This is a genomic window from Streptomyces sp. NPDC005574 (assembly GCF_040605435.1).
GTDB lineage: Bacteria > Actinomycetota > Actinomycetes > Streptomycetales > Streptomycetaceae > Streptomyces.
Window position 1 is genome coordinate 1 of sequence record NZ_JBEXCW010000005.1, and the last position, 113655, is coordinate 113655.

Below are 113655 nucleotides of genomic sequence, written 5' to 3' on the forward strand. Positions count from 1 at the left end.
GGCCAGGAGCAGAACGAGAAGCAGGGGAACCATAGTTATCAACCTCCGAGGCTCCTGATGCCCGGCCGATCACAGAACACGCAGCCGATTTCCCTGGTTTCTTCACCAGTCTCAAGGGCACGTGACGGGGTTTGACGACCGCGCACAGCTTCTCGGTCGCGTCACCTCGTGCGCTCTTCCGCCACCCATCGGGCCAGCGCGGTGAGCGTGGACTCGACGCTCTCGGCCATGGTGCGGCGCAGCGCGTCCAGGTCGGTACGGGTGCTGCCCAGCACCGGGTCGAGGCGGAGCAACTGCCAGGACTGTCGTACGACGGTTCCGCGGCCCTGCGGGGCGAGGGCCCACTCCCAGTGCACGATGCCGTGGTCGGCGCCGCCCACGACAAAGCCGAAAGCCGTTCCAGCGTCGGCACGCACGACCTGCGAGCGGGTCGTCCATTCCTTGCCGCCTCTACGGTTGCGACCGCTGAACCAGGCGCCGGCCCGAGGCCCGGCGCCGTCGTCGAAAGCGACATCGCTCGCGTCGGGACTCCAGTGACCGATCGCGGCCACGTCGCTGATCAACTCGTACACGCGCATGGGAACGGCGTCGACCCAGGCACTCCTGGTGAAGGCGAAGTCGGCCGCGTCCAAGACCTCGAAGGGGACGTTGTCGGTGGTGGTGTTCAAGGCGGCCTCCTGCGGAGTGAGCGGCATGCCGGTTCGGCTGAACCAACCTCACCGGCACTCGTGCAAAGAAGCCAGACCGGCCGCTGCCTACCCACAGTCGGGTCAGGCTGGGTGCTTCGTCGCGGCCCATACTCGGAGCCATGGACGGAAAGACGCAGCTCGGGAACTTCCTGAAGACACGGCGCTCACAGCTGCGACCTGAGGATGTCGGGGTCCCCACCTACGGGGAGCGCCGACGTGTGCCTGGTCTTCGACGGGAGGAGCTGGCACTGCTGGCGGGAGTGAGCGCCTCCTACTACACCCGGCTGGAACAGGGGCAGTCGCTGAGCGCATCCCGTGAGGTCCTGGACGCGATCGCCGGTGCTCTACGGCTGGACCAGTCCGAACGGACCTACCTGCACGATCTGGCCCGCGCGGACAGGCGGCGCACCCGAGGTCGGCGGCCCGCACCGGAACGGGTGACGGAGGCGATGCGCCAGTTGCTGGACGTGCTGGGCGACGTTCCCGCGATCGTGCTCGGCCGGCGCAGCGACGTGCTGGCGTGGAACCGCCCGGGCCACGCGTTCTTCGCCGGGCACCTCGACGCCGGTAGCCCTGACTCGCCCGGGCAGCGCCCCAACATGGCCAGGCTGGTGTTCCTCGACTCCCACGTCCGTGACCTGTACGCGGACTGGCCGAGCAAGGCCCGAGCGGTCGTCGGGAACCTCCGCATCGTGGCGGCCCAGCATCCGGAGGACTCGGCGCTGCACGCACTGCTCGGCGAACTGTCGGCGAAGAGCGACGAGTTCGCCTCGATGTGGGCCGACCATCGCGTCAAGGCGTGCACCGTCGCCCCGTACGAGATGCGTCATCCGCTGGTCGGGCCGGTGACGGTCATCCAGCAGACCCTGAGCAGCGGTCCGGGACCGGGCGTGATCGTCGCCACCACGGAAGCGGGCTCACCCTCCCGCGCGGCGCTCGACCTGCTCGCCCATGCCACCAGCGAGGCCGCCACTTCCCCTCGCAGTGAACGCGCCGCCCCCACGACCTGACTGACGCAACGTCAAAGCCGTTACGCCTGCGGCAGATCAGCAGCAACAACCGGCCACTTCCACTCACGTGTCGCCGTGCTGCTGCCGCCTGCTCGAAAACGTTCTGAAGCCGAAGCCGAAGCCGAAGCCGAAGCCCAAGACCAGAGACCAAGACCAAGACCAAGACCAAGACCAGAGACAGAGAAAGAAGCCATGTTCAAGAAGCTCTCCACGTCCGCCGCGACCGTCGGCGCCCTGGCCGCGGTCGTTGCCGCGGCGCTCAGTCCCGCCGCGGCCTCGGCCGCCTCCGCGCCGCTTTCCGGCGCGCGGATCGCCTCGCACTTCGACCTGGCCAAGGGGCAGACCCCCGAGAACGTCGCCCTCGCACCGGGTGGCCGCGCGTACGTCACCTTCGCCAAGGGCCGGCAGGTGGCCGAGATTTCACCGCGCGGAGCCGTCCGCATCCTGGCCACACTGCCCGCGCCCGCCGACGGCGGTGTCCACACCCCGGCGCTGGGCTTCCCGCTGACCGTCGGCCTGGTCCGTGCACACGACGGAACCCTGTACTTCCTGTACGCCACCGGCACCCCCGACCTCACCGGGGTGTGGCGCCTGCGCCCCGGCGGACAACCGCAGCGGATCGCCGCGCTGCCGGCGAACGGCCTGCCCAACGGCCTGGCGCTGGACCCGCGTACCCACACCCTCTACATAGCCGACTCCGCGCTCGGCACCGTCTGGAGCGTGCCCACCGCCGGTGGTGTGCCCAACGCCTGGACCACGGCACCGGAGTTGGCCCCCGCCGGTTTCCTCGGCGCCAACGGCCTGAAGGTCCACAACGGCGCGGTCTGGGTCACCAACATGGACCAGGGAACCGTCCTGCGCATCCCCGTCCTCGGGGACGGACGCGCCGGCGCGATCCGGACGAAGGCCACCGGCATGCCGGGGATCGACGACTTCGCCTTCACCGGCCACGGCGACCAGCTGTTGGCCGCCCTCGACGCATCCAACGAGGTCGCGCTCGTCCAGCCCGACGGCAGCCACTCCACCGTGCTGACCGGGACCGACGGCCTGCAGAACCCCACATCCATCGCCCTGCGCGGCCGGACCGTTCACGTGTTGAACGCCGGCTGGTTGACGGGCAAGGACCCCAACCTGGTCGTCGCACACCTGGGCAGGTAGGAGCCCGCACCGTCCCGGGGCCGACGGATCACGTCGGCCCCGGGACGGCCACTTCCCGATGCGCACCGTCACCAGACCCGGGGCCGGTAGACGGGGCACCCGACAGCCGCGCCCCGCGCGTGAACTGCGCGCCGGGCGCACGACCGGGTCCCGGGTTCAAGGCAGCGAGGTCATGAAAGGTTTCAAAGCAGTCCACCGGATAGCCCTCACGGCACAGGGAGTTTCACATCGTTCTTGTTGAACTCCCTGCCCACCGACCCGATGTCACATCTCTTGACACTTCCGTTCGGCGTCCCTAGGTTCCGTGAACGTCTAAAACGATTCATCCTCGCATGAAAACGGAGACGACCGTGATCGGCAGGAGAGAACTTCTGGGAACGGCTGGGGCCGCCGCCGTCACCACAGTAATGACCGTCAGCGGGCCACGGGCCGCCGCGGCGGACGGCGCGCCGACGGCGCGAGCCGGTACGGTACCACTGCGCGTCACCGCACCCACCGTTGAATACACCAGACATCCACTCGGCACCGACGTGGCACGTCCGCGGCTCAGTTGGCCGCTGGTGGGTGCGAAAGCACAGAGCGCCTACCAGATCCGGGTCGCCTCGTCCGTGAGACGGCTGGCCGATCCCGACGTGTGGGACAGCGGCCGGGTCACCTCGGCGGACTCGGTCCTGGTGCCGTACGCGGGGCCCGCGCTCAAGCCGCGCACCCGCTACCACTGGCAGGTCCGCGCCTGGGACCCGTCGGGCGGTGTCTCCCCGTGGAGCGAGCCGTCCTGGTGGGAGACCGGCCTGGACAGCTGGTCGGCGAGCTGGATCTCCGCGCCGGGCACGCTCGTCGACGCCCCCGCGCTCGACGAAGCGTCCTGGATCTGGTTCCCCGAGGGCGACCCGGCCGCGAGCGCACCGGCGGCCACGCGTTGGTTCCGGGGCCTCGTCGACATCCCGGCCGGAGTGACCCGCGCCCGCCTCGTCCTCACCGCCGACGACGGCTACACCGCGTACGTCAACGGCACTCAAGTCGGCCACGTGGAGGCCGACTCGGCGTCCAGGGCGTGGAGTCGCCCCGGCGTCATCGACGTCACGAAGGTCATCGGCACCGGGCCGGGGGTGCTTGCCGTCGCGGCGACCAACGCCTCCGAGGGGCCGGCGGGGTTGCTCGCCGTCCTCGAACTGACCCTTGCCGACGGCTCACGACGCCGTATGTCCACCGGGGACGACTGGAAGGCAACGGACAAGGAACCGGCCGGCGAGTGGACCTCCCGCGGCTTCGACAGCTCGTCCTGGGTCGCCGCCAAGGAGGTGGCTGCCTGGGGCAGCGGCCCATGGGGCAGGGTGCTCCCCGACTACGCTCCCGCGGCACAACTGCGGAACTCCTTCCGGCTCAGGCGGGGCAAGATCGCCCGAGCCCGTCTGTACGCGACGGCTCTGGGCCTGTACGACGCCCAGCTGAACGGACGCCCGGTCGGTGAGGACCGGCTCGCCCCCGGCTGGACGGACTACGGCAAGCGCGTGCAGTACCAGACGTACGACGTGACGGAACTCCTGTCGCCGGGCGCCAACGCGCTCGGGGTGACCCTGGCAGCGGGTTGGTACGCGGGCAACATCGCCTGGTCGGGCACCCACCGTTACGGCCGACGGCCGGCACTGTTGGCCCAGTTGGAAGTGACGTACGAGGACGGCTCCACGCAGCGCGTGCTCTCGGACACCGGATGGCGTGCCGCGACCGGTCCGATCACGGGCGCCGACCTCCTGATGGGTGAGGACTACGACGCCCGCCTGGAGACCACCGGCTGGACCCGCCCCGGATACGACGACGGTCACTGGTCACCGGTCGAGCCCACCGAGAACGTCACCGCCGAGCCGGTCGCCCAGCTCGACGCGCCCTGCCGGATCGAGCAGACGCTGTCCGCGCGCAAGGTGACCGAGCCCCAACCGGGCGTCTACGTCTACGACTTCGGTCAGAACATGGTCGGCACCGTCCGGCTCGCCGTCTCCGGAGCGGCGGGGACCACCGTCCGCCTGCGTCACGCCGAGGTACTCAACCCCGACGGGACGCTCTACACCGCCAATCTGCGCACGGCCCGCGCCACCGACACCTACGTCTGCAAGGGCGCGGGGCAGGAGATCGTCCAACCGCGCTTCACCTTCCACGGTTTCCGCTACGTGGAGGTGACCGGCTGCGACAGCAGGCCGCCCCTCAGCGCGGTGAAGGGACTCGTCGTGCACACCGCGGCTCCGTTCACCATGGAGTTCGACACCGACGTACCCATGCTCAACCAGCTGCACAGCAACATCACCTGGGGCCAGCGCGGCAACTTCCTCTCCGTACCGACGGACACGCCCGCGCGCGACGAACGGCTCGGCTGGACCGGCGACATCAACGTGTTCGCGCCGACCGCCACCTACACCATGGAGTCGGCGCGCTTCCTGACGAAGTGGCTGCACGACCTGCGGGAGGGCCAGACTGGCGAAGGGGCCTTCCCCGACGTGGCGCCCAACCCGCAGATCACGGGGGCCGGCAGCGCCGGCTGGGGAGATGCCGGAGTCACCGTGCCATGGGCGCTCTACCAGGCGTACGGCGACACGCGGGTGCTGGAGGAGTCGTGGCCGTCGATGCTGAAGTGGGTCGACTACCTCAAGGCCCACAGCTCCGGCTACCTCCGCCCCGAGGAGGGCTACGGCGACTGGCTGAACGTTCAGGACGAGACACCCAAGGACGTCATCGCGACCGCCTACTTCGCCCACGCGGTGGACCTGGTGGCGCGGACCGCGCAGGCACTGGGCAAGGACAGCGCACCGTACACCGCGCTGTTCCGGGCGGTCCGGGACGCCTTCCGCGCCGCTTACGTGGACAAGAACGCGATGGTCAAGGGCGATACGCAGACCGCGTACGTCCTGGCCCTGTCCATGGACCTGCTGGCCGAAGCGGACCGGGAGCCGGCCGCGAACCGGCTGGTCTCGCTGATCCGGGCCAAGGACTGGCATCTGTCCACGGGATTCCTCGGCACCCCGCGCCTGCTTCCCGTGCTCACGGACACGGGCCATGTCGACGTCGCCTACCGACTGCTGGAGCAACGCTCGTTCCCCAGCTGGGGCTACCAGATCGACCGTGGCTCCACAACGATGTGGGAACGCTGGGACTCCATCCGTCCCGACGGTTCCTTCCAGGACGCGGGCATGAACTCGTTCAACCATTACGCCTACGGATCGGTGGGTGAATGGATGTACGCCAACATCGCGGGCATCGCACCCGCCGAGCCCGGCTACCGCACGGTCCGCGTCCGCCCGCGGCCCGGTGGCAGCCTCAAGCGGGTACACGCACGGCTGGACTCGGTGCGCGGACCCATCTCCACCCGCTGGACGCTGGACGGCGAGAAATTCAGTCTCACCCTCGGCGTTCCCGCGAACACCACCGCCGAAGTGTGGATCCCCCTGCGACGCGATGCCGACCGCGTGACACACGGGGCGGCGAACCTCCAGCGAACCGAGGACGGATGCGCCGTGTTCCTCGCGCCGCCGGGAGTACACGAGTTCGTGAACTGACCGCGCGGTGGAGGTACCGCCCCACGGCGGGCGGTGCCTCCACCAGCGGCCCGATGACGTCTGTGTCCCCGGCGTGACCGACGGGCGACGCGTACCGGCTGGACACCCGCATGAGAGCAGCGACGTGTCACCGGTGCTTGAGACACCGGATCAGGGGTGGCCCGCGTGCTACCGGCACACGTCCTGGCGGAGGAGGTGCCTGTGCCGTGGAGCGGTCGCAGTGTGGCCGCTCAGGTGTGGCACTGCGCCGTGCCGGCGGTGGACCACCCGCTCCAGGCGGCCCGGTCGGCCCGGGCGTGTACGCGAATCTCGACCTTCACGGGCCCGCACACCCGGGTGGAACTTCCCACCTCTGTGGGTTCGACGGTTCCACCTGCCGGGACATAGGTGCGACCGCTGCCCAACTTCACCCAGTGGCCACCGTCGACGACTCTGAAGAAGGCCTCGTAGGAGATGTTCGCCGCCCTCGGCCCCGTGTTCCGCGCCTTGATGTAGGCCGTGATCTCCCGAGTGTGGACGCGGCCCTCTTTTCCGTGCTGGGCACTGATGCAGCCGTTGACGGCCACCCGGCCGGTCGACACACCGCCGCCGCAGGCGACCGCTGCGGCGTGAGCGGTCGCCGGAATGGCCAGCATCGTGAGCGCGGCAGCGCTCAGGATTGCTCCGATACGCCTCACATGCACACCCCTGCTCCCTTCGTCCCCGATGGGCTCAGAGAAACCATGACGCGTTGAAGCGGGGAGCGCAGCGAGTCATCGCGTTCTTCACCCCAACGGAAGCGGGCGGTGCCGCTCCGGTACGCGAGGCAGAACCATCGAGGGTTCGCCGATGGGGAGTTCACGGTCGCGGGCAATCCGTGTCAGCCGTGCCATACGTCCGCCACACCTGCTGCCAGCGCCGTACCCCGGGCGTATCCGGCGCGGGCGGCGGCGGGGACGCGGGCGTTCGCCGTCATGTCGCGGCCCATGGCGCGGCGGCCGTTGCGGTCGGGGCACAGCAGGGCGACGGCGGTGCCGCCGGCGACCAGTTCGGCCGCCTGCCGCTGGGCGCTGGGGTGTGGGCCGACGGCGTTCGGGAGGGGGACGACGGCCAGCACCCGGCCGTATCCGCGGGCCAACTGGAGGTTGGCGGTGGAGCGGCTGCCGCCGTCGATCCAGCGCCGGCCGTCGAGTGCGACGGGCGGCCACACCAGGGGCACCGCACAGCTCGCGGCGACCGCGTCGACGAGGCCGGCCTTCGTGCCCGCGTCGAATGTCCCCACCTCGCCGCTCACCGCGTCCACCGAGGTGATCCGCAGGGCCCGCGCGGGCCAGTCCGTCGCCCCGCACAGCAGGGTCCGTACGGCGTCGTACATCTCGGACGTGGGTCCGGTGCGCGCCGCCAGGGCGGCGCGGCCGAGGCGCCTCACGGAGCGCTCGGGGTCGCTGGAACCGAGGGCCGCCCAGAGGAAGCGGAGCGTCTGTGCGGTGGTGACGTTCAGATCGATGCGGTCGTCGCCGGCGAGCTGGCGTTCGTACAGCTCGCGGGGAGGCTGGCCGCAGGCCAGCCGAGAGCCGAAGATCGCGCCGCCCGACGTGCCGATGACCACGTCGGCCCGGTCGAGGTCGATGCCCGCGCCCGTGAGGCCGGCGAGCACTCCGGTCAGCCATGCGCCGCCGACCGGACCCCCGCCGCCGAGTACGAGTGCGGTTCCGCTGCTGCTTACGCTCACGCCATGCCCTCCCGAGCGCACGAACGAACGAGGCCGGGGGTGGTCCCTCCCCCGTGGGGACCACCCGCGCAGAAATGGGGAGTGGTCCCCACTTCATGTGCCGACGATATCATCAGCACCGGGGACGACTCCCCACTTCCTCCGGAGGATGACGATGACCGTCGGCGCAGGCGATGCAACGGCCCCGCGACGACGCGATGCGCGCCGCAACCGGCAGCTCCTGGTGGAGGCGGCCCATGAGGTGTTCACCGAGCAGGGGCTGCAGGCGCCGCTGGACGTGATCGCCCGCAGGGCGGGCGTGGGCAACGCGACGCTCTACCGGCACTTCCCCACGCGCGCCGTGCTCGTCGACGCGGTCTTCCGCGACCAACTGACCGGTACGACGGAGGCGGGCGAACGGGCCCGGGCCGCCTCGGACGCCTGGACGGGACTGAACGACTATCTCCAGGCCGTCTTCGGCACGCTCGCCGCCGACCGCGGCACCAACGACCTCATGACCACGCACGTCCAGGGCGTCGAGGCGCTGGACGCCGTGCACGCGCACAACCGGCGGACGATGGAACTCCTGCTGGAGCGCGGGCGGGAGGAGGGCGCGATCCGGGCGGACGTCACCACCGAGGACGTCCTGTTCGCGCTGGCCGCTCTGGGCCGCGCCGTCCCGGCCCTGACGACCGCGACCACGCCGGACGCCTGGCACCGCCCCCTCGCCCTGCTCCTGGACGGCCTGCGCCCGGCGCCGGCTCCCCTTCCGGGCCCCGTCCTCACCACCGCCCAACTCGGCGACGTCCTACGGCAACTGGGGCCGCACCGGACGCCCTTGCGGGGCGTGGAAGACGAGTGACGGGCTCCGCCGCCCGGGCATGTCAGCCTGGCGGCCGTCCCTCCTCCTCCCCGAACACGCCTTGGTGGACGACCACATGAGCCCCCAGCCGCCCCTGCCCTGCACGCGGGCCCGGACGCCGTACGACAGCGGCGACCGGGCGCGCGCGGGTGAGTGTGGTCAGGGCAGCGGGGGTGCCGGCACAGGCGGTTCCGAGTGTCGCAGTTCGGCCAGCAACTCATGCTGCCCGGCGATCAGTTCGGTCAGGATCCGACGGGCCGCGCGGAGCAGTTCGGCGACGTCGCCACCGGCCAGCGCGTAACTGACCGTTGATCCGTCCCGGATCGACACCACGATCCCGGAACGGCGCAACACGGCCAGCTGCTGAGACAGGCTGGACGGTTCGATCTCGATCTCGGTGAGCAGGTCCCGCACGGCGACGGGCCCGCTCTGCAGCAGCTCAAGGACCCTGATGCGCACCGGGTGCCCCAGCATGCGGAAGAACTCGGCCTTTGCCTGGTAGAGGGGGACCTGCACGCTCAACCGCTCGCTCCTTACCGCTGTCGGGATCCCGTGTCTGGCACGATCCTGGCGACTGTGGGCTCCGCATGCCTCGATGATGCACTGATGTGTATGTGGCGAGATGAAGAAATCTTCAATTCACGGGCATGGGAAGCCGTACGTCACGGAATCGGTCACAGATCGAGGTCCGTCTCGATCCGCTTGAGCTGGTGACGAGCCATGGCGAGGTTGGAGCGGCCCCGGTCCAGGACGAGGTAGATGAACAAACCGCTGCCGTGTCGTCCCTGCACTAGCCGGATGAGGTGGTACTGGGTCCCCAGGGTGATCACGATGTCCTCGATCTCTCCCTTCAGCCCCAGGTGCTCCATCGTGCGGACCTTGGCGCGGATCACGTCGGTGTTGCCCGCCGCGGCGACGACCAGGTCGAGGTCCTTGCCACCGCCCATCGTCCCGAGCGCCATACCGCTGGTGTAGTCGACGACGGCCGCGCCCAGTGCCCCTTCCACCACGGTCATCGTTTCCTTGAGGGAGATTTCCACATTCGTCACGGCGGTCCTCCTGCGGCTTCTGCCGGTTGCACGGGACCCGACTCCTTCGGCCCCGCTCGTGTCGCCAACCGTAGGGACGGAGTAGCTCGTCCGAGTGACGCCCTTTGAACCTGACGCAAGGAGCTCCGGAACGTGCGGAGGAGTGCCGCACTTTGATCACCCGCAGGTCGGAAGCTGACCGTATCTCGGCTCAAGTGCCTTTGCAGGCAACGGAGTTGTGGCACCGAGGGCCCGGCCTCGTGCGGGGTCGTACCGGGGTCGACGCGTCGGCAGGCGCGGTCTTCCACTCCGATCACGGGGCGTCGAGAACTCCGTGGTCCTCGAAGGGAGCGTCGTTCGCCTGTGCGTCCTCGGCCTCCCAGCGCAGCAGGTCGCCCGGCTGGCACGCGAGCACCTCGCAGAGCGCGGCGAGCGTCGCGAAGCGCACCGCCTTGGCGCGGCCGTTCTTGAGTACCGCCAGGTTGGCGGGGGTGATGCCCACGCGGTCCGCGAGTTCGCCCACGGACATCTTCCGCTTGGCCAGCATCACGTCGATGTCCACGGCGATCGGCATCAGATCACCTCGTCGAGCTCGGCCTGCATCTGCGCGGCTTCGACGTCGCGTGCGACGGCTTGGGCGAGCAGCATCCGCAGCACGAGCACGATGAGGGCGACCCCCAGGATGGCCACGCCGACCCCGCCCATGATCACGGTGACACCCGGGTCGTCCCGCTGGCCCGGCGCGTTGATCACCGTGACCGCGAACCACACGAGGGCGGCTGCCACGATCGCGCCGATCACGCCGTCCACGTACCGGAAGGCGGCGTGGGAGAACACGGTTCCGCGTCGCACCATCGTCACCAGCCGCCCTACGCAGACCAGGGCGACCTGGACCGACACCATGCCAAGGATCGTGGTCACGCGCAGCGCGGTCAGCGGGAGCGTCCCGTCCTCCGGGTCGCTCCCGCTGACCAGCGTCCACACCATCAATGCCTGTACGCACACGGTGCCGGCGAGCACCATCACGAGCACGGCGCGCAGCGCGCGCACGGTCAGTTTCCCCATCACCCGTCCTTCCATCGAATCACGATGGAAATCTATCGAGTATCGATAGGTGAAGCAATAGCTGAGATGGCGGTGGCGGCAGCTTCGCGAGATGCAGGGACGTCGCCGTTTCCGTGGCCTGACCTGTCGCACGGGTCGGCCCGTCACGGATGAACGCTTGATGAGCCGTCGGCTCTGGGGGAGTGGCCTTCCGCCGGCCCGGTGGAGACGTGTCCGCCGGGCCGCGGGTTCGCCGCGAGCCGAGAGGTCTCAGCGCAGTCGGCGCACGCGCAGCACGAGGTCGTCGGCATGGTGCGCGCCGGCGCCACCGTCGGGTGCCACGCGCGGTCGTTGCTCGTGCACCTCCGTCACCCAGTCCTCGTCGAGGAGAGCGGCGACCATCGAGGGCCAGACGTAGTCAGCCGGGTCGAATTCGCTGTCGTGCGCATGCTGGGTGTCCATGCCCGCGTGGTGTACGAGCAGCAGCACGCCTCCGGGCGCGACGGCGGCGAGCAGCGCTCGCTCGGCCGCGGCGTCGGGGGTGCGCAGCAGGGCCGGGTACTGCGCGGAGACCAGATCGAAGGAGCCCGGCGGGAGCCCCGCCTCGGTGAGTGCGGCGTGTACCCAGCGCACAGCGAGCCCGGAGTCCCGCGCGTGTCCGGCCGCCCGCTCCAGCGCCACGCCCGAGACCTCGAGCGCGGTCACATCCCAGCCGCGGCTCGCGAGCCAGACCGCGTCCGCGCCCTCGCCGCAGCCGACGTCGAGCACCCGTCCGGGCGTGAGCCCGGCGACCTCGGCCACGAGCGCACCGTTGGGCTCACCACTCCACAACTGTTGTCGGTCGGCGTACCGGTTGTCCCACTCCGCCCGCACCGCGGGGTCTCCGACGTATCCGTCGGCAGGCTCGGGGATGTCGGACGCGGAGGTGTTCGCTGCCATGTTGTCGGTCACGGCCCCACCGTCGCTCACGGCATCCCGGGTCTGCCACTCCTGTTGCCGGTCCGGCAAAGGGAGTCGAAAGAGCGGCGCACCGGACGTCGTCGAGGCAGACGGACCCGGGCCTTCGCAGCCGAACCGTCGTCGGCGAGAGGAACGGCGCCAGATGATCTGTTCCAAGGGGTCAGTGACCGTAGGCGATCAGTGACCGTAGGACGGGTTGTCCGGTGGCGTCGTTGTGCCGGATCGCGGCGGTCAGCGCGAAAATGCGTTTACATGACCCGGGCTATCAGAACGGACGACACCACCGGAGGAACCCGTGTCATACCCGCAACTGCTCACCCCCGAGGAGAAGCTCGCCGACGCGAAGAAGCTGTTGAGCCTCCCACGTATCGTCGTGATCTGCGGCTCCACCCGCTTCATGACCGAGATGAACGAGGCCGATCTGCGGGAGACCAAAGCCGGAAGGATTGTCGTCAAACCGGGCTGTGACATGAAGTCGCCGCACGAACTCCGGTCCGATCCTGTCGAGGCCGAGGCGCTGAAGTTTCGACTCGACGACCTGCACCGGGCGAAGATCCGGCTCGCTGATGAGGTGCTCGTGGTCGGCGACTACATCGGAGACAGCACCCGAGCCGAAATCGCCTACGCCCGGTCGCTGGGCAAGCCCGTGCGGTTCACGCACCCCGAAGTCGACCCTGACGCCTGACCGCCCGCTGCCACCTCGACCACCAGGACCGCACCGCGCCCGTCGTCCCCGACCTGAGCGTGGAGGTCGAGGACGTCGAGGCCGTGTACGCGCAGGTGCTCGCCTCGGACGCAAACGTCCCGCGAGACCTGCGGGACGAGGAGTGGGGCGTACGACGGTTCTTCGTCCGTGATCCGAACGGGCGGGTGGTGAACGTGCTGGGCCACCGGGCCTGACCGCGCCGACGACTCACCGGCCGTAGAAGTACCGCGTGCCCTTCTCGATGAAATACGAGGCGTAGACGCGGCCGAGGGTCGGCTTGCCGCGGTACATCGCCACGTACTGGCGGGAACTGTCGACCACGACGGGCCGTGTCATACAGGCGAACTCGACCCGCTGCCGCGCCTCCGCCCACTGCACGGCTGCCGGGTCGACCCGGTCGCTGACCAGCAGGGGGAAGGCACCGACGCCGTTCTGCAGGCCGACGGGCAGTCCTCCCTTGGTGTCCTTGGCGTACTTCATCACCTGGTGGGTGAAGGTCGAGACGACGGGCACGGTGATCTCCGGCACGGCCGCGGCCACGGTGAAAAGATGCAGTCTCGTCGCCATCCAGCTCATCCTGAACTCGGCCCGCCGCCCTACGAGCACGGGCACCCCGGCCCAGTCCTCCCACCGCGTGGCGCATCCGTCCTCGGCCAATCGGCCCTGCACGAAGGCCAGGTAGGCGCCGGGCGCCGACTGCTGCTGTGCGTTCATACGCGGATCCTAGGCAACCGGGCGCGGCGCTGAGCCGTGCGGGGTTCGTCGGACTCCCGCCGCAAGCGCTCGGCGGGCCGCGCCTGGCGGTGGCGGGCGACCGGCCCGGCGTGCCCCCACCCGGCCGGTCTCGCAGAAGGCCATCCGCGCTCAGCGGTGTCCGACGGGATCTACGCGTCGTAGTACTCACCGTCGTCACCCTGTCCGCGCGCTCCCGGTGTCGCCGCGATCTCCAGCATCTTCCGGATCAGGATCTCGTCCGGGTTCTTCACCACGACGCGACCGTTGCGCCAGTCCAACCAGGCCCCGTGGGTGTCCGGTTGTGGATGGGTGGCCATCTGCGCGAGCCACTTGTCGCGGTACTCCACCACCACGTCCTGGCCGCGCGGAGCAGCCCGGGCGACCTGGACCATCTCCAGTGCGGCGTCGGCCGCGACCACCGCCTCCCACTCCTGCGTGGTGATCGGCTCGCCCTCTTCGTCCCACCACGGATGCCGGGGGATGTGCACGTCACAGCCCATGCCGTCACGGTACGGGCCACCACTGACAGCACGAACGCAGGGCACGCGACGCGCCCGAGCACCTCCGCGGGGGCGCGTCGTGGCGGGTCATGAAGTGACGGCCTCCTGCGCGGTGTTCCAGCGGATGCGCGTGGTGCAGATCGACACGAGGACCGCGGACCCGGCCACGACGGCCATGCCCCAGCTCAGGCTGCCGGCGCCGGCCACGAAGCCGATGACGGCCGGACCGGCCAGGAGGCCGATGGTGCCCATGGTGGCGACCAGGGCGAGCGCGTCGGAGCCCTGAGCCGCCGCGGCGACGTAGAGGCAGGGGGTCACGGCCGCGATGCCGAGGCCCACGCAGGCGAACCCGATGAGCGCGGGCACCACGCCGCCCGCCAGCAGCGCCAGAGCCAGTCCCGTGCCGGCCACCGCGCTGCCCACCCGGACGACACGGGCGTCGCCCCAGCGGCTGCGCCACCCATCGCCGAGGAGGCGAGCCACCACCATCATGACCGAGACCACCGCGATGCCCAGGGGGGCGAGGCGGTCCGGTGCGTGGGCGATGTCCCTCATGTAGAGCGCCGACCAGTCGTTCATGGCTCCTTCGGTGACCGTGCCGAACACCATGGCGCAGCCCAGCCACAAGGTGACCCGCGAGGCCAGGGTCAGCCTGCGGCGACGGCCGTCGTCCTTCCGCTCGGCGGGGGCCGGCTGTTGCTGCCGGTCGGCCAGCAGGCGCGGTCTGGCGTAGGCGAGCAGAAGGAGGAGCAGGACGGCCGCGGTCGCGAAGTGCCAGGCGACGGCCGACGTCACCGTGTTCATGCCCGATGCCACGAGGGCCGCGGCGAACGACCCGCCGCTGAACGTCGCGTGCAGCTGCGTCATCGCCGTGCGGTGATGGGCGGCCTCCAGCGCGGCACCCTGCGCGTTCATGGCGACGTTGAGGCAGGCGACGGCCACACCGTCGGCGCAGATGATCAGCAGGGCCACGGGATAGTTCGGCGCCGCGGACAACCCCAGCAGGATGACCACCAGACCCAGCGCGGACAGGAGAGACAGGGATCTGGATCCCAACCGCTTCATCAGGTACGCGACGAGGGGGAAGGACGCCGCCGCTCCCGCGCCGCACGCCATCAGGAGCAGACCCACCTCGGTCTCGTTCAGGCCCAGCCTCGTTTTGAGGGCGGGCAGCCTGGAGGCCCAGGTGGCGTACTGGAAGCCGAGGAAGCAGAACAGGGCGGCGATGGCCAACTGCGCGCGCCGGAAGTCGTCCAGGACACGGGGCATGGGAAAACGTCCACCTCTCTCGAACCGGTGCTGCGGCCCGCGGGCAGCGCCCGGGACATGTACACGGCGTTGTCGCCGTAGTCGGGTGGGACCGCGATCCCCTCGTGGACGCGGAACCCGCGGGACGCCCAGAACGTCGCCTTGCCTTCGACGGCGATCAGGGAGAGGTGTGCGTACGCGGACCCGGCCGTGCGGGTGAGATGGTGCAGCAGTGTGCTGCCGAGTCCTCTGCCGCGCTGGTCGGGCGCGACGACCATGTCGTGCAGGTGCAGGTTGCGCGAGTGGACGGCGGGCTGCTCGGCGCGGGCCAGGTCGGGGGAGCGGAACATCGGGTACGGCAGGGCGAGGACGTAGCCCGTGACGCGTTCGCCGACGTCCAGGACGAAGCAGGTGGCCGGGGACGCCTGCCCACGGGACCGCAGCACCGCGCGTCCCTCGGCGAGTGAAGTGCCCGCGTAGGCAACGGCTTCGAGGGCGGCGATCTCCGGCCAGTCACTGTCACGTATGGGGCGGATGCGCAGGTCGCGGCCCACCTAGTTCCCCCTCGCCATGGCGGTCTCCGCGGGGGAGACGGTGTCTCGGACGCACGTGTACGGCAGCGGGCCGAAGCCGTTGAAGCCCTGGGTCATGTAGCTGGTGGCGTAGGCGCCGGCGGACAGGATCCAGACGGGGTCGCCGGAGGCGAGGGCCTCGGGCACGGGTACGGGACGATGTCCGGACCCGTACGCGTCGTCGCTGTCGCACGTGGGACCCGCCACGACCGCGCTCACCTGTCTGCCGCCCGAGTGGCCGGGGAAGACGAGCCGGTAGCTCAACTGGTCCATTTCGTACAGGCCGTTGAACTTGCCGCTGCTCAGATACAGCCAGTGGGCGCGTTCGCCGTCGGGCTGTCGGCGCGAGGTGAGCCGGTACACGTGCGCCCGGATCGCGCCGTGATCGGCCACCAGGTGGCGGCCCGGTTCCATGACGAAGTCCAGCGGTGCGCGGTTGACGGCCCGCAACTGTTCCATTCCGTCGCGGATGACGGCGAACATCTTGTCCAGCGGGGGTTCGAGCCGTGCGCCGTACCGGTCGAGGTAACCCGAGGCGGGCAGGCCGCCGCCGAGGTTGACGTGGTCCGGCGTGATCCCCTGCCCGCGCAGGGCGACGAGTGTGTCGGCGAGGGAGTCGAGGGCCTGCCGCCAGGCCTCGCAGGTCATCTGCTGCGAACCGACGTGGACAGACAGCCCGGCCGGGGTCAGGCCGGCGGCCCGCGCAGCGACCAGCACGCGCACCGCGTCGTCCGGCGAGCAGCCGAACTTGCGGCTCAGGCCCCACAGCGCTCCGTCCCCGCTGGTTTCGAGGCGGCAGAACACGCGGGAGCCGGGTGCGTGGGCCGCGATCGCCGCCACGTCCTGGACGCTGTCGGTGGCGAAGGTCCGTACGCCGAGCCGGTGGGCTTCGGCGATGGTGGCGTCGGACTTGACCGTGTTGCCGTAGTGGACGCGTTCCGCGGGCACCCCGGTGCGCAGCGCCTGTCTGATCTCGGTGGGGCTCGCCGCGTCGAACCCGGCGCCCCGGTCCGCGAGGCACGTGAGGACCTCGTCGACGGGACAGGCTTTCATCGCGAAGCGGACGTCGATGCCCGGCAGTTCGCGCAGCAGCCGCTCGTACTGGCCCTCGATGCCGGTGAGATCGAAGACGACGCGGTCCGACGGGGCGGCCGTGAGCGCTGCCGACAGGAGCGTGTCCATGTCCGTGCTCACGCGCTCGCGCTCCCGATCACGTGGTCCCGGGCCGCGCGCATCAGCGGGGTCCAGGCCTCGATCAGCAGGGCGAAGTCCTCGATGTCGCTCCGGGCCTCGTCCAGGAGCCGTTCGCGTTGCGAGGTCAGCCGGTCCGCGAAAGCCTCGTATCTGCCGCCGAGTTTGCGGTATGCGATGCCGACGCGTTCCAGTCGCCACAGGTTCTCGGTGCGGTCCAGGCCCGTACTGGCGCGTAGGAGGCCGACGACGGTGTCGGTTCGGACCCGCTGCCGGTCGTCGAGCAGGGCGGGGCCCGCCGTGGCCATCCGGTCGTAGACGAAGTTGAAGTAGAGCATCGACAGCAGGAACTTCACGAACCGGGTCTGGTAGGCCGTGAACCCGGCGTCGGTGCGTCGCTGCGGGGTGTAGAAGTTCTCGATGTCGCGGTTGTGCAGCACACCGGGCAGAGCGGCGTCGTGAACCAGGTGGATGAGGAAGTAGTCGCTGCCGATGGTGTCGGTCGCCGGCGGCAGCGGCATCCGCTCGTACACCTCGTGGGCGAAGCTGATGTTGCACATGTCCACCCGCATGGGGTCGACCAGGGTCAGCACCGAGTGGTCCCGGGTGAAGCGGGCGGTGCCGGCGCCCTTGAAGGACTCCTCCACGAGCTGCCGCTTCTGCTCGTTGGACCAGTCGCCGGGCGCCCACAGGCTCACGACGTCGTGGTAGATGCCCTCGTCGAGGCGCCGGATCTCGTCGATGTCCACGGACAGTTCACCGACGAAGGAGGAGCCGACCATGGACACCGGGCGATGGGCGTGCGCGGGGTCGAGGTCCGTTTCGGTGACCTGTGCCGCCGCCTCGGTGGCGCGCCTGCCGAGCGACGCGAGCTCGTGGTGAATGGGGAACACCGGTTCGCCGTCGAGGACTTGGTAGGCGCTGTCGGAGTCCCTGCGGTGCACGGACCGGCAGCCGAGGGCGGCGGCGATCAGGAACGCGCGGTTCGTGCAGGATCCGTAGGAGACGGCGTCCGGCAGCAGGAGTCCGAGGAGCGGATCGGGCTCGGCGTGGCCCGCCTTCCGGATCACGTCTCGGAGGATGTCCCGTTGGCGATCCTCGTCGAAATGGTGCACGACGACGTTCGGCGTGGCGGGCAACCCCTGGAGCACACGGGCGTGTTCGGATCGTGTGCCCGCGTCCGAGGAGTCGAGGACGAGGAGGTGGACCTCGACGCCGAAGTGTCGGGTCGCGTACGCCGCCTCCTCGGCGACCGCGGCCAGGGTGGCGGAGCACGGCCTGTTCGTGGGAAGGGCCAGGCAGACGCGGTCGGTGCCGGACTCCCGGTTCACCGGCCGCTCTCCCGGACGCTCCAGGGATCCAGTCCCAGGAGTTTCCTGCCCAGGTCGTTGAGCGTGGCGGGCCCGTACCTGAGTGATTCGTGCAGGGTCGCGTCGCCGAGCAGGGTCCCGTTCCAGTCGGGGGTGCTGAGCGTCCGCCAGGACTCGACGCGGGAGGCGCGCAGTTGCTCGTGTTCGGTGAGCGCGGGCATCATCGACAGGTACTGGACCGCGCGGACACCGCTGTCGGAGAGGTTGGGCGCCACGCCGTGGGCCAGCAGTCCGTTGAAGATCAACAGATCGCCGGCCTGCAGGTCCGGGCGCACCACGGGGAACTCCGCGCGGTCGAGCGCGGGCCGGATGGGGTCGCGGTCGGCCGGCTGGGTGAGCTTCCACTCCTCGAAGCGCCGGAAGAGATCGGGCGCGCACTGGAAGCCGCCGAGTTCCGGCTGGGTGTCGTTGAGGGCGATGATGCCCTGCACCCGCTGCGGCAGCACGCTGAGCGTGGTGTCGACGTCCCAGTGCAGCTCGATGTCGAAGCCCTCGTCGGTGGCCTCGATGAGGGAGCGTGAACGGCTGCCCCGGTTGGGCGGGTTGAGGTTGAGCCGGTCCAGCGTGACCCACAGCTCCTCGCAGTCCCACACGTCGGCGAAGGCGTCGTGGACGCGCTCCGTCTGCCGGCTGTCCCAGAGGAGCTGGTGGTGGTACGCCTCGACGAAGCCGTACACGTGCAGGTCGCGGTCCAGGTCCGAGCGGAACTCACGTTCCTGGTACCAGGTTTCGGGACGGTCCGGGTCGAGGCCCTGGAACTCCCAGGTGAACTCGAGGAGGCTCTTGGCCGCACCGGGCGAGATGGCGTCGCGGACGACGACATAGCCGTAGGTCTGCCAGAACGCCAGGTCGTCCTGGGACAGCACACGTAACGGACGCGAGGTGGTGAGATCTCGCAGCGGCGTCGGAGCGAGGTAGGTCTCGGCGTCCGCGCTGAAATAGGGGCGTTCGGATGCGGCTCGGTACAGGTAGGGGGCGGGTGTCGACATGCGATCACTCCAGGGGCGAGAGCAGTTCAGGGGCCGAGTGGCCGGCTCTCAGTCGCTTTCCGGGCGTCGGACTGAGGCACTGAGGCTCCCTCAAATTGGCCTGGACCACTGGACAGGGTCAACCCGTTGCCGCTGAAACTGCCGCCAAGTGCCGCTCAACTGCCGGTGGTCGGGGCCCACCGATGTCAGTGCGTGACGGCCCCGGTGCCGTACGTCAGCCTGCGACGGCCATCACCGCGCAGCGCGGCCGGCGCCCCTCGCACCGCTTACGTCCACCCGCGCCGCCCACGTCAGCCCGTGACGATCCGCTCCGCCGCGGCCACGCCGCAGACGCGGGCGGCTCCGTACGTGGCGAGGTGTACGGCGCCTCGCGGCGGGGCCTGCGGGACGCCCATCTCCACCACGATCGTGTCGGGGCGAGCGGTGAGAAGGGCGTCCAGGGCCGCCCGCATCCACTCGTGCCGGTGTTCGTCGCGGACCACCGCCACGATGCGGCGGCCGCCCGCTGCCGCCAGTGCCGCCGCACCCGCGTCGCAGCCGGTGAAGGACCCGCTCGCGGTGCCCGGCAGCAGACGCTCCAGTTCGGGGCCCACGCCCCATGGCGTCGCGTCCCCGACGGCGATGTTCGCGGCCGGGCTGAGCGTCGCCACGTACATGGGTTCCTCGACCGGAGAGGCGGCCCCCGCGCCGCGCACGGTCAGCGCACGGCGCGCCGCCACGAGTCCGATCTCCGGGTCGGCCGCCACCGGCGCCGCTCCGCCCCGCCGTGCCTCGGACGTCCACCGCGCCAGGCTCCGCACCCGGGCGGCGGCGTCGGCCAGCCGCTCCTCCGGGAGTTCGCCGGAGCGGACGGCGGCGACCAGCGAGTCCCGGAGCCTCAGCACCGTGCCCTCGTCGCACAGTCCACCGCCCACACAGATCGCGTCGGCGCCCGCCGCTATCGCGAGCACCACGCCGTGCTCCAGGCCGTACGCCTCCGAGATCGCGCGCATCTCCATGCCGTCCGTGACGATCAGGCCGTCGTAGCCGAGTTCGCCGCGCAGCAGGTCGGTGAGGACGCGGCGGGAGAGAGTCCCCGGGCGGTCCGGGTCCAGGGCCGGGACGAGGATGTGCGCGCTCATGACGGCGCGGGTGCCGGCCTCGATGGCCGCGCGGAACGGCACCAGTTCACGGCTGTACAGCGTGTCGGTGTCGACGTCGATGCGCGGCACCGCGTGGTGGGAGTCGACGTTGGTGTCGCCGTGACCGGGGAAGTGCTTGGTGCAGGCGGCGACGCCGGTGGACTGCAGGCCGGTGACGTAGGCGGCGGTGTGCCGGGCCACCAGGTCGGTGTCCGCGCCGAAGGAGCGTACGCCGATGACCGGGTTGTCGGGGTTGGCGTTGACGTCCGCGGAGGGCGCCCAGTCGAAATCGACGCCGCATTCGGCGAGGCGGCGCCCCAGCTCGCGGGCGACGCGACGGGTCAGGTCGGGGTCGTCGACGGCGCCCAGGGCGTGGTTGCCGGGGAACGCGGAACCCGTGCGGACGTCGAGTCGCGTGACGTCGCCGCTCTCCTCGTCGATGGCGACCAGCAGGTCGTCCCGTTCGGCCCGCAACCGAGAGGTGAGGTCGGCGACTTGCTCGTATGTGGCGACGTTGCGGCCGAACAGGGCGACCGAGGCCAGTCCTTCGCCGACGCGGCGCCGCACCCAGTCCGGTGCGGTCGTGCCGGCGAACCCCGGCTGCAGTACCGCGAGGGCGTCACGGGTGAGGGTGTCGTTGCGGGTCGCGAACGTTGTCATCTGGGCGTTGTCCCTTTCGGCGCCGTCGGGCAGGCCGTCGGTGAGTCGGTCGAGCAGGGCGGCAGGGGATCGGGGCAGGCCGCGCGAACAGCATGTGTGCGCCGCGATGCACGCCGCGTCGCACGACCTCCTTCCTCTCGGGACGGGCGCCGGCGCACGTCCACGACGGCGGTCACCGCACGGTGCCGCCGCACAAGGCGTGACCGCCCGCTTACTGGTACAGACCTGCCTGGGGGAGCTTGGCCTAGACTTTTGGAGGCGTCAAGACGGGCCCGGCAAACCGCGGTTGGGCGGCCCGACGTGGCCGGCACCGCATATCCGGGCCGGGGCGACGCGCAATGGGCCCGTGCGACACGCCCCCTTTGGACTAGACCAAAGGGCGGGTGCGGGGCTATAACGGGAACCCGGCGACACAGCCGGGAAGGCAGGCCATGACCACCGACGTCAGCAGCGCCCACGACAACACGCGGGTGCCCGGTCGCAGCGCGCGAGTGCCGAAGTACTACCGCATCAAGCAGCGGGTCCTGCAGATGACGGAGTCGCGGATGCCCGGCGCGCGCATGCCGGCCGAACGATTACTCGCCCTCGAACTGGACACCTCACGCACCACGATCCGACGCGCCCTGCAGGAACTCGTGGGCGAAGGCCGCCTGGACCGCATGCAGGGAAAGGGCACGTTCGTCGCGCGGCCCAAACTCTCCCGCACCCTGCAACTCACCTCCCACACCGAGGACATGCACGCCCAGGGACTCGCCCCCGCGTCCCGGACCCTGGACATCCGCCACATCGAGGCCGACGAGAGACTGGCCCAGCTGCTTGACATCGATGTCGGCGCCGACGTGCTGCGCATCGAACGGCTGCGGCTGGCCAGCGGCGAACCCATGGCGATCGAGACCACCCACCTCTCCGCCCGGCGATTCCCCGCCCTGCCGGCGTCGTTGGCCATGTACACCTCGTTGTACGCCGCCCTCGCCGAGGTCTACGGCGTGCACCTCGCCGAGGCCGAGGAGGCCATCGAGACGTCCCTGGCCACGCCTCGCGACGCCGCGCTCCTCGCCACGGAGGTCGGCCACCCCGTGCTCCTCCTGTGCCGCCACTCGCAGGACGCCCAGGGCGCGCCGGTGGAATGGGTCCGCTCCGTGTACCGCGGCTCCCGCTACAAGTTCGTGGTCAACCTCAAGCCTCCGGCGGACTGAACGCCGTGGCGGACCTCCCACCCCACTGATCGTCATGTCGCGGACCCGGCCCGTCGCCCCCACGCGCACCAGGGGCCCCCGGCCGCAGGACCCCGGTCCCGCCTCACCGTGCCGGATCCTCGTCCGCGGCGGCCGTACGACACCGCCGCCCGGCGGCAGCCCGACCGCACCGAACGCACGACCCCCCTCTCCGACGTCCGTCGGCGCGCACGTTCGCAGTCCTCGCCGCCCTCCCGCACACAGCCGCCAGAACAACGAGATGGACATGTCGTGACGGAAACCTTCACGTCGGACACGCCGGCGACGGCACTGGTCACCGCACGCGAGGCTGCCTGCCTCACGCAGGAGGACCTCGCGGAGCGCTCCGGCCTCAGCGTGCGGGCCATCCGCAACCTCGAGACCGGCCGCACCTCACGCCCTCGCGCACATTCACTGCTCCTGCTCGCGGAGGCACTCGGGCTGCCGCCCGGCGCGGCCCAACGGCTGCTGGGCAGGCCCCACGCGGACCCCCGCACGGTGTCGCCGCCCCGCCTTCCGCCCGCGGAACTTCCCGCCGCGCCGCGCCACCGGCTCGTCGAAAGGGAGCGGCTCATCGCCTCCCTGCAGCACCTCCTCACGACGAGGGAGCAACGCGACCACGCACGACCGGTGATCGTGGTCGGGCCGCCCGGGTCGGGCAAGACCTCGCTGATCCTGCAGACCGCGCACGGGGTACGGGACCAGTTCCCCGACGGACAGGTCTTCGTCGACCTGCATCCCGCCTCCTCCCCGCCGCTCACACCGGACACCCTCGTCCGCCGCATCCTGCGTTCGCTCGGTGGCGCGCCCGCCGCCGACAATCCCGAAGAGGCCGGAGCGCGACTGCGGGACGTCCTCAGCAGACGACACGTCCTCGTGGTCCTCGACAACGCCGACAGCGAGGCCCAGATCAGGCCGCTGCTGGTGGAGGACGTCCGGAGTGCCGTACTGGTGGCCGCACGCCGCGAACTCCCCGCGCTTCCGGCGCAGTTCGGGCACCGCATCGGTCCCTTGAGCCCGTCGGGTGCCCGGGCGGTACTGGAGGACCTGGTGGGCGCCGACCGCGTTGCCGGGGACCGGTCGGCCGCGCTGAGCATTCTGCGGTCCTGCGCGGGACTGCCGCTGGCCGTGCACATCGCGGGACTGTGGCTCTCCGCGCGCCCGCACCGCTCACCGCGCGACCTGGCCGGCCGCCTGCTGTTCGAACGGGACCGCCTTCCCGTATTGCGGGTCGGGGACCTGTCACTGCAGGCGAGCGTGGCGGCCCACCACGGCTCCCTGCCGGCGCCCGTCCGGGCCGCGCTACGTCAACTCGGCGGTCTGAGCGACGACTTCAGCGCCGACGACGCACTGCACCGGATCGCACCGTCGAGAGACCTGGCACTGGAACTCCTCGACGAACTGCTCTACCGCCAGGTGATCCACATCAGCCGCGCCGACGTCGACGGCCGGATCCACTACCGGATGTACGAAGCGGTGCGCCTCTACGTGACGCACTGCCTCACGGACCCCCTCGTGGGATGCGGGACGAGCGGCCGGATATGGCTGCCACGCCAGACGACCTCGGCCCGCAACGGGGGTTGAGAGTTGGTGACTCTGGTCGACCGTCACCACCAGAACCTCTCGTTCCCGCACAACCCTTCAGGCGCGGCCGAGGTCATACCTGAGTCAGTACGTAGGTCCTGGAGAGGAATTCATGTCCCGGCCCCAGCACAAGCACTCCCGGCGTTCCGTTGCCCTGAGCGCCGCCGTCGTCGCGGCCGCTCTGGCCGGTGGTCTGCTCGTCACCGTGCCCGGCAGCGCGAGTGCCGCCCCGTCGGGCCTCGCCGACGACTTCAACGGTGACGGCTACCGCGATCTCGCGACGGGCGCCCCGGGCGCGGTCGCGGGCGGGAAGGCGAAGGCGGGTGCCGTGGTCGTCAACTACGGCTCGTCGAGCGGTATCAGCGCCGCGCGTCACAAGACGACCTCGGAGAGTTCCTCCGGTGTGCCGGGCGTCTCGGAGACCTCCGACCGCTTCGGCACCGAACTCGCGCACGGCGACCTCAACAACGACGGCTACGGCGACCTCGTCGTGGGCACGCCGCTGGAGAACGTGGGCGCCGATGTCGACGGCGGTTCGGTCACCGTCCTGTGGGGCAGTTCGTCCGGCCTGTCGGGCGGTACGGCGATCAGCGACCCGAACGCGTCGGGCCACGACCGGTTCGGCCAGTCCCTCGCCGTCGGAGACTTCACCGGTGACGGGAAGACCGATCTGGCGGTCGGCTCCACCGGCAAGGACGTGTGGATCTTCAAGGGCGGCTTCACGAAGTCCCGCGGCGCGGCCGGGAAGCTGCGCTTCGACGCGAAGATCACCTCCGGCGCCTACCCCGACGGCGCCGTCCAGCTGGCCGCCGGCGACTTCGACAACGACGGGGCGGACGACGTGGTGGTGGGCTCCGCCGACGGCAACTTCGTCTACCGGGGGGCCTCGACCGGGCCCACGCTGCAGACCGAGGCGGGCCCGGGCTACGCGGGCGCGCTCACCGTGGCCGACTTCGACCGCGACGGGCACGACGACCTGGTCGTCGGCACCGACTTCGTCGACATCATGGACCAGACGACGACGGGCGGTTACGTCACCGTGTTCTACGGCGCTGCGGCGGGCGTCGACACCGCGCGCAGCGCCGTCTTCAGCCAGGACACCGCGGGTGTTCCCGGAGCGGACGAGCCCCACGACAACTTCGGCGGCGCACTCGCCGCGGGCGACGTCGACGGCGACCGCTACCCCGACCTCGCCGTCGGCGCGAACTTCGAGAGCCTCGGCTCCGCCGATCAGACGGGCAGCGTCTGGGTGCTGCGCGGCGGCGCCTCCGGCCTGACGGGGACCGGCGCCCAGTCCTTCAACCAGGGCACTTCGGGTGTCCCGGGAGCCAACGAGTCGTCGGACCTGTTCGGCGAGGCCGTCCACCTCGCCGACCACGACAAGGACGGCCACGCCGATCTGTCGGTGGGCGCGGGCGGCGAGAACAGCGACGACGGCGCCGTGTGGGTCCTGCGCGGAGCCGGCGCGGGCGTCACGGCCACCGGCGCGGTGAACTTCGGCGCCTCGTCCGTGGGCATCGGCACATCGGGGAAGGACCCCATGTTCGGGGACGCCATGTCGGGTTCGTGAGCGTGTGGACAGGCAGGACACCGATGGGGCGGGCGCCAGGATTCTCCGGCGCCTCGCCCCTTCGGTGTCCTGTCCTACGACTTGGGAGGGTCAGTCGAGGTGCGGGCCGCGCCGTCCGAGGCCGTTGAGGTCGTCGAGCGTGAAGCGGTCGCTCCAGGTGCGCTCGGAACCCGAGGTCGACACGGTGCCGCGCCGGAGGATCGTTCCCGGTGAAGTCGGCTTCCTCATGATCGCCGTGCGTGAATGCCGGGAAGATGAAGGAGGACGCGCAGCGGCGGTCAGGACAGGTGACGGGAGCAGTCGAGTGAGTGAGCAGCACGGGCGTGACTGGGTGCGCATGACCCCGGACGACTTCGACCGGGAGGCTCCGCTGCGCCTGGATGTGCCCGTCGGGGCGACGGCCGTCCCGGCGGTGCCCGACGAGTGCGGCACCTCCCCGCTGTTCGGCGACGAGAGGCCCTCCCGTGGGGCGGCCCGGCCCGCGCCGCGGTCTGTGGTGGAGGCCCAGCAGGAGGAACTGTTCTGACCTCGGACATGAGCCGGCCGCCCCTGCCGGGCTTCGGGTCCGTTCCCCGCCGAGCGTCGTACGTCGGCCGGTTCGGACCGGTCAGAGACGGGTGCTGGTGCGCGGCCCGCCGTACTCGCTGTCGGTGACGTGTTCGAGCCAGTCGACGTCGTCCGTCTCCCAGAGCGCGATGTGGGTCATGAAGTGGTCCGGAGCGGCGCCGTGCCAGTGCTCCTCGCCCGGCGGCGTCCAGATCACGTCGCCCGGGTGGGCTTCGAGAATCTCGCCACCGCGGGACTGGATCAGGGCGATGCCCTCGACGATGTAGAGGGTCTGGCCCAGACCGTGGCCGTGCCAGGCGGTCCGGGCGCCGGGGGCGAAGCGCACCGCGTTGGCACGAGCCCGGGAGGGCTCCTCCCCGCGGTAGATCACATCGGCCCACGCGTCGCCGGTGAACCAGTCGGCCGGCAGCTTCATCGTCGGTTGTTTCTTCAACAGTTCCATGGTCGGTGCTCCTTGGACCGGGCGCTGTCAGGCCGCTGCCTGCTGGTCGGCGATCTGCTTGAGGTGGTTGATCGCGGTCATGGCGTTGGGCCATCCGGCGTAGAACGCGAGGTGTGTGATGGCCTCGGACAGCTCCTCGACGCTCAGCCCGTTCTCGAGCGCCTTGCCCAGGTGGTACGGCAGCTGCTCGCCCCGGTAGAGAGCCGCCAGCACGCTCACCGTGACCAGGCTGCGATCCCGGGGGGACAGTCCGGGGCGTTCCCAGATGTCGCCGAACAGGACGTTGTCGGTGACGTCGACCGGCTTCGGCGCGATCTCGGCCAGCTCTTGAGGCGCGGACTGCTTCGCCATGTCGTGTCTCCTCGCGATGGTGCGGAACGGGTGTCCGGCAGGTTCACTCTCGGTGATGCGTGCCTGCCCGGCAGCCGCAGCGGCCCGTGCGACTCCGCCCCGGACCGCCCGCCGACTACCTCGCTGTCGAGGAAACCGCAGATGGCAGTCGGCGCGGAAGGTACTGCCGTTACAGGTACTCGCAGGGCCCCCCAGTCCCGGCACCGGACATTTAGCCTGGTTGTATGAACACCGCCAGCGACATTCGCGAGTTCCTCGCCACTCGCCGCGCGAAGATCACGCCACAGCAGGCGGGTCTGCCGGCCTACGGCGGAAACCGCCGCGTGCCGGGGCTGCGCCGCGAGGAGGTCGCGCTGCTGGCCGGCGTCAGCATCGACTACTACGTCCGGCTGGAGCGCGGTCACCTCGCCGGCGCCTCCGAGGAGGTCCTCGACGCCGTCGCGGGTGCCCTCCAGCTCGACGACGCCGAACGCGCGCACCTCTACGACCTGGCAGCCGCGCAGCGAAGGCGTCCCGCCGGCCGCGCCAAGAAGGCGCGCGGCCCCATTCCCGCAACCATCCAGCGCGTCCTGGACTCCATGACCGACAGTCCGGCGTTCGTGCGCAACGGGCGGCTGGACATCCTGGCCATCAACCGCCTCGGCCGCGCCCTCTACGCGCCGCTCTTCGCCGACAAGCCGCACTGCCCGGTCAACATCGCCCGGTTCCAGTTCCTCGACCCCGCCGGGCGGGACTTCTTCCCCGACTGGGACGCCTCGCTCAACACCACCGTCTCGCTCCTGCGCACCGAGGCCGGACGTGCCCCGCACGACACGGAACTCACCCGGCTGATCGGCGAGTTGGTCACCCGCAGCGACGAGTTCCGCACGGCCTGGGCCAAGCACAACGTGCGCCTGCACCACACCGGCCGCAAACCGTTCCGCCACCCCGAAGTCGGCGAGATCCGCCTCGACTTCGACGCCATGGCCCTGCCGGCCCACCCCGGGCTCACGCTCACCGCCTACACGGCCGAACCGGGCACACCCGATCACGACGCATTGCGCCTGCTGTCCGCCTGGGCCGCCACCGAGGACACGGAGCTGAACCGTCGTACCTGACCGCAGCGGGGCTCGGGGACGGAGCATCCGACGCGCCGATGCCGTGGCCTCTCAGGGGCGCTCCTGCTTCGGCAGGGTGAGGATCTCGGCTCCGTCCTCGGTGATGGCGATCGTGTGCTCGCTGTGCGCCGTCCGGCAGCCGGTGGCGCTTCGCAGCGTCCACCCGTCGTCATCGGTGACGAGTTCAGCGGTGTCCGCCATGACCCAGGGCTCCAGTGCCAGCAGCAGCCCGGGGCGCAGTGTGTATCCACGGCCGGGTCGTCCGGTGTTCGAGATGTGCGGGTCCTGGTGCATGGTCGATCCGATGCCGTGACCCCCGAACTCGGTGTTGATGGGGTAGCCCGCCTCGCTGAGGACCGTGCCGATGGCGTGGGAGATGTCGCCGACGCGGGCCCCGGGCCCGGCGGCGGCGATCCCCGCGGCCAGTGCGCGTTCGGTCGCACTGATCATCGCGACACTCTCCGGAGGTGCCGCGTCGCCCACGACGAAGCTGATGGCGGCGTCCGCGGCGACTCCGCCTCTGGACACGGCGAGGTCGAGGGTCAGCAGGTCACCGTCGGCGAGCGGGTGGTCGTACGGCCGTCCGTGCAGTACGGCGTCGTTGACGGCCGTGCAGATGTAGTGGCCGAACGGGCCGCGCCCGAAGGAGGGCGCGTAGTCGACGTAGCAGGACAGCGCTCCCGCCTCGGCGATCATGGTCTTGGTCCACCGGTCGATGTCCAGAAGGTTCGTGCCCGCCGTGCTACGGCTCTTCAGCGTCTGCAGGATGTCGGCGACCAGGGCGCCTGTGTCCTTCGCTCGGGCCAGCAGGGTGGGGTTGAGGATCTCGATCATGAGGCGTCCTTCTCACGCGACCAATAACTATACCGGCCAAACTGTACCGGTACTAGAATCGGCTCCATGGTCAGGTTGCCGCTCACTCCCGCAGAGGTCGAACGCGGACAGCGCCTCGGCGCCCTCCTCCGTCGGGCCAGGGGAGAGCGCTCGATGCTCGAGATCGCACTCGACGCACGTGTCTCACCGGAGACCCTCAGAAAGATCGAGTCGGGCCGGGTGGCCACCCCGGCCTTCCCGACCATCGCGGCGATCGCCGATGTCCTCGGGCTCTCCCTCGACGCGGTGTGGGCCGAGATCAGTGAGCCGGAGCGTGGCGTCGGACCGACAGGGTCCGCTCACCGCGAGCGCCGGCAGTTGACGTCATAGGCCGCACCCGCCCGGAGCGGCGGCCTCCCGGCCCGCGTGCGGAATAGCCGCGGCTCCGCCCCGCGTTGCCAGACCATGACGAGGAACGCGCCAGGGTCCGAGGTACTGCGGTACACCGCCTTCTCCAGCGTCCCCGACGGCGGGAACCTCGCCGGCGTCGTGCTGGACGCCGCCGCCCTGGACGACAGCGACATGCTGGCCATCGCCGCCGACCTCGGGTACTCGGAGTCCGCGTTCCTGACCGCGCCCCCGGAGGGCCTGGGAGGTCAGGAGGGGCGGGCGTTCACCATCCGCTACTTCAGTCCCAGGGCGGAGGTGCCGTTCTGCGGTCACGCCACCGTCGCGGCCGCCATCGCCGTCGCCGAGCGCATCGGCCCCGGAGAGCTCGTCTTCGCCACGCGCGCCGGGACCGTCCCGGTCGAGGTGACCGAGGAGAACGGAACGGTCCGGGCCACCCTCACCAGTGTCGAGCCGCACCTCGAGGAGATCGCTGACACCGACCTGGACGAGGCCCTCGCCGCGCTCGACTGGCCGCGCGCCGATCTCGACCCTGCCTTCCCGCCCCGCATCGCGTTCGCCGGGGCCCGCCATCTCGTCCTCGCGGCGGCCACGCGCGCCCGACTCGCGGATCTGGCCTACGACTTCGCGCGCCTCGAAGCCCTCATGCACCGCTTGGATCTGACCACGGTCCAGCTCGTCTGGCGGGAGTCGGCAACCGTCTTCCACGTCCGCGACCCGTTCCCCGTCGGCGGCGTCGTGGAGGACCCGGCGACCGGCGCCGCCGCCGCCGCGTTCGGCGCCTACGCCCGCGAACTGGGCCTCGTCCCGGACGACACCGTCCTCTCCCTGCACCAAGGCGAGGACCTGGGACGCCCCGGCGAACTCACGGTGACACTGCACGCGGGTGACCCACGAGTCCGCGTCAGCGGCACAGGAGCGCGCATCGGCTGAACGGCACCAGCGACGGCACCAGCACGTCATCACGTTCGGGGCGCCGACTTGGGCGGAACCCTCCGTGTGGGTTCCGGGTGTCGCGGCGTCGCGTGTTCAGCGCACCGGGAAGCCGAAGGAGTGACCCTGCTGCTTCAGCCACGGCAGGACCTCGCGCAGAGCCGCCACGGTCTGGGAGCGGTCCCCGCCCGCGTCGTGGAAGAGGACGGTGGGGCCGTTGGCGATCTCGTTCTTGACCGTGGTGACGATGGCGTCCGTGCCGGGGTGTTCGAAGTCCTTGGTGTCGACGTTCCAGCCCAGCGGCCGCATTCCGCGGGAGGCGGCGAGGTGCCGGCTGTAGGGGGTGAAGGCGCCACCCGGGGCCCGGTAGTACATCGGCCGTACGCCCCCCGAGGCAGCGGTGATCATGCGCTCGGCGTCGAGGATCTGCTGCGACTGGTACGCCTCGGGCTTGGTGTCCATGGAGGTGTCGTGCGAGACCGAGTGGTCACACAGCCGGTGCCCGGCCGCCACCACCGCCTTCACCAGGTCCGGATGGGCCTGCGCCTGCGTGCCGACCATGCAGAAGGTCGCCTTGACGCCGTTCTCCCGCAGCACCTGCAGCACTTGGGGCGTCCAGGCCGGGTCCGGTCCGTCGTCGATGGTGATGTTGACGCCCCGGGCGCCGTGGTCGGAGGCATGAGCGATGTCCACCGACACCGGCGTCACGCCGGAGCCGGAACCCGGCGCGGAGGGGCGCGCCGAGGCGCCCGCTCCCGCCTGCCGCCCCTCGACGGGGCTGGCCTGCGCGGTCCATACCGAGGCGGCAGCCGCCACCGTCGTCACTCCCAGCGCCGCCGCCAGTACCCGGCCGTGCCATCCCCGCCCGCCATGCCGCGCCATATCAGCCTGTTCCTCGTCGTCCCGGTGAGCCCGTTCAGCTGTCAGGACGGTGTAAAGCCCGCGCAGGATCCGCCTGTTACGGATCACGGACATTCCTGCACAGGTTTCGAGACGCGTGCCGTCCGGGGGCATCGAGCCAGGCCGAGGTCCAGAAGCGGGCCGAGGGCTCTCCGCGTTCGACGCCGGGGTACACGTCGAGATCGGCGCCGCGCCGGGCAGGCCGGTTGCTCAGGCCGGCGGCCGGAGCCGACTTGGACGGGAGGTGCGCGAACGGTCAACGCGGCCGCAACACCTTCGCGGCGTTGGTCAGTTGTCTGCGCATATCCCGTTTCACCGCTGCGAGTTCTCGCTGCTTCTCACCCATCGCCCGCCGCTGACAGGCCGCGTCCACGGATGACCAGACTCCGATGGTGTTCGTTTCCCGCTTACAGGTCACGTCCGCGATCGCCATCGTGATCTCGCGGCGAGTAGCCGTCGAACCACGGAATTCAGGGTCATTTCCAGGGACCCGCGTCGGATCGGTGTACCGGTAGCCGTGTCGTCGCATACAACGCGACCAGGCGCGGAACACCGCAGCCACCCGCGGATCCTTCTGCGAATCCTGATAGCCGCCGATATTGATCGCCCCTACGAGTTCTCCGTTACCGATCTTTCGCGGGTCGCCCGACAGGAATGCCGTGGCTTCGCCCTGGCATCCGCCCACCGGGACCGGCCGGCCCCGCTCGTCATGCCTGGCGGGCGCACCGTCGTCGCCGAGGCCGGTCAGCACGAGCATCTCCTCCGGCGCGGGGCGTGGTCCTGGGCTCTCCTTCCTGGACTGCGGCCGCGCGCCGGGAGCCGGGTGATATCCGTACCGGGCGGCTTTCCCGGCGTCCGTAACGCCGTACCGGTGCGCCGTGTTGGCAGGGTTCAACGTCCCTGTCCCCGGGCCGGTTCCGGTGGGCAGGGGCCAGCTGTGACCGAAGCGCCGCATGCACGACGAGACGAGGACGGCCCGCGCCCGGAACAGGTCTGCCACCTGCCGGTCGGTGAACAGGTAGGGCTCGATGGGCAGGACCAGGGACCCGACGTCGAGCAACGTCGGCACCGCGTGCACCGAGGGGAGGGCGGAGTGCGGCGGCTCCCGCTCGGTGGTATGTGCCTGCGTGCAACTCGCCACGGCCATCAGGGCGAGGAGGGCCGCGCCCCGCCGACCGCCCTGCCTGATGGGCGTCCACATGTCATGTCCTTCCCTTTGCAGCGCTGGTGAAGAGCACACCGCGGCTCACGCGGGCCGCGCTGAGTCAGCCGAAGTACCACCAGCCGAGGGAGGCGTTGTTGTTCCGTACGCTGCTCGTGAGCTGCCTGGCCTCGCCGGGATAGAAGTCGTCGTACGGAGCGTTGCCGCTCGCGTTCTGGTTCTCGTTGTAGTAGATCCGGGCCGTCCAGTTCGCGTCGTTGTTCCAGGCCCGGTTCACGTTGTTCTTCACGCGCAGGCCGTGGCCCTCGCCGCCGGCGGCGAAGGTCTGGCCCGCGAAGTCGTTCACCGTTCCGGCGTACTTGCTCCAGGAACTGTTCGCGGACGCGCTGTAGTACAGGTAGATGTTGCCGTCCCAGTCCGCGCGCTGGGCCGTTTGGGAGGGTGCGGAGCCGGCCGTCTCATGGGCGACCGCGGGCGCGCTGGAAAGGAAGGTCGCCGCGGCGACCAAGCCTGCCGCGAGGGTGAGTGAACTGGCAGTGCGACGTGCAGAAGTCACGATGCTCCTCCGTTAGTCCACGGAAGAGCCGCAGAAGCAGTCGGCGGCTTCCGCTGGGGTTCTCCCGTGAGGTCCGGCCTCGAAACTAGGCCGAGTCCGGCGGGGCGCGGAAAGAGATTCGGTCCTCGCCGAATGACCGTACGTGGCGGGATCGTAGCTGTCGCGCAAGGGGTGAATGGGTGAAGGTGGAAGCCTGGAGTGGCAGCCGTACGGGGGGCTTGCTGATGCTGCGCATCCATTTCACCGCGGAGGACCTCGGCCGGATTCGCCTGCCCACAGGGCCGGATCCGGCTTGGGAAGCTCTGCTCAGTCTTCATGTTCTCGGCAGTCGCGACATCGATGTCCAGTTCCACCATTGGCGCATGCGCGCCCGTACGTCGATGGAGGCGGCTTCGAAGCCGTTGCTTCATCTCGCTCCGCCGCGCGGGTATTCGCCGGACTTCTTGACGCCGGCCGAGGGCACCACTGATTCCCTGGAAGCCGCCGAGGCGATCGAGTCCACGTCCCGCGTGCGGTTGAGGAGCGACATGGCGGCGCTGGGCCAACAGCAGAAGCTGCCGTGGTGGGCGGTCGACCTCGCGGCGGGTCGTCCCGCGGCGCTGCGCGGTCTGGGTACCGCCCTGCGCCGTTACCATCGGCGGGCGTTGCACCCGTACTGGACGCAGATCACCGCGGCGGTGAGTGCCGAACTCGGCCTGCGGGCGCAGTCGTTCCTGGTCGGCGGGACCGAGATGCTGCTGAGCACCCTGCATCCCACGGTGCACTGGCGCGCACCGGTGCTGCAGATCGCCTATCCCCGGGACCAGGACCTGTACCTCGAGGGGCGCGGACTGCGGCTCGTGCCCGCGTACTTCTGCCGGGGCGCCCCCATCGCTCTGCGGGACACGTCCCTCTCACCCGTGCTGGTGTACCCGGCGACCCGCGGCATCGCCTCCCTGCAGCCCTTGAGCCCCGTGACCGGCCCCGACGCACTCGGCAGACTCCTCGGCCGCACCCGAGCCGCGACCCTTTTCACGATCGCGAGGTCGGAGAACGCGACCGGCAGCGAGATAGCCCGCCAGTTGAGCATCTCTCCCGCGTCGGCCAGCGAACACGCCACCGTGTTGCGCGACGCGGGTCTGATTCAGAGCACGCGGGTACGCAACACCATCCACCACGCCCTCACCCCGCTGGGGGCGAACCTCCTGGAGGGCCGAGCGGCTACGACCATGGCCGCGCCCCTGCCGGCGCAGACGACCGGCTGCCGCTGATCCACCGGGTGCCACAGGCCACGCGGCCCGGACGCCCTGCCGCGCCGGGGCTCGCCTCCTCGGGCGCGTCCCGCGCCGTGCACCCTTCAGCGATCCCGGTGTCCACGCGTCGAACGCGGTGGCAGCCGCTCTCGCGGGCGCTTTGGCCTTGGGACTCGTCAGCGCCCCTCTCATGGCGGGCGGGTGGCAGGTCGAACCTGCGGTCTTCCCCGTGCGGCGAAGCAGGCGGGCGGCGGAGGCAACAAAAGGCCGTCAGATGTGAGCCCTGATCTGCCGCACGGGGTGCCCGAGCTCCTCACCCGACGCCGTATCGGACGCAGGGGCGCCGTCGGCCGGATACCGGCCCGTGATCGCCGCTGCCACCGGTGCGCCGCTCCAAGGCAGCCGTTCGCGTGCGTCGACCCAGGTCACCACGGTATTCAGAAGCGTCTCCTCCACCCTCACTCAGGCACTCGCCCCGCTGCCGCTGCCGCCGCCTCGACAAGGGCAGGGCCCCGAGCTCGGCATCCGGTAAGACGGCCGGGCGCTCGCGAAGGTTGCCCGAACCGGAGCGGGCGTGGATTCACGCGGTCCGCAGCACGTCGTACGTCACGCCCAGGTGGTGCAGAGCCCCACCCTGGTACGAGCCGACGGGGTCGCGCTCGACACCGACTCGTGCATCCTCCGGAGCGGCGGCGGTCACCCGTCGGCCGAGCCCGCACCTCGACGCCCCCGGATGGCGCCGCCACCCCTCGGAAGGTGCTTGGATAGTGTCACTCCTCAAGGAGTGGTCCGGGAGAAGCAGGTAGGGGGCAGAGATGCGGCTGGCGGAGTTGAGTGAGCGCAGCGGCGTGTCCACCGCGACGATCAAGTACTACCTGCGCGAAGGGTTGTTGACGCCCGGCCGCCAGGTGAACGCGACCACGGCCGAGTACGACGAGGAGCACCTGCGCAGGCTGCGGCTGGTGCGCGCGATGATCCAGGTCGCGCGGGTGCCGGTGGCGACCGTCCGGGAGGTCTTCCACCACGTCGACGACGACTCCCTCGGTCGTACGATGCGCCTGGGGGCGGCCCTGTGGGCGCTGCCGCAGGTTCCCGAGCCGGACACCGACGACGTGCTGGTCCGGCGGGCACGCCGCGAGGTCGACCAGCTTCTGGAGACGGTCGGCTGGTCCAACGCCCAGGCCCTCGTCACGATCTCCCCGGCCTACCGCTCCCTGGTGGCGGCGGTGGCCACCTTCAGGCGACTCGGCTTCGACTGGGACTCCGAAGTGATCGCGTCGTACGCCCGGTTGATGCATCAGGCCGCCGTCCTCGACCTGGACTTCGTGGAGACGCATCCCTCGGAGGCGGAGAAGGCCGAGACGGCGGTCGCCGCTGCGATCTTCGTCGAGCCGATGCTGCAGGCCCTGCACCGGCTGGCGCAGGAAGAGGAGTCCGCACGCCGCTACGGTTTCGAGTGAGCGATCGCTCGGCGCGCCGGGACCAGATCGTGCCGCCTCCGGTGAGACCTTGGCGCCCGTCCTGGCGGTGGTCGGAGTGCTCGGCGTACGACCGCACCGCGCGAACACCTTGGCGTCGCTGCCGCGTCGGGTGGGCGACCTCGGCGTAGGCGTGGCTGCCCGCCGTGTCGCCGTTCGGGGGCTGCGGGTGCATGCTCGCGCGTGCCTGGCCACGGCGCACGAGACGGCCGGCCACCTCGCCGAGGAGATCACCGGCGTCAACACCCGCTGTCCCTCGCTGCACGACCGCGGCCATCCCTGGGACGGACGGATGGTGCCGGACATCCCACTGGAAGAAGGCAGCCTGGTGCGGCTGTTGGCGGCCACGGCAGGTGGAGTGCTGCTGTTGGACGACAGCCCGCAGACCGACCTGCTGCGTGAGATGGCCCGGCCGTGGACGGACCGGGTGACGGTGGCGTCGGTGCGGCCCGGCAGCCTGCCGAACGCCTGCGCGGCACTCGTCCCCCGACGGCCACGCCGCCTGGACGGGAACACCTTCCGAGTCCCGCGATGCCGGCGCCCGACAGTTGTGCGAGTCCCTGGACCACTGGTTCGGGCCCCCGGCGACCGTGGCGAAGCCGGAGACGGCCATCGAGCCGGCCCGTCCCCGACCTGGCCGGCGACCGCTTCCCCACACCTCACCGCGGGTGTCGCCGGTGACCATCGAACGGCGGTGACGACCCCATGACTTGGTGTTTTACAGTGACAGTCACCTGTTCCGGCGACCCAGTCACTGTGGAGGACAAGCGAACATGCCGACCGAAACGTTGGAGTTCCAAGTAGAGGCCCGTCAGCTGCTCCAGTTGATGATTCACTCGGTCTACTCGAACAAGGACGTCTTCCTCCGGGAGCTCGTCTCCAACGCCTCCGACGCGCTCGACAAGCTGCGCCTGGCCGTGCTGCGGGACGACAGCCTCGACGCCGACACGTCCGACCTGCACATCGAGATCGAACTCGACCAGGACGCCCGTACGCTCACCGTGCGGGACAACGGCGTCGGGATGTCGTACGACGAGGTCGGCCAGCTCATCGGCACCATCGCCAACTCGGGCACCGCCGCCTTCCTCGAGGAGCTGAAGGAAGCCAAGGACGCGGCCGGCGCCGAGGGGCTGATCGGGCAGTTCGGTGTCGGGTTCTACTCCGGTTTCATGGTGGCCGACGAGATGACCCTCGTGACGCGGCGCGCCGGGGAGAGCAGCGGCACCCGGTGGTCGTCGCGCGGTGAGGGGACGTACACCCTGGAAACCGTAGACGACGCGCCGCAGGGAACCGCCGTCACGCTGCACCTCAAGCCGGCCGACGCCGAGAACCAGCTGCACGACTACACCTCCGTGTGGAAGGTCAAGGAGATCGTCAAGCGGTACTCGGACTTCATCACCTGGCCGATCCGGCTCGTCCCCGGGGCGGCCGAGGGCGAGGAGACGCCCGAACCCGAGACGCTGAACTCGATGAAGGCCCTGTGGGCGCGCTCACGGGACGAGGTCTCCGACGACGAGTACCACGAGCTGTACAAGCACGTCAGCCACGACTGGCGTGACCCCCTGGAGACGATCCGCCTCCAGGCCGAGGGCACCTTCGAGTACCAGGCCCTGCTGTTCGTCCCCGCGCACGCCCCGCAGGACCTGTTCACGCGGGACTTCCGGCGCGGTCTCCAGCTGTACGTCAAGCGTGTGCTGATCATGGACGACTGCGAGGCGCTGCTGCCGCCGTACCTGCGCTTCGTCAAGGGTGTCGTCGACGCGCAGGACCTCTCGCTCAACGTCTCCCGCGAGATCCTCCAGCAGGACCGGCACATCCGCATGATCCAGCGCCGGCTGACCAAGAAGGTCCTGTCCTCGGTCAAGGACATGAAGACCAACGACACCGACAAGTACGCCACGTTCTGGCGGGAGTTCGGCGCCGTACTGAAGGAGGGGCTGCTCAGCGACTCCGACAACCGCGACGCCCTGCTCGCCGTCGCGTCCTTCGCCAGCACGCACGCGGAGGAGGAGCCCACCACGCTCCAGCAGTACGTGGAGCGGATGAAGGACGGCCAGGACGACATCTACTACATGACCGGCGAGTCCCGGCAGAGCATCGAGAACTCCCCGCACATGGAGGCGTTCCGGGCCCGCGGCATCGAGGTACTGCTGCTGACCGACCCCGTCGACGAGGTGTGGGTCGACGCCGTCGGAGAATTCGACGGCAAGGCGCTGCGGTCCGTCGCCAAGGGCGAGATCGACCTCGACGCCGAGGGCGACAAGCCGTCCGACGGCGAGCGGGAGAAGCAGGCCGGGGCGTACGCCGGACTGCTGGACTGGATGAAGGAGCAGCTGGGCGAGGAGGTCAAGGACGTCCGTCTGTCGACGCGCCTCACCGTCTCCCCGGCCTGTGTCGTCTCCGACGCCCATGACCTCACTCCGGCGCTGGAGAACATGTACCGGGCGATGGGCCAGGAGATCCCGCCCACCAAGCGGATCCTCGAACTGAACCCCACCCATCCGCTCGTGCGGGGTCTGAACCAGGCGTACCAGGAGCGTGAGGACCGCGCCGAGCTCGTCGAGACCGCCGAGCTGCTGCACGGCCTGGCGGTACTCGCGGAGGGCGGCCAGCCGAAGGAGCCCGCGCGGTTCGTGAAACTGGTGGCGCAGCGTCTGGAGCGCGCGCTCCAGTAGGGGAGGGGTGCCCGCCGGCCGGTGATCCGGCGGGCACACCCCACACGTCGTGCCCCGCACCGGCCGGGTGTCACCGTGTGGCGGAGGGTGTCCCGGTGGGGAGTGCCTGCTCCGCCCAGATGGTCTTCCCGGTGGGCGTCTGGCGGCTGCCCCAGCGCTCGGCGATCTGCGCGACGAGCAGCAGCCCGCGCCCGCCCTCGTCGAAGACGCGGGCGCGCCGCAGATGCGGGGCGGTGCTGCTGCCGTCGGAGACCTCGCAGATGAGGGTCGAGTCGCGGATGAGCCGCAGCACGATGGGATCCTCGCCGTACCGGATGGCGTTCGTGATCAGCTCGCTCACGATGAGTTCGGTGGCGAACGCCGCCTCCGTCAGCCCCCAGTCGGCCAGCTGCCGGCTCGTCACCTTGCGGGCCCCGGCCACGGCCGCGGGATCCCGGGGCAGCCGCCAGGTACGCACCTGCTCGGTGTCGAGCGCGGCCGTCCTCGCCAGCATCAGCACGACGTCGTCGGTGGAACGGTCGGCCAGCAGGGTGCGCAGGACCTGGTCGCAGGTGTCCTCCAGTGGCTCGGCCGGACCGCTCAGAGCCCGGCGCAGCAGCGTGAGGCCGACGTCGATGTCGCGGTCGGCCGCCTCGATCAGCCCGTCGGTGTAGAGCGCGAGCAGGCTGCCCTCCTCCAGCTCCACGTCCACGGCCTCGAAGGGCAGGCCGCCGAGCCCGAGCGGCGGCCCTGAGGGGAGGTCCAGGATCCGTACGCTGCCGTCCGGAGTGACCACGGCCGGCGGCGGATGTCCGGCGCGGGCCACGGTGCAGCGCCGGGACACCGGATCGTAGACGGCGTAGAGGCAGGTAGCTCCGACCTCTGCCGCAGGGCTCCCCGGCTGCCCGCGTGTCTCCGGACCCTCTTCCCGGTCGAGTCTGACGACCAGGTCGTCCAGCTGGGTGAGCAGCTCGTCGGGGGCGAGGTCGACGTCCGCGAGAGTGCGTACGGCGGTCCGCAGACGGCCCATCGTCGCCGACGCGGCGATGCCGTGGCCCACCACGTCGCCGACGACCAGCGCGACCCGGGCACCGGACAGCGGGATCACGTCGAACCAGTCCCCGCCCACGTCCGCGCCGGAACCGGCCGGCAGATAGCGGTACGCCACCTCCATCGCGGCCAGGTCGGGCGGCCGGTCGGGGAGGAGGCTGCGCTGGAGCGCCAGCGCCGTCCGGCGTTCACGGGTGTAACGGCGGGCGTTGTCCACACTCACCGCCGCTCGGGCGACGATCTCCTCCGCGAGCCGCAGGTCGTCCTCGCTGAAGGTGTCCGCCGTGCGGTGCCGCATGAAATGCACCAGGCCCAGGGTCACCCCGCGGGCGCGCAGCGGCACCAGCATCACCGAGTGGATCATGTACTTGGTGACGGACGCGGCTCGGGCCTGGGAGGACCTGACCCATTGCTGTATCCCCGGCTCACCCGCCGTGTGCCGGGAGCCCCGGCCGGCGAGCAGCGTCCGCGCGGGTGGCGTCCCCACGGGGTAGGTGGTCGTGCCGCCTGGGGCGACCACCGACTCCGGGCAGCCCTTCAGCACCGACCGCTGCGCCGTGCGGCGTACGGTGACCGGCTGGTCCGGCGGTACCGGCCCCGGTTCGTCGCCCAGCGCCACGGACGGTAGAAGGTCCACGGTGACGAAGTCCGCGAACCCGGCCACGGCCGCCTCGGCCAGTTCCTCGGCGGTCCGTGTGACGTCGAGAGTGCTGCCGATCCGGAGGCTGGCCTCGTTCAGGACCGCCAGATGGCGACGCGCCCAGTACTGCTCCGTGGTGTCGAAGACGGCCGCGGACAGTCCCTGGACCGCGCCGTTCTCGTCCAGCAGCGGTGAGAAGAACATCGACCAGGCATGGTCCCGGGTCTCACCGGGAGCCTTGCCGTGCGCCTCGTGGAACACCGTCCTCCCCGTGCGCAGAACCTGGCGCTGGAGCCGGTCGTACTCGTCGAAGGGAGCGGTGGGCTGGATCTCCCGCAGGGTCAGGCCGCGCATCTCCTCCACGGTCGTTCCCATCACCTGGGCCATGACCGCGTTGGCGGCCACCAGCCGGGCGTCACGGTCGTAGATCGCCACCGGTACGGGGAGCTGCGCGAGTGTGAGATCCCAGAGGGCCTCGGCTTGCGGTTCGGGCAGCTCGGCCACCTTCGCCGCCGCGGCGGCGGTCACCAGCCACAGCGGAGCGGGGCCCGCGCCGGCCAGAGGGGTCGCCTGCAGCCGCACCACGACACGGTCGCCGCGCCGGTGCCGGAGCGCCACCTCACAGGCCACCCGACGGCCCTCGGCCAGGTGTCGCCGCGCGGACTCCGGCAGGCCCGCGGCGAGCAGCTCGGCGGCCCGGCGGCCCACGACCTCACCGGCGTCATGTCCGAGCAGGTGCTGAGCCCCGGCACTCCACACCATGATCGTGCCACCGGCGTCGACGACGACGGCGAAGTCCTCCGGTACGTGTCCCTCGGCGGTGCCTTCGCCGCCTCGACTGTCCATGGGCTCCATTTCCTCGTGCTCGCCCGACGCGCTCACCAGACGTTCGCGCCCTGTGCTCGCCCGACCGCAGCCGGCGGGGTGAGTCCGGGGACCTTGTGCGCGACCGGGTCCCCTCCAGGGTGCCGCCGCAGCGCCGCCCCCTCAACCGAGACCCGTCGCGCGCCCCCACCGCCGCTGTACGGACCGTCGGTGGGACGACTCAGGCGAGCTCTGGGATCCGGGCCTCCCGCCGGCTCTCCGGACCGGTTATGTGGGGCGGGCCGTGCGGAAGCGACGCTGATAGGCGGCGGGACTGATGGACAGCTCTCGTGCGAAGACCCGCCGGAGGCTCTCGTAGCTGGGGAATCCGGCCATGGACGCCGCCTGTGTCGCGGTGTGCCCCTGGTCGAGCAGAGCCTTCGCCATGTCGAAGCGGATCGACTCGACGTACCGGGCCGGTGTCGTGGACAGCTCGTCCCGAAAGAGCCGCGTGAGGTGGCGGGGACTCAGGTGCAGATGCGCGGCGAGGTCAGTGAGGGAGTGGCCGCCCGCGGGATCGGCCTTCACCAGGTCCACGACTCTGCGCAGGGCGGGGGACCGCGGCGGCGGGCCCTGCAGGGGAGCGGAGAACTGCGACTGGCCGCCGGCGCGTTGCAGGTAGACGACGAGGGCGCGGGCGACCTCCCGGCTCAGTTCGGGGCCGTGGTCCTCCTCCACGAGGGCCAGCGCCAGGTCGATGCCCGCGGTGACGCCGGCCGAGGTGTACGTGGTGCCGTCGCGAACGTAGATGGCGTCGGGTTCGACACGGGTCTTCGGGTGCCGGGCGGCCAGTTCCGGGGCGATCTTCCAGTGGGTGGTCGCACGCTTGCCGTCGAGCAGACCGGCGGCGCCGAGGACGAAGGCGCCCGAGCAGACGGAGGCGACGCGACCCGAGCGGGCCGCCAAATCCTTCGTCGCCTCCACCAGGTCGCGCGTGACGGCGCTGCGGGGATACACGTCCCCACCCGGGATGACGAACGTGTCCGGGGCCGGCTCGGAGGCGGGATGGCCGTCGACGGTGACCCGGATGCCGATCGAGGAGGCGACGTCGGCACCGGTCGTCGACACGAGGGAGATCCGGTAGTCGGCACCGAGCCGGTTCGCTTCCCCGAACACGTCGGCGGGACCGGCGACGTCCAGCAGTTTGACCCCGTCGTAGACGAGGATCGCGACCCGGTGCACGTTTACGCTCACACTTCGCTCCCCAGGATTCCACAGGTGTCCGTATTCGAGTGGTCCATGGCCGGACCGAGGCGGCACCGAACTCCCCACGGTCGCACCCTGGAGACAGGGAGACCGTCTCCCCGTACTGCGTCGCACCGGAGCGCCGGAGCGCCGGAGCACCGGAAAGCACGGACATCATGAACGACATCATCGCAGGGGTGGAAATTCCCCGGACCAAGGCGGCGGCGGAGGCCGCCGAATTCGTTCGGCTGACGAACAGCGCCCTCATCTTCCATCATTCCCGCCGGGTATTCCTCTTCGGAGCCCTGCACGCACGCACACTCGGCCTGCGGCCCGATCCGGAACTGCTCTACATATCCGCGCTGTTCCATGACGCGGGCCTTTCGACCCCGTTCTCCGGTACGCGGCAGCGCTTCGAACTCGACGGCGCCGACCACGCGCGCAAGTTCCTGCACGACCGCGGGTTCTCCGAGAGCGCCGCCGACACGGTCTGGACGGCGATCGCCCTGCACACCACGCCCGGGATTCCCGGCCGCATGGGTCCGGAGACGGCTGCCCTGAACCACGGCGTCCTGACGGACGCGATCGGCTCGGGGCTGGACCGGCTGGACGGCGGGGAAGTGGACGAGATCATCGCCGCCCATCCGCGCGGAGATTTCAAGAGGGAATTCCTGCAGGAATTCCTCGACGGGCTCATGAACCGACCCGACACCACCTACGGCACCGTCAACGCGGACGTGCTGGAGCACTTCGTCCCCGGCTATCGCCGCACATCGATGGTCGAACGCATCATCAGCGCGCCCTGGCCGACGTGAAGTCGAAAAGGCTGAAAACAGAGGCGGTGACTCCGACGGCTCTCGGCAGACCAGTGACGCACTCGACCCCCACACTCCCCGACTCGGAAGAAGACCAGTAGTGAAAGCCATCACCGTCCGAGACCGCGACTCGTCCCTCAGCGGCCTGACCCTGACCGACCTGCCCCATCCGCATGCCGCCGAGAACGACGTGATCGTGCGCGTGCACGCCGCGGGATTCACCCGCGGCGAGCTCGACTGGCCCGCGACGTGGACCGACCGTGCCGGCCGCGACCGTACCCCGAGCGTGCCGGGGCACGAGGTGTCAGGCGTCGTCACGGAACTCGGTTACGGAACCACCGGCCTCACCGTCGGCCAACGCGTCCTCGGCTTGGCCGACTGGGCCCGCGACGGCTCGCTGGCCGAGTACGTCGCCGTGGAAGCCCGCAACCTCGCCCCTCTTCCCGCGGACGTCGACCACACGAGGGCGGCAGCACTCGTCATCTCCGGACTGACCGCCTGGCAGGGCCTGTTCGACCACGCGCGCATCAGGACCGGCCAGAGCATCTTGATCCACGGCGCCGCCGGCGGCGTCGGGTCGATCGCCGTGCAGCTGGCGCGCGGGGCGGGAGCCCACGTGATCGGCACCGGCCGCGCCGCCGACCGGGAGGCCGCCCTCGCTCTGGGCGCCCATACGTTCCTGGACCTGGAGGCCGAGCCGCTGGAGGACGCCGGTGAGGTCGACGTGGTGTTCGACGTCATCGGCGGTGACATCCTCGACCGCTCGGCCGCGCTCGTGCGCACCGGCGGCACACTGGTCACGATCACCCACCCCCCTACCGTCCGGCCCAGGGACGGGCGGGCGCTCTTCTTCGTCGTGGAACCGGACCGCGTGCGCCTGGCGGACCTCGCGCAGCGACTGTGCGACGGGCGGCTCGATGTCCGGGTCGGCGCGGTGCTTCCGCTGGCCGAGGCGGCCGCCGCGTACACCCCTGAGCGGCGGGTCAACGGCAGGACGATCATCCGTGTCGCTGAGGACTGAGGGCGCGGTACCGAGGACCGGACGGGGGCGGTGGTAGGGGTTCGGTTGCCCTTCGGACCGGGTGCACGGTGCCGGTGGAGACGGTCGGCGAGACCGTCTCCACCGAGCGTGATCCGTGAGCCGGCACGGTGGCCTACTCGTCGCCCAGAACGGGGAACGCGCCCGAGGCCGCGGTGAGAGGGGCGTCCACCGGAGCAGACGCCCCTCGCTGTCGAAGGCCGACCTCAAGCGGGCCCCTGGGCCACTTGTCACTTCCGCCAGAACAGATGGTGCGTCACGCCGCTCGGGCTGGGCACCACCTCCAGGTGGAACCGGTCGAGCAGCTCGTCGGGGGACTCCCAGAGTCGTAGGCCGGTTTCGAGCTTCACCGGTGAGACCGCCACGTGCAGGGTGTCGACGAGGTCCGCATCGAGGAACTGCCGGATGGTGGTGACGCCGCCGCCGAGTCGGACGTCCTTGCCCTGTGCCGCTTCCCGCGCCTGTTCGAGGATCGCCGCCGGTTCGCCGCCGACGAAGTGGAACGTGGTGTCCGAGAGCGTGAACGACGGACGCTCGTGGTGCGTCATGACGAACACCGGGGTGTGGAACGGGGGCTCCTCCCCCCACCAGCCGCGCCACTCATGGTCGTGCCAGGGCCCGCGCTGGGGCCCGAACTTGTTGCGGCCCATGATCTCGGCGCCGATGTTGCGTGCGAAGTCCCGTGTGAAGTAGTCGTCGAGGCCCCGGCTCCCTCCGGAGTCCGTACGCATGGGCCAGCTCGCCGTGGCTCCGGCCCAGGCGAACAGTTTCTCGGGTTGGACGTGGCCGAACGGCCGCTCGAGACTCTGGTGCTCACCGGCACCGATTCCGTCACTCGAGACGCCGAAGTTCATGACTCTCAGCAGTTGATCCATGGTCGTCCTCGTCGGGTCCTGGCTCGTCATCACGTGCGGCGAGGCGCCGCACATGATGACGTCGAACGGGAGGTGGCCGTATCGACAGCGTCCCACAACTATTTTTCCGAGGCGCGCGTCAGGCGGGACGAGGCTGCTCGCCCCGGCGGGTCACGTCCCACCCGCCTGGTGGTACGCGGCCTGGCCGCGGTGACGCGCGCTCACTGTGGCCGCAGGTTCAGGACGAGGTCGCGCGGCAGTCCGTGGGTGTCGTGGAGGTAGTGGAAGTCCTCCTCGGTGAGAGGCCCCTGGAAACGAGGCCGGGCCAGTACGTGCCGGCCGCGCTCCAGCAGCCGGTCGAAACGGTCCTCCTCCTGGAGCAGGATCCGGCGTACGACGTTCGTGTCCCCGTCTTGACGGAAGTGGTCCAGGGTGTGCCGGATCAGGTCCGGCGGCAGGTCTCCCAGGCTGCGCCCGGGCTCGTCCCGCCGCAGCACGGTGAGCACCCGCCGTAGCAGCCGGCGCAGCACATAGCCGCGGCCCGTGTTGGCCGGGCGTACGCCGTCGCCGATCACCACCACGGCCGAGCGAAGGTGGTCGTAGACCAACCGCAGCGAGAGTTCGTCCTGCGGCCACAGGGTCGGTACGAGGCTGTGCCAGGGGGCGAAGACGTCGCAGTCGAACACCGAGGTGCGGCCCTGCAGCAGTGAGGCCAGCCGTTCCAGGCCGAGTCCGGTGTCGATGTTGCGCTGGGGGAGTGGCACGAGGGATCCGTCGTCGAGCCGTCGGTAGCGCATCATCACGTGGTTCCACACCTCCACCCAGCGTTCGTCACCTGTCGGCGTCGACTCCGGCGGGGTGGTGCCGGTCCACAGGAAGATCTCCGAGTCGGGGCCGCAGGGGCCGGTCGGTCCGTTGGACCACCAGTTGTCCTCGACGGTGAGCTCCACCGGCACCCCGCGTCGCTGCCACAGGTCCAGGGAAGCGGTGTCCGGGCCGGTCTGGTCGTCGCCGCCGAAGACCGTGACGTACAGCAGGCTCGGGTCGACGCCGAACCCCTCGGTGAGCAGGTCGTAGCCCCACTCCAGGCTCAGCGGGCCCTCGTAGTCGCCGAGCGACCAGGTGCCGAGCATCTGGAAGACGGTCAGATGGGTGGCGTCCCCGATCTCCTCCAGATCCGTGGTGCGCAGACACCGCTGTACGTTGACGATCCTCCTGCCGACGGGATGCGGGCGCCCCTCCAGATAGGGGGTGAGCGGGTGCATGCCCGAGGTCGTGAACAGCACGGGGTCTCCCGGAGGCGGCAGGAGAGTCGAGCCGGTGATCCGTCGGTGGCCGCGTTCCTCGTAGTAGTCGACGAACGTGCGGACGACATGGTCGGTGTTCATGGGGTGGCTCCTTCGCGAGTGGTGCGGGGAGGCACCGGACAACGTGTCCGCGCGATCATCGGCACCGTGGCGGGAGCGCCCGGGAACCACCGGCGGACCGTTTCCGGTGGCCGGTGGAGGTAGCGAGAACTACGTCAGGCGGCGGCAACCGGCGAGCTGGTCGCTCGCGCGGTCGCGGTGATGCATCGGCCCTTGACGTCCATGGCGTCGAGGGTAGCGGTCCGCGATCTTAGGGGCGCCCCATTTTTCCACCTGGCCCTACGGCTGCCTGGCCGGCCGAAGGGCCCTCGGACATGGCTCCTCCTCAAGATCTACGACCGTGTTGCCCGAGGTCGTGCCACGGAAGCTCTCGGACGTGACCGCCGACGGCAACGAGCACCCGCAGCGCGGCTGTTCAGGAACCCGGCCGGCTCAACCCGACGCGCGCGACATCGCCTTACAACCCTTTGGGCGCCCACCGGGTCTCACCCCGTGTCCGAAGTGTTCCGGGCCATCCGGAAGTGGCCACTTCGCGCTACGGGGACCCGCGTTGACCACGCCATGCCCTTTTCGGGGTCGTCCCCTGCTTCGGAGCACGTCTCAGCACGTGTCATGACGCCAGTCATGACACGTGGCTCAACCACGACGAGCAGGGGGAAACACCACATGCGTCACCTCAAGATCGCCACGGCAGCGCTGGCCTGCGCCTTCGCTCTCATCCCGGCCGGAATCGCCACGGCCGGGACCGGCCCGGCGCCCGCACCGACCGCACGCACCACCACGGCGGCCGCCTCCACCACGCCGTCCGCCGCCGGCAACCCGGCGAGCCTGCGGGCACGGGCCGCGGGGGTGTGCACGGACGCCTACCAGATCGGCTCCACCGGGTACGTCACCCGGGGCGGCAAGACCGTCGCCTCCGTCAAGCAGTTCTACTCGCCGTCCTGCGGCCAGAACTACGGCTACGTCTGGATCTGGCAGAGCTTCCGCGACGCCGTCGGCGACTACGACGTGACCTCCGCCGTCTACAGCTACTCCCAGGACGAGGTCCTGGGCAAGCGTGCCTGGGCCAACACCAGCGCCCAGGAGTTCTGGTCCAACGGCACCCGCACCGTCAACGAGTGCACGGCCGGCTCGGGCACCGTCCGAGCCGCCGGTGACCCCGCGCCGGTGGGGGGTTACTCCAGCAAGCGCTGCTGATCGCACGCCCCTCGGCGGGGGAGGAGACCAACGGCTTCCCCCGCCGGAGGGCAGCGCCGCGTCGGTGCCGCGACAAGCCCGGCGTGATCCCGCCCTGCCGGCGGAAGCGCGTCTCACGCCGCCGCGTCGGCCGGGGCGGGGCGGCTGTCCGGTCCGGCCCGGGCCGACGCGCTGCGGCGACCGTGGAGCCACCCACCGTAGGAACACGCCCCAGGTCGTGGGGTCGCAAGGTTTTCGCAAGGCGACTCGCCCACCATCGAGCGCACGACCTGTTCAGGTCCTACGGAAAGGCATGACGTGAGAATGCTCGACAGATCGGCTTTCGCTCTGGTGATGGGCGCGCTGTTCCTCACCGTCGGTAGCGCCGGTGTCGCCAGCGCCGCTCCTGCGGCGCCCGCCACCGGGCGGGGAGCACTCGGCGGATGCAGCAGCTTCCCGCCCACCCCCTGCGGTGAGGTGCAGAACAACTCGAACCGCACGGTGCGGGTGTCCCTGAACTGGACCTGTACGGCGGACACCGGCGCCATCGGTTCGAGCTGCCCGAAGGACATCAAGTCCGTCGCGGCAGGCAAGCACATGGGGGGCGGAAGCGTCGACGTCGACGCCTTCGAAGTGCCGACGGGCTGCACCTTCGCGTTCGACATCGACGGTCTGAACCTGACCCGGGGCGCGGGCTGGTACAAGTTCTCCAGCCTGAACACGGTCACCATCCACCGGGCCACCTGCTGAGGCATCTGTCCTCAGCACTCGGCCCCGGCTTCTCGGCCCCCGCTCCGGATTCAGGCGGCGGCGGGCCGAGGGGTTCGGCGGGCGAGGCGGGCCCCGCGCGGCTCGTGTCAGGATGCTTGTCATGTCTGGTCGAGCGCTGAGCTTCGGAGCGGTGGCGGAAGCGTACGAACGGTTCCGGCCGGGGTATCCGGAGGAACTGGCCGACATGGTGACGGCCTACGCGGGCCGTCCCGTACGGACCGCCCTCGAGATCGGCGCCGGAACGGGCAAAGCGACCCGGCTGTTCGTTCAACGAGGCGTCAAAGTCACCGCGACCGAGCCTGACGAGTCCATGCTCGCCGAGCTGCGCAAGCACGTGCCGGCGGACGTCAGGACCGTGCGAGCCGCGTTCGAGGATCTGCGCGAGGGTGAGCGGTACGGCCTGGTCTACGCGGCAGCGGCTCTGCACTGGACGCACCCGGAGGGCCGCTGGTCACGGGTTGCCGCACTGCTGGAGCCGGGCGGGGTGTTCGCCTCCTGCGGCGGACCGTACCGACTGGCCGACCCGGTTGTGGAGGAGGCAGTCCGTACGGCGCGGGCACCGTTTCTGGACAGCGACGAGATCGCGTCCCCGGACGGGACACCTCCGGGCCAGGAGATGCAGTGGCCGGGTACGGAGCTGCGACGGTCCGAGTGGTTCACCGACGTTCGACAAGCCATGATCGAGAGGCGCTCGACGGTGAGTGCTCGTGACTACGTCGGTCATCTCTCCACCGTCTCGGCCTATCTCGTCCTGCCGGCCGCGGCGCGCGAGCAGGTGTTGAGCCGGACCACGCGCGTCCTGCCGGACAGGGTCGACATGGCCGCCGACCTCACGGTCCATCTCGCGCGTCGGCGCCATGAGGACTGATCGCGAGGCGACCAGGAGAAGCTGCGCCCGACGACCCGGCGGTCCTCCTCCCCGTACGACGAGAACGCCGAGGCGGACACGGCTACCACCGCGACCGACCTGACCGCGGCGTTCGGGATCGGAAGGGCGCCGGAGGAGAGCGCCCGGGGCGTCGTACGCCTGGCGACGCTCGACGCGGACGGTCCGACAGGCACCTTCCAGGACGAGCAGGGGGAAGTGCCCTGGTAGACGGCGGGAATGATCGAGGGGCGGCGCGGTCGTGCTGCCCCTCGATCATTCCGCACTGCTCCGGATGTGGTGGCCGTGCCCCAGGTTCGGGGTGCGCAGCCCGGGCGTGGGGACACCGCTGCGGAGCGCGTCGGCCTGGGGTGAGCCGAGCCGTCGGACCTGCCCATCTTGATTTTTACCGAACGTTCGGTAAAGTATCGGCATGGGAAGGATCGCGAGTGTCGACGATGAACTGATCCACGCCCGGCTCGCCGGGGTCTTCCGGGCCAGCGGATACGCCGGGGCGTCGCTCTCCGACCTGTCGCGGGCGGTGGGGCTGCAGCGCGCGAGCCTCTACCACCGCTTCCCGGACGGCAAGCCCGCCATGGCCGCCGCCGTGCTCACCAGCATGGAGACCAGGTTCGACGAGATCCTCCAGCCGCTCGCTTCGGAGCCGGACGTCGCCGAAGGCGTCGCCGAGATGGCGCGGCACATGGCGCTCGTCTACAAGGACGGCCGCATGGCCTGCGTCCTCGACACGATGACGCTCCTCGGAGCGCCGCAGGACATCAGGGCCCACGCCACCCGGCTCGCCCGGAGATGGCTCCAGGCCATGGCCGACGCCGCTGCCCGGGCCGGCGCGAGCGAACAGGACGCGCGGAATCGGGCCCGTGCGGCGCTGGTCCGTATCGAGGGCGCCCTGGTGGTGGCCCGTGTCCTGGACGACCCTTCCGTCTTCGAGCAGGTCCTCGGCGAACTGCCCGACCTGCTCGCCCGCTGATCAAGGAGGCACCCCATGGCCCTGCCCGTAGTCCATCCCGGTGAGCAGGCGGTCCAGCGGAAGGCTCAGGAAGGCGGGCCCGGCTGGGGATCACCCATGTTCGGCCCGGAGATCCCGCTCGGGTTCCACCCGTTCATCCGCGCCCAGCAGATGCTGATCATCGGAGCCGCCGACGACGCCGGCGCCGTCTGGTCGACGATCGTGACGGGGCGTCCCGGATTCGCCCGGCCGGTCGACGACCGGACCCTCGCCATCGACGCGCTGCCCGCACCCGGCGATCCGCTCCGCCACGCCTTCGACGAGGAACGCGCCATCGGCGTGCTCGCCCTGCACCCGCAGACCCAGCGCCGGATCCGGGCGAACGGCGTGGCCGTCCGCGACGGCGACGGCCTGCGGATGCGGACCGAGCAAGTGCTCGGAAACTGCCCGAAGTACCTGCAGAACCGTGTCATCACCGGCCCGGCCGAGGCCGCGCCGCCAGGGAAGGCGCGCACGGGCAAGGAGTTGTCCGAAGGCCAGCGGCGCCGGGTCGAGGAGGCGGACACCTTCTTCATCGCCAGCCGCGCCCCCGGGCAGGGCGCCGACTCGTCACACCGCGGCGGCATGCCGGGCTTCGTCACCGTCGCGGGGCCCCGCACGTTGCGCTGGCCCGACTACGCCGGGAACCAGTTCTACATGACGCTGGGCAACCTGCACCTCGACCCCGCGTGCGGTCTGCTGTTCCTCGACTGGGAGCGCGGCCACACGCTCCAACTCACCGGCACGGGCCGTATCGACTGGGATCCCCGCAGCGCCGCGGCCTATCCGGGGGCCCAGCGCGTCGTGGAGTTCACCGTCGACGCGGTGGTGGAGATCGACAACGCCAGCCCGCTGCGATGGGAGCTCCAGGACTACTCCCGGTTCAACCCGCCCGTCGCGTGACGGGCCCAACCGGGGGCGGCCCGACCGGGGGGGCGGCCCGACCGGGGGGGGGCGGCCCGACCGGGGGGCGGCCCCGCCATGCGGCGGGGCCGACACGACGAACGCACGCTCGGAACGCGTTCCCGCCCGTTCCCTCGTCAGATGTCAGATGTCAGAGGAGAGTGCGCCGGACGAAGGCGAGGATGGTCCACAGGGCCGGAAGGGTCTGAGCGATGCCGTTGACCGGGAGCGGTGCGGCGGAGGCTGACGGAGCGGCCATGGTCGTGAGGACGACGGCGGAACCTGCCAGGGTCGTGGCTACGCGCTTGATGTTTCGCATGCCCGGTTGAACGATCACGCGGGCGCGAGGTGTGCTCGCTGCTCCCGAACTCACCGGAACAGCCCTCTGACGGTACGGCGCGACGCGGACGCCCCGGGGTCGGCCCGCCGGCCGGATGGCCGGGGGCGCGCTCATCGCCGCCGGTCAGGACCGGAGCCGGCGGTGAGAAGGACCGTCCGACACGACGCCGGAGCCCTCACCGCTCGGCACAGTCGAAGGGCTCGTTCCCGGCCAGGTCGGGAACGAGCCCTTCTCGGACTCCGTTGCTCAGTCACATGAGCTGCACGGCCGGTCGAGGCGCCGCGCGGGGTCGGGGATCAGTCGCGACTTCCACGGCTGGTGTGCCCGGGCGCGGGAGCGGCGGTGACGTCACCGTCGTAGACCAGGGCGGTGCGGTGGTTGTACTGGATGGTGAACATCGACTTGCCGCCGATGACGACGGTTCCGCTGGACTTGAAGTAGTCGTCGGTGTGAGCGGCGGGCGCGGTGGCGACGTAGGCCTGGCCGGCCGGGATGGTGTACATGCTCAACGGGGCCTGCGTGGAAGGTGACAGGCCCGCCGGGTACTCGGCGGCGTCCGGGTAGCTGGAGCCGTAGACCTTCACGGGCGGGTCGGCGGGGGCCTCGCCGCTCCTGACGACGGTCACGCCGGTGGCGGGGATGGTGTTGACGCCACACGGATTGTGGAACCACACCTTGCTGCCGCTGTACCAGATCGCCGTCCAGTCGCCGCTCCTGTCGGCGACGACGAACTGCTGGCCGGCCTGAGCGGTGCTGCCCCAGTCGTTGATGCGGTCGGTGCCGGCGGCGGCGGGGTGGACCGCCTGGTCGCCGAACAGCGGTGCGTCATCGCTCGGAGCGGTGCGGAGATAGACGAAGTTGGACGGCTGCTCCACGTTCGCGCAGGCGGTCGTGGCGCCGGTCGGATCGTCGGCGGGGCAGATCTGGACGCTCTGCCGGTTGTCCGCGAAACCGGGGGCGATGGTCACCACCGAGCCCGAGGCGCCGACTCCGTGCCTGCCGGCGATCGGGGCGCCGAGCAGGGCCATGAAGTGCTCCCAGTCCCAGGACGGGCCCGGATCCCAGTGCATGCCGGACACGGTCCCCGAGGTGGGGCCGACGACATTGTCGTGGCCGATGACGTGCTGCCGGTCCAGGGGGATGCCGAACCGCCCCGAGAGGTACTTCACCAGTTCGGCGGTCGCCTCGTACTGCGCCTCGGTGTACCAGGTCGCGCCGTGCGTGGCGTACCCCTCGTGCTCGATCCCCACGGAGTGCATGTTCGTCGAGTAGTTGCCCGCGTGGAAGGCGAGGTCCTTGGTGGGCACCATCTGCGTCACCGCGCCGTCCGAGGACCGCATCACGTAGTGCGCGGAGCTGCCGCCGGGGTTCTGGAAGGTGGCGATGGCCGACGCGTAGGAGGACTCGGTGTCGTGGATGACGATCGAGTCGATCCTGATCCCGTTGGCCGGACGGTTGGAGACCTGGCCGTTGGACGCCGCGGCGGGCACGAAGGTGCAGTCCACCGTCGCGGGGCACTCGGTGCCCGCCGTCGCCGCGGCGCTCAGGTCCAAGCGGGCCAGCTGCCCCGTGGCCGGGCTGACCTGGGGGTCGGCAGTCAGTGCCACGCGCTGCCCGTCCGCCGTGGTGCGCCCCACGCCCTTCTTCAGGGTGGCGAAGACCCGGTCGGCGAACGACTGCGCGCCCTGCCGCTGGGTCGACTGGCTGTAACGCGCCACGGCCGCGTACCAGTGACCCGGATCGGCGGAGGTCCTGCCGCCGCCGGTCTTCTGGTACGACGCCAGCAGCGCCGCCCCGCCGCGGATGTTCGCCGCCGCGTCGGTGCGCAGCCGCTGCTGCGGAAGCCCGGTCAGCCGTGCCGCCGCCCGCAGGGTGTGCAGCGCCGGATCCGCAGCCATCTTCGCCAGGTCCGCCCGGCCCGCCGCACCCGCGTCCCCGCCGGCCAGCATGGACGCCGTCACGTCCGTCAGGTGCATCGGACCGTAGCCGCCGCCGGCACTGTGCTCACCGGAGTGCGCGTCCCACGCCGACTCCTGGTACGCCACGGCCAGCAGAACCCGCTCCGGCACGCCGAATTCCGCCGCCGCGGCCGCGAAGTCCCCCTGCCGCACCGTTGCGTCCGGGGCGTTCGCCCCCTTGGCCTGCGCTGTCACCGGGAGGGCGATGGTCCCGGCCACCGCGAGTACCGCCGCCGCCAGAACGAGCGGCCGACGCCGTGAGACGTCCCGTCCGCGTGTCCCTGTCGCTGTCGTGTTCAAAGATCCCCGAATCCCAACTGGAGGTGCACGTTAGCCCTCCACCAATGCCGACTGAGACGGCAGATGCGGTCCTTGAGGCGTGCGGAGCCATCACGCACGATGCCCTTGCCGCCAGTCGACGCCCAAGTGCAGCCGACATCCGCCCATACCCGGCCCGGAGCCGAGTCGTTCGCGAATCTAGCAGACGGCGTCGCGCGTGATCACCTGCTCGTCTGTCTCAACCCGTGTGCCTGCGCCCCGAGTTGGAACGAAGGTCACGCGGGCGGCGATTTCGCCGACGGACCGGCCTCCTCGTGGGCACGCGCCGTCGGCGAACAGCCCCCGGCGATGCGAGCATTGCTGGACGCAGACCTCTGAACCGTGCCGCTCACGGACTCGGGACGGCTCCGTCGAGGGCCGTCGCGATGAACGCGGCCGTCTTCTGCCCCGCACGCTGCTTGATCAGACCCTCCTTCGCGGCCGCCCGCACGTGCAGGGTGGTGGCCCCCTCGCTCCCGCGCGTCACGTCGACGGTGACCACCACCGGGTTCATGCCGAGCGCCCCTCCGCGGGTGATCACGCGGAGCGTCACTCGGTCCGGTCCCGCTTCCACCAACTCAGGCTCCGCGCTCTCGGAGAGCTTGCCGAGCAGAGTGTGGGCATGCTCCAGGGCAGGATCGAAACCCAGCGGCAGTTGGCGGTCGAACTCGCCGACGTCCTTCTTGAGGAACCTCGCCGCGAACTTCCCACCCGGGTTGATACGACCGAGGGCTTCGGCCAGGAGCTTGTCCTCTGACTGCTGCATCCGGCGCCCCTTCTTGCCCGCACAGTCGAAACGGCTTCGCCAAGGGTGCGATTCCGCACGGGAGTTTACAACCTTCACGGCAGCGGCCCGGGGGCGGGCCTGCGCGACGCCAGTGCGGTGGCGGTCCCGGCTGTGTCTGCCGCAGAGCGGGAAGTGGCTCGGGCCGGTCAGCCGCGTCATCGCACGTGACAAACCCGGCGACGCCGGCGGTCATCCCCGGGATACTGGTCGCCCATGAACGAGGTCGAAGTGGTCGTCGCCCATTCCGAGCGCGCCACCCTGCGCGTCGGCGACGTGTTCCTGAAGGTGGACGTCGACCAGGCGCGCATCGACGTCGAGGTCGAGGCGATGTCCCTCGCGCCGGTCCCGACCCCGCACATCCTGTGGCGCAAGCCGCCCGTGCTCGCGACCGCCGCACTTCCGGGGGCGACGCTCGGACGCCTCGGCGGGCCGTCGACCGGTTCGCCGGCGGCGTGGGCCGCGGCGGGCGCCGCCATCCGGAGGCTGCACGACGCGCCGCTGCCGCCCCGACCTGGCCGGGCCGGCCGGAGCATCGTCGCGCTGGTGGCGGAACTCGACGCCGAGTGCGAGTGGCTCGTGACGAACGGCGTCCTGCCCGCGGACCTGGTCACCCGCAACCGCCAGGTCGCCGAGGCCGCGCTCCGGCCGTGGACTCCGGCGTTCACGCACGGCGACCTGCAGATCGCGCACGTCTTCGTCGACGGCGACGACGAGGTCACGGGCATCATCGACTGGTCCGAGGCCGGCCAGGGTGACGCCCTGTACGACCTCGCCACCTTCACGCTCGGACACGAGGAGCACCTCGACGACGTCATCGCCGGCTATGGCACCGACGTCGATCTCGACGTGATCCACGCATGGTGGTCGTTGCGCAGCCTGCTGATAGTTCGCTCGCTGATCGAGCAGGGCCTCGACCCGTTCGCGCCGGGCTGTGAGGTCGACGTGCTGAGATCCCGGATGTGAGGCCGCGCGGGCCCGACCGCCACCAATGCGTTCTGACGCGTCCTCAGGGGTTCCGAGCCGGCAGGTGGGATGCGGTGTGCGGACGCCTCGAACTCAAGGGTGCCCCACCCGGCGGCTCGGTCATTCGGCCGCCTCTGTGCTGCGAGGATGCACGTCGGGGGACTTGGACGGCGGACAGGCTCCAGGGTGGGTCTGAGCCGCACAGATGGTGGGAGACCGCGCGTGAGCCAGCAGAACGGCATGAACCGACACCATCCAGCGGTGGTCGCGCACCGCAAGCATCGCGCGGAGGACGCCCAGCTGCGCGCCGCCGACGCCATCACCCGCTTCGCAGGTTCGATGCCCTTCGTCTACCTGCACGCGGTCATCTTCGCCCTGTGGATGCTGTTCCTCGAGGCGAGCCCCTGGCCCACGTTGACACTGGTGGTGTCGCTCGAAGCGATCTTCCTGTCCACGTTCGTCATGATCGGCCAGAACCGGCAGGCGGCCTTCCAGCAGATGAAGGCCGATCACGACTTCGTCGAGCAGGAACTGGAACTCAAGACCAACACCGAGCTGACACGCGCGATCCACGCCATGACGAAGGAGCTCCACAGCCGTCTGATCGAAGACGGCACCGACCAGTGAGGCACGGACGTGGGGTCGTCCGTAGGGGCGTCGCACGGCGCGGGTGCACTGACACGGGGCGGGCCCTTGGCCGGTGGACAACTGACAGAAGGCGGAACGACGTTTAGTGTCCTCAGCCATGAACGAGTCGACCTATCTGCACGCCACCCGGGTGGCCTACGACACCGTCGCCGTCAACTACGCCGAGCTCGTGCCCCCCATGTTCGAGGACGACGTGTACGGGCGCGGGATGATCAGAACGTTCGCCGAACTCACGCGCGCCCTCGACGCCGGGCCTGTCGCCGACCTCGGCTGCGGGCCCGGTCACGTGACGGCACATCTTCAGTCCCTCGGACTGACCGCGTTCGGCGTCGACCTGTCTCCGGAGACGGTCGCGGTGGCCCGGCGCCGGCACCCGGATCTGCGTTTCGACGAAGGGTCGATGACGGACCTGGACCTGGCGGACGGCAGTCTTGGCGGCATCGTCGCCTGGTACTCGATCGTCCACACCCCGCCGGAGCTGCTGCCGGTCGTGTTCGCGGAGTTTCACCGTGTGCTGGCTCCGGGCGGCCATCTGCTCATGGCCTTCAAGGCCGGTGACAGGCTGCGACACCTGGAGAACGCCTACGGGCACGAACTCTCCCTCGACGTCTACTGGGTGTCTCCCGACCACATCGCCGAGCTGCTGGACCAGGCCGGGCTGCTGGTGGACGCCCGGCTGATCCGCGAGCCGAACGAGCAGGAGAAGCCCCGGCAGGGCCAGCAGGCCTACTTCCTGGCGCGCAAGCCGGCGCAGCTGGAAGCAGGGGCGGACGACGAGATCGCGTAGCCGGGCGGTCAGCGTTGGGAGGCAGGACTGGCGGGGTGTTTGCCGCACGGCGGCAGTTGAGCATCGGCTGCGCCCGCGGCCGGCCGGGATCAACACCCGGCGACGTTGCCCCTCTTGGGCCGGGCACCCGGCGGGACCCCCCACCCGACGGTGCTCCGTGTGCGGTCTACGTGGTTCCACCGATGCACCGCGGCCGCGGTGCTGCCAGACTCCTCGCGTCGACCGGAGCAGACGGTCAGGTGGAGAGGTCATGAACTCACCGGGCACGGTGCAGGTGGAAGTCCGGCACATCCTCAGCGACGAGCTCTCGGGCGGGGTGATCCGGCCGAAAAAACGCACGATCAAGTGGGTGGCCAACCAGTGTCGGCTGCCACGACCACCGGCAGGCAAGCACTCGGTGGAGCTCGACTGCCCCCGGTGCTCGGCGAGCCTCCTGGCCGAGGTGCGCGGCATCGCATGGACACGCCGGGTCCGCATCCTGTTGCGCGTCCTCGCGGCGCTCTGTCTGGTCGTCTTCGTCTGCGCGGTGCCGTACGCGATCCATGTCGGTGGACAGACCCTGCCTGAGGGCCAGTCGCTTCCGACCCTGTTCCCGGTCAGCGTTTTCGCCATATTCGGGACGTTCGTGGCAGGGCCCACCTTTCTCGCGATGAGCCGGCACTACGACGGCGTCAGCCTGCTCGACGCGCCCAAGCCACGTCGGCAGCATCAGATCCGAGCAGTCCGGGAGCGCGGGCCCCTTCCCTCCACCGCGTCGCCGACTCGCCGCCGCTGACCCACGCACCGCGAACAGGGCACCGGTCCCGGTACCTGCCTGTCGGTGACCGCGGTTCCGTGGGCGCAGGGCTGATCCCCCTCAGCCGACGATTCCCGCGGATGTCACTCCCAGCCCGGCGCATAGGATCGCCGACATGGCACTGCGACCTGTACACCTGGTCATCAAGGCGCTCGACGCCTCAGCTGTCGGCCGGTTCTGGGCGGAAGCGCTCGGCTGGAGTGCGTACAGCCCCGGCGTGACGACCTACGTCGGACCCGCCGGCGGCCTTGTCTGGCCGGACCCGGTCGTCCTCGGCATCGACGTCGTTCCGGTACCGGAGCGCAGGACAACGACGAAGAACCGTGTGCACCTCGATCTCGCCACCACCTCCGCGGCCCACCAGGCGGAGTTGGTCGAGCGCCTCCGGGCTCTCGGTGCCACGCCCGCCGACGTCGGTCAGGGGCAGGTGCCGTGGACGGTCCTGGCCGACCCCGAGGGCAACGAGTTCTGTGTGCTGGAGCCTCGGGAGATCTACCGGGACACCGGGCCGATCGCCGCGGTGGTGGTCGACTGCGCGGATCCACGGGCCATGGTCCGGTTCTGGGGTGAGGCGACGGACTGGACCGTGCACGAGGTGACGGACGATCATGCGGAGCTGCGCTCCGCCCGGGGTGTCGGCCCGTATCTGGAGTTCCTCCGCACGCCCGGCGTGCAGACCGTGCCGGACCGCGTCCACCTCGACCTGCTGCCCTACCCCGGTGACGACAAAGCAGCGGAGGTGACCCGGCTGCGGGCTCTCGGCGCCACCGACCTCGACGTGGGACAGGGCGACGTCCCGTGGACGTGCCTGGCCGACCCGGAGGGCCACGAGTTCTGCGTCCTCGCCCCGTCCTGACGCGAAGCACCCCGCTGAGCTGCGCATTGTCGTATCTGAGCCAGATGTGGTGCCACTGCGGATGTTCACCAGCTGATGCCCGCGGCCACCGGCAGGTGGTCGCTGCCGGTGGCCGGCAGCAGCCACGAGCTCTCCGGCCGCACACCGTGGACCAGGATCTGGTCGATCCGCGCCACCGGGAACGTCGCCGGCCAGCTGAAGCCGAAGCCGTCCCCGGCCGCTTCCTGGACCGAGCGCAGCTGCGAGGTGAGGTCGTCGAACGCGCGATCGTCCGTGGTGCCGTTCAGGTCGCCCAGCAGAACCACCCGCTGATTTCGCTCGGCGGCGAGGGCCTTGCCGAGTGCCCGGGCGTTCCTGTCCCGCGAGTCTGTCCAGAAACCGGCCCTGGGATTCACCCGTACGGACCCGAGGTGCGCGACGTACACCGCCAGCGGGCCCCGGTCCATGGCCACCGTGGCGCGCAGTGCCCGGGCGTCGGCCATCCTGACCGCGATCGGCTTGGTGTCCGCCAGCGGCCCGTAGTCCGTCTCGATGTCGACCGGCCGAATGTCCGACAGCGGCAGCTTGCTCCACAGCCCGACCGTGCCCAGCACCGTGTGGTGCGGGTACGTCTTCGCCAGCCCCTTCTCGTACAGCGCCTTCGCCTGCGGGGTGATCTCCTCCAGGGCCAGCACGTCCGCGCCGGAGGCGGCCAGGTCGCGGGCGGTGCCGGCCGGGTCGGGGTTCTCGGCGCCGACATTGTGGCTGACCACGGTGAGGTCGCCGCCCGGATGGGACTTGTCGCTGAGCAGCCCGCCGAAGAGGTTCAGCCACACCACGACCGGCAGCAGCAGCGCGGCCACCGCGGAGGGGGAGCGGCGCCACAGCGCCCCGGCCAGCAGCACCGGGATGAACACGCCGAACCACGGAAGGACGCACTCCACCAGGCTGCCGAGGTTCCCGGTCCGGTTGGGGATCTTCGCGTGCAGCAGCATGAGCAGGCCGAGCAGCAGCGCCAGCGTCGCGAGCACCGGGCCGCGCCTCCAGGGCTCCGGCCGCGAGCCGGCTCGGACCAGGCGGCGGACACGCGGGTGCCGGGTACCGCGGTCGGATTCTCGGCGGCCGGTGCCGCCCTGTTCGGTCTCCGCCGTGAAGGACTTCATTCCGCCAGTCAGGACGACGCCGGGTTGCCGGCGCGTATGCGATTTCGGATACGCCGACGATATGCGCGCACTCATAGGATCGGGGCATGCGTGTGCTGATCGTCGAGGACGAGCCCTACATGGCGGAGGCCATCCGCGACGGGCTCCGTCTGGAAGCGATCGCGGCCGACATCGCGGGTGACGGCGACACCGCTCTCGAACTGCTCAGGATCAACGCCTACGACATCGCCGTCCTCGACCGTGACATCCCCGGCCCCACCGGTGACGAGGTCGCCAGGAGCATCGTCGCCTCCGGCAGCGGCATCCCGATCCTCATGGTCACCGCGGCCGACCGCCTCGATGACAAGGCCACCGGCTTCGAACTCGGCGCCGACGACTACCTCACGAAGCCGTTCGAACTACAGGAACTCGTGCTGAGGCTCAGGGCACTCGACCGCAGACGCGCCCACAACAGGCCTCCCGTGCGGGAGATGGCAGGTCTGCGGCTGGATCCGTTCCGCCGGGAGGTGTACAGGGACGGGCGTTACGTCGCGCTGACCAGGAAGCAGTTCGCCGTGCTCGACGTACTCGTCGCCGCCGAAGGCGGGGTCGTCAGCGCCGAGGAACTCCTGGAACGCGCGTGGGACGAGAACGCCGACCCGTTCACCAACGCCGTGCGCATCACGGTCTCGGCCCTGCGCAAACGGCTCGGCGAACCCTGGGTCATCGCCACGGTGCCGGGCGTCGGTTACCGCATCGACCCGCACCCAGGGACCGGCCACCAGGGAGACGGGCGTGGATAGGGCACCCGGGTTGAGTGTTCGCGTCAGACTCACCCTCAGCTACGCCGGGTTCCTCATGCTCGCCGGCGTCCTGCTGCTCGCCGCCGTGTGGTTGTTCCTCCTGCGCTACGTCCCCGACCGTGCGATGCTCATCAACCCCGATGACCGGCCCACGAACGGTGTCTTCCCCATCCGGTCCGATCTCCTGGACGTCTTCGCTCCGAGGGCAGCCGCCGTACTGGTGTTCCTGCTGGCCCTCGGGCTGCTGGGAGGGTGGATCCTCGCCGGCCGCATGCTCGCCCCCCTGACCCGCATCACCCACGCGGCACGCATGGCCACGAACGGATCACTCTCCCACCGGATCCACCTTTCGGGCCGCGGGGACGAGTTCCGCGAACTCGCCGACGCCTTCGACGTGATGCTCGCCGGGCTGGAGGAACACGTCGCCGAACAGCGGAGGTTCGCAGCCAACGCCTCGCACGAGTTGCGTACCCCGCTGGCGATCTCGAAGGCGCTTCTCGACGTGGCCCGCGCGGATCCCCACCACGACGCCGGCGAGGTTCTCGACCGCCTCCACGCCGTCAACGCCCGGGCGATCGGCCTCACCGAGGCGCTGCTCCTGGTCAGCCGCACCGAGGGGCGGTCCTTCACCCGGGAACGCGTCGACCTGTCCCTCATGGCGGAGGAAGCCACGGAGACGCTTCTTCCTCTCGCGGAAAGCCACGGTGTCACCATCGAGACCCGCGGGGACATCGCTCCCACGATCGGCTCGCAGGCGCTCCTGCTGCAGCTGACCATGAACCTGGTGCACAACGCGATCGTCCACAACCTGCCCGAAGCGGGCGCCGTGTGGGTCCATACCGGCGTCCATCTGGAGGGCGTGGTGCTGACAGTGGAGAACACCGGCGAGAAGCTCACCCCCCAGCTGGCCTCGACACTCACCGAGCCCTTCCAGCGCGGCACCGAGCGCACGCACACCGACCACGCGGGCGTCGGCCTCGGTCTGGCCATCGTCAAAACCATCACTCACGCACACGACGGCGTACTCACCCTCACACCGCGCTCGGCCGGCGGGATGCGCATCACTGTGGAACTGCCGGCGACGGCCCGGCACACCGACGACGAGTGACAAGATCCTTCCAGCGTGTCGCGTCACCCTGTTCATGATGGCGCAGATGTCGGGACTGAGGCCGCCGCCGTGTGGGCCCGTCGGCCCCGCGGCGCCCATGGTCAGGGCGCCGGTGACCACGGTCGCGACGGCGCCGACCCACCCGCGCCGAAACCGGCGACCCGGCCGGGCTGCCCCGGCCTGCTGATTCTGCTGCTGTTTGCGGAACACGGCCGCACACATACCGCGCCGATCTCGCGCCCCACCCTGCATCCACCCGCGCGGCCGTCTCCCCGCGCACGGCGGAGCCATCTGCCCGAGACCTGCGGATACTTTTACGCGGCGTCGACAGAGCGGATACTTCCACGCGGCGTCGACAGACCAGCCCCGACGACCTACCGGCGACGCCGGGGAGTCGAAGCGGCCGCGGAGGTCACTCCGTCCCGAGCCGGCCGGGGCTGTTCGGGGCCAGGCGCGTCGCGGGATCGAGGCACCAGTCCAGTACGGAGGGCCAGGGGCCGTATCCGTCCGGGACGGACAGATGCCCGGCGCCCGACAACAGGTCGACATCGCAGCCGAGGGGCTTGCCGTAGACGTCGGCGGCGTCCTCCGAGCAGTACGGGTCGTTGTCGGAGCACACCAGGCGAGGCGTCGCCACGGAGAGGTTCAGGCGGGTCAGATCGAGGGACGCCGGCGTGAACCCGGCGATCACGTCCCAGGTGAACGTGGCCGGACCGGGCGGACTCACCAGGAGCACGCGATCGGCGGGGGGTATGTCACCGCGGTCGGCCGCGAGGTGGAACCAGGCCGCACAGCCCAGGCTGTGGCAGACGACGACGCGCTCCCCGCGCATCATGTCCAGTTCGGCCTCGATCGCCGCGGTCCAGGCGGCGAGTGCCGGCCGGTCGGGGTTGGGCAGTTGAGGGTAGAAGACCTGCTCCCCGCCCTCCCTGAGCCGCTGGGCGAGGTCGTACTGCCAGTGTTCGGCCGGCCGGTGGTTCTCGACGCCGTGAAGGATGAGAAAGCTGCGGTTCCACATGGCCGCACTCTACAAACCGTGCCCATCCGGGGTTCCGGCCCGGATGCCCCGACGGGCGGGTCGAGGCGTGCGCGGAGTTGTCAGTCCGTGTGCGCGTTCGGGGGAGGGCGGATGGCCGGGCTTTCGTAGCGTGGCTGCCGCTGGTGGCGGGTGGCACAGCACCGTAGGGCCGCCGGCAGTCCGCCGTGCCGGTGTGTTCACCGTGCCGGCCTCTTCGGTCCTGCCGTCTTGCGCCGGTCAAGTCAATGTGGGGTGTTTCGATGACTGTCGTTCCCGAGGCGGCTGTTGGGTACGGGGCGTCCGCTGCTGCCGGCCTCGCGGCCGTGTGGGGCAAGGTCGCCGGAGTGGTGGGCGCGGATCGTGTCACGTGTCCGGGGGCGGAGACGTCCGGGGTGCCGATGTCCCCGCTCGGGCCGAACGCCGGCCTGTTCCGTTCGCGGGCCGTGCCTGGAGTGGTGCGGCCGCGGTCGGCGGAGGAGACCCGACGCGTCGTGGAACTCTTCGCCGGCGCCGGGGGCCCCGCTGGGCTGCATGCCTTCAGCACGGGGTGCAACTGGGGGCTGGGTTCGCGTGAACCCGCGCGGGACGGGGCGGTCGTGCTTGACCTGTCCGGCCTGAACCAGGTCCGCGACATCGACGTCGCGCAGGGCTGGGCCGTCGTGGAAGCGGGGGTGACCCAGGCGAGCCTGGCCCGGCTTCTGGAGGGCAGCGAGCGGATGCTGAACGTGACCGCCTCCTCCGCTCACACCAGTGTCGTGGGCAACGCCCTGGATCGTGGCGTCGGATTGCGTCATCAGCGGGTGGAAGACCTGACCGGCCTCGAAGTCGTCCTGCCTGACGGTGAGTTGATCCGGGTGGGCTGGTGGCCTGAGCCGGGGCGTCCGACCCCCGTTTACCCGCACGGGCTGGGTCCGTCGCTGGTGCAGTTGTTCGTCCAGTCGGATCTGGGCGTGGTCACGGCGGCCACGGTGCGCTTGTTGCCGAGGCCGGAGGCGCTGCGGGTGGTCCGGCTGAATTTCACCCCGGACAGGGTGGAGCCGGCTGCCGCGGTGATACGGCGCTGGGTGAGCCAGGGGCTGGCGCGCGGCGTGGTGAAGATCTACAACGCGGCCGCCGCCAGGGCGTATGGCGGTGCGCCCGGGCAGTACCTGGCTCACGTGTGTGTCGACGGGACACGGGAGGCCGTGGAGGCGCTGACCGGCATCGTCGTCGACGAGGCCGTCTCCTGCGGACTGTTCACCGCCGTGTCCGACACCGACGCCGTCGACCCGGGCGCGGACAACCACGATGTCGCCGTCCGCGTGGAGCGCGCGTACGCCGGCGACCCCGATCCGGCGGATGTCCTGTTCGAGGCGAAGACGGGCCGGCCCGCGGGCCGCCTGGATGCCGAGGGAGGGTTCCTGTTCTTCCTGCCGCTGGTGCCGTTCACCGGCGCGGCGCTGGGACGGGCGGACGAACTGATCGAGCAGGTGCGAGCGGAGAGCGGAGTACGCTGCGGAGTCACTTTCCACGCGTTGAGCGCGGACGTCGTCGACTGTGTGGTCACGATGAGGTTCGCCCGGGACGACGAGGAGGCGGCGCGCGCCCACCGGGCGCTGGACCGGCTCTACGAACTCTTCACGGCCGAGGGGTTCATCCCGTACCGCCTCGATGTCGAGCACACCGAATGGGCCGGCCGGCTGGCTGCCGGTACCGGGGCGCGGGCCTTCGCCCGGCGTCTGAAGGACGCCGTCGACCCCCACCACGTGATCGCCGCGGGCCGCTATGCGTGAGCCACCTGTCCGTGAACCGAACCGAACGTCTCGCGTGTGTTCGGCGGACCGAACGCGCTGCGTCGCACGCGTCGAACGCACCGGAAGTGCCGAAACCTGGGGGAGTGCCGCATGAGTCTGATCGATGTCCTGGAGTCCGTTCCGGCCGTACGGGAGCCCTCCCTCTCCGCGGAGGAGATCCTCGCGCGGGCACGCGCGGTCGCACCCCGTCTGCGTGAGCGCGCCGAAGACATAGAGGCCTGCCGTCAGTTGCCCGCCGACATCGTCGGACTGCTGCGCGGGACGGGCGTGTTCCGGATGGCACGGCCGAGGGCGTGGGGCGGACCCGAGCTGGACGCGGTGCAGCAGACAGAGGTGATCGAAGCGCTGGCCATGGGGGATGCTTCCGCCGCATGGTGCGCGATGATCGGGATGGACACACCGATCTACGCCGGTTTCCTCGGCGAGGAGGTCGCGCGCCGGCTGCTGGCCGACCCGGACGCGGTGACGGCCGGGGCGATCATGCCGATGGGGCGCGCCGAGCGGGTGCCGGGCGGTTACCGGGTCAGCGGACAGTGGCACTTCGGCAGCGGCATCACCCACAGCACCTGGGTCGTCGCCGGAGTCCTGGTCACGCGCGGCGGTGAACTCGAACCCGGCCCGCCCGGAGCCCACGGCAACTGGCGCATCGTGGTGGCGCCCGCCGGGGACTTCGAGGTTCAGGACACGTGGTACACCACCGGCCTGGCCGGCTCCGGCAGCCGGGACTACCGCGCGCAGAACCTGTACGTGCCGGAGGACTTCACGTTCAGCTTCGCCGCCCCCCGGGTCACCGGCGCGAACGCCGCTCCTGACGCGGTGCTGCGGAACATGCCGGGTGTGCCGTTGGGTGTGGCTCGCGCCGCGATCGATCATGTGCGCCGCGTGGCCGCCACCCGCGTCGACCGCGCCACCGGGCAGCCCTGGGCGGAGAGCTACCGTGTTCAGACCGTCATCGCTCAGGCGGAGATGGACCTGTCGGCCGCCCGGTACGCCGTCTACGGCAGTCTGCGGGAGCAGTGGGAGATCCTGGAGGCCGGTGATGTGCTCACCCGTGACGAGCAGGTGGCTACCGTGCTGGCCCGCGTGGGTGCTTTCCGTACCGCCCGCTCGGTCGTCGCCGCCCTGTTCGACCTGGTGGGGAGTGCCGCGATCTACCGGCCCTCCGTACTCGACCGCTGGCTGCGGGACTGCAACACGATGTGCCAGCACGTCATCGCCCAGGACCAGGTCATCCAGTCAGCGGGCGCCCATCTGCTGGGCGGGACCCCGCACAACCCCTACAGCGTGGGAGTCATCCAGTAGCGCGGGTGTGGAGAAGGCGCTGCTCGGAGCGGTGGACGGGCGGACGGGTGCGCCTGTGCGGCTGTGCGGTGTCGCCGTGCGGCACGATGACGTCATGGCTCACCTCCGCGCGATTCTCCCGAGCTGTGGACGCGGCGCCGTAGAGTCGGGAAACGTGATCAACGGAGCGCACGTCATCCTCTACAGCCGCGACGCCGAGGCGGACCGAGCCTTTCTGCGGGACATGCTCGGCGGGAAGAGCGTCGACGCCGGCGGTGGCTGGCTCATCCTCCAGCTGCCGCCCGCTGAGGTGGCCGTCCACCCGACGGACGCGGACCAGAAGCACGAGCTCTACTTCATGTGCGACGACGTCGATGCCACGGTCGCCGAACTGAAGGAGAAGGGCGTGGAGTTCACCGCGCCGGTCAGCGAGCAGCGGTGGGGCAGGCTCACCGCCTTCCGCCTGCCCGGCGGCGGTGAGGTGGGGCTGTACGAGCCGCTGCACCCGACCGCGTACGACCTCCAGCGCTAGAGAGCGGCGGCCGGCGTCCCCGGCGTGGCGGCCAGGCGTAGGCCGACCTCCACGAGGGTCCAGCCGAGGCGGGTGCGGAGGGCCCGGGGACGTCGGGCAGCGGCGGCGAGCCGGTAGGCGTCGGCTTCGGAACGGAGTTCGGCGGCGCGGAGTTGGTGCAGCGCGGGGTGGGCCTCGGGATGCATCGGGCTGTGGCCTCTCATTCCGTGGTGAGGGGGAACGCGCGTGTGTGGATGCGTACCTGAGCGGTGTCGGCGTCGTCTTCGCCGGTGGCCCGGTCGCGGTAGGTGTCGACGAGTGCGTGCATCTTCTCGACGAGTTCTCGGGTGAGTTCGGGCGTCAGTCGTAGCGTCGCGCTGCTCATGTCCCAGGTGCGGATCCACTCCTCGGGCCAGGTCTCGCGGTTGCCGAGCCAGGTCGACAGGTCCCGTGACTGGGTGCTCGCGACTTCGTGGAGGTACATGTCGGCGGCCCCGCGAACATCGGGATTGGCGTCGGTGAGCAGTGCGTCATCGAAGCGCAGGCCCTGGTGGGCCGCCTTCCACCACCGTTCCCGCCCCCTGCCCCGCTCGGGGGCGTCCTCGATGAAGCCGTACGAAGCGAGCTGGCGCAGGTGGTAGCTGGTGGCACCACTCGACTCGCCCAGCTGCTCGGCGAGTTGGGACGCCGTGGCCGGACCGCCGAAACGCAGGGCGTCCAGCAGCCGCATGCGCAGGGGATGCGCCAGCCCGCGGAGGGAGCGGGCGTCGAGACTGCGGACCTGCGGGTCCTGGGGTGCGTTCATGTCCCCAAGGTAGCCATGCAAAGAAAGTGTTGCAAGTACTTCTTTGCAACATGGTCTTTGTAAGTTAGGGCGCTCCCCGTGCTCGGGTGGAAGGGGGCCGTCGCGGGCCTTCCCCCTCGTCAAGGCAGCGGAATGCGGAACTCCAGCTCCGGGCGGTCCCACGCCACGGCGGGCAGGTTCGCCGGAACGGTCCCGGTGGGCAGCGCGCCCACGCTGCGGTAGAAGCCCTCGGCGGGAGGATGGGACACCACTCGGACACGGTCGAGCCCGGCGGCCTGGGCCTCGGCTGCCATGTGGGCGACGAGCAGCCGTCCAATGCCTCGCCCCTGCGCTTCGTCGGTGACGAACAGCAGGTCGAGCTCCGGCGGGTCGAGGACGAGCGAGTAGAACCCGAGCACGCGGCCACCCTCCTCGTCAGCGGCGACAGCCACGAAAACCCGGTGCGTCTCGATGTAGTAGGGCCCGACGCGGTAGTCCGCGACCATGGCCGCGTACTGGCCCTCGTAGGCGCGTGAGTTACGCACGAGCCGCGTGAGCCGCTTGGCGTCCCGCGCGACGGCCCGCCGTATCGCGACCGACCCGCGTACTGCCGTAACACTCGACTTCATAGGGCAAGTATTACGCACCCGGTCAGCCACCCCCCCCATGCGCGCAGCCGCAGCCGGCATGGCGCAGGGATCGTCTGGGATCTGCTCGTACCGGGCCACGCCTCGACGTCAGTGACGTGTCACGCGGTAGCGGACGTAGACCACCTGTGAGCTGAAAGTGCGGGTCTCGACGAGTTCGAGATCGACGCGGCGCCCGTGCTGGGGAAAGAAGGGAACGCCACCGCCGACCAGTACCGGGTGGACCCTGGCCCGGTACTCGTCGATCAGTCCCGCCTCGGCCGCCTCGGCGGCGAGAGTCGCGCCGCCGATCGCGATGTCACCCGCCCCCGGCTCGGCCCGCAACCGCTCGATCTCCTCCGCCAGGCCGCCGGAAACCAGTCGGGCATTGCCCTGCACCGCCGACAGCGTGGTGGAGAACACCACCTTCGGGAGCGCCTTCCAGATCGCGGCGAACTCGAGCGTGGAGAAGTCGAGCGACGGATTCTGGTCGGCTGTCTCCCAGTACAGCATCGTCTCGTACAGCCGCCGCCCCAGCAGGTGGACACCGGCCTCCCGTACCTCGTCGGTGGCCAGGCGAAAGACCTCTTCGTCGGGCACCGTCCAGTCGAAACCGCCGTCCGGCCCGACGATGTAGCCGTCCAGTGAGACGTTCATCGAATAGGTCACGCTGCGCATCCGGGGCCCTCCTCGGCATCGGATTCGACAGTACGACCATCGGACGCCGCCGGACTCGTCGCCGCTCGCGGAACCCCCCGAGGTACTTCGCCCGGACTCACCCGTGAGCGGCAGCGGGCGGCAGGCAGGGTCCTGGCCGAGCACCTCAAGCTCCTGTTTCGACGTGCCTCTATGTTGACGTTTTTCGAATCAGGGCGCAAGGTTGCATCAATGAACGTCAATGCAGCCGTTCGAGGGGCCATGCCGTGGTCTCGTCATCTGGGAGTGAGCCATGAGCGAGCAGTCCGCCGCCCTGCGTGAAACCGTCCGCCGGCGATACGCGGCAGCCGCCTTGACCGTCGCCGAAGGCGGGACCGCCTGCTGCGGGCCCACACCGGTCGAGGTCGACGAGAACTTCGGCTCCACCCTGTACGCCGCGGACGAGCGCGACACCCTCCCGGCCGAGGCCGTCGCCGCGTCGCTCGGCTGCGGCAACCCCACCGCCGTAGCGGAACTACGCGAGGGCGATCGCGTCCTGGACCTCGGCTCCGGGGGCGGCATCGACGTACTGCTGTCCGCCCGCCGCGTCGGGCCGACCGGCAAAGCGTACGGACTGGACATGACCGAGGAGATGCTCGCCCTGGCTCTGGCCAACGTGGCGAAGGCGGGCGCGACGAACGTCGAGTTCCTCAAGGGCACCATCGAGTCCATCCCGCTGCCCGCGAACACGATCGACGTGGTGATCTCCAACTGTGTGATCAACCTGTCCGTCGACAAGCCCGCCGTCTTCGCCGAGACCTTCCGCGTGCTCAGGCCCGGCGGCCGGATCGGTGTCTCCGACGTCGTCGCCGACGACGCCCTCACCGCCGAGCAGAGGGCCGAGCGCGGCGACCACGTCGGCTGCATCGCCGGCGCGCTGTCCTTCGCCGAATACCGTGCCGGCCTGGAGGGCGCCGGCTTCACCGACGTCGAGATCGCACCCACGCACCTGGTCGCGGACGGCATGCACTCCGCGATGGTCCGCGCCACCAAGCCCCCGGCTGCCGAAACCACCCGTCCCGGCGAGGAGTTGACGGACGCCTGCTGCGGCGTCGCCGACTGCTGCACGCCGGCCGAGACCTCCGTCGACCCCACCCTCACCGTGGCCGAGACCAAGACCGCGTCGGGCTGCGGCTGCCAGAACTGAAGTCGGTCACCTTCCGGTCGCGGGCCGGCCGTACCGAAGTGCCCGCGACCCGCGGCCCGTGACCGCCGTAGACGAGGGACAGGACGAAGGACGGACCCTGTTCACGCCCACTGCTCCGCGGTCCCGGGGCGGGCACCACCCATGGGGGTCCTGAGTACTTCTACTCAGGACCCCGCTCCGCTTCTGAGAGACGCTGGGCCCATGACCACGCCGCCCTCTCCCAACACCCCGCCGTGGCCCACTCATCAGCCCCGTTGTGCCGGGGTCACCGAACTGCCGCCGCAGTCCCGCGGGGGGTTGCACACCGCCGCAGACATCGCAGTCGCTGTCGGCCTCCTCGTGATCGACGTCATCGCCTCCCTCGTCGTGTTCGTGTCCGGGCTCGACTCGGCGGGGTACGAGATGTTCGACCCGGCGGCCGGCAACTCGTCCGTCTCCCTGACTCGCCCCTTCGCCCACGTGGCCGTGGTGGGCGGCATCGTCCTGGTCTCCGCGTTCCTTCTGGCCATGGCCCGCGCGCTCATCAGCTGCGGCGTCCAAGTCCTCGCAGGACTGGTCCTGGTGCTCGTGGCCGTCTTCGGAATCAACGACGCGGACCGCGAAGCGCACCCACAACACGCCCCGGCCTCCCCGTCCGTCAGCCCGGGCGCGATGTGCCGGTCCGGCGGTGACAACAGCGAATGCGGTGGATCCTGACGGGCGTGCTTCCGTCCTGTCCTGCCCAGGAGGTGCCGCTCCTGTTGCCGCGGCGACCTCGCGGTCGGTCTGCTGTGCACCCACGGCGAGCCGCGACAGGACAGGCAACCCGGTGCAGGCCGCGCCGACATTGCGGCCCGGCACCTCGTTCATCGGGAGCGGGGGGTCAGCCGGATGACCGGGATCTCGCGGTCGGTCTTCGTGGCGTACTGGCCGAACCGGGGCTGGGCGGTGGTGATGCGCTGCCACGCCTCGTCGCGTTCGGCCCCTTCGAGCTGGTGGGCGGTGACTTCGGTGCGGTGGCCGTCCATCTCGATGGCGGCCCGGTCCGGGTGGGCGGCGAGGTTGTGATACCAGGCGGGGTGTTTCGCGGCGCCGTTGGCGGACGCGACGATCAGCCATGTGCCACCCTCCTCGGGGAACCGGGCGACCGGCGAGGTGCGGGGCTCGCCGCTCCTGCGGCCGACGGTGGTCAGGACGAGGGCGTCCATGCCCATCATCCTGCCGCCGCCCTTCCGGACGATCCGCTTCATGGTGAGCTTGTTCACCCAGCGGACCATGGTCCCGGGCTGGCGGGTGCCATAGGTCCCGGAGGGTACAGGCGCGAATGTCATGGTTCTCCTCGGCGATCAGCGGGTCGACGGCGGACCGTCCTGCGCCGGGCATCCGCCACACGGGCGACAGCCCCGTGCGGTCGGCCCGGACACCGGCTCGGCCGCATCCGCGGCCGGCAGGTCGGTTGCTGTCTTCCCCCGGGGAACCAGATTGATACGCACCGTCATACGCCATTCGGCGCAGTGATCCGCGAGTCGGCAGGCGCAGTGATCCGCGAGTCAGCCCGCGCCTGTCTCCGCGCCCGAGCGCGGCAGCGGGCCAGGCAGGCCACCCCCGGTGCCTGCCTGGCCCGTCGTACCGCCTGGGATCACGCCCTTGCGGAGACCGCTCCGACAAGGGCGGCGACGCGGTGGGAACTCACCACGCGGTCTCGCCGCACGCGCTGCCCCCGGTGTTGTAGTTGTGGATGCAGACCCGTGAGCCGGCGTTGGTGCCGTTCCAGTGGAAGCCGGTCGAGGCGCTGGCGTTGTACACCTCATAGGCGTCGGACACCGGCGTGTAGTCGTACGAGCCGATCACCTTGCGTTCCAGCCACATGGAGCAGTCCGTACCGCTCCAGGACTGCACGAGTCCCTGGACGTAGCCGTCGGTGGACCTGCGGTTCATCCAGCCCTTACAGCTCCCGACGGTGACGTCCTTGCCCGCGATGTAGTCGATGGACTGCGCACCGACGGTTGCCCTGGGGGTCGCCGCCTGGGCCTGGCTGATGGCGCCCAGCGAGGCGGCCAGAGCCAGGCCGGAGATGAGCGCGCCCGACCGTACAGCCCACTTCGCGCTTGTCACTTCGTTGGCTCCTTCGCGATGACGCATGGTGTCTCCTGGGTTCGTCTCGGTGCGTCGAGAGTTCGGTGGATCCTGTGTGGCACTCTTCGTCCACGCACAGGGCCGCGGCCCCGGTGCGGTGTTCGCTCGGCTGGTTCGCTCGCCCTCAGCTGATCGACACGCCGGCGCCGTCGGCTGATCGACGCGCTGGTTCCAGAAGGAGCCGCGAGCGTCATGCCGTAACGCATGGCAGCCCTCCTGGAATTGATGGTGTGTCGGTCGCCACTCCGTTGCGTGGACGAGTCCAAGGTGCGCGGCCGACCGTCGGTGAATCTTGGACAAACGTTGAATGCGCTGGTCGAAGGCGCTGTGCGAAGGTGGGTGACTCGACACTCGGGGGGATGCGGTGAAGGTGGAGTTCGAGTTACTCGGCAGCGTCGAGGCGCGTGTGGACGGTCGTGTCACGGATCTGGGCCACGCCCGGCAACGGTGTGTACTCGCCGTACTGCTCGTCGACGCCAACCGCGTGGTCTCGGTGGACCAGCTCGTCGAGCGCGTCTGGGCCGACCGTCCTCCGCAGCGGGCCCGTAACACGCTCTACGGTTACGTCTCCCGTCTGCGGCAGGCTCTGGCCGTCGCCGACGGGGCGGACATCGTGCGGCGATCCGGCGGATACGTCCTCGACGTCGCGGCGACCGCCGTGGACCTGCACCGTTTCGACGACCTTGCCGCACGAGCCCGCGCGGCCGCACGGAAGGAGCAGGACGAGCAGGCCGCGGTCCTGTTCGCGCAGGCGCTCGCCCTCTGGCGGGGAGACGCCTTCGCGGGTCTGGACACCCCCTGGTTCAACGTCCTGCGCGACGCGGTCGACAAGGAACGTGTCGCGGTCGAACGGGACCACACCGACGTCCGGCTCCGCCGCGGTCACCACACCGAACTGGTGGCCGAGTTGGCCGCCTGGGTGGAGACACACCCCCTGGACGAACGACTGGCCGGCCAGTTCATCCTCGCCCTGCATCGCAGTGGCCGCCCCGCCGACGCCCTCAGCCACTACGAGCGCATCCGGCTTCTGCTGGCCGAGGAACTCGGCTGCGACCCCAGCCTCCCGCTGCGGCGACTGCACCAGCAGATCCTGGCCGCCGATCCCGCACTGAACGGCCCAGCCGCCGGCCCCGCGGCCGGATCCACGGCCGAGCCCTCGCCGCGGCCGACACCCACCTCTGCATCGGCACCCACCGGGCCGAACCCCGGCGCACTGCACGGCCGGCGGTCATCGCGGCGGCCGTGGACGGGAAGCCGTCTGGTCGGGCGGGCATCAGAGCTGACGATCCTCGACGGCGCGATCGCGGATGCCCTGGCGGGTGCGCCAGGGGTGGTCGAGGTCGTGGGGGAGCCGGGGATCGGAAAGACGCGGCTGCTCGGTGAACTGGGCGAGCGCGCGAGGCGGCACGGCTTCGTGGCCCTGGCCGGACGCAGCGTGGAGTTCGACCGGGCTCCGTACGGTGCGTTCGTGGACGCCCTGGACGACCACCTCGGCACCGTGGACCTCGGCCGGCTCCGGCAGGACGGATCGTCGTCCGGCGCGTCGGCCCTGCTGAGTATGGTCTTCCCGGCCCTCGGTGACCGCTTCCCGCGAGGAACGGATCCGGTGAGTGCCGAACGGTACTGGTTCCACCGGGCGGTGCGCACGCTGCTGGAGACGCTGAGCGCCGACGGCGGGCTCGTGCTCAGCCTCGACGACCTGCAGTGGACGGACGACGCCACCGCAGAGCTCATCGACCATCTGGTACGGCACCCGCCGAGGACACCGCTGCTCCTCGCCCTCGCCTACCGGCCCCGGCAGGCCCCACCGCGACTGACCGCGGCGCTCGCCAGGGCGGGAGCGGAGGGACGAGTGGCCAGGGTCGAGTTGGAGCCGCTGTCCCCGGCCGAGGCGGCGGAGCTGTGCGGTGCCAGGACGGATCACTGGCGTTTCCAACGGCTGTACGAGGCCGGCGGCGGAAACCCCTTCTATCTGGAGGCACTGTCCCGAAGCTCCGGCGCCGAGAGCCCGCCCGCGGTCGTGGCCGACTCGGCACCCGTCGCCGGCGACCTGCCGCCATCGGTGCGTGCCGCACTGCTGGAGGAACTGGGGGGCCTGTCGGCCGGTGCGAGAGCCTGCGCCCAGGCGGCCGCGGTGCTCGGGGACTCCTTCGAAGCCGACATGGTGGCCGTCGTGGCCCGGACCGGCGAGGCGCAGGCCCTTGCCGCCCTGGACGAGCTGGCGGAGCGTGACCTCGTACGGCAGGTCGGCTCCACGCGCCAGTTCCGGTTCCGCCATCCGCTGGTGCGGGCAGCGGTGTATCAGGGGGCCGGCGCAGGGTGGCGGATCGAGGCGCACACCCGCGCCGCGCAGGGCTTGGCGCTGCACGGCGCACCGCTGACCGCCCAGGCGTCGCACGTTCGGCGTTCGGCGCGCGTGGGGGACGAACACGCCGTCGACCTGCTGGCACGTGCCGCCCGTCAGGTGATGACGATCGCGCCGGCCACGGCCGCGCACTGGACACAGGAAGCCTTGCGACTACTCGGCGAGCAGAGCCGGCTACGGCCCGAACTGTGGCTGCAGCAGGCCCACGCGCTGGGCTTGGCCGGACGACTGCTGGAAAGCCGCGACACCCTGCGCACGGCCGCATCCCTCCTGCCCGCGCACGCACGAGAACAGCGGGCCCAGGTGACTGCCCTGCGAGCCACCATGGAGTGGGCACTCGGCCGGTACGAAGAGGCGACAGCCCTGCTGCTGCGGGAACTGGCCGAACTGAACGGCGAGTTGACCCCTGAGACCGCCACCCTGCAACTGGGGGTCGCGGTGGTGGCGTTGCGCAGGAACGACTTCTCCACGGCCGTCGACTGGGGCGAACGCGCGCTGCACTCCGCGGAACATGTCGGCGACCCGGTGCAGACCAGCGCCGTCCGAGCTCTCCTGGCACTGGCGCACACCTTCGCCGGCGACGCTCGGGCGACCGGCCACCTCGACCTGGTGGTGGAAGCCCTCGACGACACCGACGACCAGCAACTCGCCGGGCAGCTGGACACGCTCGTCATGATGGGCTGGACGGAGATGCTCCACGAGGACTACGACCCCGCGCTGCGCCATCTCGACCGGGGCCTGGAACTGTCCCGTCGCACCGGCCAGAGTCTCGTGCTCGCCGATCTGTTCGCCGCCTCCGCCTATGCCTACATGTGGCTCGGGCGCCTGGAGGAGGCGGCGGCGTACGCCGACGACGCACTGGAGGCGGCGTCACTCGTCGGCAGCAGCGAGCCGCGCTCGCTGGCCGAGGTGGTGAGCGCGGCGGTCCTGATGTGGCGGGGAGACTTCGCCGGAGCACTGAAGATCTGTGAGGAGTCGCTCGCTCTGGCCGGCCCCGCACTGGGCGCGCACCGGTCGGCGATGGTCGGCATGCTCGGCCAGACTCTGCTGCTCAACGGCGATCCGGACGGCTGTGTCAGCAAGGTGCTCGAAGCGGGCGGCGGCCCCGACCTGCTCGGGTTCGAAGCACCGGTCCGTCCGATGTGGTTTCGGCTCCTGGCGGTCGCGGAACTGGCCCTGGGCGATGTGGCGGCCGCCGAAAGCTGGGCCGAACGCGCGGCGGCCGCCTGCGCGGCCCCGGGCGGGCCGCGCGGTCGCCGCGGGTTCGCGCTGCTGGCCCGCGCCGAGGTGCAACTCGCGCGACAGGACCCCGCGGCGGGCGACACCGCGTGCGGTGCGGCCGCCGAGTTCGGCGCGGCCCGGATGCTCCTCAACGAGGCCATGGCCCGGCTGACCGCCGGAACCGCGCTGTCGGCCTCGGGCCGCGGCGCCGAAGCGCTCGCCCAGGTGGTGGAGGCGAAGTCGCTGGCCGTCGCGTGCGGGGCCCTCGCCGTGGCGGAACTGGCTGATCACGAACATCAGCGCATCACGGTCGAGATGCCGCCGCCGGCAAGCGGCATGTGAGGTCGACGGACAGCGGGAGCGGGCCCGCCTCTCCGGAGTGGAGAGGCGGGCCCCGCTCATGCGTCAGGCGGTCGGTTCAGCACTGGCGCAGACCCGGGGCCGGGTCGACGGAGGTGTGCACGTCGACGGCCGGCACGTTGCCCCACTGTCCGTTGTCGAGCTGCGTCCAGTACCAGACGTTGTTGCCGCCGCCGTGCTGGTCACCCGGGCCCCAGCAGGCGAACCAGCTGAACGACGTGTTCAGCGGGCCGCGCACCGCCGAGCCGTACGAGCGGTGTTCGTACCCCTTGGCGCCGACGCGGTTGCCGCACCACAGCTTGCCGTCCGAGCGCACCCCGCACTCCGCGGCGGCCAGACGGGCGGGCTTCGCCGACGCCGGCGCGGCGGCGGTGACCAGGCCCGTCGCCAGTGCGGCGGTGGCCAGGGCGATGGAGAGCTGCTTGCGGACGATCATGAGTGCTCCTCGGGAACGATGCTCGAGCTGACGGTGCTTCGAGACTGAGGTGCGTCATGACCGGCTGTCGAGAACCGCCGCGTTGCCCACCTCGACGGGAACCGGGAAACCCCCGAGGGAAACCCCTGGCAGCAGGAGGCCGCCGCGGGCGGTACTGGAAGTCGTTGCTACAGGCGGCAGGCGTGGATGGCGGTGGTGAGGATGGCTCGGGCGCCCAGCGTGTAGAGGGCGTCCATGACGTGTTGCGCGTCGCTGGTGGGGACCATCGCGCGGACCGCGACGTGGACGCCGGTACGCAGCGGGGAGATCGTGGGTGATTCCAGGCCGGGGGTGAGGGCCATCGCCTCGTTGAGGTGTTCGGCCGGGCAGTGGTAGTCCATCATCACGTAGGAGCGGGCGACCAGGACGCCCTTGAGGCGGCGCAGGAAACGCTGCGCCGGTGGGGAGATGGCCGTGCCGGCGCGGCGGACGACGACGGCTTCCGAGGTCATGATGGGTTCGCCGACGACCTCCAGGCCCACGTTGCGCAGGCTGGCGCCGGTCTCGACCACGTCGGCCACGATCTGGGCGACGCCCAGCTGGATGGCGTTCTCGACGGCGCCGTCGAGGTGGACCACGGAGGCGGAGACTCCGGCCTGGGCGAGGTGCTTGGCGACGATGCCCTCGTAGGAGGTGGCGATGGTCAGGCCGTCGAAGTCCTCGACGCAGGTGGCGGTGCCGGGTCTGGCGGCGAAGCGGAACGTGGAGCGGGCGAAGCCGAGCGACAGCGTCTCCTCGGCGGCGGCGGCCGAGTCGATCAGCAGGTCCCGGCCGGAGACGCCCAGGTCCAGACGGCCCGCGGAGACGTACACGGCGATGTCGCGGGGGCGCAGGTAGAAGAACTCCACCTCGTTGACGGGGTCCACGAGGGCGAGCTGTTTGCTGTCGTCGCGCTGCCGGTAGCCGGCCTCGCGGAGTATCTCCATGGCCGGTTGGGACAGCGAGCCCTTGTTGGGGACGGCGATGCGCAGCATGCTTCGGTTTCCTTCGCTTCAGGCGTTCCGGCTGTTTCGGACGGTCAGCAGCGCCGCCACCTCCGCGCCGTTGGAGGCGTTGATCGCGGATCGCGGGCGTGGCGGGGCCTGCCGCAGGAACACTCCGGCGTGGGTGCCGCCGAAGACGAGCGGTGCCAGGACCACTTCGCGTTCGGCCGGGTGTGCTCCGGGGATGTGGACGGTGGCAGGGTGCTGGCGCAGTTGCAGGACGTGGCGTTCGTCGGGGTCGGCCAGCCGGGTCCGCATCAGGGAGCGCCATTCCTGGTCGCTCATCGCGGAGCCGAACTGGAGGTTCTTGCCGCCGTAGGCGGAGGCGGGCTTGCACACGAGCAGGTCGCGGTGGGCGAGTGCCCGCTCCAGGGTGCCGGGGCGCAGCCGGAAGGTGGTCGGTACGCAGCGGGCGACCAGGGCGCGTTCCTCGGCGGTCAGCAGGTGGTGGTGATCCGGGTCGTGGAGGAGCGCCAGGTTGCCCTTGTTGTCGTACAGGGCGGCGGCGGGGGAGCCGATGAAGTCCACCAGGCCGGCGGTGTCGTACTCCATGAGCCTGCGGGTGAGCGCGGGCGGGACGAACTGCTTGGTCTCGTGCCAGGTGTAGGCGGTGAAGACGGCGTCGACCGGCTCGCCGTCGTGGGTGACGCCGGCGTCGGTGAAGTCCAGGTCGGTGACGAGTCCGCAGCTGACGTGGTGGCCGGCGGTGCGGAGCATGTCGACGAAGAAGCGGCGGCCCCCGTCGAGGTCCGACGGGTCTGCAGTGGCCTCGAACACGCGCAGGGGTCCCTCGCCGCGGGCCCGGGTCAGGCCGGCGAAGACATCCAGCCAGATCTTCGCCGTGTCCGGGGCGTCGAAGACGACTCCGCGCCGGGCGAGGAAGGCGGCGTAGGCCGATGCGCGGGTGGCGGCCGTGTACGGCGCGAGGGTGCTCAGGCCGCCCAGGGAGGCGGCGACGTTCAGTTCGACCAGCTTCAGGCCGTCGTGGGTGAGGACCAGGTCGGGGCGCATGAAGGCGGTGGCGGCGCGCCGCAGCCGGGGTTGGCGCAGCGCCTGGGTCATGAGGGCGGCGTCCTCGGCGGGCACGTCGAGGTAGTCCGTCCACGCCGTGAGGTCCTCGCCGAAGACCCGGTGCGGGAAGCCGGAGATCAGCTCGGCGAGGCGCACTCCGGCGGTGACGGTCTCGGAGGTGGCGTCGGCGGTGAACACCTGGGGCGGGTAGGCGGTCCGCCAGTCGGGCCGCCGCAGGGCCTTGTCGAAGCGCTCCCGGTCGCAGTCGGCTTCCCGCCCCGTCGCGAAGTCCTCCCACGCGGCCGCGGCCCGGGTGTCGAGCCAGGGCCAGGCGTTCACGACAGCTTCCCGGCGGTGCGCAGGGCCGCCAGCACGGTGTTGACGGCCTCGGAGGAGCGGTCCTCGCCCGTGGCGAGCTGGTGGTAGCTCAGGCCGCCGGGATTGACCATGTTGACCTCGATGACGTACGGGTAGGCCATGTCGATGCCGGAGTAGAAGACGCCGAGGTCCATCAGCCGCTTGCCCAGGGCGCGGACGAACTGGTCCTCGTCGGCGCTCAGTTCGAGCTTCTCGAAGCGGGCGCCGAGGGTGGCGTTGGAGCGGTGGTCGTGCTCGGGGTGGAAGCGCAGGAAACCGGAGACGGGTTCGCCACCGGCGATGATCACGCGCTTCTCGTTGTCGCGGACGTTGGGGATGTACTCCTGCACGGCGGTGTGCCGCTTGGCCATGCCGATGATGTCGCGGCCGTAACGGCCGTAGCGCGAGGCGGCGTTGCCGGTGGCCGAACCCAGCAGGGCCGAGCGGTTGCGGTCGGTCCGGTTGACGACGAAGACGTCGGCGCCGCAGCCGTCCGCGGTGGGCTTGACGACCCAGGAGCGGTCGGGGTCGGACTCGACCAGGTTGTTCAGGAAGTCGTAGTCGTTGGTCACGTAGGACTCCGGCAGGTGCTCGCCGGGCACGATGGCTACCAGGTTGGTCTTGGTGTTGAGGAAGAACAGCGCGGAGGCGTCGTTGACGAACGGCACCCGCTGGTTGAGCAGCCACAGCAGCTGGAAGGAGTCGTTGCCCGCCTCCGGGTGGGTGCCCGCCAGGACCCACACCAGGTCGAACTCCTCGGCACTGACGCCGGATTCGCTCAGGGTCGGGAAGTCGCCGCCGGAGGTGAGCTCGTCGGTGACCTTCATACGGTCGCAGACGACGAGCGAGTCGTGCACACCGAGAGTGTCGATGTCACCGATGTGCACCTCGTGGCCCTCGCGGTGCAGGGCGCTGGGAATGATCGAGTGGTTGTCGAGTTCGAACTTGGACGCCTCGGAGACGAGGACGAGGATCTTGTAGGGCACGTCGGGGCACCTATCGGTTCGGGGAGGGCTGAGGAAGGCAGGGAGGTGTTCAGGCAGTCGCGGTGAGGGGTGCGCACCGTGACGTGTTCAGGCGGTCGCGGTGAGGGTGCGCACCGCGCGGGCGAGGTTGGTCTCGAGTTCGTCGCGCGTGCTGCCGGTGGCGACGACGAAGCCGTGCCGGTCGCCCGACTGGCGGACCGGCGGCGGCCTGTGGCCGGGCTCGACGGTGATGGCCGTCTCGGCGACGCCAGGCAGCGAGGCGACGAGTTCGGTGCTGGTGCCCGGCATCGGGACCGTACGGTCGAAGGTGACGTAGCGGATGCCGGCGACCCGTCGGACGGTGGCGGGCTCGGGCGCCGGCAGGCCGAGGACGGCGCTCATGGTCTGCGCGAACACGTCCTCGCCGAGGGCGAGCAGCAGCAGGTCGCTGATGCGGTCGCCGCCGGGGCGGCCGTGGGACTCGATGAGGCGGGGGCCGCCCTCGGTGAGCATGACCTCGGTGTGTGAGGGGCCGTAGCGGTAGCCGACCGCGTCCAGCATTCCGGTGACCAGGTCGTGGATGGCGCTCTCGTCGCCGGCATCGAGGCGTACCGGCAGCGTGTGTCCCGTCTCGACGAAGTGGGGCGCGCCGGTGGTCGTCTTCTCCGTGATCGCCAGGATGCGGTGCCCCTCGGCGGTACTGACCGCCTCCACGCTGTACTCGGCGCCCACGAGGAACTCCTCGACGAGCTGCGGGGTGTCGAAGGTGAGGGCGGCCAGGTGGCGCTCGGTCTCCGCCCGGTCGGCGAGGTACCGCACCCCCGAACTGCCGGTGCCGTCCACCGGCTTGACCACGCAGGGGTGGCCGATCCGCTCCACGGCGGCGCGCAGCTCCTCCACGGTCGTGCAGGTGATGTGGGCGACGGGCGTTCCGGCCCGGTCGCCGACCTCGGCCCGCAGCCTGGCCTTGTCCTTGAACGCGGCCAGCGCCTCGCGCGGGTTGCCCGGCCAGCCCAGGCGTTCGTTGATCACCGCGGACGCCGCGGAGCCCAGTTCGCCGAAGCCGAAGCAACTGACGGGGGCGGGCAGTTCGAGGGCGCGCAGCTGCTCGATCAGCTGGTCGAGGTCGCTGATCCACGGGCTGCGCAGGATCGGTTCGGGGGCGTTTTCGGGGAGCGGCGCCTCGGGGTCGGCGACGACGACCAGGGCGAGTCCCAGTTTCTCGGCCGCGGTGACGACCAGGTCGCGGGGGTTGAGCAGGACGGCTGTGGGCTGGGTGTCAGGCATGCTGCGTGTGCACCTTCGGTAGGAGGAAACAGGTGGCCGCGGCGGCGAGGGAGAACACGACGAGCACCAGCCACAGGCCCGTGCCGCCGTGCAATGTCTGCATGAGGTAGCCGCCCAGGCTGGAGCCGAGGAGGCTGCCCACGGCTCCGGCGGCGCTCATCGTGCCGAGAGCGAGGCCGGTGCGGCGGACGGAGGCGACCTTGACGGCCTGTTCGTCGAGGCTGGGAGCGATCAGCATCTCGGCGACGGTGACCGGCAGGACGAAGGCCAGCAGTGAGGACCAGCCGGCCAGCGCGATGAACACCGCGTACGCGCAGGCGAAGGCGACGAAGCCGACCGCGAGCAGGGTACGGGTGGTGGCGTTGCGGAAGACGTGGTGCAGCAGCGTGTACTGCAGCAGGACACACAGGACACCGTTGAGCGTGAACACCACCGCGCCGGCCCCGGCGCTGCCGGTGAGTTCCTTGGCGGTGATCGGCATCAGCACGTTGAGCTGGCTGTAGATCGCCCAGAAGGCGACGCCGAGCAGGCACAGCGGTATCCAGCGCCAGCGCGCCCACTGCGGTGTGCCGGCGGGGGGCGGCCCGTCCCCGGTGGCCGCGGCGGCCTGTGGTCCGGGCCGGGTGGGTGCCGTGGGGCGGAGGGTCAGCCGTATGCCCAGAAGCAGGTGGGAGAGCACGCAGGCGGCGAGGATGTAGGGGAAACCGAGGGGGTAGAGCGCCGCGCCGAGGGCCGGTCCCGCGACCACGCCGACGTTGACGAAGGTCGAGCGCAGCGCGAGCATCTCGCGCGGCTCCACGCTGTCCTCCCGCACCAGCAGCGTCTTGATGGTCAGGCCCAGCAGGGAGCCGCCGACGCCGATGGCCACGATCCCGGCGACGAGCGGGACCAGGTGGCCGCCGTCCCCCAGCGCGAGCAGCGCGTAGCCGGCGATCCGCAGGCCGAAGCCGGAGGTGAGCACCGCGCGGGTGCCCAGCCGGTCCACGATCAGCCCGCACACCAGGGAGAAGCCCTGGCCGCAGAAGGCGAGCAGGCCCACAAGGAAGCCGACCCGGCCGGTGGGCAGGCCCTCGGCGGTGAAGTGGATGGCCAGCAGCGGCAGGAACATGAACGTCGTCAGGCCGGTGAGCAGTACGGCCAGCAGCAGCGCGCGCCCGTCCGACGACGTCCGGCGCCAGGTCTTCATGAGGCGGGTACCTCCTCCAGGTGCTCCATGAGCCAGTTCTCCGCGGTGAGCAGCCGCTGCTCGACCTCGTCGAGGTCGCGGCCGGCGACGATGACGAAGCACAGGAACGAGGTGCTGTTCTGTGCCACCGCGTCGGGGGCGAGCTGGTCGTTGACCTCGTAGTGCCGCACCCATGCGAAGGGGGGCCGCCGAGGGGCGCGTACCGGGCGGCCCTGCGGAAGGATCGACAGGGAGCCGTGCACCTGGGCGGGCGCGGTGGCCGGCGGTGGGTCGACGGGCAGTCCGCAGGACTGGCGCAGCCAGCTGGCGTGCAGGTCCACGCCGTAGGTGAGGCGGGTGAGGGCGGGGATGCGGTCGCCGCCGACGCGGGAGGCGATCTCGCACAGGACGAGTTCGTCGTCCGGGGTGTGGAACACCTCCAGGTGGTAGGCGCTGACGTCCGGCGTGTCGAACGCGTCGAGGACGCGGTCGAAGAACTCCTCCAGGCGCCGGGCGAAGGCGTTTTCGGGGTGCAGCTGGATCGAGCCGTTGTTCTGTCCGGAGAAGACGCCGAGGCAGCTGCGGACATAGCGTGAGCCGGCCACGAACCGGTAACCGGGGGCCAGTACCGCGTCCACGTGGTACATCTGCCCCTGCACGAACTCCTCGACCATGAGGTCCTCGCGCCAGTGCCGGCGGCTGAAGGCCAGCAGGTCCTCCTCGCCGCGCAGCACGGAGATGTCACGGGATCCGCCCTGTTTGACCGGCTTGACCACGACCGGGTAGGCGTGGGCCGCGATGAAGTCGGTCAGGTCGACGATCGTCTCCAGACGGGCGAACCGGGCCGTGGGCACGGTGCGACCCGCCACTTGTTTCATGACGGCCTTGTCCCGGAAGGACAGCGCGCCGGCCGCGGACTGCCCGGGGATCTTCAGGTCCTCACGGATGCGGGCGGCCCGCTCCAGGTCGTACTCGTTGTCCGTGATGAGGTGGGTGAACTGCTTGTCGTGGGCGAGTTGCCTGATCCGCAGTTCCGCGTAGGGGACGAACTCGCAGTCGGGTACGTGTTCGTAGTGGGCGAAGCTCTCGGTGCCGGCCAGCTCGTGGTGGCTGAACACGTGCAGGGCGCCGGCCAGTTCCGGAAGCATGGCGGCGTAGTCGCTCTTGGGGCTGTAGTTGATGACGGCGACGTTGGTCATGGGGGAGGGCCTCACAGTGGGATGCCGGGCGTTCGGGCGCTGGGGGCTCAGGACGGCAGCGGGTACACCGGCAGGTCGTCCTGGACGTCGTAGGGCCGGCGCGCCCAGTTCATGGCGCACCAGGGGCCGGTCAGGTCGGCGAGGTCCGTGATGATCCGGGGGCGGTGGTCGGGGTCGGCCTCGACCGGGCCGTCGGGCGGGAAGACCCTGTCGACGTAGCGGTGTCCCGGGTCGGCGGCCAGGAAGACGATGGGCCCGCCGTCGGGCCGGCCGGCGCGCACGTGGTTGGCGACCTGCCAGCCCGCGCCGGCGGACAGGCCGGCGAAGACGCCCGTGGTGGACAGCAGTCGGCGGCAACCGGCGGCGGAGACATCGAAGTTGATCCAGTGGATGTCGTCGTAGGCGCGGTAGTCGATGTTGCCGAACCGGATGCCGCTGCCGATGCCGGCGATGATGAACCCGTCCAGCGGGATGCTCTCCGAGCCGAAGGAGCGGCTGCCGAAGGGCTGGATGCCCACCAGCCGGGCGTCGCTGCCGGCCTGGCGAAGATAGCGGCCCATCGCGCTGGTGGAGGCGCCCGTGCCGACCCCGCCGACGAGGGTGAGGTCGCTGGAGCCCAGTTCCTTCACCAGGGTGTTCGCGACACGCTCGTAGCCGATGTAGTGCACGTCGTCGTGGTACTGCTGCATCCAGTAGGCGTCCGGGTTGTCCTTCAGATAGGCGTGGACGAGCCGGACGCGGGTCTCCTGGTCGTGCTGGAGGCCGTCGTCACCGGAGGGCGGGACCTGGGTGTAGGTCGCCCCGAGGTACTTCAGCTGGGTGCGGATGGCCGCGTCGACGGCCACGGAGGCGAAGATGTGGCATTTCAGGCCCAGTTCGCGGCAGACCAGGGCGAGGGCGTGGCCGTAGATGCCGCTGGAGCTGTCGACCAGGGTCTGCCCCCGGCGGATGACTCCACGGTCCAGGAGGTCCCGCACCGCGGCCCGGACCGAGGTGACTTTCATGACCTCGAAGCGGACCACGTATATCTCGTTGCCCAGGTCTATGAGATCCGGTTCTGAGAGTTTTTCGGCGAATGAGGTGTACACCGCGTCCCTTTCCCCTGATGGCGCAGTCGGTCATCGACGGCCACACCGTAGGAGGGGGCGTTACCGGGGCGTTCCCCATCCGTTCCCGGAGCGGGCCGGGACGATTTCCGGAAGGGGCTGCGGAGGATGGCGTGCATGACGAGACTTCAGCTTCGCGCAACGACGTCCGACGAGTCCCCTCCGTCCCCTCGCGGGCAGCGGGTCCGCGACGCGGTCATGGAGCAGGCGGGACGGCATCCGGACCGCCCCGCCGTGATCTGCGGGAACGACACCCTCACGTACGGCGAACTGGCCGCGGTGGCTTCGTCGTTGGCCCGCACTCTGGACGCGGACGGCTCCGCCTCCGGCCGGACCGGGATCCTCTCCCACCGGACGGTGTCCACGGTCGCCCTGGCGCTGGGCGTGTGGCTGTCCGGCCGGTCGTTCGTGTTCCTCGACCCGGCCGCGCCCGAGGACACCGCCCGGCACGTCAGGTCGTCCTCCGGGGTCTCGGTGGTGCTCGATCCGCTGACCGGGGGGACAGGTGACCGAGCCCCGCGCGGCTGCGGCGCAGGGATCGGTGACCCGTGAGGTCCCCGTGGTGGTGCCGGAGGACGAGGCATACGTGCTGTACACCTCGGGCACCAGCGGCCGGCCCAAGGGCGTGTCCGTCTCCCAGGAGAACCTGGCCGTCTCCAACGCCGCGCGGCTCGCCGTGTACGAGGGGTTCGGCAGCCCCGTCTTCCTGCTGCTGTCACCGTTCCACTTCGACTCGTCGGTGGCCGGTGTCTGGGGCACCCTCGCGGCCGGCGGCACGCTGGTCGTCGCCGGGCAGGAGGAGCGGCGCGTACCGGAGGCGCTCGTCGAGCTCGTCGCCCGGCACCGGGTGACACACACCCTGACCGTGCCGAGCTTCTACGCCGAACTTCTGCACACCGTGCGGGAGAACGAGCGCCTGGCCCGTGACCTGGCCTCGCTGCGGCTGGTGATATGCGCCGGCGAGTCCCTCGCCCGCGGCGTCATCGACCAGCATTTCGCCCTGCTGCCCGCGGTCGCCCTCGGCAACGAGTACGGCCCCACCGAGTGCACCGTCTGGTCCACCTACCGCGTCTACGACAAGCCCGCCGAGCCCGGCATCGGAACACCGGTCCCCGGGACCGGCATCCACCTGCTGGACGACGACCTGCGTGAGGTCCCGCGGGGCGCCGTCGGCCAGATCGCCGTCTCCGGCGGCGGGGTGACCCGCGGATACGTCGGCGACGAGCGGCAGACGAAGGCCAGGTTCGTCGACGTGCGGGGCGAGGCCGGACACCCTGTACGGGTCTACCTCACCGGTGACCTCGGCCGCTGCTCACCGCGGGGCCAACTGGAGTTCGTGGGACGGCTCGACAACGAGGTCAAGATCCGCGGAGTGCGGGTGTACCTGGAGACGATCGAGGAAGCGCTCGCCGCCCACCCCGGCATCCAGAGCGCCGCCGTCGCCTACGACAGCGAGTCGTCGACCTGCTACGCCTTCGCCGTCAAGAAGGCGGGCGCCCGGGCCGACGCAGCCTCGGTACGCCGGTTCGTGACCGAGACGCTCGGCGGCGCCGTCGTGCCCGACCGGATCCTGTTCACCGACGCGCTGCCCCGCTCCGCGCACGACAAGATCGACCGGGCGGCGCTGCTGGCGTCGCTGCGCACCGGGGACGCGGGGATGACGGCGGAGGTGGTCGGGGACGCGGGGACGACGGCGGAGGTGGTCGGGGACGCGGGGACGACGGCGGAGGTGGTCGGAGGCCCGGAAACGGCGACGGCCGACGACGCACAGGCGGCCACGGACGACACTCGCCGCGCGCCCGCCCCCGCCCTCACCCATCAGGTCGCGCAGGTGTGGGAGCAGGTCCTGGGTGTGCCGGTGGGGCAGGACGAGAGCGGTACCTTCTTCGACCTCGGCGGCAACTCCCTGACCGTGCTCAAGCTGTCCCGCGCCCTCGGCAGGATCGCCGGGCGGCCCGTCGGGGTCAAGCAGGTCTACCGCTGCGGCACGATCCCCCAGCAGGTCGACCTGCTGACACGGTCGTGAGGGGGCCCTCGGTGGCACCGGCCACCGCCATACGCAAGCTGGGCCCGGGGCATGCCGCCCGTGCGGCGGCCCGCGGAAGCGACGCACATCCGGCCGTGCTGTGCTTCCCGCACGCCGGGGGCTGCGCCTCGTTCTTCCGGCCCTGGCAGACGCTGCTTCCCGCGGCCCGGGTGCACGCCGTGCAGTACCCGGGGCGGGAGGACCGCATCCTCGACGAGCCGCCGGCCGGGCTGCGCGAACTCGCCGAGTCCGTGGCCGAGGAGATCCTCGCGGGCCAGGAACGCTACTCCGTGCTGTTCGGGCACAGCATGGGCGCCTACGTCGCCTTCGAGGTCGCCGACTGCCTGCGCGAAGCCGGAGCCGACGTGCCCACGCTGGTCGTCTCCTCCGCCGCGGCACCCGCGCTGCGGCCACCGGTCCCCTACGAGGACTCCGCGGACGTACTGCGCTATCTCGAACGCTACGAACCGGTGAGCCCGCAGATCCGGCAGGAGGAGGAACTGCTGGAACTGATCCTCGACTACATCAAGGACGACCTCCGCCTCGTCGCCGGGTACCGGGAGCACGTCGGGAAGCGGATCGACGCACGGCTGGTGGCCGTGGCCGGCCAGACCGACATCCCGGAGATCCGCTCCCGGTTCCGGCAGTGGCGGCAGCACACGAGCGGCCCGTTCGTTCCGGTCGTGACGCCGGGCGGCCACTTCTACCTGCGGGACGATCCGCCCGCCGCGCTCATCGCCGCCGAACTCGCGCGGTACACGCATCCGGCCCCGGCCGCCGGCCGCAGTTCCTGGGAGAGGGCATCGTGACCGACCACACGTACACCGTCGACGACATCGGGCGGCTCGTCGACGGCGAGACCTACCGGCACGGCAACCCGTTCCCGCTGTGGCGCTGGATGCGGGAGAACGAACCCGTGGTGCGGCACGAACCCGGCGTCTTCCCGGCCTTCTGGTCGCTCACCCGCCACGACGAGGTGAAGCAGGTCCTGCGGGACGCGGAGACGTTCAGCTCGTCCTCCGGGATCCTGCTGCGCCCGCTGGCCCATGGCGAGGACCCCGGCAGCGACCGCACCCTGGCGCTGTCGGACGCGCCACGGCACCAGGCGCTGCGCGGCGCGGCCGCGGGCTGGTTCGCGCCCAGGAACCTGCGGCGGCTGGGGGATTTCCTGGACTCGGCGGCGTACGCGGCCGTCCGCTCCGCTGTCGAGGCCACTCGGGTCGACTTCGTCGGTGATCTCGCCGCGAAGGTGCCCATCGAGGTCGTCTGCTCGTTCCTGGGAATCCCGGACGAGGACCGGCCCTCGGTCGTGGAGTGGTCGACCGAGGCGTTCTGCGCGGGTACGGCCGAGGAGCGCAGCATCGCGCACCTGGAGATCCTGGACTACTTCGGCGACCTGGTGGAGCGCCGGCGTGCCGCACCGGGCGACGACCTGGTCAGCGTGCTGGCCACCCTGACGTACCAGGGCGCGCTCCTGCCGCTCGACGACGTGGTCCTCAACTGCGACAACCTGCTGGTCGGCGGGACGGAGAACGTACGGCTCGCCATGTCCGGCGGGATGCTCGCACTGCTGCGCCGGCCCGACCAACTGGCTCTGCTGCGAGCGGACTTCGACCAGGTGGTGAACACGGCGATCGACGAGATACTGCGGTGGACCTCGAGCGCCACGCACATCATGCGCCGGGCGACCAGGGACGTGGAACTCGGCGGGCGGAGGGTGCGGCGGGGCGAGCTGGTGGTGTGCTGGCTGTCCTCCGCCAACCGCGACCCGGCGCACTTCACCGACGCGGACGTCTTCGACGTCCGGCGCAGCCCCAACCGGCACCTGGCGCTCGGTGCCGGCCCGCACTACTGCGTGGGCACCCAACTGGCGAAGCTGGAGATCCGGGCCGTGCTGCGGGAGTTGCTCGCCCAGGTCGGCGACATCAGACTCGACGGCGAACCCGAGTATCTGGACTCCATCGTGGTTAACGGGCTGCGCCGCCTGCCGCTGCGGCTGACTCCGGCGGGCGGCGACGGGTCCCGGCCGCGGTCGGACCTCACCGCCGCCCGCGGCTGACGTCGGCACAGCCTGACCATCGGCCTGCACCAGCACGGGGAATTTCCCGGTACCGGTTCGGGATCTGATCGGGACGGGGTCACGGGAGCATTTCTGCTGTCGGCATCGGGGTCTCAGGGACACGGCCGACGGTGATCGAGACGGCAGTCCAAGCGTAGAGGTGGAATGACATGTTCGGTAAGTTCGCGATGATGGCCGTGACCGCCGCGTTCGGGGCCGCGGTGGTGTGGGGGGCGGCCGCGCCGGTGCAGTCGGCCCACCCGGCTCACGCCCCGGTCGGCCAGCGCTTCCTGGCCAATGGGACGGGTCCCGCGATCTCCACGCCCTGACGGGATCGAAACCCTTTCACAGCGTGAGTGACGGGTTGGGGAGGACTCCCATTGCCGTGAAGTGTTCGTATGCCTGGTGCCGGTGGATTCCGGATTGGCGGAATTCACCGGTTCCTTCGAGGGCTTCGGCTATTCCGTTCAGGGCGCGGGCGATCTCGATCCGGTATTCGATGGCGGTGGCATGGGTGTGCGCGCTGGTGTGCAGGGCCAGTGCCATGGGGTAGTCACCGCGCCGGCAGTGGTAGGCGCCGAGGGTGTTCTCCACGGTGGCGTTGCGTGTCGCGCATCCCTTGGACTGGATGATCCGCAGGGACTCGGCCGCGTAGTGGGTGGCCTCCTGCCCCGCCCCGAGTCGTTCGCTGGCGTCGGCGGCCAGGGCGAGGGTCAGAGCGAGGTCCTCCGGCATGCGGGACTCGTCGCCCAGTTCCAGTGCCTGCCGCAGGGGGACCAGGGCCGCGGCGGGCTGCTGCATCGCCAGATGGGCCGCGGCCAGGTCGGTCAGGGCGATGATCTCCTCGCCCCGGGCCTGCGAGTCCTGGCACAACAGTGTGGCGCGCTGTGCGGCCGCCGCCGCTTCCTCGGGGTGCCCCTGCCAGGTCAGTACGGTGCTGAGGTTGCACCAGGCGTAGGAGCGTTGGCGGTGGTCGGGCAGGTCCGCGTGCAGGGTGATGGCCCGCTCCAGGTAGCGGCGGGCCTCGCCGAGATCGCCCAGGCAGCTGTGCAGCAGCCCCAGTTGGTCCAGGCACATGGCCTCGCCGCCGCGGTCACCGAGGCGCTGCGCGATGTCGAGGGCTTCGGTGGCGGCCGTGACCCCTTCCCGGAACCGGCCGAGCTTCCACAGGACGGCCGACAGGTTCGTCAGGCTCAGGCCGAGTGTGTGCGGCTGGGCGAGTCTGCGGGCGGCGCGGACCGCGACTCCCGCGGCCCTTCGGTACTCCCGCAGATGGCTGCGCGAGTTCAGATGGAAGATCAGGTTACGGGCCAGCTGGACGGCGTGGTGGTCGAATCCTTCCTGCTCCGCGCGCTCCACGGCGGCCAGCAGCATGACGTGCTCCCGTTCGAACAGTGCCTCGGCCTGGGTGGCATCCGTGAGGGCGGGCTGCTGGAACGGCGCGGCGTCGGCGAAGCGGGCGGCGGTGCCGGCCCGCCCGGGATACAGGGTGCGACAGGCCGTTTCCGTCACCGCCAGGCAGTACTCGAGCAGGCGCCCGAAGGCCACCCGCTCCTCCCGCGGGTTCCGCCCCAGCAGCCGGCGGGTGAAGCTGCGCACCAGGTCGTGGAAGGCGTACCGGCCTGTTTCGTACTGCTCGACCAGGTTCATGTCCAGCAGGTGTTCCAGAGCGTCCTCGGCCTCCCGCACCCCCACCCCCAGCAGCGCCGCCGCCGAGTGAGCGTCGGTCTCGGCCCCGGGGTGCAGGCCCAACAGCCGCAGGGCGTCGCGCAGTTCACCGTCCAGTGCCTGGTACGACAGCTGCAGGGTCGCCTCGACGCTGTGCTCGCCCGATGCCAGCTCGTCCAGCCGCCGAGCCTCGTCACCCAGCCGGTCGACCAGGTACCGCACGCTCCAGTGGGGCCGACTGCGCAACCGGGCCGTGGCCACGCGCAGGGCCAGCGGCAGCCGGCCGCACAGCGTGCTCAGCTCCGCCACAGCCTGCGGCTCGGCCGCCGCACGCTGCTCACCGAGCGCCGTCCTGATCAGCTCCAGGCTGTCCGACGGCGACATCGTGGACAGGGACAGCCGGTCGGCGCCGTCCAGTCCGGCCAGGTGGTTGCGGCTCGCGGTCACCACCAGGCAGCCCGCCGACGCCGGTATCAGCGGCCGGATCTGAGCGGCGTCGAGGGCGTTGTCCAGGACGAGCAGCAGTCTGCGCCTGGCCACCGTGGCCCGCCACAACTGCACCCGGCCGTCGCTGTCGTCGGGGACGTGCTCACTGGGCACGCCCAGGGTGCGCAGCAACGTGCCGATGACCGTCGCCGGCCGGCGGGGTTCCTCACCGGGAGTGAAACCGCGCAGGTCGACGTAGAGCTGCCCGTCGGGGTAGCGGTCGGCGAGGCGGTGCGCGGCCCGCACGGCCAGGGAGGTCTTCCCGCTGCCGCCCATGCCGTCGATGGCCACGATGCGCACGGCCCCGTCCCCGGGCGGCTCGGCCAGCGCCAGCAGGTGGCCGAGTTCGCGTTCGCGGCCCGTGAAGTCCATGAGGTCGTACGGCAGCGTGCAGGGCGCCGCCACCGGGTGCGCCGCGCGGGCCGGCGGCTGGGCGGGGGGTACGTCCTCCTCGCGGGCCCGGGTGGCGGGCGGTGCGGGCGCGGCGAGTTCGGGGCTGTCGCGCAGGATCGCCTCGTACAGGCGCATCAGGTGGGGGCTGGGGTCGATGCCGAGTTCCTCGGCGAGGAGGTCGCGGACCTGGGAGAACTCCTTGAGGGCCTCGGCCTGGCGCCCCGAGCGGTACAGCGCCACCATCAGATGGCCCCGCAGGGTCTCCCACAGCGGGTGCTCGGTGATGAGCTCCCGCAGATCCCCGACGAGTTCCCCCGCTTCCCCTTGGGCGAGCCGGAGTTCGACGAGCTGCTCGATGGCGGCCAGCCGGCGCTCCTCCAGCACGGCGGAGGCCGCGGCGATCACCGGGCCGCCGCTGCCGGACATCACCGGGCCCCGCCACAGCGCGAGCGCGGTCCGCAGGTGCTGTGCCGCCTCGTCCACGCGGCCGCTCTCCTGTGCCTCGCGGGCCTGGCGCAGTCGCGCCGAGAACTCGCTGAGGTCCAGGTTGCCGGGGTCGACGTCGAGGCGATAGCCAGGTCCGTCGGTGGAGAGCAGGGAGTTGCCGTCGGGAATGCGCTGGCGCAGATCGGCGACCGCCTTGCGCACCTGGTGCTCGGCGGTGCGCGGGGGATGGTCGTCCCAGGCCGCCTGTACGAGCCGGGAGACCGGGACCATGCGTCCCGGCTCCAGCAGCAGGGTGGTCAGGATGCGCTGGGGGACGGGTCCGCCCAGCTTCAGCCAGATGTCGCCGACCGTGACCTCCAAGGAGCCCAAGACGGCGAAGCGAACGTCCCCACTCACGCGATTCCCCCTCGTCCCTGTCTCGCCCGAGGTTCTGCGCACAGCCCCACGGCTGACCGCAGCGTAGATCCCGGGTCTCCGGTCGCATACAAAATGCGCGCACGCACACCGGCCGACTTGCGCCCGGCAGCGAGGACAGCCTGGGGAGGGGCGTACGCCTCGCCGTCATGACCGGCCAAGGCACGCGCCAAGTTCCGCCAGTACACGGCACTTTGCGGACACCCTGCTCGGCAGCGGGGGAGCACGGATCAGCTACAGGGCTCCGAGGAGTACCTGTACGGGAGGACGGCGCGCGATCGTGAAGGGCGGCAACTGGGCGGGTCGGACGACGGAGTTGCTCCGCTGCGAGCCGTTCGCCGCCACGATCACGAGCCCGCCCGCGGGTGCCTGATCCGACAGGAGGCCGCAGGGACCGCGGGGGCCCGCTGCCGAAGCCGCCACGGGACTAGGGTCCGTCCCATGAGCGCAGATGACGCGAACCGGCGGTGGACACGGTCCATGCCCGAAGCCTACGAACGGCACCTGGTGCCGGTTCTCTTCCGCCCCTTCGCCTCCGACCTGGCCACCAGGGCGTCGGCGCTGCGGCCCCGCACTGTCCTGGAACTCGCCGCCGGGACCGGGGCGTTGACGTCGGCTCTGCTCGCCGCGGTACCCACGGTCTCGGTGGTGGCGACCGACCTCAACGAAGCGATGGTCGTCGCCGGATCGGCACGGGAGCCGCGCGCGGACTGGCGGCAGGCGGATGCCCAGCAACTGCCCTTCGAGGACGGCAGCTTCGATCTCGTGCTGTGCCAGTTCGGGGTGATGTTCTTCCCCGACAGGCCGGCCGCCTACTCCGAGGTGCGCAGGGTCCTCGCCCCGCAGGGACGGTTCCTGTTCAACAGCTGGGGCCCGCTGGCCTCGCACGGGTTCGGGGCCGCCTTCCAGGCGGCCCTGGAGGCGTCCATGTCGGACGGAGCTCCCCCCTTCCTGGAGGAGGTGCCCCACGGCTACACCGATCGGGTCGTGGTCGCCGCGGACCTCTCGGCCGCCGGACTGGCCCTCGCCACGGTCGAAGAGGTGACGCTGGAAGGCGTCGCGGAGTCGGCCGCCTCACTCGCCACCGGATTCCTCACCGGCACCCCGGTGAGCGCCGCCCTGCAGGCCCGCGAAGACGGGCATGCCCTCCAGGCCGCCATCACGCGGAGGATGACGGATGGCCTCGGCACAGGTCCGGTGACGGCGCCGATGACCGCGACCGTCTACACAGCGCACCGCCGGACATGACGTTCCAGGTCCGGTGGTGTGCCGTCACGGGGGAGGAGGAGCGGTGCGGCGGATGGGCGGCCGGGGTCATCGATCACCGCGTGGTTCGTCCGCCGGGTGCGTGAGGGTTCCTCGGCCACCCCGATCGAAGGGCCGGACTGCTCAGTCGAGGACCGACCGCACGGCCTCGGGTGATCGGCCGATCACGGTTGATCCGTCGTCGGCGGTGATGATCGGACGCTGGATCAGGATCGGGTGGGCTGCCAGGGCCTCGATCCATCGGGCACGGTGTTCGGGGCCGCGTTCCCAGGAGTCCATGCCCAGTTCGGTCGCGGTGGTCTCTCCTGTGCGGGTGATGTCCCACGGCTCCAGGCCGAGGCGTCGCAGCACCTGCTCGATCTCGTCCTTGGTCGGCGGCTGCTCCAGATAGCGGCGGACCGTGTACTGGGCGCCCTCCGCGTCGAGCAGGGACAGGGCGGAACTGCACTTCGAACAGGCGGGATTGATCCAGATTTCCATGGAGACGTGATCTTTCGGTCGCGCGCTGGACGGTTGTCGGGGGTGTAGCGGTCGGGGTCAGGAGGTTACGCCGGTCAGGGCGAGGACCGCGCCGCGGGCGCGGCCGTCGGTGCGCGGCGGGCCGAGCAGGGCGGAGGTCAGGGTGCTGGAGTCGGTGGCCCGTTCTGCCAAGAGGGAACCCCCCGAGTCTTCGACCTGGGGGGTTCGCCTGGGGCGGGTGAAGAGGACGGAGCTCGGCGCACGGTCCGCGGGGACCTGGTCGGCCTCGGGGCGCCCGACAGGTTCGGCCCGCTGACCGGCCGGTTACCTGCGGAGCCGGTGCGCGAGCACCGTACGTACGACCTTGGCCGCCTTGCTTACGGCCGATCCGTCCTCCTCTTCGGGTTCCGGTTCGAGCATGCTCCGGATCTGCAGCAGCAGGCTGTTGGTCGACCGCCAGAGCGGCACGAACAGGCCGGCGACCGGCCCGACGCCCTCGATCGGGCCGTTGGACAGCGCGGTCACCTTCTTGGCGATCGCGACCGTTGCCGGGTCTCGGAGGATCAGGTGGACCTCGTCGTCGACCAGCCGGATCTCCATCCGGCGCGCGGCGGCCTCCTCCGGGTTCGCGTCCGTCGTCGTCTCCGGATCCAGTTCGTCGATCTTGGCGGCGACCGCGTCCGGGTCGACCCCGAGTTCGCGCAGCACCTTGGCCGCCATGCTGTTCTCCGCGCGCAGCATCGCCTCCAGCAGGTGATGACTGCCGACCGGCGCGCCCCCGGCCAGCGCGCTGGCCGCGGTCACGGTGTCCTCCGTGGCAGGTGTCCCGGCCGGCCACGGGCCGACGGCGACGTCCTGCGATCCCTCCATCGATGCCAGTACCGTGGCACGGATCTTGCTGATCGGGTTGATCCGCTGGGCGAGCACCGTCGCGCCGACGCCCTCGCCTTCCCTGACCAGGGCGAGCAGGATGTGTTCCGTACCGATGTAGTTGTGGTGCAGCTGCTGCGCCTCGCGCAGGGCGAGTTCGAGGGTCTGCTTCGCGCGCGGCGCGAACGGGATGTGGCCGCTCAGCTCCTCGGTGCCGGGCGGCACCGCCGCGGCGATGTCGGCCTGCGCCGTCTCCTTGTCGTACCCGAGCTGGTGGAGGGCTTCGGCGCCCTTACTGTCCGGCACGTCGAGCAGCCCCAACAGGATGTGCTCCGTGCCGATGTAGGTGTGGTTGAGGAGTCTCGCCTGCTCCTGGGCCGCGACGACCGCCTTGCGGGCTTTCACCGTGAACCTTTCGAAAGTCATGGTTCCATGGTCCCAACCCTGTCAATACACTGCTTTTGTCAGGGTGACCGTGACGAGGGGAGGGTGTGATGGAGGGATCGTCGGACTGGGAGGACCGGCTCGCGCGGTGGCAGAACGAGCTGGAGTTGTTCGAGCGGCTGGACGAGACGCCCTGGGTGACACTGGCCAAGGCCGAGGCCGAGACCGGCGTTTCCCGCTCGGCCCTGCGGTCCTGGTATCGCAACGGCGAGATCCGGTCCCGGCTGGTGGACGGTCCGAACGGGCCCCAGCGCCTGGTCCAGCTGGACGCGGTGATCGAGCGCGCCGCCGCGTCACCGCGCATCCAGCGCAGGGCGGAGCGGGAGGTCAGCCTGGAAGCCCAGGTCACGTTGCTACGGCACCGGGTCGACCAGTTGGAGCTGCGGCTGGCCGCGCTGGAGCGGAGGTGACCGGCGGGAGCGGGACGGGGGGCGCCCGCGCCCGCGGCTTGGCTACGGCCGGGCCGCAGCGCCTGTACGGCCCGTGAGCCGTGGGGCAGACTGCGGGCATGGGAGATGTGCTCAGCAGTGGCCCTGACCGGCCGCCGTGGAGACCACCGCGGAGGCTGCTCGTTCTGGCCGCGGCCCTCGTCCCGACTGTGGCGCTGGTAGGGGGCATCGTGGTCATGAGCGGGTCCCATGAGCAGGTCCCGGCGGCTCGCGGAAGCTCGAGGCCGGCGTCGCCTTCCGGCAGCGCGTTGCCTGCGGGACCGGATGCGCGGGTGAGGGCGGGGCAGACCCCCGGACTGGTGATCACAGGGGTACCACTGGCGGAGGGCGCCACGCTGACCAGGCGTGACCGCGCCGCTCAGGCGGGCCCGTCGACAGTCGTCGTACGACACCCGGACGGGTCGTTGGGGCGGCACGGCGCGGTGGTCACCTTCCCGGTAGCAGCACCCGAGGAGGGACGCTCGGTCCGGGTCGGCGCCGCGTCCGGAAGGGCTCTCGCGCATGAGATCACGTGGCCGGTCGGAGGCTCGTACGCGCGGGTGCGAGGGGATCTGCCACGGCCCGAGCTGGTCGCCGTCGCCGCCGCGACCGATGTTGTCTCCGGGCGCCCCCACATCGATCCACCGACCGGGCTGTCGGTCAAGGCCACGGGCACGTCACGAGCGCCCTTCGTCAACGAGGCCCGGTATCACTCGAAGGACACCGGGGAGGCCGATGCGCTCTCGGGCGGCCTGACCTTCGCCGGCGTCGCCCGGTGCGGCGGCCTCGAAGACCAGTTGTACGCCGGCCGTGTCGAGACCGCGGGGACGGTCGACGGCAGGTCCGCGGTCGTGACGTCGGCGTTCGGTGGCAACGGCGCGCTCGCGTGGGAGGCGGCGCCCGGCGTCGTCGCGTACGTCGGCTACAGCGGTGCGCAACTCGACGAAGGCGCCATCGCGGCCCTGCACCGCCTGGCCGCGCGGACCCGCCTGCTCAGCCCCGAGCAGTGGCAGGCCACCAGCCCTGCGACAGGCGACCAGAGCAACGATTTCAGCCGGCCCGGCTGAGGGAGTCGAAGCCCTCACCGACTGGCTCGCGCCCGACCCGACCGCCGACTTCCTGACCGTGGGCCTTTCTGCCAGGCCACTCGCCTTTCGACGCCACTCGAAAACATGGCAGCCACCCGTCGGCGGAACCTACGGTGCGCAGCAGGACCATCCGCCGTGACGGACCTCGTCACGGTGGCAGGCAGACAGGGAGAAGACCGGAGCTGCGCCTCCCTGCTGACGACCCCTCGTAGACGATCTTCACTCAGCCTGCCGTGCCCTCCGGCCGCCCGCGCTGCCGTCCGATGCTGTGACGGGACCGGAGATCACCGTCGCCCCCCCCGTCAGACCGCGGACGGGTCGTGGGCCCGCTCCTCGCCGCATTCATCGACGAGCCGGTTTTGACCTCGTACTATGTGGGGCGCGCATCCCTACCACCGACATCCTGGACGTGATGCGGTGGCGCACAGACGCGCCGGGCTGCGGGCCGATCGGCGGCCTGGTGACGCCGTCGGGGCTGTACGGGGCGCGGCGGGGTAGAGGGACGCAGCTGGGGTGTCCGACTCCGGCCGGGTGGCGGGGGTGGTCCGCGGGTCGACGGAGTCGGGCCGGTTCGGGGGAGAGGCAGACAGGTGGTTCCAGCGAGGGCGGGCGCGTACGGACGGCTGCGGGCCCGGAACCTGTGGGCTGTCCTTTCCCTCTTACCCGGGCGGGTAGAACGGGTGGCGTGAGAAGCATCTAGTGAAGCGGTCTGAATTGATACATATACGGCGTGAACCACGAGCGGTGCTATGGGCCGTGGTGGGGGTTGCGGTTCTCGGGTTTCTCGTAGCGCTCGAATGCGCCGTACGCCACTACGGTCTGCCCGGTCCGATCACCACCCTGGGCCGAGAGGTGATATTCCCGCCCAAATCCGGCGGACTGCTGTACGCCGGAATGGCGTTGATGTTGGTGGTTCTCACCTGGCGGCAGCGGTGCATCGCACTCGGCGCGGCGATCGGCGTCGACATCGCCTTCTGGGTGGTCCGCTCGGCGGCCGGCATCAGGGTGGTCGACGGCCATCCCTTCGGCATCGGCGCGCTGTGGGTGATCCTGGGCTGTGCGGTCCTCGCCGTCACCCGCCGCACCGGCCGGGAACGCGTCCTGCTGCTGCAGGGCGTGGGGCTCGCCCTGCTGCTGATGGTGGGCCGCAAGACCGGCGACGCCTGGCTGGCGATCACCGCCAGGGCCCGGCCCATGGTCCTCGACCAGTACGTGGCGACTGCCGACCACGCGCTGGGCAACCCTTCCTGGCTCGTGGGGCGGATCGTCACCGCCTCCGGCCCGATCGGCTACAACGTCCTCGACTTCGTCTACGGCCAGCTCCCCGTCGCCGCGGTCCTCGTCGCGCTGTACCAACTGCGCGACGTGGCCGCCGATCGCCGCTTCCCACGCCACCACCTGGTGCGCACCTTCCTCCTGATCGGCCTCCTCGGGCCGGCCTTCTACATGATCTTCCCGGTGGTCGGCCCGGTCTTCGCCTACGGCACCGGCGCCGAGCACTGGCAGGGAATAAGCCTGTGGGCGGCACCCATGCCGCCCAGCGTGCCCTGGGCCGTGGCCGATGTGTGGCCGCGGGCACTGCCGCCGGTCGGCGCCCCGCACCTCATGGCGTTCGACCGGATCACCCCGCGGAACTGCATGCCGAGTCTGCACACCGCGTGGGCCACCGCGATCTTCATCCACTCCCGCAAGGGCCCGCGCGCACTGCGCTACGGCGGCACGTTCTGGCTGGTTGCCACCCTCGCCGCGACGCTCGGCTTCGGCTATCACTACGGCGCCGACCTCATTGCCGGCGTGGTGTTCACGCTCACGATCGAAGGGGCTCTGCGCGCTTACGACCACGGCTGGGACCGGTCCGGGATCCGACTGGTCGCCCACGGTTCGACGGTCTTCGTCGCACTCCTGATGTCCTACCGCTACCTGCCCGTGGAGATGGCCGTCCACCCGTGGCTGGCCGGCCCCCTGCTCCTCCTGGCCATGGCCTCGGTGGTCTACAGCTACGTACGGACCTCCGCGTCCTGGGAACCGAGGACCGTGCTCGCCCGGCAGCCGCTCCCACGACCCGAAATGGTCTGACGACGCCGAACGCCGATGGCACGCCACCGGACCGCCGACGGATGCAGCCGGTCCCAAGGATGGACGGTGGCCTGCCGTAAAGCCGGGTGTCGGTGACCGTGACGCCTGCTTCTCGTGCGCTCCCCGGGCATCGAACCGGGCCCCCGCCGCATCCGGGTCCACGCGGCAAGCCGGACGGTGCTCGTCCTGCCAGGCTCCGATCCGGCCGGGCCAACAGGCCCCGCACCTGGCGTTGTTCGCGGCCGACGTCCAATGCGGCCACAGCCGCACGACGGCAACGAAGCGTTGTCCGCTGACCTGTTGACACCCCGCGGCGCGCCTTTTGTGTTTCGCCAACGTTCCGAACGCATCGCGAGACTTCGAACAGCCGAGAGGTAGCCGCTACGCCCACCCACGGAATCACCCTGCGTCTGGCTCGGAACGCCATGCCCTGACCGGACGCGGGTCCAGGCGCGCACCGGCATGACTCGGACAGCCGGAAGCCGAGGTCGTCGGCGTTCTGTGTGTCACCGATCCACACGGGGCCGCCGTGCCTTGGTCGCCGCAGACCCCGATGGCTCCCGCCCTGGACATCAGGGGGGAGCCATCGGGGTTGTCGCCAAGTGTGTGCGTGCGGCAATTACGCGTGGCGATGCGAGTGTCGGTTGCCGGTGACGAGGCGGTAGATGAGGAGCAGGATGACGGAGCCGACGATCGCGGCGATCCAGGTGGAGAGGTCGAAGAACCCGTCGATGGAGTCGACGCCGAAGATCACCTTGCCGAGCCAGCCGCCGAGCAGACCGCCGACGATGCCGATGAGCATGGTGACGATGATGCCACCGGGGTCCTTGCCCGGCATCAGGGCCTTGGCGATGGCGCCGGCGAGCAGGCCGATGATGATCCACGCGATGATGCCCATGGTGCGTCTCCGCTTCGTCGTAAGAGTAAGAGGCTGTGTCAGTCCAACGTCTGCACCGATCACGCTCGAACAAACATCTCTGTTTTCCGTTTGCCGGCCACAGGCCCTCCGGCGTGCGGACACCTCGGGCGGGGAATGTCCCGCTGAACACGCCAGGACGGGGTACTGGGACTCGGCAAGGTCCCCTCGCACGAAAGTGACTCCCTTCCCATGGCAGAGACACGAGATGTCGTCGAACTCATCCTCCAGGACCACCGGAAGATGGAGGATCTCTTCCGCCTGATGCGCAGCGTCGAAGCCGACCGGGCCGCCGCGCTGCGGGAGTTCTCCGATCTCCTGATCGCGCACGCCCAGGCGGAGGAGGCGAAGGTCTATCCCGCCCTCAAGCGCTACAAGAAGATCGACGACGACGAGGTGGAACACGGCGAAGAGGAGCACGAGGAGGGCAACAAGGCGCTCCTGGAACTCCTTGAGGTCGACGAGGTCGGCTCCGAGGAATGGGACGAGAAGCTGGAAGAACTCGTGCAGGCCGTCACTCACCACGCGGACGAGGAAGAGCGCACCATCCTCAACGGGGCGCGCGAGAGCGTGGCCATGGAGCGCCGCGAGAAACTGGGCGAGGCGTTTCTGGAAGAGCGTGAGCGTCAGCTGAAAGCGGACTGCGGCGCCGTGGACAACGTGCGCCGCATCGTCGGCTCCTGAGCGGGCGAGGACGACCAGCCGCATCCGTTCGCCCTCCGGGTGTGCCACGGTGCCCGATCGAGCCATGATGACCATGAGCTCTCCCGGGCCCCGTGGGCGGACGGATCAGCGCAGTCCGGCGAAGAGGTCGTTCTCCGGCAAAGCCGCGCCGGTGGTGTCCTGGACACGGAGGAAGGTCTCGACGCCCATCAACTCGGTGAACCTCTCCTGGCCCATCTTGAGGAAGAAGATGTTCTCGCCCTGACTGGCATGCGCGGCCAGCGCGTCGAACTTCTGGCCGCCGAACGCGGTGGCGTCCACCCAGGTGGTGATCTCCTCCTCGGGGAGCCCGATCTCGGCCATCGCGGCGGCCTCGGCGGGATCCGGCTCCGGCATGTCCTCATGGAACTCGCGCATGATCTCGCCGAACCGCTGCATCATCGAGCGGGGCATGGTGGTCCAGTACACCTTCGGTGTCAGCGCGGTCATCTCCAGCGCCGCCATCGTGATGCGGTGGGCCTGGATGTGGTCGGGGTGGCCGTAGAAACCGTTCTCGTCATAGGTGACGACCACATCGGGCCGGTAGTGCCGCATCAGCTCCGCGAGTCGGGTCGCGCCCTCCTGCACCGGGGTCTGCCAGAAGGATCCGGGGGCGTCGTTGGTCGGCCAGCCCATCATTCCGGAGTCGGCGTAGTCCAGCATCTCCAGATCGCTGATTTTCAGGACCTCGCAGCTCGCCTCGAGTTCTTGACGGCGCATCGAGGCGACCGCCGCCGGATCGTGTCCGGGATCGCCCGGCTTGACGCCCCCCGGCCCGTCACCACAAGCGCCGTCGGTACACGTCACGAGAACCGTGCGGATGCCTTCCGCCGCGTACCGCGCGAGGACCCCTCCGGTTCCGGTGGCCTCATCGTCCGGGTGGGCGTGCACCGCCATGAGCGTCAAGGGCCGGTCATTCATGAAGCAGTCCTCCTGTGTGAAAGGCGTCGGTCCGGGTCCGCGGCGGCCGCACGAGCGGTCGCCTCTCGATATCGGATGAGGACCGGGTGTACGGCGGGTCCGAGAGCCCCGGACCACGTCGGGGCGGCCGGCCGCTCTCCGTGTTCCCCGTCCGCACGGCGCCGGTCTCCCGGTCGGTGCAACAGTGCCGGTCGGACCGTCTGTTCCCGCTCCGCACCGGAATCTGCGACGGGTGAATCTTTCCCCACATGATGGCCGTCCCTTGATCCACGCCACCCGACTCGGCCGGGCGGAGGCGGAGTGGAACTTCGCACCGTCGGGCGCGGGGCAGCGCGGAGCCCCGTCGCCGCGGCCGGCCGGTGTGGATGCTCGTTCCGGCCACGGGCCGGATGCGTGGGGCGGCCCGGTCAGCGGTCGTCCTGTACCACGCCACGGGTGGAGAAGGTGAGGGGTTCGCCTGGCATGAGGTCCCCCGGGGGAATGCCGGGGTGATGTCCGGTGTGGGCCGGATCGCGGTCGGTGCGCGGGCCTAGCGCCAGCCGGGAGACGATGCGGTAGCGGTCCCCCCGGTAGAGCGAGTGCACGTACTCCACCGGCCGGCCGTGATGGTCGGAGGTGAGCCGTTCGAAGAGCAGCGCCGGCGACAGCTCGGGCACGTCGAGCAGATCCGCCTCCGCGCGCGTCACCACGGTGGGCTCGATGGACTGCACCGCCTCGCTGACCTGCACGTCGTGCCGCTCCCGCAGGTGCTCGTACAGGTCGCCGCTCTCCATTTCGTCGCTGGTGAGGTCCGGCACCAGCTCCGCCGGGACGTGCAGGTATTCGATGGCCATGGGTGAGCCGTCCACCAGGCGCAGCCGCGCCACGTACCGGATGCGGGCCGCCGGTGAGATGCGCAGCTTGCGCCCCACCCGGGCGCCGGCCGGCAGGCTGCTGAACTGCAGAAGCCTGCTCGTCCACAGACCGGCAGCCTGCGGCAGGCTGAGGCTCTGCCGGTCCGAGACCAGTTCCTGGGTGATCTTCTCGGCGGCGACGAACATGCCCCGGCCGTGTTCGCGCACCAGCAGTCCGGCGACGACGAGCTGGTCCACGGCGGCGCGCAGGGTGGGCCTGGAGACACCGAGCTCCGCGCACAGCGTGCGCTCGGACGGGATGGCGTCACCCGGCCGGCGCTCCTCGATCAGTTCGAGGATCGCCTCGCGGACCCTCTCCCGTTTGAGTACCGCTCCGGAGGCGGCGGGGTCGATCTCCATTCGGGGGCTCTCGTTCCTCGTCGGGAGGGGCGATGGTACGGCCCCGACCGAGATTGGTCTGCTGGTAAACAGACTTTAGCCGGTCGGACGGCGGGTGATCCAGCCGCCCGATCGAGTCGGAATGCGCTCCGCCGCCGTAAATTCCCTGCGTGCGAGGGGGGTTGACGGTTGCATTGGTCCATGCCACTTTCATCCGGCACCGACTGGTAAAGCCGTGGCGAGCCAACTGGTCAAGTGTGGCGTGCTCTCCGTGTCCAGGTATCTCCGAGGTGAACCGTGACGTACCGCATCGAGGACCTGGTCGGCGCGACCGATCACCGCCGCCCCGCCCCCCGCCGAACTCTCTCCGCCCCGACGTTCCGCCACCCCCCACCTCCGATCTCCCGCGAGAAGCGGGAGGCGCAAGGAAAGGAACCCGGATGACAACCCGACCGACCACCGGCCGCCGCCGTGTCGCCCTGGCCCTGTCAACCCTGCTGGGCAGCACCGTCCTGGCAGCCGTCCCGGGGACAGCCGGCGCCGCGGCCGACGCCGTCGCCGTCCAGTACCGCACCAGCTCCACCGGAGCCACCGCCGATCAGAGCGAGCCCTGGCTCAAGGTGCGCAACACCGGCTCCTCCACCGTCCAGCTCAGCCAGGTGAAGATCCGCTACTACTTCAAGGCCGACTCCTCGGGCGCCTCCTACCGCTTCGCCTGCTCCTGGGCGGTGCGCGGGTGCGCCAACGTGACCGGCACCTTCGGCACGCTGAGCCACCCCACCGCCACCGCGGACCGCTACCTCGAGATCGGCTTCACCCCGGGAGCCGGCAGCGTCACGCCGAACGCCGACACCGGAGATCTGCAACTGCGCTTCTACCAGTCCAACTGGCAGACCCTGCGGCAGTCGGACGACTACTCGTTCAACGCCGCGCGCACGTCCTACGCCGACTGGACCAAGGTCACCGCGCAGCTCGCCGGCAGCACCGTGTGGGGAACCGCCCCCGAAGGCAACGACCCGACCGACCCCACGGACCCGACCGACCCGCCCACGGGCGGCGGCCAGACCCTCTTCGACGACTTCGGCTACACCTCCGCCACCGACCCCGCCGTCTCCGCGCATGGCTGGAACGTCCGCTCCAACTCCGGGGGCCCCGGCGTCCCCGGCGCGACCTGGGACCCCTCGAAGGTCACCTTCCCCACCGTCTCCGGCAACCCGGTCATGAACCTGCGGACCTCCACATCGGGTACCGGGGAGTCCACCAGGCAGACCGAAGTCGTCTCCAGGAGCACCAAGTTCAAGAACGGCACCTACGCGGCCCGGGTCAAGTTCGCGGACGCGCCGGCCTACGGTCCCGACGGCGACCACCTGGTGCAGACGTTCTTCACCATCAACGACCTGAAGGCCCCGATGGCCGACGACTACTCGGAGTACGACTTCGAGTACCTGCCCAACGGCGGCTGGGGCGAGTCCGGCGACATCCTCTACACGACGTCGTGGGAGACGTACAACCCCGACCCCTGGCAGGCCGTCAACCAGCACACCGAAGCCCGGCAGAGCTACGCCGGCTGGCACGACCTCGTCGTCACCATCGACAACAGCAGCATCAAGTACTACATCGACGGGCAGCTCTTCGGCACCCACGACGCCGAGTACCTGCCCGAGCGACCGATGTCGATCAACTTCAACCAGTGGCTGATCGACCTCGACGGCCAGACCTCGACCACACCGCGCGCCTACGACGAGCAGGTCGACTACGTCCTGCACGTCAAGGACCAGGTCCTCACCCCGGCCCAGGTGGCCGCCCGCGTCGCCGCGTACCGCGGCGCGGGAACCACCTTCGTCGACGAGGTCCCCTCCACCTGAGGCCCGGTCGGTCCGGCCCCGCCCGGGAGCCCGCCCGCCCTGGCGGTGCGGGGCCGGACCGACCCGTCCCGCACACGAGCCCGTGTGGCCATCCGTGTAACCACGCAGTACGGCCCACCAGTTGAGCCTTTCGGGCTCCTGGTCGGCGTCACCCACCGGGAAGGGACACGCTCGCCCGGGGTGCGCCCCTGGCCGCCCTTCCCACGTGCGTCCCGCGTACCGTACGGTGCGATGCGCGACCGCCCGGTCCGGGTGGGGGCGGGGTGGGGGAGGAACCATGAACGAGCGGTCCAGTGGTCGCGGCGCTGTCGCGGACGTCCGGACGCCGACCGGCGAGATGGTCGTGGTCGAGGACCTGCGCCGTACCTACGGCAGCGGCGACACCGCGGTGCACGCCTTGCGCGGTGTCTCGTTCAGCGTCCCGCGCGGCGAACTCGTAGCCCTCAGGGGCCGTTCGGGCTCCGGCAAGACCACCGTGCTCAACCTGGTCGGTGGCCTCGACACTCCGGACGGCGGCCGGATCGTCCTCGACGGCACGGACCTGGCCGGCCTCGGCGACGACGACCTGCTGGCGCTGCGCCGCGACCGCATCGGCTTCGTCTTCCAGTCCTTCGGCCTCATCCCGATCCTGACCGCCGCCGAGAACGTCGGAGTCCCGTTGCGCCTGCGGAAGGCTGCGGCACGCGACCGTGAGGCCCGCGTCGCTCTCCTGCTCTCCCTTGTCGGTCTCTCCGACCATGCCGACCAGCGTCCCGGCGAACTGTCCGGCGGCCAGCAGCAGCGGGTCGCGATCGCCCGCGCGCTGGCCAACAACCCGGCCCTGATCATCGCCGACGAACCCACCGGCCAGCTCGACGCCGACACCGGTCTCACCGTGATGAACCTGCTGCGCGCCGTCGTCCGCAGCGAATCCGTCACCGCTCTGGTCGCCACCCACGACACACAACTCCTCGCGCTGGCCGACCGGGTGCTGGAACTTCGCGACGGCCGCATCGTCGAAGACCTGTGACGGCGCCGCCCACGGGCCGGTGGACCGGCCTCGCCCACGGCCGATGCCCTACAGGGCGGAAGGGGTCCCGCTGGTAGCGCCTGCCACCCGCCGCGGGCGGCGCCGCGTGACTGTCCGGGACGGCGCGGCTCTCCGGCCCGCGCCCGCCGGGATCTCACCGCGCCGCATTACCCTGGCGGCTGTCCGGCAGAGTTGTCCGTAGCTTTCATCTCCTCGGGGGACCGCGTGGTAGTGCCCGAACAACCCGCCGGCGCGCCGGACTTGGACGAGCTGCGACGCCGGGCCGCCGTAGCGGCCGCCCCGCGACGCGAGGAGGGACTGGTGGTCTGCGAGAACCTGGTGCGGATCTACCAGACCGAGGGTGTGGAGGTGCAGGCCCTCCAGGGTCTGGACCTGGCCGTGGCCGAGGGCGAGATGATCGCGGTGATCGGGGCCTCCGGCTCCGGCAAGTCCACCCTGCTGGGCATACTGTCCGGCCAGGACGTGCCCACCGCCGGCGCCGCCGAGGTCGCCGGACACGACCTGCTTGCGATGAAGCGCCGCGACCGGCTCGGGTACCGGCGCGAGATCGTGGGGTTCGTCTGGCAGCAGACCTCCCGCAACCTGCTGCCCTACCTCTCGGCGGCCGAGAACGTGATGCTTCCGATGACGTACACCGGGATCAAGCGCTCCCGGCGCCGGGCCCGGGCGGAGGAACTGCTCGACCTGCTGTCCGTCGGCCACTGCCGGGACCGCACCCCCGACACACTCTCCGGCGGCGAGCAGCAGCGGGTGGCCGTCGCCGTCGCGAACGCCAACGCGCCCCGGGTGCTGCTCGCCGACGAACCCACCGGCGAACTCGACACCGCCACCAGCGACGAGGTGTTCGCCGCACTGCGCCGGGCCAACGAGGAGTTGGGCGTCACCGTGGTCGTGGTCACCCACGACGCTCTGGTGTCGGAGCAGGTCCAGCGGACCGTACGGATCCGCAACGGCCGTACCTCGACCGAGGTGCTGCGCCGGGTCGCCACCGGCGAGGACGGCGTCGAGGTGCTGACCGCCGAGGAGTACGCGGTGCTGGACGGCAGCGGCAGGCTGCAACTGCCGGGCGAGTTCACCGAGCGCCTGCACCTGCGCAAGCGCGTGCGGCTGGCTCTGGAGAGCGACCACATCGGCGTATGGCCCGACGAGGCCGCGCGGCGGGCGAAGTCCGACGCGCAGGACGCGCACATCGCGCAGGAGGCCGGCCCGAGTGCGGAGAGCGCCGAGCGCCCGCGGTAGGCGGTTCACCCGGCGGCCGCCTACCGACGGCCACCGGGTGCGGAGCCGCGAGGAGTTCACGGGAGGCGCAGCACGGTCCCCAGGCGGCGCCGGCGGGCGAGGACGGTCTCGGTGGCCGCGGCGGCCAGGATCAACGCGGTCACGCCGGCGACCAGGGCGAGGGTCAGGGAGTAGTCGGTCCGCAGCGCCGGTTGGGCCGGTCCGCCGGTGAACTGCCGCAGGTCCAGCGTCCCCGCCATGAGCCGCGGTACGAGCAGTCCGAGCAGTGTGCCGCCCACCGCCGAGGCCACGGCCAGCGGCAGCAGTTGCAGGAAGTGCACCGCTCCGGCTTGTTTCCCGCCGAGGCCGAGCGTGCGCAGGAACGAGGTGGTGCGGCTGCGCTCGTGGGAGGTGAGCGTCAGCTCCAGGGCGAGCGCGAGCAGACCGGAGAGGGCGGCCAGGCCCGAGGTGACGGCGTAGATCGTGCCGAGGCCCTGCGTCAGGCCGTCCTCCCGCAGACTGCTCAGTGTTTCGGAGCGGACGCGGATACGGGCCAGCGGACCGAGCACCTTGGCCGCCGTCGAGCGCAGTGCGGCGGGCTCGGCGGCGGGACCGTCACCCTTGAGGAGAAGGACGGTGCTCCCCGAGGACTGCCGGCCCAACAGGTCTTCGGCGCCGGCGTCGGTGATCAGCATCGGTGTCCCGGCGGGGATCCGCGCCATGACCGGCCCGAGGAGGGGGTCGCGCAGTTGCGCGGGGGTGAGGGTGCCGACCGGCTTGAGGATCAGGTCCACCGGGGCCTGCTCCGGGGCCACCACGGTGGTGGTGAGGTCGCCGGTGCGCTCCCTCGCCCGCAGGTCGGGCGAGAGGAAGGCCGGCAGCGGGACGTGCGCGCCGGCCCGGGATTTGGGCGGTGTGGCCAGCCCGGACAGCAGGGCGCCGGCCAGCGGTGACTTCGGAGCGACGCCGGCCAGTTGCCGGGGATCGACTGTGACCACCGCGACCTGGCGGATCACCGCGCCGTCGGCCTGTCCCGCCATGTCGAGGGTGCGCAGCTGCTGGAGAGCGGTCCGTGTTCCGCTGGTGGCCCCGGCCCCGGCGGCGGTGGTCGCGGTTCTGGCGGAGGTGCCGGTCCCGGACACGGTCGCGCTCGCGTCGGCACCGGTGCTCCAGGCGGCACCCGCGGCCAGGCCGTCGTCGATCGTGCGCTGCACCAGGCCGCCGAACACGGCCGTGCCCAGGGTCAGGACCAGGACGAACAGGGCCAGCCCGGTCGCCGGGGCGTCGTGGGCGGCCCGGGCCGCCCCGATGAAGCCCACCGTTCCCCGGCCGCGCCGAGCCCGCCGTAGCACCAGACGGAGAACGAGCGGGTAGATCCGCAGCAGGAGCAGTACGACGGCCAGCGCCACCAGCACCGGCACCGCGCCCAGGATCCCGTCGGGGCCCTGCGAGCGCAGCGCGACCACGCCCGACACCGTCGTGAGCAGCACGGTGAGCTCCATGACCAGGCGCCGGCCGACGACGGTGTGCGTGCGGGGGCGTCGCAGGCGGCGGGGCCCGCGCGGCTCGCGCGGCTCGCGGACCGCCAGCCAGGTCATCAGCGGCACCGTCAGTGCCACCACCGCGGCGGCGACGGCGGCGGGCACGGGTTGCGGCGATCCGGAGGCGCCCGTGGGAGCGAGAGCTCGTCCTGTGGCCCAGCCGAGGAGGGCGGCGCACAGCACCGCGGGCCAGGCGACGGCGCAGCGCAGCAGTACCAGCCGGGCTGTGGAGGCGCCCCGCGCACGTTGCAACCGCAGATGCGCCTGCCGTCGGCGCAGCAGCAGCCGTACCGCGACGATGACGGTGGCCAGGGCGACCGCGGCCAGCGCGTCGACGGCGAACGTCGCCAGCGCCCTGGCCTGCTCGTCCTGTGCGGTGAACGCGGCGAGCAGCGGTGTCAGGGAGTCGGTCACCAGCAGGGGCCCGGTGGCCTGGCCGATGACGCGGCAGCCGAGGTCACCGGTGACCCAGTCGGTCCCCTGGCACAGGGCGGCGCTCAGGTCCGCGCCGTAGCGGGACAGCGGCCCGGTCAGGGCGCGGGCCTCGTCCAGCGCCGCCCCGGACAGGTCGGCGCGCAACTGCCAGGTCACCCGCGGGCCGCCCACCCCGGCGGCGGCCAGCAGGTCGGCGGCGTCCAGACCGACGAGGCCGCGGACGTCGAGCACGGTGCCGGCGGAGTGCTCGGCCGGGTAGCGCGATGGCCGGTCCAACGTCTCGCGGCCGTTCCAGAAGTCGTCGGTCGCCGCCGTGGTGCGGTAGGTCCCGCTCACCACCAGCGTCGCGTGGGGCGCTGCGCTCTGCACCGCGGGTGTTCTGGCGAACTCGAGGGCCAGCCGGCTGCCGGTCCGGACACCCAGCGCCCGCGCGGTGGTCTGCGACAGCCCGATCTGGGGCACGGTTCCCAGTGGCGTGTGGTCGGCCGGCGCGCGACCGCTGACGTAGTGCAGGTGAGCTCGCGCGGGAGGAAGGTAGCTGACCGTCAGACGCGTGGTGGTGTTCGCGGGCCCCGGCGGCCGCGGCGAGATCAGGGACGCGGGGGCGTAGTCGTAGCTTCCGCCGGTGAAGGTCAGGTGCCTCGCGCCGGGGCCGCTGAGCTGGTCGCTGAAGATGCGGTCGGCGCCGAGGAGGCCGGACATGTCCACGGTGGGCGGCGAGGTGTCGAAGACCTCCGGAGTGGTGCTCAGGCTGATCAGGGGCGCCTGTGCCTGGGCCGCGTCGACGCGCTGCCGCAGCGCCCGGTCCTCCTGGCGGCCCGCGAGGGCGGGGGCCCAGGCGCACAGCGCCGTCAGCGCCAGGACCAGCGCGGCCAGGCAGGCCAGCGCCGGCAGGTCGCCGCGGGTCTCCCTGCGTATCAGGCGCCGCGTCATCGCCGCGCCCGCGGGTCGTGTCACCGTCCGCCCTCTCCGGTCGTGTCCGGCCCCTCGGCTCAACGGTCTTCCCCCGCTCGCAGCACGCGTCCCAGGTCCACCCGGGCCAGCAGGCGGGCCAGTGTCAGCACGACCGCGCTGATGGCCAGTGCGGTCGCCACTGCGGTCAGTGCCACGGTGCCCCAGGGCATGACCTGGGGCAGCGGCGGATAGGGGGTCCGTCCGCTGTCGTCGACGGTGACCAGCGGCAGCACGGCCGACGCCAGGACCATGCCCATCACGGCCCCCGGGATCACCGCGAACAGGGTCAGGCCCAGTTGCTCGGCGCCCAGCAGCGCGGACAGGCTCCCGGGACGGACGCCGATCGCCCGCAGCAGGGCGAACTCCTTGCGGCGCTGCCGAGTGGAGACCACGGCGTGCACGGTGAAGGCGACGACAGCGAAACCGGGGGCCAGATACCGGACCAGTTCCAGCACCCGGCGCAGCCCCCGGCGAAAGGGGTCGGCCTCCAGGGACGCGGTGGTGCGCGCCGTGGTGGTGACGCGACCCAGCGCGGGTTGCGCCTCGGCGGACGCGGCCGTGCGCTCGCTGTCGGTGCTGCCGAGCCACCAGAACGCGGGCTCCTTCTGGTCGACACCGGCCAGCGTCAGAGCGGCGGCCAGTCGGCGCTGGTCGGCGATCAGATGCCCCTGTCCGCGGCCCAGTCCGGGCCACGCGTCGACCTGGCCCACGATGCGAGCGGTGACCTGGCCGCCGCCCAGGTCCAGCGTGGTCGTGCCGCCCACGCTCAGGCGCGCTTCGCGCAGCGCTGTGGCGTCGACGCGCACCGGAAGCGGCGCCGGGCCGCCGGCCCCACCCGCCACGAGTCGCACCCGGCTGCCGGCCACCGTGGCGTAGTCGCTCTCGGTCAGGCCGCCGAAGGCGTCGCCGACTGCCGCCGAGGCCCGGATGCCGGTGCTGACGGTGGTCCGGAGCACCTGGGAGCCGCCGGCATCGATGGAGCACACCCCGGGCGTGCCGGGCACGTAGCCGCCGGCCGGCTGCCCTGTGCAGGCCCCTTTGGTGGCGTCGGAGGCGTGGGCTGTGCCGTCGGTCCAGGTCTGCCCACCGGGCAGTGGGGCGGCCCAGGTGTCCGTGGTGCCGCGCGCGCCGAGCCGGATCAGCTCCAGGTTCAGCCGCGCGGGACGCATGCCGGGCTGCGGCAGCAGGTTGACGGCCGTCACGGTCAGGGGGTACGCCCGCGGGTGGCCGCCGCTCAAGGCCACGCCGAGGGAGACCACGACGGTGTGCCGGGCTCCGTCGGCGGCGGGCAGACGGGTCGCGACGGCGCTGACGAGGCCTGAGGCGTCCTGCACGGTCAGTTCCAGGTTCGGTGCCGCGCGGTTGCCGTCGCTGCGCAGCCGCTCGTCCAGCAGCAGCGCGGTCGGCCGCCCGGGCAGTCGTATCCCGGCGACGGGTGACGGGGTGTGGGGAGCGGGCCCGCCGATCGTGCCGACCAGGTTCTCGGTGGCGCCGCCGGGCAGGTTCACCGTCGACTGCGTCACCGGGGCCACGGAGGTCACCGCCGGCAGCGCGCGATAGGCGGCGCCCAGTACGGAGGCGGGGTAGCCGTCGTCCGCCGACGGCAGGATCCGTGCGTCCGCGCCCACGGTGAACGCGGCCTGCTCGGACGCCAGGCCGCCCAGGCAGGCGAGCGCGGTGGTGGCGAAGGCGCTCAGCGACACCGCCAGGCACATCAGCACCACCGGTCCCGCGTTGCGCGCGGCGCGCCGGCTCAACTGCCAGCCGGCCAGGGCGGCGACCAGGCCCCGGCTGCGCCTGCCGAACGCGTCCAGCAGCAGGGAGGTCAACGGCAGCAGCCGCAGCAGCAGGAGCGCGGCGGCACCGGCCACCAGGGTCGGCACCAGGACCAGCACCGGGTCCGCGGACGCGCTACCGGTGCCCACGTCGGCGATCAGCGAGTGGTGCCGGCGCAACTCCGCATATCCGAGGGCCGCGACGGCCAGCAGCGCCACGTCGGCGCCCAGCCGCTGCGCGGCGGCGGCCCGTGCGCCGCGGGCCGGCCGCGACCGCGCCGACGGCAGCACGGGCAACAGCACCGCCACGGCGTGCACCAGCAGCGTCAGACCCACCACCGCCCACACGTCGGTGCCCCGGCTGCCGGGGTGCAGCAGCCCGGCCAGGAAGGGCGCCAGGCCGGCGGCCGGGACAGCGGTGAGCGCCCACTCGGCCGCCGCTCCGCGCAGCAGCCGCAGGGTGCCGGCGCCTCTGGCCCGTTGCAGCGCCAGCTCCTCGCGCCGCCGCACGGTCAGCTGACGGGCCGCCAGCACCAGGGTCGCCAGGGCGAGGACCGCCAGCATCACGCTCGGCAGGTACAGCGAAGACCGGGCCGCCACCACCGGCACCGTCAGGTGGTCGATCGCGTCCGGCAGACCGGACGCCACGTTCAGGTCGTCCAGAGACGGCTGCCGGCCCCGGAACACCGACACGCGGCTCTGGCTGCCGGAGAAGGCCCGCAGCCGGTCGTGCAGCCCGGCGAGGCTGCCCGCGTCGAGACGCGAGAGGTCGGGCTGCATGCTCCAGTGCGCCGTCAGGTGCCCGTTCAGAGCGGCGCTGCCGTTGAGGGCCGACGCGGACACCACCAGCAGGTCCTGGTCGGCGGTCGCGCCCCGGGCCAGGTCGCCGGCCATCGCGGGCCAGAAACCCACGGCACCCCTCGCCCGGAAGACGCCGGTGATCCGCAGCGTCATGGCGCGGCTGAAGGCGTCCCGCACCTGAAGGGTGGAGCCGGGTACGACGCCCAGGCGCTTGGCCAGCGCGTCGGGCACCGCCGTGTCGACCGGAGCGGTGGAGCCGGTGCCGACCCGGACATCGGGCAGCGAGGTGAACGCGCCGGCCTTGGCGTCGGCCGTGCCGGCGGGCCACCTCCCGGCGACCAACCGCGCGAACCTGCCCGCCTCCTGCACCGCGACCGGGTGCAGGCCGCTGCCCCCGGGGCCGCGCAGCGGGCCCACCACCCCGTCGATCCCCGCCACCGAGACCGGCGAGGTGCCCAGAAGGCCCACGTACGTCCGCTGCGGCACGCCGGCGAACACGCGGTCACCGGCGGCGCGCACCCCACGATCGGCGGCGGCCATGCCCCCGGCCCGGAAGGAGGCGTTGACGCTCACCTGCGCGTCGGGGTCGGCAGCCAGCCGGCGTACGGCCCCGGCCTGCACCGAAGTCCCCGCCAGCGCCGCGAGCGCGGCCAGCGCCGTCGTACACAGCACTACGGTCACCGCGACGGCGGCCAGCCCCAACCGGTGCCCGGCAGCCCGCCTGGCGACGACGGGGAGCCGCCGCCGGGCCGGGTGCGGAGTGTCCGGGCGTCGCCGCGGCGAGGACGTGAAGGCCGTGGCGACCACATGAACCCCCGCAGAATCGACCATGTGACGTTGACGGCGCGCCACAGTCCTACCAGGCGTCACACCACCACGCAACAATCGCTGATCTCACGCCACTTGGGGGCGCGGAGCGGCCGGAGCAGCCATCGGGCCCGCGAGGTCCGACCGGCCCTGCGGGCGAGTGGAACGGGCCGGCGCGGAGCGGTCGGAGTGGCTGTGTTCGGCCGCACCTGATCAGTGGGTCCTTCGGGAGGTGTCCGACCTACGGCCGCGTCAAGGTGACCCCGGTCAGCGGGAGTCGGCGTTCGCGGTCGCGCGAGGCGGCCCGGGGTCACTCAAGGGTGGCCCGGCCCTGGCGCCGGACCCTTGGAGATCCCGCACAGCACTACGGGGACACGGCCGTTCCGAGGGAGTCGGCTCCCATGGGTTTCGGGGCGCCCTTCTCGTAGAAGACGTCGATGTCCGTGATCGAGAACCCCGCGTTCGTCAGCATGTCGGCAGCGGGCCGGGTGAGGTGGCAGCCACCGAAGAGCCGCTTGTTGATCGGCTCGAGGCGGCGTTGCCAGCCGCGCATCCTCTCGTCCTGTGGCGGGGCCAGCCCGTGTTCGAGGAAGTGCAGGGTTGCTCCGGGCTTGAGGACGCGTCGCAGCTCGCGAAGGGCGGCGTCGGCATCAGGGATGGTGCACAGCGTCCACGTGGACAAGGCGGCGTCAAAACTGTTGTCCTCGAACGGCAGGGACTGACCGTCCAGGCCCGCACGTCGCACGGGGACCCTCGATCCCTTCACTCGTTCGCCGGCGAGCTTCCAGCCGAGATCGGACGGTTCGACCGCGGTCACGCCGGTGACGGAGGCCGGGTAGAAGGGGACGTTGTGGCCCGTGCCGAATCCGATCTCGACCACTTCGCCCACCAGGCCCGCGCAGACACGGCGACGCAACGGTTCAGCCGTCTTCGCCCCGCAGGCGACGTTGATGATCCGCGGCAGCACCCGCTCGGCGTAGAACCCCATGTGCGGCCTCCGTGTCTCCACTGTCAGCATGGCACGGCGGCGCAGCGGACGCATGCCCCTCGGGGAGCGGGCATCGCGCCCGGCACCCCACGTCCGGGCCGCGCAGTTTTGCGGTGGGTCCGGGGCAGCGGGCGTCGGTAGCAGCCGACCCGTGGCGGGTCCGTCGTCGATTCGGCCGGCCGCGTGGCGTGCGAAGCTCTGGACCGACGCTCGGACCCCGGCCCCCCGGGACCCCGGGACCCCAGGACCCCGGGACCCCGCGACCCCAGGACGCGAGGAGCGGGCCGGCCGTCGGCGTGGATGCCGTAGCGGCGGTCGGGGGCCCGGGCCTGCGCTCAGGGGGGCCGGTCCGGCCCCCCTGAGCCGGTCAGGACGCCGGGAGGGTCTGCTCCGGCGTGTTCCATCCTGAGACCCGCACCCGCGGCGCCGAGCCGTGCAGATCGGCTGTCCGGTACGTGGCCGTCAAGGTGGCCGACTCGCCGGGCCAGAGACTCACCTCGTTGTCGGACCACTGCACCGGCAGCACGGGCTTCCCCGCCGTGTCCACCAGGTGTACGTCCGTCTGCAGCGACGGCGTTCTGCCGCCGTCGGTGTTGCGCACGGTGACGGTCGTGGTCGAGGTGTCGCCCGACGAGGTGGTCGACGCCGTCGCCGACACCGGCGCCCGCGCCATGGCGCCCAGTCCCTTCAGGTCGGCGTAGGCGGTCGTCGGCGTGTAGTACCAGTCGGTGTTGTCCCAGTCCAGGGTGTCGGGCTTGGTGGAGAGCCAGTAGACGTTGCGGCTCACCTCCTTGCCCGCGGAGTCGCTCAGGACCAGGC

The 113655-nt window shown here is 71.0% G+C and carries 105 protein-coding genes and 2 pseudogenes (1 of these 107 only partly in view); 50 read left to right on the plus strand and 57 right to left on the minus strand.

All coding sequences use genetic code 11. The features are described from left to right. Positions 1 to 161: 161 nt before the first annotated feature. Entirely contained in the window at positions 162 to 668 is a 507-nt protein-coding gene (locus tag ABZT03_RS05165; RefSeq protein WP_356033682.1) for an SRPBCC family protein, read from the minus strand. A 140-nt stretch (positions 669 to 808) separates the two neighbouring features. On the opposite strand from ABZT03_RS05165, the gene ABZT03_RS05170 reads away from it, so the two are divergent. The 3 genes from ABZT03_RS05170 (at position 809) to ABZT03_RS05180 (ending at position 6402) form a co-directional block, all read left to right on the plus strand. Then, positions 809 to 1699, plus strand: coding sequence for a helix-turn-helix transcriptional regulator (locus tag ABZT03_RS05170; RefSeq protein ID WP_356033685.1), 891 nt, complete (start codon positions 809 to 811; stop codon positions 1697 to 1699). Positions 1700 to 1891: 192 nt separating this feature from the next. Continuing rightward, positions 1892 to 2857: a hypothetical protein gene (locus ABZT03_RS05175; RefSeq protein WP_356033687.1), complete on the plus strand. Its 966-nt coding sequence runs from the start codon at positions 1892 to 1894 to the stop codon at positions 2855 to 2857. A gap of 407 nt (positions 2858 to 3264) precedes the next feature. Further along, a complete protein-coding gene (locus tag ABZT03_RS05180; RefSeq protein WP_356034156.1) occupies positions 3265 to 6402 on the plus strand; it encodes an alpha-L-rhamnosidase in 3138 nt (1045 codons plus the stop codon). Positions 6403 to 6632: 230 nt separating this feature from the next. On the opposite strand, the gene ABZT03_RS05185 is transcribed toward ABZT03_RS05180, so the two are convergent. Beyond that, positions 6633 to 7085, minus strand: a complete 453-nt coding sequence (locus ABZT03_RS05185; protein ID WP_356033690.1) for a hypothetical protein — start codon at positions 7083 to 7085, stop codon at positions 6633 to 6635. A gap of 176 nt (positions 7086 to 7261) precedes the next feature. Beyond that, entirely contained in the window at positions 7262 to 8113 is an 852-nt protein-coding gene (locus tag ABZT03_RS05190) for a patatin-like phospholipase family protein (RefSeq protein ID WP_356033691.1), read from the minus strand. A 154-nt stretch (positions 8114 to 8267) separates the two neighbouring features. On the opposite strand from ABZT03_RS05190, the gene ABZT03_RS05195 reads away from it, so the two are divergent. Next, positions 8268 to 8954: a TetR family transcriptional regulator gene (locus ABZT03_RS05195; protein WP_356033694.1), complete on the plus strand. Its 687-nt coding sequence runs from the start codon at positions 8268 to 8270 to the stop codon at positions 8952 to 8954. Positions 8955 to 9113: 159 nt separating this feature from the next. Here ABZT03_RS05195 and ABZT03_RS05200 read toward each other — a convergent pair whose 3' ends face one another. From ABZT03_RS05200 to ABZT03_RS05220, 5 genes are all read right to left on the minus strand, one after another. Continuing rightward, positions 9114 to 9470, minus strand: coding sequence for a metalloregulator ArsR/SmtB family transcription factor (locus ABZT03_RS05200; protein WP_356034159.1), 357 nt, complete (start codon positions 9468 to 9470; stop codon positions 9114 to 9116). Between the two features lie 158 nt (positions 9471 to 9628). Next, positions 9629 to 10003 carry a hypothetical protein gene (locus ABZT03_RS05205; protein ID WP_356033696.1) on the minus strand — a complete coding sequence of 125 codons (375 nt, stop codon included), beginning with the start codon at positions 10001 to 10003 and terminating at the stop codon, positions 9629 to 9631. Positions 10004 to 10295: 292 nt separating this feature from the next. Continuing rightward, positions 10296 to 10556 carry a helix-turn-helix transcriptional regulator gene (locus ABZT03_RS05210; RefSeq protein ID WP_356033699.1) on the minus strand — a complete coding sequence of 87 codons (261 nt, stop codon included), beginning with the start codon at positions 10554 to 10556 and terminating at the stop codon, positions 10296 to 10298. Then, on the minus strand, positions 10556 to 11047 hold the full coding sequence (locus tag ABZT03_RS05215; protein ID WP_356033701.1) for a DUF2975 domain-containing protein: 492 nt from the start codon (positions 11045 to 11047) through the stop codon (positions 10556 to 10558). The genes ABZT03_RS05210 and ABZT03_RS05215 overlap by 1 nt, the downstream gene beginning before the upstream one ends. A 249-nt stretch (positions 11048 to 11296) precedes the next feature. Continuing rightward, positions 11297 to 11977 carry a class I SAM-dependent methyltransferase gene (locus ABZT03_RS05220; RefSeq protein WP_356033703.1) on the minus strand — a complete coding sequence of 227 codons (681 nt, stop codon included), beginning with the start codon at positions 11975 to 11977 and terminating at the stop codon, positions 11297 to 11299. Between the two features lie 304 nt (positions 11978 to 12281). Here ABZT03_RS05220 and ABZT03_RS05225 point away from each other — a divergent pair, with 304 nt between their 5' ends. Further along, positions 12282 to 12671 carry a hypothetical protein gene (locus ABZT03_RS05225; protein WP_356033706.1) on the plus strand — a complete coding sequence of 130 codons (390 nt, stop codon included), beginning with the start codon at positions 12282 to 12284 and terminating at the stop codon, positions 12669 to 12671. A gap of 23 nt (positions 12672 to 12694) precedes the next feature. Next, a pseudogene (locus ABZT03_RS05230) lies at positions 12695 to 12886 on the plus strand (VOC family protein); the annotation flags it as partial. Positions 12887 to 12899: 13 nt separating this feature from the next. On the opposite strand, the gene ABZT03_RS05235 reads toward ABZT03_RS05230, so the two are convergent. From ABZT03_RS05235 to ABZT03_RS05270, 8 genes are all read right to left on the minus strand, one after another. Further along, entirely contained in the window at positions 12900 to 13406 is a 507-nt protein-coding gene (locus ABZT03_RS05235) for a levansucrase (RefSeq protein WP_356033708.1), read from the minus strand. 170 nt (positions 13407 to 13576) lie between these two features. Further along, entirely contained in the window at positions 13577 to 13927 is a 351-nt protein-coding gene (locus tag ABZT03_RS05240) for a hypothetical protein (protein ID WP_356033711.1), read from the minus strand. Between the two features lie 87 nt (positions 13928 to 14014). Continuing rightward, on the minus strand, positions 14015 to 15160 hold the full coding sequence (locus tag ABZT03_RS05245) for an MFS transporter (RefSeq protein WP_356034161.1): 1146 nt from the start codon (positions 15158 to 15160) through the stop codon (positions 14015 to 14017). Then, positions 15070 to 15729 (minus strand): GNAT family N-acetyltransferase, encoded by a 660-nt coding sequence (locus ABZT03_RS05250; RefSeq protein WP_356033714.1) that lies wholly within the window; start codon positions 15727 to 15729, stop codon positions 15070 to 15072. Before ABZT03_RS05250 ends, ABZT03_RS05245 begins: the two co-directional genes overlap by 91 nt. Then, positions 15730 to 16929: a type III PLP-dependent enzyme gene (locus ABZT03_RS05255; RefSeq protein ID WP_356034165.1), complete on the minus strand. Its 1200-nt coding sequence runs from the start codon at positions 16927 to 16929 to the stop codon at positions 15730 to 15732. A gap of 8 nt (positions 16930 to 16937) precedes the next feature. Further along, on the minus strand, positions 16938 to 18269 hold the full coding sequence (locus ABZT03_RS05260; RefSeq protein ID WP_356033716.1) for a DUF6271 family protein: 1332 nt from the start codon (positions 18267 to 18269) through the stop codon (positions 16938 to 16940). Beyond that, positions 18266 to 19297: a phytanoyl-CoA dioxygenase family protein gene (locus ABZT03_RS05265; protein ID WP_356033719.1), complete on the minus strand. Its 1032-nt coding sequence runs from the start codon at positions 19295 to 19297 to the stop codon at positions 18266 to 18268. Before ABZT03_RS05265 ends, ABZT03_RS05260 begins: the two co-directional genes overlap by 4 nt. Before the next feature lie 290 nt (positions 19298 to 19587). After that, entirely contained in the window at positions 19588 to 21078 is a 1491-nt protein-coding gene (locus ABZT03_RS05270) for a glycoside hydrolase family 3 protein (RefSeq protein ID WP_356033722.1), read from the minus strand. 431 nt (positions 21079 to 21509) lie between these two features. On the opposite strand from ABZT03_RS05270, the gene ABZT03_RS05275 reads away from it, so the two are divergent. The 3 genes from ABZT03_RS05275 to ABZT03_RS05285 all read left to right on the plus strand — a co-directional run bounded on the left by ABZT03_RS05275 (position 21510) and on the right by ABZT03_RS05285 (position 25446). Next, complete coding sequence (locus tag ABZT03_RS05275) at positions 21510 to 22274, plus strand: GntR family transcriptional regulator (protein ID WP_356033724.1); 765 nt, start codon at positions 21510 to 21512, stop codon at positions 22272 to 22274. A gap of 270 nt (positions 22275 to 22544) precedes the next feature. Next, positions 22545 to 23876, plus strand: coding sequence for an AAA family ATPase (locus tag ABZT03_RS05280; protein ID WP_356033727.1), 1332 nt, complete (start codon positions 22545 to 22547; stop codon positions 23874 to 23876). Positions 23877 to 23988: 112 nt separating this feature from the next. Then, the gene (locus ABZT03_RS05285) at positions 23989 to 25446 is read left to right on the plus strand and encodes an FG-GAP-like repeat-containing protein (RefSeq protein ID WP_356033729.1); all 1458 of its coding nucleotides are present in this window, start codon (positions 23989 to 23991) and stop codon (positions 25444 to 25446) included. 90 nt (positions 25447 to 25536) lie between these two features. Here ABZT03_RS05285 and ABZT03_RS05290 read toward each other — a convergent pair whose 3' ends face one another. Further along, the gene (locus ABZT03_RS05290; RefSeq protein ID WP_356033732.1) at positions 25537 to 25674 is read right to left on the minus strand and encodes a hypothetical protein; all 138 of its coding nucleotides are present in this window, start codon (positions 25672 to 25674) and stop codon (positions 25537 to 25539) included. 76 nt (positions 25675 to 25750) lie between these two features. On the opposite strand from ABZT03_RS05290, the gene ABZT03_RS05295 reads away from it, so the two are divergent. Beyond that, the gene (locus ABZT03_RS05295; RefSeq protein ID WP_356033735.1) at positions 25751 to 25972 is read left to right on the plus strand and encodes a hypothetical protein; all 222 of its coding nucleotides are present in this window, start codon (positions 25751 to 25753) and stop codon (positions 25970 to 25972) included. Positions 25973 to 26053: 81 nt separating this feature from the next. Here the strand turns inward: ABZT03_RS05295 and ABZT03_RS05300 are convergent, their stop codons facing one another. Next, entirely contained in the window at positions 26054 to 26455 is a 402-nt protein-coding gene (locus ABZT03_RS05300; RefSeq protein WP_356033737.1) for a cupin domain-containing protein, read from the minus strand. A gap of 27 nt (positions 26456 to 26482) precedes the next feature. After that, positions 26483 to 26806, minus strand: a complete 324-nt coding sequence (locus tag ABZT03_RS05305) for a carboxymuconolactone decarboxylase family protein (protein ID WP_356033740.1) — start codon at positions 26804 to 26806, stop codon at positions 26483 to 26485. A 224-nt stretch (positions 26807 to 27030) separates the two neighbouring features. On the opposite strand from ABZT03_RS05305, the gene ABZT03_RS05310 reads away from it, so the two are divergent. Next, positions 27031 to 27903, plus strand: coding sequence for a helix-turn-helix transcriptional regulator (locus tag ABZT03_RS05310; protein ID WP_356033742.1), 873 nt, complete (start codon positions 27031 to 27033; stop codon positions 27901 to 27903). Positions 27904 to 27954: 51 nt separating this feature from the next. Here ABZT03_RS05310 and map read toward each other — a convergent pair whose 3' ends face one another. After that, positions 27955 to 28737 (minus strand): type I methionyl aminopeptidase, encoded by a 783-nt coding sequence (gene map, locus ABZT03_RS05315; RefSeq protein WP_356033745.1) that lies wholly within the window; start codon positions 28735 to 28737, stop codon positions 27955 to 27957. A gap of 66 nt (positions 28738 to 28803) precedes the next feature. Here map and ABZT03_RS05320 point away from each other — a divergent pair, with 66 nt between their 5' ends. After that, positions 28804 to 29106: a helix-turn-helix transcriptional regulator gene (locus tag ABZT03_RS05320; protein WP_356033747.1), complete on the plus strand. Its 303-nt coding sequence runs from the start codon at positions 28804 to 28806 to the stop codon at positions 29104 to 29106. Positions 29107 to 29181: 75 nt separating this feature from the next. Further along, complete coding sequence (locus ABZT03_RS05325) at positions 29182 to 30057, plus strand: PhzF family phenazine biosynthesis isomerase (protein ID WP_356033749.1); 876 nt, start codon at positions 29182 to 29184, stop codon at positions 30055 to 30057. A 96-nt stretch (positions 30058 to 30153) separates the two neighbouring features. On the opposite strand, the gene ABZT03_RS05330 is transcribed toward ABZT03_RS05325, so the two are convergent. From ABZT03_RS05330 to ABZT03_RS05340, 3 genes are all read right to left on the minus strand, one after another. Continuing rightward, positions 30154 to 30939: a polysaccharide deacetylase family protein gene (locus ABZT03_RS05330; RefSeq protein WP_356034168.1), complete on the minus strand. Its 786-nt coding sequence runs from the start codon at positions 30937 to 30939 to the stop codon at positions 30154 to 30156. 274 nt (positions 30940 to 31213) lie between these two features. Next, positions 31214 to 32158 carry a hypothetical protein gene (locus tag ABZT03_RS05335; protein ID WP_356033752.1) on the minus strand — a complete coding sequence of 315 codons (945 nt, stop codon included), beginning with the start codon at positions 32156 to 32158 and terminating at the stop codon, positions 31214 to 31216. Between the two features lie 64 nt (positions 32159 to 32222). Next, entirely contained in the window at positions 32223 to 32675 is a 453-nt protein-coding gene (locus tag ABZT03_RS05340; protein WP_356033755.1) for a hypothetical protein, read from the minus strand. Positions 32676 to 33037: 362 nt separating this feature from the next. Here ABZT03_RS05340 and ABZT03_RS05345 point away from each other — a divergent pair, with 362 nt between their 5' ends. Continuing rightward, entirely contained in the window at positions 33038 to 33925 is an 888-nt protein-coding gene (locus ABZT03_RS05345) for a winged helix-turn-helix domain-containing protein (RefSeq protein ID WP_356033759.1), read from the plus strand. Between the two features lie 327 nt (positions 33926 to 34252). Here ABZT03_RS05345 and ABZT03_RS05350 read toward each other — a convergent pair. Further along, positions 34253 to 34363: pseudogene (locus ABZT03_RS05350) on the minus strand (amine oxidase); the annotation flags it as partial. A gap of 359 nt (positions 34364 to 34722) precedes the next feature. On the opposite strand from ABZT03_RS05350, the gene ABZT03_RS05355 reads away from it, so the two are divergent. The 3 genes from ABZT03_RS05355 to htpG all read left to right on the plus strand — a co-directional run bounded on the left by ABZT03_RS05355 (position 34723) and on the right by htpG (position 38060). Next, a complete protein-coding gene (locus ABZT03_RS05355; protein ID WP_356033761.1) occupies positions 34723 to 35367 on the plus strand; it encodes a MerR family transcriptional regulator in 645 nt (214 codons plus the stop codon). A 49-nt stretch (positions 35368 to 35416) separates the two neighbouring features. Beyond that, positions 35417 to 36094, plus strand: coding sequence for a hypothetical protein (locus ABZT03_RS05360; RefSeq protein ID WP_356033764.1), 678 nt, complete (start codon positions 35417 to 35419; stop codon positions 36092 to 36094). A 64-nt stretch (positions 36095 to 36158) separates the two neighbouring features. Beyond that, positions 36159 to 38060 carry a molecular chaperone HtpG gene (gene htpG, locus ABZT03_RS05365; protein ID WP_356033766.1) on the plus strand — a complete coding sequence of 634 codons (1902 nt, stop codon included), beginning with the start codon at positions 36159 to 36161 and terminating at the stop codon, positions 38058 to 38060. A gap of 70 nt (positions 38061 to 38130) precedes the next feature. Here htpG and ABZT03_RS05370 read toward each other — a convergent pair whose 3' ends face one another. Both ABZT03_RS05370 and ABZT03_RS05375 read right to left on the minus strand, forming a co-directional pair. Beyond that, positions 38131 to 40575, minus strand: coding sequence for a SpoIIE family protein phosphatase (locus tag ABZT03_RS05370; RefSeq protein WP_356033770.1), 2445 nt, complete (start codon positions 40573 to 40575; stop codon positions 38131 to 38133). Positions 40576 to 40821: 246 nt separating this feature from the next. Continuing rightward, positions 40822 to 41787, minus strand: coding sequence for a GlxA family transcriptional regulator (locus ABZT03_RS05375; RefSeq protein ID WP_356033773.1), 966 nt, complete (start codon positions 41785 to 41787; stop codon positions 40822 to 40824). Between the two features lie 167 nt (positions 41788 to 41954). Between ABZT03_RS05375 and ABZT03_RS05380 the strand changes: the two genes are divergently transcribed. Together ABZT03_RS05380 and ABZT03_RS05385 are read left to right on the plus strand one after the other, a co-directional pair. Beyond that, on the plus strand, positions 41955 to 42593 hold the full coding sequence (locus tag ABZT03_RS05380) for an HD domain-containing protein (RefSeq protein WP_356033776.1): 639 nt from the start codon (positions 41955 to 41957) through the stop codon (positions 42591 to 42593). A gap of 100 nt (positions 42594 to 42693) precedes the next feature. Then, complete coding sequence (locus tag ABZT03_RS05385) at positions 42694 to 43614, plus strand: NADP-dependent oxidoreductase (RefSeq protein ID WP_356033779.1); 921 nt, start codon at positions 42694 to 42696, stop codon at positions 43612 to 43614. A 248-nt stretch (positions 43615 to 43862) separates the two neighbouring features. On the opposite strand, the gene ABZT03_RS05390 is transcribed toward ABZT03_RS05385, so the two are convergent. Both ABZT03_RS05390 and ABZT03_RS05395 read right to left on the minus strand, forming a co-directional pair. Then, positions 43863 to 44507, minus strand: a complete 645-nt coding sequence (locus tag ABZT03_RS05390) for a dihydrofolate reductase family protein (protein WP_356033782.1) — start codon at positions 44505 to 44507, stop codon at positions 43863 to 43865. 200 nt (positions 44508 to 44707) lie between these two features. Beyond that, a complete protein-coding gene (locus ABZT03_RS05395) occupies positions 44708 to 45874 on the minus strand; it encodes an alanine--tRNA ligase-related protein (RefSeq protein ID WP_356033785.1) in 1167 nt (388 codons plus the stop codon). 645 nt (positions 45875 to 46519) lie between these two features. On the opposite strand from ABZT03_RS05395, the gene ABZT03_RS05400 reads away from it, so the two are divergent. The 5 genes from ABZT03_RS05400 to ABZT03_RS05420 all read left to right on the plus strand — a co-directional run bounded on the left by ABZT03_RS05400 (position 46520) and on the right by ABZT03_RS05420 (position 50577). Then, entirely contained in the window at positions 46520 to 47050 is a 531-nt protein-coding gene (locus ABZT03_RS05400) for a hypothetical protein (RefSeq protein ID WP_356033787.1), read from the plus strand. Between the two features lie 303 nt (positions 47051 to 47353). Next, on the plus strand, positions 47354 to 47779 hold the full coding sequence (locus ABZT03_RS05405) for a hypothetical protein (protein ID WP_356033790.1): 426 nt from the start codon (positions 47354 to 47356) through the stop codon (positions 47777 to 47779). 121 nt (positions 47780 to 47900) lie between these two features. After that, entirely contained in the window at positions 47901 to 48668 is a 768-nt protein-coding gene (locus ABZT03_RS05410) for a methyltransferase domain-containing protein (RefSeq protein WP_356033792.1), read from the plus strand. 430 nt (positions 48669 to 49098) lie between these two features. Next, positions 49099 to 49656, plus strand: coding sequence for a TetR family transcriptional regulator (locus tag ABZT03_RS05415; protein ID WP_356033794.1), 558 nt, complete (start codon positions 49099 to 49101; stop codon positions 49654 to 49656). Positions 49657 to 49671: 15 nt separating this feature from the next. Continuing rightward, positions 49672 to 50577 carry a pyridoxamine 5'-phosphate oxidase family protein gene (locus ABZT03_RS05420; RefSeq protein WP_356033797.1) on the plus strand — a complete coding sequence of 302 codons (906 nt, stop codon included), beginning with the start codon at positions 49672 to 49674 and terminating at the stop codon, positions 50575 to 50577. Positions 50578 to 50728: 151 nt separating this feature from the next. On the opposite strand, the gene ABZT03_RS05425 is transcribed toward ABZT03_RS05420, so the two are convergent. From ABZT03_RS05425 to ABZT03_RS05435, 3 genes are all read right to left on the minus strand, one after another. Then, a complete protein-coding gene (locus ABZT03_RS05425; protein WP_356033799.1) occupies positions 50729 to 50896 on the minus strand; it encodes a hypothetical protein in 168 nt (55 codons plus the stop codon). Positions 50897 to 51213: 317 nt separating this feature from the next. After that, on the minus strand, positions 51214 to 53094 hold the full coding sequence (locus ABZT03_RS05430) for an N-acetylmuramoyl-L-alanine amidase (RefSeq protein WP_356033802.1): 1881 nt from the start codon (positions 53092 to 53094) through the stop codon (positions 51214 to 51216). A gap of 448 nt (positions 53095 to 53542) precedes the next feature. Next, positions 53543 to 53959: a hypothetical protein gene (locus tag ABZT03_RS05435; RefSeq protein WP_356033804.1), complete on the minus strand. Its 417-nt coding sequence runs from the start codon at positions 53957 to 53959 to the stop codon at positions 53543 to 53545. A gap of 234 nt (positions 53960 to 54193) precedes the next feature. On the opposite strand from ABZT03_RS05435, the gene ABZT03_RS05440 reads away from it, so the two are divergent. The 5 genes from ABZT03_RS05440 to ABZT03_RS05460 all read left to right on the plus strand — a co-directional run bounded on the left by ABZT03_RS05440 (position 54194) and on the right by ABZT03_RS05460 (position 58030). Beyond that, the gene (locus ABZT03_RS05440; protein WP_356033807.1) at positions 54194 to 54943 is read left to right on the plus strand and encodes a phosphotransferase; all 750 of its coding nucleotides are present in this window, start codon (positions 54194 to 54196) and stop codon (positions 54941 to 54943) included. A 222-nt stretch (positions 54944 to 55165) separates the two neighbouring features. After that, positions 55166 to 55570, plus strand: a complete 405-nt coding sequence (locus ABZT03_RS05445) for a DUF1003 domain-containing protein (protein ID WP_356033809.1) — start codon at positions 55166 to 55168, stop codon at positions 55568 to 55570. A gap of 118 nt (positions 55571 to 55688) precedes the next feature. Further along, positions 55689 to 56378: a class I SAM-dependent methyltransferase gene (locus ABZT03_RS05450; RefSeq protein WP_356033812.1), complete on the plus strand. Its 690-nt coding sequence runs from the start codon at positions 55689 to 55691 to the stop codon at positions 56376 to 56378. A gap of 250 nt (positions 56379 to 56628) precedes the next feature. Then, a complete protein-coding gene (locus tag ABZT03_RS05455; protein WP_356033815.1) occupies positions 56629 to 57153 on the plus strand; it encodes a hypothetical protein in 525 nt (174 codons plus the stop codon). A gap of 136 nt (positions 57154 to 57289) precedes the next feature. Beyond that, positions 57290 to 58030 (plus strand): VOC family protein, encoded by a 741-nt coding sequence (locus ABZT03_RS05460; RefSeq protein ID WP_356033817.1) that lies wholly within the window; start codon positions 57290 to 57292, stop codon positions 58028 to 58030. Positions 58031 to 58095: 65 nt separating this feature from the next. On the opposite strand, the gene ABZT03_RS05465 is transcribed toward ABZT03_RS05460, so the two are convergent. Beyond that, positions 58096 to 59172, minus strand: coding sequence for an endonuclease/exonuclease/phosphatase family protein (locus tag ABZT03_RS05465; protein WP_356033820.1), 1077 nt, complete (start codon positions 59170 to 59172; stop codon positions 58096 to 58098). 86 nt (positions 59173 to 59258) lie between these two features. On the opposite strand from ABZT03_RS05465, the gene ABZT03_RS05470 reads away from it, so the two are divergent. After that, on the plus strand, positions 59259 to 59954 hold the full coding sequence (locus ABZT03_RS05470; RefSeq protein ID WP_356033823.1) for a response regulator transcription factor: 696 nt from the start codon (positions 59259 to 59261) through the stop codon (positions 59952 to 59954). Then, a complete protein-coding gene (locus ABZT03_RS05475; protein WP_356033826.1) occupies positions 59947 to 61062 on the plus strand; it encodes a HAMP domain-containing sensor histidine kinase in 1116 nt (371 codons plus the stop codon). Before ABZT03_RS05470 ends, ABZT03_RS05475 begins: the two co-directional genes overlap by 8 nt. Positions 61063 to 61474: 412 nt before the next feature. Here the strand turns inward: ABZT03_RS05475 and ABZT03_RS05480 are convergent, their stop codons facing one another. Beyond that, positions 61475 to 62080, minus strand: coding sequence for an alpha/beta fold hydrolase (locus tag ABZT03_RS05480; RefSeq protein WP_356033829.1), 606 nt, complete (start codon positions 62078 to 62080; stop codon positions 61475 to 61477). 260 nt (positions 62081 to 62340) lie between these two features. On the opposite strand from ABZT03_RS05480, the gene ABZT03_RS05485 reads away from it, so the two are divergent. The 3 genes from ABZT03_RS05485 (at position 62341) to ABZT03_RS05495 (ending at position 65686) form a co-directional block, all read left to right on the plus strand. Beyond that, positions 62341 to 63852: an FAD-binding oxidoreductase gene (locus ABZT03_RS05485; RefSeq protein ID WP_356033831.1), complete on the plus strand. Its 1512-nt coding sequence runs from the start codon at positions 62341 to 62343 to the stop codon at positions 63850 to 63852. Positions 63853 to 63963: 111 nt separating this feature from the next. Continuing rightward, complete coding sequence (locus tag ABZT03_RS05490) at positions 63964 to 65175, plus strand: acyl-CoA dehydrogenase family protein (RefSeq protein WP_356033834.1); 1212 nt, start codon at positions 63964 to 63966, stop codon at positions 65173 to 65175. A gap of 154 nt (positions 65176 to 65329) precedes the next feature. Then, positions 65330 to 65686 carry a VOC family protein gene (locus ABZT03_RS05495; RefSeq protein WP_356033836.1) on the plus strand — a complete coding sequence of 119 codons (357 nt, stop codon included), beginning with the start codon at positions 65330 to 65332 and terminating at the stop codon, positions 65684 to 65686. Here the strand turns inward: ABZT03_RS05495 and ABZT03_RS05500 are convergent. The 4 genes from ABZT03_RS05500 to ABZT03_RS05515 form a co-directional block, all read right to left on the minus strand. Further along, entirely contained in the window at positions 65683 to 65871 is a 189-nt protein-coding gene (locus ABZT03_RS05500) for a hypothetical protein (RefSeq protein WP_356033839.1), read from the minus strand. The two genes, ABZT03_RS05495 and ABZT03_RS05500, sit on opposite strands and share 4 nt — an antisense overlap. Positions 65872 to 65885: 14 nt before the next feature. Further along, on the minus strand, positions 65886 to 66470 hold the full coding sequence (locus ABZT03_RS05505) for a helix-turn-helix domain-containing protein (protein WP_356033842.1): 585 nt from the start codon (positions 66468 to 66470) through the stop codon (positions 65886 to 65888). A gap of 119 nt (positions 66471 to 66589) precedes the next feature. Further along, a complete protein-coding gene (locus ABZT03_RS05510) occupies positions 66590 to 67078 on the minus strand; it encodes a GNAT family N-acetyltransferase (protein WP_356033845.1) in 489 nt (162 codons plus the stop codon). Between the two features lie 108 nt (positions 67079 to 67186). Beyond that, on the minus strand, positions 67187 to 67753 hold the full coding sequence (locus ABZT03_RS05515; RefSeq protein WP_356033847.1) for a dihydrofolate reductase family protein: 567 nt from the start codon (positions 67751 to 67753) through the stop codon (positions 67187 to 67189). 271 nt (positions 67754 to 68024) lie between these two features. Here ABZT03_RS05515 and arsM point away from each other — a divergent pair, with 271 nt between their 5' ends. Next, positions 68025 to 68918, plus strand: coding sequence for an arsenite methyltransferase (arsM, locus tag ABZT03_RS05520; protein ID WP_356033850.1), 894 nt, complete (start codon positions 68025 to 68027; stop codon positions 68916 to 68918). Positions 68919 to 69119: 201 nt separating this feature from the next. After that, on the plus strand, positions 69120 to 69614 hold the full coding sequence (locus ABZT03_RS05525) for a DUF6234 family protein (protein ID WP_356033852.1): 495 nt from the start codon (positions 69120 to 69122) through the stop codon (positions 69612 to 69614). Between the two features lie 149 nt (positions 69615 to 69763). On the opposite strand, the gene ABZT03_RS05530 is transcribed toward ABZT03_RS05525, so the two are convergent. Both ABZT03_RS05530 and ABZT03_RS05535 read right to left on the minus strand, forming a co-directional pair. Continuing rightward, positions 69764 to 70228, minus strand: a complete 465-nt coding sequence (locus tag ABZT03_RS05530; RefSeq protein ID WP_356033855.1) for a nitroreductase/quinone reductase family protein — start codon at positions 70226 to 70228, stop codon at positions 69764 to 69766. Between the two features lie 358 nt (positions 70229 to 70586). Next, positions 70587 to 71012, minus strand: coding sequence for a hypothetical protein (locus ABZT03_RS05535; protein ID WP_356033858.1), 426 nt, complete (start codon positions 71010 to 71012; stop codon positions 70587 to 70589). A 391-nt stretch (positions 71013 to 71403) separates the two neighbouring features. On the opposite strand from ABZT03_RS05535, the gene ABZT03_RS05540 reads away from it, so the two are divergent. Next, positions 71404 to 74961, plus strand: coding sequence for a BTAD domain-containing putative transcriptional regulator (locus ABZT03_RS05540; protein ID WP_356033861.1), 3558 nt, complete (start codon positions 71404 to 71406; stop codon positions 74959 to 74961). Positions 74962 to 75037: 76 nt separating this feature from the next. Here the strand turns inward: ABZT03_RS05540 and ABZT03_RS05545 are convergent, their stop codons facing one another. The 8 genes from ABZT03_RS05545 to ABZT03_RS05580 form a co-directional block, all read right to left on the minus strand. Further along, positions 75038 to 75415, minus strand: coding sequence for a hypothetical protein (locus tag ABZT03_RS05545; protein WP_356033864.1), 378 nt, complete (start codon positions 75413 to 75415; stop codon positions 75038 to 75040). Positions 75416 to 75582: 167 nt separating this feature from the next. After that, entirely contained in the window at positions 75583 to 76428 is an 846-nt protein-coding gene (gene hisG / locus ABZT03_RS05550; protein WP_356033867.1) for an ATP phosphoribosyltransferase, read from the minus strand. An 18-nt stretch (positions 76429 to 76446) separates the two neighbouring features. Next, on the minus strand, positions 76447 to 77787 hold the full coding sequence (locus tag ABZT03_RS05555; RefSeq protein WP_356033869.1) for a hypothetical protein: 1341 nt from the start codon (positions 77785 to 77787) through the stop codon (positions 76447 to 76449). After that, entirely contained in the window at positions 77784 to 78791 is a 1008-nt protein-coding gene (locus tag ABZT03_RS05560) for a glutathione synthase (protein ID WP_356033872.1), read from the minus strand. Before ABZT03_RS05560 ends, ABZT03_RS05555 begins: the two co-directional genes overlap by 4 nt. 87 nt (positions 78792 to 78878) lie before the next feature. Continuing rightward, a complete protein-coding gene (locus ABZT03_RS05565) occupies positions 78879 to 80057 on the minus strand; it encodes an ATP-grasp domain-containing protein (protein ID WP_356033874.1) in 1179 nt (392 codons plus the stop codon). Beyond that, positions 80050 to 81243, minus strand: coding sequence for an MFS transporter (locus ABZT03_RS05570; RefSeq protein ID WP_356033877.1), 1194 nt, complete (start codon positions 81241 to 81243; stop codon positions 80050 to 80052). The genes ABZT03_RS05565 and ABZT03_RS05570 overlap by 8 nt, the downstream gene beginning before the upstream one ends. After that, entirely contained in the window at positions 81240 to 82421 is a 1182-nt protein-coding gene (locus tag ABZT03_RS05575; protein WP_356033879.1) for an ATP-grasp domain-containing protein, read from the minus strand. The genes ABZT03_RS05570 and ABZT03_RS05575 overlap by 4 nt, the downstream gene beginning before the upstream one ends. A 47-nt stretch (positions 82422 to 82468) precedes the next feature. Then, a complete protein-coding gene (locus ABZT03_RS05580; RefSeq protein WP_356033882.1) occupies positions 82469 to 83509 on the minus strand; it encodes a pyridoxal-phosphate dependent enzyme in 1041 nt (346 codons plus the stop codon). Positions 83510 to 83644: 135 nt separating this feature from the next. Here ABZT03_RS05580 and ABZT03_RS05585 point away from each other — a divergent pair, with 135 nt between their 5' ends. The 5 genes from ABZT03_RS05585 to ABZT03_RS05605 all read left to right on the plus strand — a co-directional run bounded on the left by ABZT03_RS05585 (position 83645) and on the right by ABZT03_RS05605 (position 87941). Further along, a complete protein-coding gene (locus tag ABZT03_RS05585) occupies positions 83645 to 84079 on the plus strand; it encodes an AMP-binding protein (RefSeq protein ID WP_356033885.1) in 435 nt (144 codons plus the stop codon). After that, on the plus strand, positions 84069 to 85553 hold the full coding sequence (locus tag ABZT03_RS05590) for a non-ribosomal peptide synthetase (RefSeq protein ID WP_356033888.1): 1485 nt from the start codon (positions 84069 to 84071) through the stop codon (positions 85551 to 85553). Before ABZT03_RS05585 ends, ABZT03_RS05590 begins: the two co-directional genes overlap by 11 nt. A gap of 11 nt (positions 85554 to 85564) precedes the next feature. Further along, entirely contained in the window at positions 85565 to 86362 is a 798-nt protein-coding gene (locus ABZT03_RS05595) for an alpha/beta fold hydrolase (RefSeq protein WP_356033891.1), read from the plus strand. Continuing rightward, positions 86359 to 87612, plus strand: a complete 1254-nt coding sequence (locus tag ABZT03_RS05600) for a cytochrome P450 (RefSeq protein ID WP_356033894.1) — start codon at positions 86359 to 86361, stop codon at positions 87610 to 87612. Before ABZT03_RS05595 ends, ABZT03_RS05600 begins: the two co-directional genes overlap by 4 nt. A 170-nt stretch (positions 87613 to 87782) precedes the next feature. Next, entirely contained in the window at positions 87783 to 87941 is a 159-nt protein-coding gene (locus ABZT03_RS05605) for a hypothetical protein (RefSeq protein WP_356033896.1), read from the plus strand. Positions 87942 to 87957: 16 nt separating this feature from the next. Here the strand turns inward: ABZT03_RS05605 and ABZT03_RS05610 are convergent, their stop codons facing one another. Continuing rightward, a complete protein-coding gene (locus ABZT03_RS05610) occupies positions 87958 to 91002 on the minus strand; it encodes a BTAD domain-containing putative transcriptional regulator (RefSeq protein WP_356033899.1) in 3045 nt (1014 codons plus the stop codon). Positions 91003 to 91461: 459 nt separating this feature from the next. Here ABZT03_RS05610 and ABZT03_RS05615 point away from each other — a divergent pair, with 459 nt between their 5' ends. After that, complete coding sequence (locus ABZT03_RS05615; RefSeq protein WP_356033902.1) at positions 91462 to 92268, plus strand: class I SAM-dependent methyltransferase; 807 nt, start codon at positions 91462 to 91464, stop codon at positions 92266 to 92268. 141 nt (positions 92269 to 92409) lie between these two features. Here ABZT03_RS05615 and ABZT03_RS05620 read toward each other — a convergent pair whose 3' ends face one another. Together ABZT03_RS05620 and ABZT03_RS05625 are read right to left on the minus strand one after the other, a co-directional pair. Then, positions 92410 to 92766, minus strand: a complete 357-nt coding sequence (locus ABZT03_RS05620; protein WP_356033904.1) for an arsenate reductase family protein — start codon at positions 92764 to 92766, stop codon at positions 92410 to 92412. Positions 92767 to 93069: 303 nt separating this feature from the next. Beyond that, entirely contained in the window at positions 93070 to 94041 is a 972-nt protein-coding gene (locus ABZT03_RS05625) for a Clp protease N-terminal domain-containing protein (RefSeq protein WP_356033907.1), read from the minus strand. A 68-nt stretch (positions 94042 to 94109) separates the two neighbouring features. Here ABZT03_RS05625 and ABZT03_RS05630 point away from each other — a divergent pair, with 68 nt between their 5' ends. The 3 genes from ABZT03_RS05630 to ABZT03_RS05640 all read left to right on the plus strand — a co-directional run bounded on the left by ABZT03_RS05630 (position 94110) and on the right by ABZT03_RS05640 (position 97651). Next, complete coding sequence (locus ABZT03_RS05630) at positions 94110 to 94469, plus strand: excisionase (protein WP_356033910.1); 360 nt, start codon at positions 94110 to 94112, stop codon at positions 94467 to 94469. A gap of 338 nt (positions 94470 to 94807) precedes the next feature. Then, positions 94808 to 95554 carry a hypothetical protein gene (locus ABZT03_RS05635; RefSeq protein ID WP_356033912.1) on the plus strand — a complete coding sequence of 249 codons (747 nt, stop codon included), beginning with the start codon at positions 94808 to 94810 and terminating at the stop codon, positions 95552 to 95554. A 777-nt stretch (positions 95555 to 96331) separates the two neighbouring features. Beyond that, the gene (locus ABZT03_RS05640) at positions 96332 to 97651 is read left to right on the plus strand and encodes a phosphatase PAP2 family protein (protein WP_356033914.1); all 1320 of its coding nucleotides are present in this window, start codon (positions 96332 to 96334) and stop codon (positions 97649 to 97651) included. Between the two features lie 619 nt (positions 97652 to 98270). Here the strand turns inward: ABZT03_RS05640 and ABZT03_RS05645 are convergent. Then, positions 98271 to 98549, minus strand: a complete 279-nt coding sequence (locus ABZT03_RS05645) for a GlsB/YeaQ/YmgE family stress response membrane protein (protein ID WP_356033917.1) — start codon at positions 98547 to 98549, stop codon at positions 98271 to 98273. Positions 98550 to 98759: 210 nt separating this feature from the next. Here ABZT03_RS05645 and ABZT03_RS05650 point away from each other — a divergent pair, with 210 nt between their 5' ends. Next, on the plus strand, positions 98760 to 99251 hold the full coding sequence (locus ABZT03_RS05650) for a hemerythrin domain-containing protein (protein WP_356033920.1): 492 nt from the start codon (positions 98760 to 98762) through the stop codon (positions 99249 to 99251). A gap of 105 nt (positions 99252 to 99356) precedes the next feature. Here the strand turns inward: ABZT03_RS05650 and ABZT03_RS05655 are convergent, their stop codons facing one another. Together ABZT03_RS05655 and ABZT03_RS05660 are read right to left on the minus strand one after the other, a co-directional pair. Beyond that, a complete protein-coding gene (locus ABZT03_RS05655; protein WP_356033923.1) occupies positions 99357 to 100190 on the minus strand; it encodes a PIG-L family deacetylase in 834 nt (277 codons plus the stop codon). A 407-nt stretch (positions 100191 to 100597) separates the two neighbouring features. Then, on the minus strand, positions 100598 to 101443 hold the full coding sequence (locus ABZT03_RS05660; protein WP_356033926.1) for a GntR family transcriptional regulator: 846 nt from the start codon (positions 101441 to 101443) through the stop codon (positions 100598 to 100600). A 419-nt stretch (positions 101444 to 101862) separates the two neighbouring features. On the opposite strand from ABZT03_RS05660, the gene ABZT03_RS05665 reads away from it, so the two are divergent. From ABZT03_RS05665 to ABZT03_RS05675, 3 genes are all read left to right on the plus strand, one after another. Beyond that, positions 101863 to 103287: a cellulose binding domain-containing protein gene (locus ABZT03_RS05665; protein WP_356033929.1), complete on the plus strand. Its 1425-nt coding sequence runs from the start codon at positions 101863 to 101865 to the stop codon at positions 103285 to 103287. Positions 103288 to 103564: 277 nt separating this feature from the next. Next, positions 103565 to 104296, plus strand: coding sequence for an ABC transporter ATP-binding protein (locus ABZT03_RS05670; protein ID WP_356033933.1), 732 nt, complete (start codon positions 103565 to 103567; stop codon positions 104294 to 104296). A gap of 261 nt (positions 104297 to 104557) precedes the next feature. Next, positions 104558 to 105556, plus strand: a complete 999-nt coding sequence (locus ABZT03_RS05675; protein ID WP_356034171.1) for an ABC transporter ATP-binding protein — start codon at positions 104558 to 104560, stop codon at positions 105554 to 105556. Positions 105557 to 105612: 56 nt separating this feature from the next. Here the strand turns inward: ABZT03_RS05675 and ABZT03_RS05680 are convergent, their stop codons facing one another. From ABZT03_RS05680 to ABZT03_RS05695, 4 genes are all read right to left on the minus strand, one after another. Further along, positions 105613 to 108468 carry a hypothetical protein gene (locus ABZT03_RS05680; RefSeq protein WP_356033936.1) on the minus strand — a complete coding sequence of 952 codons (2856 nt, stop codon included), beginning with the start codon at positions 108466 to 108468 and terminating at the stop codon, positions 105613 to 105615. Between the two features lie 35 nt (positions 108469 to 108503). Further along, positions 108504 to 111713 (minus strand): ABC transporter permease, encoded by a 3210-nt coding sequence (locus tag ABZT03_RS05685; RefSeq protein WP_356033939.1) that lies wholly within the window; start codon positions 111711 to 111713, stop codon positions 108504 to 108506. 499 nt (positions 111714 to 112212) lie between these two features. Then, positions 112213 to 112836 (minus strand): class I SAM-dependent methyltransferase, encoded by a 624-nt coding sequence (locus ABZT03_RS05690; RefSeq protein WP_356033942.1) that lies wholly within the window; start codon positions 112834 to 112836, stop codon positions 112213 to 112215. A gap of 367 nt (positions 112837 to 113203) precedes the next feature. After that, positions 113204 to 113655, minus strand: partial view of a sugar-binding domain-containing protein gene (locus ABZT03_RS05695; protein WP_356033945.1) — the end only. The gene runs 2269 nt beyond the window's last position; the window shows 452 of its 2721 coding nt (coding positions 2270-2721); its start codon lies off the right edge, out of view; the stop codon is at positions 113204 to 113206.

Bases quoted from the DNA above. Each gene is read 5' to 3' on its own strand.
- ABZT03_RS05170 (WP_356033685.1), top strand. From the start codon at position 809: ATGGACGGAAAGACGCAGCTCGGGAACTTCCTGAAGACACGGCGCTCA.
- ABZT03_RS05175 (WP_356033687.1), top strand. From the start codon at position 1,892: ATGTTCAAGAAGCTCTCCACGTCCGCCGCGACCGTCGGCGCCCTGGCC.
- ABZT03_RS05180 (WP_356034156.1), top strand. From the start codon at position 3,265: ATGACCGTCAGCGGGCCACGGGCCGCCGCGGCGGACGGCGCGCCGACG.
- ABZT03_RS05195 (WP_356033694.1), top strand. From the start codon at position 8,268: ATGACCGTCGGCGCAGGCGATGCAACGGCCCCGCGACGACGCGATGCG.
- ABZT03_RS05210 (WP_356033699.1), bottom strand. From the start codon at position 10,556: ATGCCGATCGCCGTGGACATCGACGTGATGCTGGCCAAGCGGAAGATG.
- ABZT03_RS05215 (WP_356033701.1), bottom strand. From the start codon at position 11,047: ATGGGGAAACTGACCGTGCGCGCGCTGCGCGCCGTGCTCGTGATGGTG.
- ABZT03_RS05235 (WP_356033708.1), bottom strand. From the start codon at position 13,406: ATGAACGCACAGCAGCAGTCGGCGCCCGGCGCCTACCTGGCCTTCGTG.
- ABZT03_RS05240 (WP_356033711.1), bottom strand. From the start codon at position 13,927: ATGGGCTGTGACGTGCACATCCCCCGGCATCCGTGGTGGGACGAAGAG.
- ABZT03_RS05255 (WP_356034165.1), bottom strand. From the start codon at position 16,929: ATGGACACGCTCCTGTCGGCAGCGCTCACGGCCGCCCCGTCGGACCGC.
- ABZT03_RS05265 (WP_356033719.1), bottom strand. From the start codon at position 19,297: ATGTCGACACCCGCCCCCTACCTGTACCGAGCCGCATCCGAACGCCCC.
- ABZT03_RS05270 (WP_356033722.1), bottom strand. From the start codon at position 21,078: ATGACAACGTTCGCGACCCGCAACGACACCCTCACCCGTGACGCCCTC.
- ABZT03_RS05275 (WP_356033724.1), top strand. From the start codon at position 21,510: ATGACCACCGACGTCAGCAGCGCCCACGACAACACGCGGGTGCCCGGT.
- ABZT03_RS05285 (WP_356033729.1), top strand. From the start codon at position 23,989: ATGTCCCGGCCCCAGCACAAGCACTCCCGGCGTTCCGTTGCCCTGAGC.
- ABZT03_RS05290 (WP_356033732.1), bottom strand. From the start codon at position 25,674: ATGAGGAAGCCGACTTCACCGGGAACGATCCTCCGGCGCGGCACCGTG.
- ABZT03_RS05300 (WP_356033737.1), bottom strand. From the start codon at position 26,455: ATGGAACTGTTGAAGAAACAACCGACGATGAAGCTGCCGGCCGACTGG.
- ABZT03_RS05305 (WP_356033740.1), bottom strand. From the start codon at position 26,806: ATGGCGAAGCAGTCCGCGCCTCAAGAGCTGGCCGAGATCGCGCCGAAG.
- ABZT03_RS05310 (WP_356033742.1), top strand. From the start codon at position 27,031: ATGAACACCGCCAGCGACATTCGCGAGTTCCTCGCCACTCGCCGCGCG.
- map (WP_356033745.1), bottom strand. From the start codon at position 28,737: ATGATCGAGATCCTCAACCCCACCCTGCTGGCCCGAGCGAAGGACACA.
- ABZT03_RS05320 (WP_356033747.1), top strand. From the start codon at position 28,804: ATGGTCAGGTTGCCGCTCACTCCCGCAGAGGTCGAACGCGGACAGCGC.
- ABZT03_RS05325 (WP_356033749.1), top strand. From the start codon at position 29,182: ATGACGAGGAACGCGCCAGGGTCCGAGGTACTGCGGTACACCGCCTTC.
- ABZT03_RS05330 (WP_356034168.1), bottom strand. From the start codon at position 30,939: ATGGCGCGGCATGGCGGGCGGGGATGGCACGGCCGGGTACTGGCGGCG.
- ABZT03_RS05335 (WP_356033752.1), bottom strand. From the start codon at position 32,158: ATGTGGACGCCCATCAGGCAGGGCGGTCGGCGGGGCGCGGCCCTCCTC.
- ABZT03_RS05345 (WP_356033759.1), top strand. From the start codon at position 33,038: ATGCGCGCCCGTACGTCGATGGAGGCGGCTTCGAAGCCGTTGCTTCAT.
- ABZT03_RS05355 (WP_356033761.1), top strand. From the start codon at position 34,723: ATGCGGCTGGCGGAGTTGAGTGAGCGCAGCGGCGTGTCCACCGCGACG.
- htpG (WP_356033766.1), top strand. From the start codon at position 36,159: ATGCCGACCGAAACGTTGGAGTTCCAAGTAGAGGCCCGTCAGCTGCTC.
- ABZT03_RS05370 (WP_356033770.1), bottom strand. From the start codon at position 40,575: ATGGACAGTCGAGGCGGCGAAGGCACCGCCGAGGGACACGTACCGGAG.
- ABZT03_RS05380 (WP_356033776.1), top strand. From the start codon at position 41,955: ATGAACGACATCATCGCAGGGGTGGAAATTCCCCGGACCAAGGCGGCG.
- ABZT03_RS05390 (WP_356033782.1), bottom strand. From the start codon at position 44,507: ATGGATCAACTGCTGAGAGTCATGAACTTCGGCGTCTCGAGTGACGGA.
- ABZT03_RS05395 (WP_356033785.1), bottom strand. From the start codon at position 45,874: ATGAACACCGACCATGTCGTCCGCACGTTCGTCGACTACTACGAGGAA.
- ABZT03_RS05400 (WP_356033787.1), top strand. From the start codon at position 46,520: ATGCGTCACCTCAAGATCGCCACGGCAGCGCTGGCCTGCGCCTTCGCT.
- ABZT03_RS05405 (WP_356033790.1), top strand. From the start codon at position 47,354: ATGCTCGACAGATCGGCTTTCGCTCTGGTGATGGGCGCGCTGTTCCTC.
- ABZT03_RS05410 (WP_356033792.1), top strand. From the start codon at position 47,901: ATGTCTGGTCGAGCGCTGAGCTTCGGAGCGGTGGCGGAAGCGTACGAA.
- ABZT03_RS05415 (WP_356033794.1), top strand. From the start codon at position 49,099: ATGGGAAGGATCGCGAGTGTCGACGATGAACTGATCCACGCCCGGCTC.
- ABZT03_RS05420 (WP_356033797.1), top strand. From the start codon at position 49,672: ATGGCCCTGCCCGTAGTCCATCCCGGTGAGCAGGCGGTCCAGCGGAAG.
- ABZT03_RS05425 (WP_356033799.1), bottom strand. From the start codon at position 50,896: ATGCGAAACATCAAGCGCGTAGCCACGACCCTGGCAGGTTCCGCCGTC.
- ABZT03_RS05435 (WP_356033804.1), bottom strand. From the start codon at position 53,959: ATGCAGCAGTCAGAGGACAAGCTCCTGGCCGAAGCCCTCGGTCGTATC.
- ABZT03_RS05440 (WP_356033807.1), top strand. From the start codon at position 54,194: ATGAACGAGGTCGAAGTGGTCGTCGCCCATTCCGAGCGCGCCACCCTG.
- ABZT03_RS05450 (WP_356033812.1), top strand. From the start codon at position 55,689: ATGAACGAGTCGACCTATCTGCACGCCACCCGGGTGGCCTACGACACC.
- ABZT03_RS05455 (WP_356033815.1), top strand. From the start codon at position 56,629: ATGAACTCACCGGGCACGGTGCAGGTGGAAGTCCGGCACATCCTCAGC.
- ABZT03_RS05460 (WP_356033817.1), top strand. From the start codon at position 57,290: ATGGCACTGCGACCTGTACACCTGGTCATCAAGGCGCTCGACGCCTCA.
- ABZT03_RS05465 (WP_356033820.1), bottom strand. From the start codon at position 59,172: ATGAAGTCCTTCACGGCGGAGACCGAACAGGGCGGCACCGGCCGCCGA.
- ABZT03_RS05470 (WP_356033823.1), top strand. From the start codon at position 59,259: ATGCGTGTGCTGATCGTCGAGGACGAGCCCTACATGGCGGAGGCCATC.
- ABZT03_RS05480 (WP_356033829.1), bottom strand. From the start codon at position 62,080: ATGTGGAACCGCAGCTTTCTCATCCTTCACGGCGTCGAGAACCACCGG.
- ABZT03_RS05485 (WP_356033831.1), top strand. From the start codon at position 62,341: ATGACTGTCGTTCCCGAGGCGGCTGTTGGGTACGGGGCGTCCGCTGCT.
- ABZT03_RS05490 (WP_356033834.1), top strand. From the start codon at position 63,964: ATGAGTCTGATCGATGTCCTGGAGTCCGTTCCGGCCGTACGGGAGCCC.
- ABZT03_RS05500 (WP_356033839.1), bottom strand. From the start codon at position 65,871: ATGCATCCCGAGGCCCACCCCGCGCTGCACCAACTCCGCGCCGCCGAA.
- ABZT03_RS05505 (WP_356033842.1), bottom strand. From the start codon at position 66,470: ATGAACGCACCCCAGGACCCGCAGGTCCGCAGTCTCGACGCCCGCTCC.
- ABZT03_RS05510 (WP_356033845.1), bottom strand. From the start codon at position 67,078: ATGAAGTCGAGTGTTACGGCAGTACGCGGGTCGGTCGCGATACGGCGG.
- ABZT03_RS05515 (WP_356033847.1), bottom strand. From the start codon at position 67,753: ATGCGCAGCGTGACCTATTCGATGAACGTCTCACTGGACGGCTACATC.
- arsM (WP_356033850.1), top strand. From the start codon at position 68,025: ATGAGCGAGCAGTCCGCCGCCCTGCGTGAAACCGTCCGCCGGCGATAC.
- ABZT03_RS05525 (WP_356033852.1), top strand. From the start codon at position 69,120: ATGACCACGCCGCCCTCTCCCAACACCCCGCCGTGGCCCACTCATCAG.
- ABZT03_RS05530 (WP_356033855.1), bottom strand. From the start codon at position 70,228: ATGACATTCGCGCCTGTACCCTCCGGGACCTATGGCACCCGCCAGCCC.
- ABZT03_RS05545 (WP_356033864.1), bottom strand. From the start codon at position 75,415: ATGATCGTCCGCAAGCAGCTCTCCATCGCCCTGGCCACCGCCGCACTG.
- hisG (WP_356033867.1), bottom strand. From the start codon at position 76,428: ATGCTGCGCATCGCCGTCCCCAACAAGGGCTCGCTGTCCCAACCGGCC.
- ABZT03_RS05565 (WP_356033874.1), bottom strand. From the start codon at position 80,057: ATGCCTGACACCCAGCCCACAGCCGTCCTGCTCAACCCCCGCGACCTG.
- ABZT03_RS05570 (WP_356033877.1), bottom strand. From the start codon at position 81,243: ATGAAGACCTGGCGCCGGACGTCGTCGGACGGGCGCGCGCTGCTGCTG.
- ABZT03_RS05575 (WP_356033879.1), bottom strand. From the start codon at position 82,421: ATGACCAACGTCGCCGTCATCAACTACAGCCCCAAGAGCGACTACGCC.
- ABZT03_RS05585 (WP_356033885.1), top strand. From the start codon at position 83,645: ATGACGAGACTTCAGCTTCGCGCAACGACGTCCGACGAGTCCCCTCCG.
- ABZT03_RS05605 (WP_356033896.1), top strand. From the start codon at position 87,783: ATGTTCGGTAAGTTCGCGATGATGGCCGTGACCGCCGCGTTCGGGGCC.
- ABZT03_RS05615 (WP_356033902.1), top strand. From the start codon at position 91,462: ATGAGCGCAGATGACGCGAACCGGCGGTGGACACGGTCCATGCCCGAA.
- ABZT03_RS05620 (WP_356033904.1), bottom strand. From the start codon at position 92,766: ATGGAAATCTGGATCAATCCCGCCTGTTCGAAGTGCAGTTCCGCCCTG.
- ABZT03_RS05625 (WP_356033907.1), bottom strand. From the start codon at position 94,041: ATGACTTTCGAAAGGTTCACGGTGAAAGCCCGCAAGGCGGTCGTCGCG.
- ABZT03_RS05630 (WP_356033910.1), top strand. From the start codon at position 94,110: ATGGAGGGATCGTCGGACTGGGAGGACCGGCTCGCGCGGTGGCAGAAC.
- ABZT03_RS05645 (WP_356033917.1), bottom strand. From the start codon at position 98,549: ATGGGCATCATCGCGTGGATCATCATCGGCCTGCTCGCCGGCGCCATC.
- ABZT03_RS05650 (WP_356033920.1), top strand. From the start codon at position 98,760: ATGGCAGAGACACGAGATGTCGTCGAACTCATCCTCCAGGACCACCGG.
- ABZT03_RS05655 (WP_356033923.1), bottom strand. From the start codon at position 100,190: ATGAATGACCGGCCCTTGACGCTCATGGCGGTGCACGCCCACCCGGAC.
- ABZT03_RS05660 (WP_356033926.1), bottom strand. From the start codon at position 101,443: ATGGAGATCGACCCCGCCGCCTCCGGAGCGGTACTCAAACGGGAGAGG.
- ABZT03_RS05665 (WP_356033929.1), top strand. From the start codon at position 101,863: ATGACAACCCGACCGACCACCGGCCGCCGCCGTGTCGCCCTGGCCCTG.
- ABZT03_RS05670 (WP_356033933.1), top strand. From the start codon at position 103,565: ATGAACGAGCGGTCCAGTGGTCGCGGCGCTGTCGCGGACGTCCGGACG.
- ABZT03_RS05690 (WP_356033942.1), bottom strand. From the start codon at position 112,836: ATGGGGTTCTACGCCGAGCGGGTGCTGCCGCGGATCATCAACGTCGCC.